Source organism: Chromobacterium sp. LK1 (assembly GCF_001043555.1).
GTDB lineage: Bacteria > Pseudomonadota > Gammaproteobacteria > Burkholderiales > Chromobacteriaceae > Chromobacterium > Chromobacterium aquaticum.
In genome coordinates, this window is the sequence record NZ_LDUI01000003.1 from 1 (window position 1) to 115343 (window position 115343).

The 115343-nt window shown below is 62.3% G+C and carries 103 protein-coding genes and 1 rRNA gene (1 of these 104 running past the window's edge); 68 read left to right on the plus strand and 36 right to left on the minus strand.

Annotated features, from left to right (window positions below; translation table 11 throughout):
• The first annotated feature begins 181 nt into the window (after positions 1 to 181).
• A 5S ribosomal RNA gene (rrf, locus tag VI26_RS01800) occupies positions 182 to 296 on the plus strand.
• Positions 297 to 402: 106 nt separating this feature from the next.
• Here the strand turns inward: rrf and VI26_RS01805 are convergent.
• The gene (locus VI26_RS01805; protein WP_156183697.1) at positions 403 to 771 is read right to left on the minus strand and encodes a hypothetical protein; all 369 of its coding nucleotides are present in this window, start codon (positions 769 to 771) and stop codon (positions 403 to 405) included.
• Between the two features lie 258 nt (positions 772 to 1029).
• Positions 1030 to 1377, minus strand: a complete 348-nt coding sequence (locus VI26_RS01810) for a Mor transcription activator family protein (protein WP_048408043.1) — start codon at positions 1375 to 1377, stop codon at positions 1030 to 1032.
• A 231-nt stretch (positions 1378 to 1608) separates the two neighbouring features.
• On the opposite strand from VI26_RS01810, the gene VI26_RS01815 reads away from it, so the two are divergent.
• The 11 genes from VI26_RS01815 (at position 1609) to VI26_RS01860 (ending at position 10518) form a co-directional block, all read left to right on the plus strand.
• Positions 1609 to 2073 carry a Gp37 family protein gene (locus VI26_RS01815; protein WP_053074170.1) on the plus strand — a complete coding sequence of 155 codons (465 nt, stop codon included), beginning with the start codon at positions 1609 to 1611 and terminating at the stop codon, positions 2071 to 2073.
• Positions 2070 to 2267: a hypothetical protein gene (locus tag VI26_RS01820; RefSeq protein WP_048408045.1), complete on the plus strand. Its 198-nt coding sequence runs from the start codon at positions 2070 to 2072 to the stop codon at positions 2265 to 2267. The genes VI26_RS01815 and VI26_RS01820 overlap by 4 nt, the downstream gene beginning before the upstream one ends.
• A gap of 2 nt (positions 2268 to 2269) precedes the next feature.
• A complete protein-coding gene (locus VI26_RS01825) occupies positions 2270 to 3706 on the plus strand; it encodes a phage tail sheath subtilisin-like domain-containing protein (RefSeq protein ID WP_048408046.1) in 1437 nt (478 codons plus the stop codon).
• A 2-nt stretch (positions 3707 to 3708) separates the two neighbouring features.
• Positions 3709 to 4233: a phage major tail tube protein gene (locus VI26_RS01830; RefSeq protein ID WP_048408047.1), complete on the plus strand. Its 525-nt coding sequence runs from the start codon at positions 3709 to 3711 to the stop codon at positions 4231 to 4233.
• Positions 4234 to 4447: 214 nt separating this feature from the next.
• Positions 4448 to 4702 (plus strand): phage tail assembly protein, encoded by a 255-nt coding sequence (locus VI26_RS01835; protein ID WP_019101636.1) that lies wholly within the window; start codon positions 4448 to 4450, stop codon positions 4700 to 4702.
• 25 nt (positions 4703 to 4727) lie between these two features.
• Complete coding sequence (locus VI26_RS25135; protein WP_191186169.1) at positions 4728 to 4856, plus strand: GpE family phage tail protein; 129 nt, start codon at positions 4728 to 4730, stop codon at positions 4854 to 4856.
• Between the two features lie 124 nt (positions 4857 to 4980).
• On the plus strand, positions 4981 to 7623 hold the full coding sequence (locus tag VI26_RS01840; RefSeq protein ID WP_048408048.1) for a hypothetical protein: 2643 nt from the start codon (positions 4981 to 4983) through the stop codon (positions 7621 to 7623).
• Between the two features lie 61 nt (positions 7624 to 7684).
• Entirely contained in the window at positions 7685 to 8596 is a 912-nt protein-coding gene (locus tag VI26_RS01845) for a phage tail protein (protein ID WP_048408049.1), read from the plus strand.
• Between the two features lie 4 nt (positions 8597 to 8600).
• A complete protein-coding gene (locus VI26_RS01850; protein WP_048408050.1) occupies positions 8601 to 8816 on the plus strand; it encodes a tail protein X in 216 nt (71 codons plus the stop codon).
• Positions 8813 to 9868 carry a phage late control D family protein gene (locus VI26_RS01855; RefSeq protein ID WP_048408051.1) on the plus strand — a complete coding sequence of 352 codons (1056 nt, stop codon included), beginning with the start codon at positions 8813 to 8815 and terminating at the stop codon, positions 9866 to 9868. The genes VI26_RS01850 and VI26_RS01855 overlap by 4 nt, the downstream gene beginning before the upstream one ends.
• Positions 9865 to 10518 (plus strand): phage baseplate assembly protein V, encoded by a 654-nt coding sequence (locus tag VI26_RS01860; RefSeq protein WP_048408052.1) that lies wholly within the window; start codon positions 9865 to 9867, stop codon positions 10516 to 10518. The genes VI26_RS01855 and VI26_RS01860 overlap by 4 nt, the downstream gene beginning before the upstream one ends.
• A gap of 89 nt (positions 10519 to 10607) precedes the next feature.
• Here VI26_RS01860 and VI26_RS01865 read toward each other — a convergent pair whose 3' ends face one another.
• Positions 10608 to 10949: a hypothetical protein gene (locus tag VI26_RS01865; RefSeq protein WP_048408053.1), complete on the minus strand. Its 342-nt coding sequence runs from the start codon at positions 10947 to 10949 to the stop codon at positions 10608 to 10610.
• A gap of 565 nt (positions 10950 to 11514) precedes the next feature.
• Here VI26_RS01865 and VI26_RS01870 point away from each other — a divergent pair.
• From VI26_RS01870 to VI26_RS01915, 10 genes are all read left to right on the plus strand, one after another.
• Positions 11515 to 12531, plus strand: coding sequence for a hypothetical protein (locus VI26_RS01870; protein ID WP_156183699.1), 1017 nt, complete (start codon positions 11515 to 11517; stop codon positions 12529 to 12531).
• 10 nt (positions 12532 to 12541) lie between these two features.
• Positions 12542 to 14518, plus strand: a complete 1977-nt coding sequence (locus VI26_RS01875) for a hypothetical protein (protein ID WP_048408054.1) — start codon at positions 12542 to 12544, stop codon at positions 14516 to 14518.
• Positions 14519 to 14531: 13 nt separating this feature from the next.
• The gene (locus tag VI26_RS01880; protein ID WP_048408055.1) at positions 14532 to 15593 is read left to right on the plus strand and encodes a ferritin-like protein; all 1062 of its coding nucleotides are present in this window, start codon (positions 14532 to 14534) and stop codon (positions 15591 to 15593) included.
• A 116-nt stretch (positions 15594 to 15709) separates the two neighbouring features.
• Positions 15710 to 16942, plus strand: coding sequence for a 3-dehydroquinate synthase (locus VI26_RS01885; RefSeq protein WP_197081344.1), 1233 nt, complete (start codon positions 15710 to 15712; stop codon positions 16940 to 16942).
• Positions 16929 to 18164 carry a metabolite traffic protein EboE gene (gene eboE / locus VI26_RS01890; protein ID WP_048408056.1) on the plus strand — a complete coding sequence of 412 codons (1236 nt, stop codon included), beginning with the start codon at positions 16929 to 16931 and terminating at the stop codon, positions 18162 to 18164. The genes VI26_RS01885 and eboE overlap by 14 nt, the downstream gene beginning before the upstream one ends.
• Positions 18161 to 19102 (plus strand): UbiA family prenyltransferase, encoded by a 942-nt coding sequence (locus VI26_RS01895; RefSeq protein WP_156183700.1) that lies wholly within the window; start codon positions 18161 to 18163, stop codon positions 19100 to 19102. Before eboE ends, VI26_RS01895 begins: the two co-directional genes overlap by 4 nt.
• 15 nt (positions 19103 to 19117) lie before the next feature.
• Complete coding sequence (locus VI26_RS23015; protein WP_053074172.1) at positions 19118 to 19813, plus strand: EboA domain-containing protein; 696 nt, start codon at positions 19118 to 19120, stop codon at positions 19811 to 19813.
• Complete coding sequence (locus VI26_RS01905) at positions 19800 to 20690, plus strand: TatD family hydrolase (protein WP_197081345.1); 891 nt, start codon at positions 19800 to 19802, stop codon at positions 20688 to 20690. Before VI26_RS23015 ends, VI26_RS01905 begins: the two co-directional genes overlap by 14 nt.
• A gap of 4 nt (positions 20691 to 20694) precedes the next feature.
• A complete protein-coding gene (locus VI26_RS01910) occupies positions 20695 to 22110 on the plus strand; it encodes an alkaline phosphatase family protein (protein ID WP_048408058.1) in 1416 nt (471 codons plus the stop codon).
• A gap of 1003 nt (positions 22111 to 23113) precedes the next feature.
• Positions 23114 to 23563: a hypothetical protein gene (locus VI26_RS01915; protein WP_048408059.1), complete on the plus strand. Its 450-nt coding sequence runs from the start codon at positions 23114 to 23116 to the stop codon at positions 23561 to 23563.
• A gap of 120 nt (positions 23564 to 23683) precedes the next feature.
• Here VI26_RS01915 and VI26_RS01920 read toward each other — a convergent pair whose 3' ends face one another.
• The 3 genes from VI26_RS01920 to VI26_RS01930 all read right to left on the minus strand — a co-directional run bounded on the left by VI26_RS01920 (position 23684) and on the right by VI26_RS01930 (position 27108).
• Positions 23684 to 25216 carry a catalase gene (locus tag VI26_RS01920; RefSeq protein WP_048408060.1) on the minus strand — a complete coding sequence of 511 codons (1533 nt, stop codon included), beginning with the start codon at positions 25214 to 25216 and terminating at the stop codon, positions 23684 to 23686.
• Between the two features lie 125 nt (positions 25217 to 25341).
• Positions 25342 to 25920 (minus strand): TMEM175 family protein, encoded by a 579-nt coding sequence (locus VI26_RS01925; protein ID WP_048408061.1) that lies wholly within the window; start codon positions 25918 to 25920, stop codon positions 25342 to 25344.
• 195 nt (positions 25921 to 26115) lie between these two features.
• Entirely contained in the window at positions 26116 to 27108 is a 993-nt protein-coding gene (locus tag VI26_RS01930) for a sensor histidine kinase (RefSeq protein WP_048408062.1), read from the minus strand.
• 159 nt (positions 27109 to 27267) lie between these two features.
• On the opposite strand from VI26_RS01930, the gene argH reads away from it, so the two are divergent.
• The 3 genes from argH (at position 27268) to VI26_RS01945 (ending at position 31702) form a co-directional block, all read left to right on the plus strand.
• Positions 27268 to 28653, plus strand: a complete 1386-nt coding sequence (gene argH / locus VI26_RS01935) for an argininosuccinate lyase (protein WP_048408063.1) — start codon at positions 27268 to 27270, stop codon at positions 28651 to 28653.
• 553 nt (positions 28654 to 29206) lie between these two features.
• Positions 29207 to 30814, plus strand: a complete 1608-nt coding sequence (locus tag VI26_RS01940; protein ID WP_053074173.1) for an EAL domain-containing protein — start codon at positions 29207 to 29209, stop codon at positions 30812 to 30814.
• A 120-nt stretch (positions 30815 to 30934) separates the two neighbouring features.
• Positions 30935 to 31702, plus strand: coding sequence for a DeoR/GlpR family DNA-binding transcription regulator (locus tag VI26_RS01945; protein ID WP_043639141.1), 768 nt, complete (start codon positions 30935 to 30937; stop codon positions 31700 to 31702).
• A gap of 152 nt (positions 31703 to 31854) precedes the next feature.
• Here the strand turns inward: VI26_RS01945 and VI26_RS01950 are convergent, their stop codons facing one another.
• Entirely contained in the window at positions 31855 to 33444 is a 1590-nt protein-coding gene (locus tag VI26_RS01950; protein WP_231580940.1) for a diguanylate cyclase, read from the minus strand.
• 113 nt (positions 33445 to 33557) lie between these two features.
• Here VI26_RS01950 and VI26_RS01955 point away from each other — a divergent pair, with 113 nt between their 5' ends.
• Positions 33558 to 35471, plus strand: coding sequence for a ribonuclease catalytic domain-containing protein (locus VI26_RS01955; protein WP_048408064.1), 1914 nt, complete (start codon positions 33558 to 33560; stop codon positions 35469 to 35471).
• Positions 35472 to 35682: 211 nt separating this feature from the next.
• On the opposite strand, the gene VI26_RS01960 is transcribed toward VI26_RS01955, so the two are convergent.
• The 3 genes from VI26_RS01960 to edd all read right to left on the minus strand — a co-directional run bounded on the left by VI26_RS01960 (position 35683) and on the right by edd (position 39168).
• A complete protein-coding gene (locus VI26_RS01960) occupies positions 35683 to 36504 on the minus strand; it encodes an HDOD domain-containing protein (protein WP_048408065.1) in 822 nt (273 codons plus the stop codon).
• Positions 36505 to 36688: 184 nt separating this feature from the next.
• Positions 36689 to 37315, minus strand: coding sequence for a bifunctional 4-hydroxy-2-oxoglutarate aldolase/2-dehydro-3-deoxy-phosphogluconate aldolase (locus VI26_RS01965; protein WP_048408066.1), 627 nt, complete (start codon positions 37313 to 37315; stop codon positions 36689 to 36691).
• A 2-nt stretch (positions 37316 to 37317) separates the two neighbouring features.
• Positions 37318 to 39168 carry a phosphogluconate dehydratase gene (gene edd / locus VI26_RS01970; protein WP_048408067.1) on the minus strand — a complete coding sequence of 617 codons (1851 nt, stop codon included), beginning with the start codon at positions 39166 to 39168 and terminating at the stop codon, positions 37318 to 37320.
• A gap of 254 nt (positions 39169 to 39422) precedes the next feature.
• Here edd and zwf point away from each other — a divergent pair, with 254 nt between their 5' ends.
• The 6 genes from zwf (at position 39423) to gltS (ending at position 46594) form a co-directional block, all read left to right on the plus strand.
• A complete protein-coding gene (gene zwf / locus VI26_RS01975) occupies positions 39423 to 40901 on the plus strand; it encodes a glucose-6-phosphate dehydrogenase (RefSeq protein ID WP_048408068.1) in 1479 nt (492 codons plus the stop codon).
• An 85-nt stretch (positions 40902 to 40986) separates the two neighbouring features.
• On the plus strand, positions 40987 to 41664 hold the full coding sequence (gene pgl, locus VI26_RS01980) for a 6-phosphogluconolactonase (RefSeq protein ID WP_048408069.1): 678 nt from the start codon (positions 40987 to 40989) through the stop codon (positions 41662 to 41664).
• On the plus strand, positions 41645 to 42670 hold the full coding sequence (locus tag VI26_RS01985) for a glucokinase (RefSeq protein ID WP_048408070.1): 1026 nt from the start codon (positions 41645 to 41647) through the stop codon (positions 42668 to 42670). The genes pgl and VI26_RS01985 overlap by 20 nt, the downstream gene beginning before the upstream one ends.
• Before the next feature lie 4 nt (positions 42671 to 42674).
• Positions 42675 to 43526, plus strand: coding sequence for a transcriptional regulator HexR (gene hexR, locus VI26_RS01990; RefSeq protein ID WP_048408071.1), 852 nt, complete (start codon positions 42675 to 42677; stop codon positions 43524 to 43526).
• 5 nt (positions 43527 to 43531) lie between these two features.
• Complete coding sequence (pgi, locus tag VI26_RS01995) at positions 43532 to 45175, plus strand: glucose-6-phosphate isomerase (RefSeq protein ID WP_048408072.1); 1644 nt, start codon at positions 43532 to 43534, stop codon at positions 45173 to 45175.
• A 201-nt stretch (positions 45176 to 45376) separates the two neighbouring features.
• On the plus strand, positions 45377 to 46594 hold the full coding sequence (gene gltS, locus VI26_RS02000; RefSeq protein WP_048408073.1) for a sodium/glutamate symporter: 1218 nt from the start codon (positions 45377 to 45379) through the stop codon (positions 46592 to 46594).
• Between the two features lie 52 nt (positions 46595 to 46646).
• On the opposite strand, the gene VI26_RS23020 is transcribed toward gltS, so the two are convergent.
• The 7 genes from VI26_RS23020 to VI26_RS02035 all read right to left on the minus strand — a co-directional run bounded on the left by VI26_RS23020 (position 46647) and on the right by VI26_RS02035 (position 52921).
• A complete protein-coding gene (locus VI26_RS23020) occupies positions 46647 to 47333 on the minus strand; it encodes an META and DUF4377 domain-containing protein (protein ID WP_053074174.1) in 687 nt (228 codons plus the stop codon).
• 65 nt (positions 47334 to 47398) lie between these two features.
• Positions 47399 to 48049 (minus strand): META and DUF4377 domain-containing protein, encoded by a 651-nt coding sequence (locus VI26_RS02010; RefSeq protein WP_197081347.1) that lies wholly within the window; start codon positions 48047 to 48049, stop codon positions 47399 to 47401.
• Between the two features lie 173 nt (positions 48050 to 48222).
• Entirely contained in the window at positions 48223 to 49599 is a 1377-nt protein-coding gene (locus tag VI26_RS02015; protein WP_048408075.1) for an NAD(P)(+) transhydrogenase (Re/Si-specific) subunit beta, read from the minus strand.
• Positions 49600 to 49608: 9 nt separating this feature from the next.
• A complete protein-coding gene (locus VI26_RS02020) occupies positions 49609 to 49905 on the minus strand; it encodes a proton-translocating transhydrogenase family protein (protein ID WP_019101645.1) in 297 nt (98 codons plus the stop codon).
• 10 nt (positions 49906 to 49915) lie between these two features.
• Positions 49916 to 51037, minus strand: coding sequence for a Re/Si-specific NAD(P)(+) transhydrogenase subunit alpha (locus VI26_RS02025; RefSeq protein WP_048408076.1), 1122 nt, complete (start codon positions 51035 to 51037; stop codon positions 49916 to 49918).
• Positions 51038 to 51494: 457 nt separating this feature from the next.
• Complete coding sequence (locus tag VI26_RS02030) at positions 51495 to 52250, minus strand: ABC transporter substrate-binding protein (protein ID WP_156183702.1); 756 nt, start codon at positions 52248 to 52250, stop codon at positions 51495 to 51497.
• Positions 52251 to 52435: 185 nt separating this feature from the next.
• Positions 52436 to 52921: a hypothetical protein gene (locus VI26_RS02035; RefSeq protein ID WP_048408078.1), complete on the minus strand. Its 486-nt coding sequence runs from the start codon at positions 52919 to 52921 to the stop codon at positions 52436 to 52438.
• 578 nt (positions 52922 to 53499) lie between these two features.
• Here VI26_RS02035 and VI26_RS02040 point away from each other — a divergent pair.
• The 5 genes from VI26_RS02040 to VI26_RS02060 are packed head-to-tail and all read left to right on the plus strand — an operon-like array spanning position 53500 to position 60444.
• Complete coding sequence (locus VI26_RS02040) at positions 53500 to 54690, plus strand: MFS transporter (RefSeq protein ID WP_231580941.1); 1191 nt, start codon at positions 53500 to 53502, stop codon at positions 54688 to 54690.
• Positions 54691 to 54718: 28 nt separating this feature from the next.
• The gene (locus VI26_RS02045; protein WP_048408079.1) at positions 54719 to 55843 is read left to right on the plus strand and encodes an acyl-protein synthase; all 1125 of its coding nucleotides are present in this window, start codon (positions 54719 to 54721) and stop codon (positions 55841 to 55843) included.
• A 1-nt stretch (position 55844) separates the two neighbouring features.
• Complete coding sequence (locus tag VI26_RS02050) at positions 55845 to 58268, plus strand: acyl-CoA reductase (RefSeq protein ID WP_048408080.1); 2424 nt, start codon at positions 55845 to 55847, stop codon at positions 58266 to 58268.
• The gene (locus VI26_RS02055; RefSeq protein WP_231580942.1) at positions 58265 to 59539 is read left to right on the plus strand and encodes a phenylacetate--CoA ligase family protein; all 1275 of its coding nucleotides are present in this window, start codon (positions 58265 to 58267) and stop codon (positions 59537 to 59539) included. Before VI26_RS02050 ends, VI26_RS02055 begins: the two co-directional genes overlap by 4 nt.
• Positions 59536 to 60444, plus strand: coding sequence for a GNAT family N-acetyltransferase (locus VI26_RS02060; RefSeq protein WP_048408081.1), 909 nt, complete (start codon positions 59536 to 59538; stop codon positions 60442 to 60444). The genes VI26_RS02055 and VI26_RS02060 overlap by 4 nt, the downstream gene beginning before the upstream one ends.
• Positions 60445 to 60617: 173 nt before the next feature.
• Here VI26_RS02060 and VI26_RS02065 read toward each other — a convergent pair whose 3' ends face one another.
• Positions 60618 to 63923, minus strand: a complete 3306-nt coding sequence (locus VI26_RS02065) for an autotransporter outer membrane beta-barrel domain-containing protein (RefSeq protein ID WP_197081349.1) — start codon at positions 63921 to 63923, stop codon at positions 60618 to 60620.
• A 429-nt stretch (positions 63924 to 64352) separates the two neighbouring features.
• On the opposite strand from VI26_RS02065, the gene VI26_RS02070 reads away from it, so the two are divergent.
• A complete protein-coding gene (locus VI26_RS02070) occupies positions 64353 to 65276 on the plus strand; it encodes a LysR family transcriptional regulator (RefSeq protein ID WP_048408083.1) in 924 nt (307 codons plus the stop codon).
• A 378-nt stretch (positions 65277 to 65654) separates the two neighbouring features.
• Here the strand turns inward: VI26_RS02070 and VI26_RS02075 are convergent, their stop codons facing one another.
• Positions 65655 to 66419, minus strand: a complete 765-nt coding sequence (locus tag VI26_RS02075) for a dienelactone hydrolase family protein (RefSeq protein ID WP_048408084.1) — start codon at positions 66417 to 66419, stop codon at positions 65655 to 65657.
• A 195-nt stretch (positions 66420 to 66614) separates the two neighbouring features.
• Between VI26_RS02075 and VI26_RS02080 the strand changes: the two genes are divergently transcribed.
• Positions 66615 to 67538, plus strand: coding sequence for a LysR family transcriptional regulator (locus VI26_RS02080; protein ID WP_048408085.1), 924 nt, complete (start codon positions 66615 to 66617; stop codon positions 67536 to 67538).
• 93 nt (positions 67539 to 67631) lie between these two features.
• Here the strand turns inward: VI26_RS02080 and mnmE are convergent, their stop codons facing one another.
• From mnmE to rpmH, 5 genes are all read right to left on the minus strand, one after another.
• Positions 67632 to 68984 carry a tRNA uridine-5-carboxymethylaminomethyl(34) synthesis GTPase MnmE gene (gene mnmE, locus VI26_RS02085; RefSeq protein ID WP_019102217.1) on the minus strand — a complete coding sequence of 451 codons (1353 nt, stop codon included), beginning with the start codon at positions 68982 to 68984 and terminating at the stop codon, positions 67632 to 67634.
• Between the two features lie 124 nt (positions 68985 to 69108).
• The gene (gene yidC, locus VI26_RS02090; RefSeq protein WP_048408086.1) at positions 69109 to 70761 is read right to left on the minus strand and encodes a membrane protein insertase YidC; all 1653 of its coding nucleotides are present in this window, start codon (positions 70759 to 70761) and stop codon (positions 69109 to 69111) included.
• A gap of 21 nt (positions 70762 to 70782) precedes the next feature.
• Positions 70783 to 70992: a membrane protein insertion efficiency factor YidD gene (gene yidD, locus VI26_RS23525; RefSeq protein WP_082150824.1), complete on the minus strand. Its 210-nt coding sequence runs from the start codon at positions 70990 to 70992 to the stop codon at positions 70783 to 70785.
• Positions 70968 to 71333, minus strand: coding sequence for a ribonuclease P protein component (gene rnpA / locus VI26_RS02095; protein ID WP_048408087.1), 366 nt, complete (start codon positions 71331 to 71333; stop codon positions 70968 to 70970). The genes yidD and rnpA overlap by 25 nt, the downstream gene beginning before the upstream one ends.
• A 4-nt stretch (positions 71334 to 71337) precedes the next feature.
• The gene (gene rpmH, locus VI26_RS02100; protein ID WP_048408088.1) at positions 71338 to 71472 is read right to left on the minus strand and encodes a 50S ribosomal protein L34; all 135 of its coding nucleotides are present in this window, start codon (positions 71470 to 71472) and stop codon (positions 71338 to 71340) included.
• A 481-nt stretch (positions 71473 to 71953) separates the two neighbouring features.
• On the opposite strand from rpmH, the gene dnaA reads away from it, so the two are divergent.
• The 3 genes from dnaA to gyrB all read left to right on the plus strand — a co-directional run bounded on the left by dnaA (position 71954) and on the right by gyrB (position 77052).
• Positions 71954 to 73348, plus strand: a complete 1395-nt coding sequence (dnaA, locus tag VI26_RS02105; RefSeq protein WP_048408089.1) for a chromosomal replication initiator protein DnaA — start codon at positions 71954 to 71956, stop codon at positions 73346 to 73348.
• Between the two features lie 54 nt (positions 73349 to 73402).
• Entirely contained in the window at positions 73403 to 74512 is a 1110-nt protein-coding gene (dnaN, locus tag VI26_RS02110) for a DNA polymerase III subunit beta (protein WP_048408090.1), read from the plus strand.
• Between the two features lie 149 nt (positions 74513 to 74661).
• The gene (gyrB, locus tag VI26_RS02115; protein ID WP_048408091.1) at positions 74662 to 77052 is read left to right on the plus strand and encodes a DNA topoisomerase (ATP-hydrolyzing) subunit B; all 2391 of its coding nucleotides are present in this window, start codon (positions 74662 to 74664) and stop codon (positions 77050 to 77052) included.
• Positions 77053 to 77405: 353 nt separating this feature from the next.
• Here the strand turns inward: gyrB and VI26_RS24195 are convergent, their stop codons facing one another.
• The 5 genes from VI26_RS24195 to VI26_RS24200 form a co-directional block, all read right to left on the minus strand.
• On the minus strand, positions 77406 to 78050 hold the full coding sequence (locus VI26_RS24195) for a hypothetical protein (protein ID WP_144410126.1): 645 nt from the start codon (positions 78048 to 78050) through the stop codon (positions 77406 to 77408).
• Between the two features lie 2 nt (positions 78051 to 78052).
• Positions 78053 to 80065 carry a DEAD/DEAH box helicase gene (locus tag VI26_RS02125; RefSeq protein WP_048408092.1) on the minus strand — a complete coding sequence of 671 codons (2013 nt, stop codon included), beginning with the start codon at positions 80063 to 80065 and terminating at the stop codon, positions 78053 to 78055.
• 352 nt (positions 80066 to 80417) lie between these two features.
• Positions 80418 to 81716, minus strand: a complete 1299-nt coding sequence (locus VI26_RS02130) for a three-Cys-motif partner protein TcmP (RefSeq protein WP_197081350.1) — start codon at positions 81714 to 81716, stop codon at positions 80418 to 80420.
• A gap of 172 nt (positions 81717 to 81888) precedes the next feature.
• Positions 81889 to 82635, minus strand: a complete 747-nt coding sequence (locus VI26_RS02135; RefSeq protein ID WP_046155233.1) for a DUF5131 family protein — start codon at positions 82633 to 82635, stop codon at positions 81889 to 81891.
• Positions 82632 to 82859, minus strand: a complete 228-nt coding sequence (locus VI26_RS24200; protein WP_156183703.1) for a hypothetical protein — start codon at positions 82857 to 82859, stop codon at positions 82632 to 82634. Before VI26_RS24200 ends, VI26_RS02135 begins: the two co-directional genes overlap by 4 nt.
• A gap of 357 nt (positions 82860 to 83216) precedes the next feature.
• On the opposite strand from VI26_RS24200, the gene VI26_RS24205 reads away from it, so the two are divergent.
• A complete protein-coding gene (locus VI26_RS24205) occupies positions 83217 to 83405 on the plus strand; it encodes a hypothetical protein (protein ID WP_156183704.1) in 189 nt (62 codons plus the stop codon).
• Between the two features lie 67 nt (positions 83406 to 83472).
• Here the strand turns inward: VI26_RS24205 and VI26_RS02140 are convergent, their stop codons facing one another.
• On the minus strand, positions 83473 to 84468 hold the full coding sequence (locus VI26_RS02140) for a hypothetical protein (RefSeq protein ID WP_048408094.1): 996 nt from the start codon (positions 84466 to 84468) through the stop codon (positions 83473 to 83475).
• Between the two features lie 154 nt (positions 84469 to 84622).
• On the opposite strand from VI26_RS02140, the gene VI26_RS24210 reads away from it, so the two are divergent.
• The 10 genes from VI26_RS24210 (at position 84623) to VI26_RS02190 (ending at position 94292) form a co-directional block, all read left to right on the plus strand.
• The gene (locus tag VI26_RS24210) at positions 84623 to 85027 is read left to right on the plus strand and encodes a hypothetical protein (protein ID WP_231580943.1); all 405 of its coding nucleotides are present in this window, start codon (positions 84623 to 84625) and stop codon (positions 85025 to 85027) included.
• A gap of 229 nt (positions 85028 to 85256) precedes the next feature.
• Positions 85257 to 85895, plus strand: a complete 639-nt coding sequence (locus tag VI26_RS23025; RefSeq protein ID WP_082150826.1) for a TnsA endonuclease N-terminal domain-containing protein — start codon at positions 85257 to 85259, stop codon at positions 85893 to 85895.
• Positions 85876 to 87840, plus strand: coding sequence for a DDE-type integrase/transposase/recombinase (locus VI26_RS23030; RefSeq protein ID WP_082150827.1), 1965 nt, complete (start codon positions 85876 to 85878; stop codon positions 87838 to 87840). Before VI26_RS23025 ends, VI26_RS23030 begins: the two co-directional genes overlap by 20 nt.
• On the plus strand, positions 87840 to 88886 hold the full coding sequence (locus VI26_RS02160; RefSeq protein WP_048408095.1) for a TniB family NTP-binding protein: 1047 nt from the start codon (positions 87840 to 87842) through the stop codon (positions 88884 to 88886). Before VI26_RS23030 ends, VI26_RS02160 begins: the two co-directional genes overlap by 1 nt.
• Positions 88879 to 90855, plus strand: a complete 1977-nt coding sequence (locus VI26_RS02165) for a helix-turn-helix domain-containing protein (RefSeq protein ID WP_048408096.1) — start codon at positions 88879 to 88881, stop codon at positions 90853 to 90855. Before VI26_RS02160 ends, VI26_RS02165 begins: the two co-directional genes overlap by 8 nt.
• Before the next feature lie 260 nt (positions 90856 to 91115).
• On the plus strand, positions 91116 to 91388 hold the full coding sequence (locus tag VI26_RS02170) for a hypothetical protein (RefSeq protein WP_048408097.1): 273 nt from the start codon (positions 91116 to 91118) through the stop codon (positions 91386 to 91388).
• Complete coding sequence (locus VI26_RS02175; RefSeq protein WP_048408098.1) at positions 91385 to 91753, plus strand: helix-turn-helix domain-containing protein; 369 nt, start codon at positions 91385 to 91387, stop codon at positions 91751 to 91753. The genes VI26_RS02170 and VI26_RS02175 overlap by 4 nt, the downstream gene beginning before the upstream one ends.
• Positions 91753 to 92808 (plus strand): ImmA/IrrE family metallo-endopeptidase, encoded by a 1056-nt coding sequence (locus VI26_RS02180; RefSeq protein WP_048408099.1) that lies wholly within the window; start codon positions 91753 to 91755, stop codon positions 92806 to 92808. Before VI26_RS02175 ends, VI26_RS02180 begins: the two co-directional genes overlap by 1 nt.
• Positions 92805 to 93440, plus strand: a complete 636-nt coding sequence (locus tag VI26_RS23530; RefSeq protein WP_082150828.1) for a C1 family peptidase — start codon at positions 92805 to 92807, stop codon at positions 93438 to 93440. The genes VI26_RS02180 and VI26_RS23530 overlap by 4 nt, the downstream gene beginning before the upstream one ends.
• A 9-nt stretch (positions 93441 to 93449) precedes the next feature.
• Entirely contained in the window at positions 93450 to 94292 is an 843-nt protein-coding gene (locus VI26_RS02190; protein ID WP_048408101.1) for a hypothetical protein, read from the plus strand.
• Here the strand turns inward: VI26_RS02190 and VI26_RS23535 are convergent.
• The 3 genes from VI26_RS23535 to VI26_RS25280 are packed head-to-tail and all read right to left on the minus strand — an operon-like array spanning position 94284 to position 96556.
• A complete protein-coding gene (locus tag VI26_RS23535; RefSeq protein WP_082150829.1) occupies positions 94284 to 94955 on the minus strand; it encodes a uracil-DNA glycosylase in 672 nt (223 codons plus the stop codon). The two genes, VI26_RS02190 and VI26_RS23535, sit on opposite strands and share 9 nt — an antisense overlap.
• The gene (locus VI26_RS23540) at positions 94952 to 96256 is read right to left on the minus strand and encodes a nucleoside triphosphate pyrophosphohydrolase family protein (RefSeq protein WP_197081351.1); all 1305 of its coding nucleotides are present in this window, start codon (positions 96254 to 96256) and stop codon (positions 94952 to 94954) included. The genes VI26_RS23535 and VI26_RS23540 overlap by 4 nt, the downstream gene beginning before the upstream one ends.
• 12 nt (positions 96257 to 96268) lie before the next feature.
• Positions 96269 to 96556 carry a DUF4031 domain-containing protein gene (locus tag VI26_RS25280; protein ID WP_082150830.1) on the minus strand — a complete coding sequence of 96 codons (288 nt, stop codon included), beginning with the start codon at positions 96554 to 96556 and terminating at the stop codon, positions 96269 to 96271.
• Between the two features lie 41 nt (positions 96557 to 96597).
• On the opposite strand from VI26_RS25280, the gene VI26_RS02200 reads away from it, so the two are divergent.
• From VI26_RS02200 to VI26_RS23550, 8 genes are all read left to right on the plus strand, one after another.
• Positions 96598 to 96924 (plus strand): helix-turn-helix domain-containing protein, encoded by a 327-nt coding sequence (locus VI26_RS02200; protein ID WP_048408102.1) that lies wholly within the window; start codon positions 96598 to 96600, stop codon positions 96922 to 96924.
• A 147-nt stretch (positions 96925 to 97071) separates the two neighbouring features.
• Complete coding sequence (locus VI26_RS02205; RefSeq protein WP_231580944.1) at positions 97072 to 97479, plus strand: HIT family protein; 408 nt, start codon at positions 97072 to 97074, stop codon at positions 97477 to 97479.
• Positions 97476 to 98528, plus strand: a complete 1053-nt coding sequence (locus tag VI26_RS02210) for an HNH endonuclease (protein WP_048408104.1) — start codon at positions 97476 to 97478, stop codon at positions 98526 to 98528. The genes VI26_RS02205 and VI26_RS02210 overlap by 4 nt, the downstream gene beginning before the upstream one ends.
• 62 nt (positions 98529 to 98590) lie before the next feature.
• The gene (locus VI26_RS02215) at positions 98591 to 99331 is read left to right on the plus strand and encodes a hypothetical protein (RefSeq protein ID WP_156183706.1); all 741 of its coding nucleotides are present in this window, start codon (positions 98591 to 98593) and stop codon (positions 99329 to 99331) included.
• Positions 99332 to 99583: 252 nt separating this feature from the next.
• Positions 99584 to 102427: a type VI secretion system Vgr family protein gene (locus tag VI26_RS02220; RefSeq protein WP_082150831.1), complete on the plus strand. Its 2844-nt coding sequence runs from the start codon at positions 99584 to 99586 to the stop codon at positions 102425 to 102427.
• 5 nt (positions 102428 to 102432) lie between these two features.
• Positions 102433 to 103665, plus strand: coding sequence for a VRR-NUC domain-containing protein (locus tag VI26_RS02225; RefSeq protein ID WP_048408195.1), 1233 nt, complete (start codon positions 102433 to 102435; stop codon positions 103663 to 103665).
• Positions 103666 to 103672: 7 nt separating this feature from the next.
• Positions 103673 to 104881 carry a DUF3396 domain-containing protein gene (locus VI26_RS02230; RefSeq protein ID WP_082150832.1) on the plus strand — a complete coding sequence of 403 codons (1209 nt, stop codon included), beginning with the start codon at positions 103673 to 103675 and terminating at the stop codon, positions 104879 to 104881.
• A gap of 108 nt (positions 104882 to 104989) precedes the next feature.
• A complete protein-coding gene (locus VI26_RS23550) occupies positions 104990 to 106315 on the plus strand; it encodes a DUF3396 domain-containing protein (RefSeq protein WP_156183707.1) in 1326 nt (441 codons plus the stop codon).
• Between the two features lie 64 nt (positions 106316 to 106379).
• Here VI26_RS23550 and VI26_RS02240 read toward each other — a convergent pair whose 3' ends face one another.
• Positions 106380 to 106703, minus strand: a complete 324-nt coding sequence (locus tag VI26_RS02240; RefSeq protein ID WP_048408106.1) for a hypothetical protein — start codon at positions 106701 to 106703, stop codon at positions 106380 to 106382.
• Between the two features lie 432 nt (positions 106704 to 107135).
• Here VI26_RS02240 and VI26_RS24215 point away from each other — a divergent pair, with 432 nt between their 5' ends.
• The 6 genes from VI26_RS24215 to VI26_RS02270 all read left to right on the plus strand — a co-directional run bounded on the left by VI26_RS24215 (position 107136) and on the right by VI26_RS02270 (position 111363).
• Positions 107136 to 107339 carry a hypothetical protein gene (locus tag VI26_RS24215; protein ID WP_156183708.1) on the plus strand — a complete coding sequence of 68 codons (204 nt, stop codon included), beginning with the start codon at positions 107136 to 107138 and terminating at the stop codon, positions 107337 to 107339.
• A gap of 516 nt (positions 107340 to 107855) precedes the next feature.
• Positions 107856 to 108881, plus strand: coding sequence for a hypothetical protein (locus tag VI26_RS24220; RefSeq protein ID WP_156183709.1), 1026 nt, complete (start codon positions 107856 to 107858; stop codon positions 108879 to 108881).
• On the plus strand, positions 108868 to 109125 hold the full coding sequence (locus VI26_RS02255) for a phosphopantetheine-binding protein (RefSeq protein ID WP_048408109.1): 258 nt from the start codon (positions 108868 to 108870) through the stop codon (positions 109123 to 109125). The genes VI26_RS24220 and VI26_RS02255 overlap by 14 nt, the downstream gene beginning before the upstream one ends.
• A complete protein-coding gene (locus tag VI26_RS23045) occupies positions 109122 to 109916 on the plus strand; it encodes a type II CAAX prenyl endopeptidase Rce1 family protein (protein WP_053074180.1) in 795 nt (264 codons plus the stop codon). Before VI26_RS02255 ends, VI26_RS23045 begins: the two co-directional genes overlap by 4 nt.
• Positions 109913 to 110674, plus strand: coding sequence for a S49 family peptidase (locus VI26_RS02265; protein ID WP_048408110.1), 762 nt, complete (start codon positions 109913 to 109915; stop codon positions 110672 to 110674). Before VI26_RS23045 ends, VI26_RS02265 begins: the two co-directional genes overlap by 4 nt.
• Before the next feature lie 29 nt (positions 110675 to 110703).
• The gene (locus tag VI26_RS02270) at positions 110704 to 111363 is read left to right on the plus strand and encodes a hypothetical protein (protein WP_048408111.1); all 660 of its coding nucleotides are present in this window, start codon (positions 110704 to 110706) and stop codon (positions 111361 to 111363) included.
• 114 nt (positions 111364 to 111477) lie between these two features.
• On the opposite strand, the gene VI26_RS02275 is transcribed toward VI26_RS02270, so the two are convergent.
• Positions 111478 to 112641, minus strand: coding sequence for a histidine decarboxylase (locus VI26_RS02275; protein ID WP_048408112.1), 1164 nt, complete (start codon positions 112639 to 112641; stop codon positions 111478 to 111480).
• A 239-nt stretch (positions 112642 to 112880) separates the two neighbouring features.
• Positions 112881 to 113153, minus strand: coding sequence for a phosphopantetheine-binding protein (locus tag VI26_RS02280; RefSeq protein ID WP_082150836.1), 273 nt, complete (start codon positions 113151 to 113153; stop codon positions 112881 to 112883).
• Between the two features lie 124 nt (positions 113154 to 113277).
• Here VI26_RS02280 and VI26_RS02285 point away from each other — a divergent pair, with 124 nt between their 5' ends.
• Positions 113278 to 115343, plus strand: the 5' portion of a protein-coding gene (locus tag VI26_RS02285; protein WP_048408114.1) for an amino acid adenylation domain-containing protein. It continues 2317 nt past the right edge of the window; 2066 of the gene's 4383 nt are visible here — the first part of the coding sequence; the start codon lies at positions 113278 to 113280; its stop codon lies off the right edge, out of view.

Sequence of the window (115343 nt, forward strand, 5' to 3'; positions counted from 1 at the left end):
GTGGAAGCGCTGTGAGGCGTTAAGCTAACCGATACTAATTGCTCGTGAGGCTTGATCCTATCATTTGAGTGGCTTGGGAAACCGAGTGACGAGATAGTGTTGTGCGACACAATTGAATACCGAATATATGTGGGTTGATCGAGTATCAACCTAGGCTTCTTTAAGTTTGTACCAGTTTATGTCTGGTGGCCATAGCGAGGTGGTCCCACGCCTTCCCATCCCGAACAGGACCGTGAAACGCCTTAGCGCCGATGATAGTGTGGCATTCGCCATGTGAAAGTAGGACACCGCCAGACGCCCCATTGCAAAGCCCAGCTCACACGAGCTGGGCTTTATGCATTGGCGCGGTGGAAACGCCGACACGAAAGCCTCCCCTCGGGGAGGCTTTGTTGCGTTTGGCGTTCAGTAATAGCTGACCACCAGTTGGCCGCGCTGGCTGTTCTTGGGCGTGGCGATGCTGAAGCTGCGGCTCCGTTCGCTGCGGTCCAGATCCAGGCCATTGGCGGAGGGCTGGCTGCTGCTGCGGGCGTCGGCCTTGGCTTGCAGCGGCAAGGTTTTGCCGTTGGCCAGCAAGGCTTCGAGGTGGAGGGGCGCCTTGCATTTGCCCACTTGCAACTGGCTGGGGGCATTGTCGCGCGGCGGAGCGCTCAAGGACATCGGACATTGAGCTTCGACGATGCGACCACTGAAGGTGATGACGCCGCCGCCGGCCAGGATGGCGGACGACAGCAACAGGCATGCCATGGCGGCAAGCGGCGCTGGATGTTTCATGTGAATACCCCGTTTAGTCTTGGCTAGTGTTTGCAGCGGCTCTGCGGCGGCTGTCTTGAATTGCCTTCTAGGTATAGGGGGTATCCGGATTGGGTGCAGGAAAATATTAATATATTAATTTGAATCTTAATAGATATCTGCTATTTGTGTTTCAAATGGACGTGTTATTCATCGATAAATGGTTTAAAAGCGCGAATGAAAGCCGCTCACCCGATCAAGAGGTGAGCGGCTTTTTTGATATGGAGCCCGCCGGCGTCGTCAGTTGTCCGGAGTGCTGCGCTGTTCCAGCTCGCGCTGGCGTTCCGCCTTGATGATTTTGTAGATCCATTGCAGCGATACGCCGTAGCGCCGCGCCAGCTCCGCGTGGTTGCCGCCGGTGAATTCGCGGTAGATCTGTTGATCGCGCTGCGCGGAGCGGTAGGACAAGCCGATGGGGAAGTAGATGTTCTGCCCGCCCCAATGCTTGGCCATGCATTCGGCGATTTCCTGCCCCAACTGCTCGGCTTGCTGTTGTTCGGTGTTGGCGAGCTGTTTCAGCGTCATGGCCACGTGCTGGGCTAGGTCGACGAGCAGTTCCGGGCCTTTGCTGCGAAAGCGTGCTTGCATGGCGTTGTCCTTTGGCGGCGGTATCGATGACGGCCATTATCGCTGTCTTCACGCGCGCGGCCCGGATGACGCGTGTCAGCGCCGGAGCGCGCCCTTCTTCTGTAAAGCGCATTAAAAGACCGCCGCCGTGGCGGTGGCGCATCCTTGCCCTCGTTCGATGGCCATGCGTCGTCGGCAACCGTCATCGCGAGCGATCTCGCGTTCCTTCCCATGTTGTCCAGGAGCCCGCCCGTGGCCAGCACTTCCCAGATCGTCGACGCGTTTGTCACGCGTTTGCGCGGCATTTTGCCGCAACTGAGCGTCGAGCATTATGCCGGCGCGCCGGCCGAGTATCGGCTCGAACATCCGCAAGGCGCGCTCTTGTTGAGCTACCGCGGCAGCCAGTTCGCTGCGCCGCGCGACACGGCCGGTTTCGGCCAGCAGCGCACCTTGCAGTTGGAGCTGACGCTGCTGCTGCGGCGCGCCAACGCGCAGTTCAACGATATGGAGGCACTGGACGCGGCGCGGCGCGCCTGCCTTGGGTTTGCCGCACCGGATTGCCGAGCCGCGTGGCTGTCGTCCGAAACCTTTCTGGGGTTCAGCGACGGCATTGCCCGCTATGCCATTTCGCTGGCCGCCGACACCTGGCAGGTGGCGGAGGCGGCCATTGGGCATGAGCCCGTGTTAACCGCAGTCACTAACGAGGAGCAACCATGAAGTACTTGTATTCCGGGCCGATCAGCGGCGTCACCCTGGCCGACGGCCAGGAAATCATGTTGTTTCCCGGCGCCGAGGTGGACATGCCGGAGCAGCACGATTACACCCGCATGCTGCTGGCCTTGCGGCACCTGAGCCCGCTGCCGGTCGTGGCGGCGGAACCGACCTCCCCTAGCGCTGAACAAGGAGCTTGAGCATGGCAGCGAATTATCTGCATGGCGTGGAAACCATTGAAGTCGAACGCGGCGCGCGCCCGGTGCGCACCGTCAAATCGGCGGTGATCGGCCTGATCGGCACCGCGCCGCTGGCGCCGGAAGCGGCCAACACTCCGGTGTTGTGCCTGTCGGAAAAGGACGCGGCGGCCTTCGGCCCGCAACTGGCCGGCTTCACCATCCCGCAAGCGCTGAACGCGATCTACGATCACGGCGCCGGCACCGTGGTGGTGATCAATGTGCTGGACCCGGCGCTGCACAAGAGCCCGGTCGCCGGCGAGGCAGTGACGCTGGACGCGGCCACCGGCCAGGGCAAGACCGCCAAGGCGGCGCTGCAGAACGTGGTGGTGAAGAGCGCCGACGGCGCCACCGCCTACGTGGCCGGCACCGACTACCTGCTGGACGCGGTCAACGGCAAGATCACCCGGCTGAAGGACGGCGCCATCGCCGCCGGCGCGGGCCTGAAAGTCAGCTATGACTACGCCGATCCGACCAAGATCACCGCCGCCGACATCATCGGCGCGGTCAACGCCGCCGGCAACCGCACCGGTCTGAAGGCGCTGCAGGACACCTATAACCGCTTCGGTTTCTTCGCCAAACTGTTGATCGCGCCGGGCTTCTGCACCCAGAACTCGGTGGCCAGCGCGATGGCGGCCATGGCCGACAAGCTGGACGCCATCGCCTATGTCGACGCGCCGATCGGCACCAGCTTCGCCCAGGCGCAAGCCGGCCGCGGCCCGGCCGGCGGCATCAACTTCAACACCTCCAGCGACCGCGTGCGCCTGTGCTATCCGCACGTCAAGGTGTTCGACCCGGCCACCAACGACACCCGTCTGGAGCCGCTGTCGGCCCGCGCCGCCGGCCTGCGCGCCAAGGTGGACAACGACAAGGGCTTCTGGTGGTCCAGCTCCAACCAGGAACTGGCCGGCGTCATCGGCGTGGAGCGCCAACTGACCGCGATGATAGACGACCCGCAGTCCGAGGTGAACCTGCTGAACGAGCAGGGCATCACCACGGTGTTCTCCAGCTTCGGTTCCGGCTTCCGCCTGTGGGGCAACCGCACCGCCGCCTGGCCCACCGTCAGCCATATGCGCAACTTCGAGAACGTGCGCCGCACCGGCGACGTGATCAATGAGTCGATCCGCTACTTCAGCCAGCAGTTCATCGACATGCCGCTGAACCAGGCCACCATCGACGCGCTGGTGGAATCGGTGAACGGCTATGGCCGCAAGCTGATCGGCGACGGCGCGCTGCTGGGCTTCAAGGCCTGGTTCGACGTGGCGCGCAATCCGGAGACCGAGCTGGCCGCCGGCCATCTGCTGATCAGCTACAAGTACACGGTGCCGCCGCCGCTGGAACGTCTGACCTTTGAGACCGAGATCACCTCGGAATACCTGTTGAGCCTGAAGGGAGGCAATTGATCATGGCAGGCAAGATTGAAATCAACCGCATCACCAACGCCAACATCTACATCAACGGCAACTCGCTGTTGGGTCGCGCCGAGGAGATCAAGCTGCCGGACGTGTCCGCCATCATGCAGGAGCACAAGGCGCTGGGCATGGTAGGCAAGATCGAGCTGCCGGCCGGCTTCGACAAGCTGGAAGGCGAGATCAAGTGGAACTCCTTGTACAAGGACGTGGCCAAGATCATCGCCAATCCGTTCCAGGCGGTGCAATTGCAGGCCCGCTCCAGCATCGAGACCTATGGCGCGCAGGGCCGCTTGCAGCAAGTCAGCCTGGTGACCTTCCTGACCGTGATGTTCAAGAAGAACCCGCTGGGCACTTACAAGCAGCATGAAAACGCCGATTTCAGCTCCTCCTTCTCCGCCACCTACATCAAGCAGGTAGTGGATGGCGAGGATGTGCTGGAGCTGGACTACCTGGCCAATATCTTCCGGGTGGGCGGCGACGACATGCTGGAACTGTACCGCCGCAATATCGGCGGTTGATGAAGGGCCGGCCACCGGCCGGTTTGTCGACACGCATTCTTGCTGATGAGGCGAGGCCCGGCGTTGCCGGGTCTTCCGGAGCAGCCGGAGGCGGCTTGTCGGCAAGCAGGCCGGGGCTTTCAAGCCTTTCCCTAAAGGGCTTTAACAGACCCGCCGGGCCGTAAACCGGAAAATGAAGCTCATCAACCACGCAGTCCGCGACCAAGGAGCTCACATGAAGATCAAACTCAAATACCCGTTCACCAACGCCGCCGGCGAACGCCTGGACAGCCTGGAAATCAGTCGCCTGAAGCGCGCCGATCTCAAGGCCGCCAGCCATCACAGCCAGGACGACGCCGACCAGGAGGATTTCCTGTTCGCGCGCATGACCGGCCTGACGCTGGAAGACATCGACCAGCTCGACATCGCCGACAGCCGCGCGCTGGCGGACTGCTTTCGCGACATGGTGGGCGTCTCCGACGACGCTTAAGGACTTCGACGAAGCGCTGCTGACCGTGCTCGGCCTGCCGCCGTCGGAAATCGACGCGCTGGCGATGGACGACTACTGGTTCTGGTGCGAGGTGGCGGAGCGTGAGATCCAGCGCCGCCACGAGCGCGAACAGCAGTGGCTGGATCGAGACTGATTTTTCCTGCGCCGTGCGTTCGCGCGGCCCGGGGCCGGCCCGTCCGTCAGGACGGCCGCCGGCCCCACCCAGAGCCGCCGGAGCTGGTTTGGCGGCCTTCCCCTCATACTCACAGGCTAACACCATGGTAAGCGAGTTTTTCATCGGTCTTAAGGTGGGAGCGACGCTGTCCGGGGTCTTCGACAACGCCTTCCGCTCCGCGCGCGCCTCCTTGGATGAACTGGGCAAGACCAGCTTGCGCTTGCGCGACCGCCAGCGCGAGCTGAGCGACAGCGTGGAGCGTTCGCGCAAGGCCTTCGCCGCGCTGGATCTGCCGCAGCTGGAGCGAGATCACCACAAGCTGGAGCTGACGCTGGAGCGCTTGCGCCAGCGGCACGACGCCTGGCTGGACAGCGTCAAGCGCGGCCAGGGCGTCAAGCTCGCCCTGCCCGGCGTGTCCCAGGTCAGCGAGCTGGTGGCCAAGTGCCGCGTCGAGCTGCAGGCCTCGGTGAAGGTCAAAGCGGTGATCGAAGTGGAGCAGCGGGTGCTGGAAAGCCAGGAGCGGCAAAAAGACGCCACCTGCAATCCGCGCCCGCCGACCGTGCCCAAGCGCCCGACCCCGCGCGGCGACGGCGGCGACAAGTCCAAGGACGCGCCGCCCGATCTCGAATCCACCCTCCAGCGTCTGCGCACGCCCGGCATCCAGCGATGGATAGGCGTGGCCGACGCTGTTCAGCTGTCCTCGCGCTGGCTGTCCGACGCCGCCGGCAAAACCCACGAAGTCCTGTCCAAAGGCCTGGGCAATAAGGCCTTGCGCTATGTGCACGGCAAGCTCAACCCGCTGCTGGGCGGCAAGCTGCCCAGCGTCGACGCCATGCTGGGCGCGCTGGAAAGCACCCGCGACGCCGGCGACACCGTCGCCAAGGGCGCGGCCAGGGTGGGCCAGGCGCTGCGTCGTTACGCCGACACCCCGGGCAGTGTGCTGGCCAAGATCGCCGCCGCCAGCGAGACGCTGCTGAAAGAAGACGGCGCCAAGGCGGCCCAGCCGGGCAAGACGGGCGGCGCGGCGGCCAAGGGCAAGGCCGGCGGCGGCAAGATCCGCTCCGCCATTCGTCTATTGCAAGGCCTGCCGGCGCCGGACGCCACGCCCTTGATCGAATTCAACGACAAGGTAGGCGGCATCAGCCGCGATGTGGCCAAGGCGGCCGGCACCGTGCACAAGACCTTGTCGCAAGGCATGGGCAACAAGGCGCTGCGCTATGTGCACGGCAAGCTCAACCCCTTGCTGGGCGGCAAGCTGCCCAGCGTGGAAAGCCTGCTTGGCTCGGTGAAAGCGCTGGAGGACGGCGCGACCAAGGCCGGCGAGATCAGCGACAAGGTGGGCAAGTCGCTGCGCCGCTACCAGGACACCAAGGGCGGCTTGCTGAGCAAGCTGTGGGCCGCCGGCAGCGAATGGTTCAAGGAGGACAAGCCGGGGGCCACTCAGGGCCAGGCGGACAAGCCCGGCGACTGCATGGGCGCCAAGCCCGAGAACTGCTGCTGTTGCTGCCAGCCGGCCACGCGCGACATCGACAAGCCCGGCGACGGCATGGACCCGGATCGGGACGAGCGCCGCAAGAAAGAGCGCCGCGACAAGGAGAAAAAGGGCGACAGACGCGAGCGCGGCCGCAAGGAGCGGCGCCCCAGGCCCAAGCCGCGTCCCAAGCCCAGCCCGAAACGGAGGCCCAGTCCGAAGCCGAGACCGAGCCCCAGGCGGAGCCCGCGTCCGCGGCGCCTGCCCAAGGGCCGTGGCTTGCCCGGCGGCATCGGCGAGGTGTTCCGCCGCGGCGCGGCGCTGGCCAAGGCCGGAATCAAGGGCCTGGGCAATGCGCTGAAACAGGTGCCGGGCATGCTGCGCGGCGGCGCGCAGAAAACCGGGGACTGGCTCAAGAGCCTGCCGGGCAAGGCCAAGGCCGGCGCGCAGGGCGCGGCCAAGGCGGCGGGTTCGGTGGCCAGCCGCGTCGGCGCGGGGCTGAAGCGTCTGCCCGGACTGGCGCGCGGTGGTATCGGCAGCGCGGCCAAGCTGGCCAGAACGGTGGCCCAACGCGCGGCGCCGCTGCTGAAAACCGGCGCCGGCGTGGCCAAGGCCGGCCTCGGCATCGGCAAGGAAGTGTTCAAGCGCACCGGTGGCCTGCTCAAGGCCGGCGTCGCCGGCTCGGTGATCACGGCGTTGGAGGCCGGCCAGGAAGCGTGGAACGTCAGCAAGTCCAATCGCAGCCAGACCGAGAAGAACAAGGAGTACTGGAAGATAGGCGGCAAGGCCGGCGGCTCCATCGGCGGCGCGGCGATGGGCGCGGCCATCGGCAGCATGATCCTGCCCGGCGTCGGCACCCTGGTGGGCGGCGTCATCGGCCACTTCGCCGGCAAATACGCCGGGGAATGGGCCGGTGGCAAGGTGGGCAACGCCATCCACGGCGCGGCCATGCCCGGCAAGGCCAAAGCGCCGGCGGCGGGCGGCGCGACGCCCGCGACCCAGGCGCCTGCGCAGCTTCAAGCGCAAGCCCAGGCGCGCAGCCAGCAGTTGCAACGCCTGCAGCAGGGCGGCGCGGCGGCCAGGGCGCCGGCCAAGAGCGCGGGCGGCGGCATGAACATCAGCTTCGCGCCGCACATCACCGTCAACGCCGGCGCGCCGGCGGGCGTCAAGCAGCAGGTGCAGCAGGCGATGCAGCTGTCCTTCGCCGAGTTCGAGCGCCTGATGCGGCGCTACGAGGCGGATAGGCAACGGCGTAGCTATAGCGCCCGCGCTTGAGCCGCGGAGCCTGGCGCGCTAGCGCGCCGGCTCCTGTTTCCACCTATTTGGAGGGCAACCCATGTACGCGGTACTGGGCAATATCGAGTTTGATCTGATCACGTATTTCGACGGCCTGGAACAGCGCAGCGGCAGCGACTTCGCCGAGCACGGCCGCATCGGCGGCAAGCCGGTGCTGCAATTCGTCGGCGACAAGCTGGACGAAATCCGCATCGACCTGGTGCTGCACGCCGCCTATTGCCAGCCGGATGAGGAGCTGAAGAAGCTGCAGGCGGCGCGGCAGCAGCATCAGGCGCTGGCCTTGGTGCTGGGCAACGGCGATTACAAAGGCCGCTTCGTCATCACCGAGCTGCAAAGCACCGGCCGCCAGACCGACCGCAGCGGCAGCCTGCTGGCGGTGGAAGCCCAGCTCAGCCTGCGCGAGTTCGGTGGCGACGCGCCGCCCAAGCCCAAGCCAGCGCTGGCCAAGGCCGGCGCCGGGCTGCCGGCGGGCAAGCTCAAGCTGCCGGCCGGGCTGGAGCGCTTCAAGGCCGACATCGCCGGCCTGGCCAAGGTGGTAGCCCAGGTCAAAAGCGTGGTGGGCAAGGTCAAGACCGTGATCAACACCGCGCGCGACATCCGTCAATTGGCCGGCCGCGATCCGGCCGCCGCGCTGGAAAAGCTGCCAGGCCTGCTCAAGGAGGTACAGGCGGTGGCGCCCGGCCTGCAAGTCAGCGCCGAGCAGATGGCGAAGTTCGAGCAATACAGCAAGCTGGCCGGCGACGCGGTGCGCGTGGGCCAGAGCCTGCAGCAGGCCAAGCTGAACATGAGCGCGATGGGCCGGCTGCTGGCCGGCACCCAGGCCGGCCAGGTGCTGGACAAGCTGGCCGCCTGCGAAGAAATCAACGGCCGCTCCGAAGTGGCCTTGCGCGAACTGGCCGAGCCGCTGGCCGGCCTGGCCGCCAAGGCCGCAGTGCGGCGCATCCTGAGGTGAAGCCATGTTCCTGAACCATGTGACTCAAGAAAATGAACGCTGGGACCAGATCGCCTGGCGCTATTACGGCGACGTCGGCCAGATGGCGCAGCTGATCGCCAACAACGCCCATGTGCCGATAGGCGAAACCCTGCCCGCCGGCCTGACCCTGGCGATTCCGGTGCTGGACGCCGCCGATAGCGCGGCGCTGGAGCAATTGCCGCCCTGGAGACGGCCATGAGCGACAGCCGCGTGCAAGACGTGCCGACCCCGGCTTTCGAGCTCAGCTACAACGGCAAATCCATCACCGCCGACATCGCCGGCCACGTGCTCAGCATCGCCTACACCGATCACCTGAGCGGCGAATCCGATGAACTGGATGTGGAGCTGGAGGACGTGGACGGCCGCTGGCTGGACAGCTGGTATCCGGACAAGGGCGCCACGCTGGCGCTCAAGCTGGGCTACCGCGGCGCGGCGCTGACGGCGGCGGGCAGCTTCGACATCGACGAAGTGGAATACCGCTCGCCGCCGTCCACCGTGCGCATCCGCGCGCTGGCCACCGGGGTGCAGCATCCGCTGCGCACCAAGAACGGCCGCGCCTATGAGCAGATCACGCTGCAAGCGCTGGCTCAGCGCATCGCCAAGCGCCACCGCATGAAGCTGCAAGGCAAGATCGAGGCGGTGAACATAGACCGGCTGACCCAGTATCACGAAACCGATCTGCAATTCCTGCAACGGGTGGCGGACCAGCACGGCTATGTCTGCAAGGTGATGGATAACAACCGCAAGCTGGTGTTCTGGAAGCGCAGCGACCTGATGCAGAGCGCCAGCGTGCGCCGCTACACCCCGGCCCAGCTGATGGGCTGGCAGGCGCAGGACCAGCTCAGCAAGGTGCCGGCCCAGGTGGACGTCAGCTATCACGATCCGGCCAAGCGCGTGCTGCGCACCGCCAGCGCGCGCGCCGACGCCAAGGCGCCGGGCGGCAAGGCCAGCAGCGCCGACACCGTCAAGCTCACCCGCAAGGCCGCCGGCAAGCGCCAGGCCGAGCAGATGGCCGCGGCGGAGCTGGAGCGCCGCCAGCTGGAGCGCACCCGCATGTCCGTCACCGTGGACGGCTCGCCGCAGCTGGCCGCCGGCAGCAATATCGATCTGGACGGCTTCGGCAAACTGTCTGGCCGCTACCAGATCCAGCGCGCCAGCCACCGCATCAGCCGCCAGGACGGCTATGTGTGCGAACTGGAATTGAAACGGGTGGCCGTCAGCGCCGCCCAGGATAAAAGGAAAACCCCATGAGCGACGTCCCCCTGCCGGAAGCGCTGGCCACCCTCAAGTTCGGCAGCGTCTCCGCCGTCGATGAAAACACCCAGCGCGTGCGGGTTCGGCTGCCGGAGCTGGGCAGCTTGCGCACCGCCTGGCTGCCGGTGCTCAGCCGCAAGAGCGGCCGCGACAAGGACTACTGGCTGCCGGACATCGGCGAGCAAGTGGCGGTGCTGCTGGACGCGCGCGGCGAGGACGGCGTGGTGTTGGGCGCCATTTTCTCCGCCGCCGACGCGGTGCCGGTGGCCAGCCGCGACAAATGGCATCGTCGCTTCGCCGACGGCGCGATTCTGGAATACGACCGCGCCGCGCATCAGCTCACCGTGCGCGGCGGGGTGAGCAAGGTGGTGGTGGAGGCGGGCGCCGAGATCACCCTCAAGGCCGGCGCCAAGGTCAGCATAGACGCGCCGGCCACCGAGATCAGCGGCACCTTGCTGGTCAAGGGCCTGCTCACCTATCAGGGTGGCCTGAACGGTTCCGGCGGCGGCGGCGCCAGCTTTGCCGGCAATATCAGCCAGAGCGGCGGCAGCTTCAACAATGCTGGCGGCGATGTGGTGGCCAGCGGCAAGAGCCTGGTCGGCCACGTGCATCCGGCGCCGGGCGGCATGACCGGCGGGCCGGTGTAAACACGGCGCTTAAGATCCGCCGCGGCGTCAAGCACCCAGCCCCGATGGCGAGAGCCATCGGGGCTGGGTTGCGTCTAGAAGCAAGGCTGTCAGATCAAGCGGTTCAACTCGCTGGCCGCGTTCAACTGCATCGCATGCAGCGGCTCCAGCATGAAGGCGAGATGGTTGCCCGGCGCGGCGTCGTCCTGGCACTGCCACAGCAACTGCAAGGCCGCGGCCAGGCTGGAGTTGGCGGCGTCCAGCTCCACCAGATGACGGCTGGCGATCTGATGGATAGATTGGTGGCAGCGGCTCAGCTCATCGATCACCGCGTCCAGCATGCTCAGTTCGGCATGTTGCCGCCGCAGCGCCTGCAGTTGGGCGATTGCCTGCCCCAGCTGATGCGTGGGCTTGCCGGGCAGCGTCTGGAGCGGAGAAGAGGGGGTTGCCATGATGAAGTTTTCCAATGGATGTCGGCGCGGCCGGTCCGGACCTCGCCGGCACAGGGCGGGAGCGGCCTGACGGCCGTTGCGGGGCGGCGCGCCCGGCGCCGGAAAAACGCGGCGCGACGGGAATTGTCGTTCAGCGCCGGCGCCGGGGTCAAGCGTTGGCTGGATCCGGACGCGCCGCGTGCTGTCTTTAGTTTGTGTTCCACATTTTCCTTTGCTAGCGGTCTGGCGCCAGCTATAACCACACTTGCATGTAATGATATAAGCATGTTTATTTTTGATAGAAAATACTAAGTGAATGTACGTAGTGCGCTGCAGCTTGGCGCCGGTTCACGATCCTGCGCGCCAGGGCGCTGCGGCCGAGAAAGCGAAATGCACGCGTGGTACATGCGCATTTCGAGGACGCATTCGCCGTGTGGGGTTTCATAAGGCGTAGCGGATGTTGAACCGGCCCTAGGGAGGGGCGGCCCGGCCGCCCCATGGCGGCGCCGTCCGTGGCGGAGCTGATGCAGGCTGGCCGCAAGGGGACGGATGGCACCGAGGCTTCTCAATACAAGGAGCAGGATCGATGTCATTGCAACAGTCTGTCGCGGCTGGCTTGGGTCTGGCGCTGGTCTGCGCCGTCGCCGGCGTCCAGGCCGCCGACATGCCGGAGGCGTCCGCCGCCGCCGCGTTCAAGGCCATGAAGAATACGCCGGCGGCGCGTCACAGCTATTACACCGGCGGCGTGCACAACACCGTCGGCTGTCCGCTGCCGGGCAGCTGCGTCTATCCGCGCAAGCCCGGCGAACCCAGCGATCCGCTGTTCCCGGAATGGTGGGTCAGCAACTGGACCATGTACCGCATCTACAATCAGGCGGCGATCCAGCAATACCCGCCGCCGTACGCCTCGCCGCCGGCCGGCATGACGGAAGGCCAGGACTACGAAAAATCCTACGGCGCCAGCTACTACGATGCCAGCTATGTGCCGGCGGACGGCGACGGCCGCGGCGCGATGATGGAGCATTATGAAAAGCGCTGCCTGCCGATCTTCCCCGGCAGCAACCAGTACAGCTGCTCCTTCGTGTCCCTGGGCAACAAGGCTTACTTCCTGCGCTACGCGGACCGGCCCAAGGGCACGCCGCAGTGCTGCCAGTTCTCCTTGGACAACCACCCGCCGCGCCGCGACTTCATCAAGCACCTGCCGTACAACGCCGAGCAGAGCACCCATCTGAACGGCAGCGTCCAGGCGTACTCGCGCATCGTGCAGCCGGGCAGCATCCTGTTCGGCTACGCCTTCTACAAACAGCCGACGCGCGACGGCGGCAAGGGCGCGCCGTACCGCCATCCGCAGTCCTTCTTCTTCTCCGGCGATCCCGGCTCGCCGCCGGACGCGCCCATGGTCAGCCAGAACTACAGCAACTTCCGCGCGCAAAAGCCGGACCCGAAACGGACCTGGCTCAAAGTGGCCGAAATGTGCCCGGCCAAGCCGGAATGGTGCTGCCTGTTCGCCACCGATTGCCCGGACAAGGGCAAGGCGGACGCGCCGGCGGCCGACAAGGCCAATGCCCAAGCCGACCCGAGCTGGGCCACCCTGCAGCCGTAAAGGAATCGCCATGAGTTATCTCGACTCTCCCCGCATCCACTTTTCCGGCTACTTCCAGTCGGACGTGTCCACCGTCAACAACAATGTCTGTTATTACGATTCCGACGCCTTCAAGGAGCAATACCAGGAGTACGGCGACGGCGGCTGGAATCCGCAGGGCACCGCCATCTTCCGCTTCGTCAGCTGCAGCGTCACCGGCGCCAGCCTCAACGGCAAGCCCATCACCAGCAGCGCCCAGGACCCCATCATCGGCATGGCGATGGAAAACGCCGATTGCCGCGCGCCGGGCAAGATGGCGGACCTGGACCCGCAGCAGCAAATGGTGTCGCAGATCTGGGCCTTGCAAGTGCGGCTGACCGATAATGTCGAGCGCGCGCTATTCATCGGCGACATGCTGCCGGTGGGCTTCATGAATTTGTGGCTGCGCCAGCAGCACGGCGTCCGCTCCGACCAGCAACTGGCCGCCAACTACCAGTCCATCCTGGAAAACGTGCAATGGCACGGGCACAGCCGCTCGCCGGTGCTGGAAGCGATGCGCAAGGCCAGCCAGCACGGCCTGCTGGCCATCGAGTTCAATCTGTTCGGCTACGGCCGCGACCCGTCCATCCCGCGCTACACCCAGGGCCATATCGTCGGCACCATCGGTCCCTATCACGAGCGCGAGCCCAAGCATTTCGTGCTGGGCCGGCAAATGACCGCGCAACTGGATCAGGACCCGGACGCCTACCCGCTGGTGCCGGCAGGCGGCGTGTACTGCTTCCAGTGCAAGAACCACCCGGAGCGCCAGACCCTGACCGCGGACTTCGGCAACGCGCTGCCCATCGTCGACGCCAGCGGCGCCTTCGTCGATCTGGGGCCCTTGACGCTGGCGGTGTTGAAACAGCCGGCGCAAGCGCCGATCAGCGCCAGCCTGAGCCAGGACCAGGTCATCGTGCTGGGCCAGGTGGCCTATGACCCGCCGCAGCCGGGCGCGGCGGCCAGCGACGAGCCGTCGCCGTGGTTCTGTCAGACCGCGGCGGTCCAGGACTTCGACTACTCGGCCATTCCGGGCGCCAGGCAGGCGCTGGAAGCCTGCCCGCTGCTGTTGCTGAGCCCGTCCGGCTCCGGCTACCAAGTACTGGTGCAAGAGTCCATCGACGGCCTCTATGTGCGTTCCGACGAACATGTGCTGCGCTTGAACGCCGGCGAGAAGTTGCCGGTCAGCTTCTTCGCCAGCCGTTACGGCCAGCCGCTGTCCGCGCAGGTGAACGTGGAACTGCTGCCCGACGGCGCCACCCTGATGGGCGGCGGCCAGCCGCTGCCGCCGTCGCCGCCGCACAACAAACCGGTGCTGCCGCCCCCGATCAGCGTGCCGGCGGACGCGGTGCAGTACCCGGCGTCCTTCCACACCAACGACGGCGGCCACGGCCGCGCGGTGATCGGCGCGATCCCGGCCGGGCCGGGCAATCCGCGCGGTTATATCGACGGCCAGTTGTACGGCATCGGTTATCAACTGCAGCAGCAACCGCAGGACTATGTCAGCAACTACTGGAACTTCGTCAGCGTGCTGGCCTTCGACCGCGTGCCGGAGCCGGAGCACCCCACCTGGTACGACGATATCCGGCCCATCTTCGTCCAGTACGGCAACCTCTATCCCATCATGAGCAAGCATGTGGTGGACCTGGGCGATTACGACTCCGTGGTGCGCCATCTCGACATCCTCAAACTGGCGTTCTCGCTGCCGATGAGCGATCCCAATCACATGCCGGTGCCGCGCGATCTGTCCGACGACAAGCGCGCCATCATCCTCAAGTGGCTGCGGCGGACCGACGCCCAGGGCAAGCCGCTCAAGGGCACGCCGTCGGCCAAGGCCGCCGCCGCGCCCGCGCCGCAGGCGGTGGACGCCAACGCGGTGGCGGTGACCTTGGACGATCTGCAAATCGCCGGCAAGAGCGCGGTGGTGCTGCAACGCCAGGCGCAGCGCAAAGCCGCGCCGTCGAAGGATTGAGGGAGAACAGACCATGATTCGCTTGCAACGCAGCATCATCCACGGCATCCGCGCCGCCAAGACCGCGGCCGACCTGCACTACTACCTGCAAAACGCGGTGGAACTGGAGCATGCCACCATTCCGCCCTATCTGACCGCGATGTTCTCGCTGAAGGCGGGCTACAACGAGGAAATCCGCCAGCTGATCCACAGCATCGTGATGCAGGAAATGCTGCACATGTGCATCGCGGGCAACATCCTGATCTCCATCGGCGGCCATCCGCAGATCAACAAGCCGCCGTTCATCCCCAAATATCCGGGGCCGCTGCCGATGTCCATCGGCGGCGAGGGCTTCATCGTCGGCATCGAACCGTTTTCCAAGGAGCTGGTGTTCAACACCTTCATGGTGATCGAGGAGCCGGAAGACCCGGTGCCGGTGGAAACGCCCAAGCTCGCCGCCGAGGACGAGCCGGACTACGCCACCATCGGCGAGTTCTACGACGCGATCAAGAAGAAGATCAAGGAACTGGGCGACGGCATCTTCATCCCGGCCACCGTGCCCAAGCAGGTGCTGGGCTGGTTCTCGCCGGAGCGGCTGTTCCCCATCACCGACGTGGCCAGCGCCCTGCACGCCATCAACATCATCATCGTCGAAGGCGAGGGCACCAGCACCAACCCGAACCAGTCGCCGGGCAACCCGGCGCACTACTACAAGTTCGGCGAAATCTACTACGGCCGCCGCATCGTCAGCACCCCGGACGGCGGCTACGCCTACGCCGGCGCCCCGGTGCCCTACGACGAGGACGGGGTGTACCCGATGGTGTCCAACCCGCAGGACTACGACTACCAGGACAACACCCAGGCCAAGGTGAGGGTGGAGGCCTTCGCCTACAGCTACAGCAGCCTGCTCAACGCCTTGCACCAGGCCTTCAACGGCGAGCCCAAGCGCATCGATACCGCCATCGGCCTGATGTACGACCTCAAGGTGCAGGCGGTCAGCCTGATGGAAACGCCGGTGGCGCCGGGCAGCGAGCAGACCGCCGGGCCCAGCTATCGCTACGTGAATACGCAAGGAGGGATGGACACCAGCGATTAACGCCGTCCGCCATTGCGCAAGGCCACAGCGGTCCGGCGGATGCCGGGCCGCGTTTGCCATCTCGCCGAGTCGTCAACGCGCGGCAGACACTAGAACAGCTTCTTAGGAACACAGCCATGCCACTGCCAGCCAGCAAGTCCCCGCTCAGCCCGGATCCGGGCGGCCGCAGCGCCGGCGCCATGACCATGCAGCGCTTCAGCGTGCCGTTCGAATACCCGGTGTATTTCGGACGCGGCCTGCTCAGCGATCCCGGCAACCTGCTGCTATTGCAGGCGATCTGCCGGCGCGAGCCGGAACGGCGCCATCGCTTCGTGGTGGCGATAGACCAGGACGTGGCCGCCGCCCATCCGCGGCTGCCCGCCGCCTTCGAACGCTACGCCCGGCGCCACCGCGCGGCGCTGGAACTGGCCGCGCCGCCGCGGCTGGTGCCGGGCGGCGAAGCCTGCAAGAACGACCCGGAGCAGCTGTTCGCGCTGCAAGGCTGGCTGCAGCACTGCCATGTCGACCGCCACAGCTGCCTGGTCATCGTCGGCGGCGGCGCGCTGCTGGACATGGCCGGCTTCGCCGCCGCCACCACCCATCGCGGCGTGCGCGTGGTGCGCATGCCCACCACGGTGTTGGCGCAGAACGACTCCGGCGTCGGCGTCAAAACCGCGATCAACGCCTTTGGCGCCAAGAACTTCCTCGGCGCCTTCGCGCCGCCGTTCGCCGTGCTCAACGACTACGACTTCATCGCCAGCCTGCCGCGCCGCGACCGCATCGCCGGCATCGCCGAAGCGGTGAAAGTGGCGGCGATACGCGACCGCGCCTTCTTCGACTGGCTGGACGCCAACGCCGAAGCGCTGGCCGCCGGCGACGACGACGCGATGCAATGGATGATACGGCGCTGCGCCGAACTGCACCTGAACCACATCGGCCAGGGCGGCGACCCCTTCGAGTTCGGCAGCGCCCGGCCGCTGGATTTCGGCCACTGGGCCGCGCACAAGCTGGAAGCGCTGAGCGGCTACGCGCTGCGCCACGGCGAGGCGGTGGCGATAGGCCTGGCGCTGGACTGCCGCTACGCGGTGCTGGCCGGCCTGCTGCGCGAAGCGGCCCAGCTCAGCCTGCACCGGTTGCTGCTGCGGCTGGGCTTCGCGTTGTGGCACCCGGCGCTGGACTGGCGCGACGGCGAGCGCCGCCAGCTGCTGGCCGGCCTGGATGAGTTCCGCGAACACCTTGGCGGCGAACTGACCATCACCCTGCTGCAGCGTTTGGGGCAGGGCGTGGAAGTGCACGCCATCGACGCGGATCGGATGAACGCGGCCATAGACTGGCTGCGCGACAGGAGTGATGACCATGTTGCTGCTTAACCCCCAATCCCGCCCGGACAGCCAGGCGGCCGGCCAATTCCCCGCGACCCACCTGAGCTATTGCAGCAATATCCACCCCGGCGAAAGCTGGTCGGAAATGCGCGCTCAACTGGGCTTCCACCTGCCGCGCATCAAGGCGCGGGTGGCGCCGGACCGGCCGTTCGGCATCGGGCTGCGCCTGTCTGCGCTGGCGTCGCGGCAACTGGAGGCCGCGCCGGCGCTGGACGAGTTCCGCGCCTTCCTGGCCCAGCACCAATGCTATGTGTTCACCATCAACGGCTTCCCCTTCGGCGCCTTCCACCGCCAAGCGGTGAAGGACGCGGTCTACCTGCCGGATTGGCGCGACCCGCAGCGGCTGATCTACAGCAACCGGCTGGCCCAGTTGCTGGCCGCACTGCTGCCGGAGGAAATGAACTACGGCAGCGTCAGCACCGTGCCCGGCGGCTATCGCCAGCACCTGAGCGGGGATGGCAGCGCCGCGCTGTGGATTTCCACCCATCTGCTGGAACACGCGGTCTTCCTGCACCGCCTGCACCGCGACAGCGGTCGCCGCATCGTGCTGGCGCTGGAACCGGAACCGGATTGCCTGCTGGCCACCAGCGAGGACGCGGTGGCCTTCTTCGAACTGCACCTCCTGAGCCGGGCCGCGCTCAACCAGGTGGCCAAATGGTGCGGGGTCAAGCGCGAGGAGGCCGAAGCCATCGTGCGCCGCCACCTGGGCGTGTGCCTGGACGCCTGCCACGCGGCGGTGGAATACGAGCAGCCGGAAGACGCGGTGGCGCGGCTGGAACAGGCCGGCCTCTCCATCGCCAAGTTGCAGCTCAGCTCCGGCCTGCGCGTGACGCGGCCGGACCGGATGGCGGCCGAGGCGCTGCGCGCCTTCGCCGAAGACACCTATCTGCACCAAGTGGTGGCGCGGCGCGGCAGCGAACTGCTGCGCTACCCGGACCTGCCGATGGCGCTGGCGGCATTGCCGCAGCAAGCGGCGGACGAATGGCGCATCCACTTCCACGTGCCCATCTGCCATGCCGCGCTGGGGCCGTTCGCCAGCACCCAGGACTTTCTGTCGCGGCTGCTGGCGCAGCAACGCCTGCGGCCGATATGCAGCCACCTGGAAGTGGAAACCTATAGCTGGAGCGTGCTGCCGCCGGCCCATCGCCAGGGCGACCTGGGCGAGGCGATCTGCCAGGAACTGCAATGGGTGGAGGGCCAGCTGCGATGAGTGGCCAGCGCGCGCTGCCGATACCCAAGACCAGCGCCCGGCGACGCCTGTCGCGGCGCCACGCGCGCCAGACCCGGCGGCGCGTGGCCGGAGTCTGGTCGCTGGCGCTGCGCCTGGGCCGGGTGTCCAACCTGCCCACGGTGTGGAGCAATGTGCTGGCTGGCGCGGCGCTGTCCGGCCACGCCGTAAGCGGCGGCGCGCTGGCCTTGCTGCTGCTGGCGCTGTCGCTGATCTACGTGGCCGGCATGTATCTGAACGACGCCTTCGACCGCCGCATCGACGCGCGCGAGCGGCCGGAGCGGCCGATTCCCGCCGGCCTGGTGTCGGCGCGGCTGGTGTTCCTGGCCGGCTACGCGCTGCTGGCCGCCGGCGTCGCCGTGCTGGCGGCGCTGGGCCCGTCCGCCTTCCTCGCCGGCCTGTGCCTGGCCGCCACCGTGCTGGTGTACGACCTCTGGCACAAACGCAACCCGCTCAGCCCGCTGCTGATGGGCTTGTGCCGGATGCAGGTCTACCTGATCTGCGGCCTGGCGCTCAGCGGCGGCGCGCTGTCCGGCCTGCTGCTGCTGGCGGCGCTGGCGCTGCTGGCCTATCTGATCGCGCTGACCTATGTGGCCAAGCAGGAAGGCCGCGCCGGCCTGGGCCGGCTGGCGCCGCTGCTGGGCCTGGCCGCGCCGCCGCTGTTCCTGCTCAGCCAGCCGTTCCAGCCCTGGACGCTGCCCTTCCTGCTGCTCAGCCTGGGCTGGAGCGCGCACTGCCTGCGCCTGGCCTGGCCCGGACCCGGCCGCGACATGCCGCGCGCCGTCGGCGGACTGATCGCCGGCATCGCGCTGGCGGACGCGCTGTTCATCGCCGCTGCCGGCCTGCCGCAGTGGGCGGTGCCGGCGGCGCTGGCCGCCTGGCTGACCCTGAGCTGGCAACGCCGGGTGCCCGGCACCTGAACGGAGAGTCGCATCATGGAAATGCAAACCATGCTGGCGGATCAGATCCACGCCAGCCTGCTGGACGCCGCGGACCGCCACAACGCCGCCCAGGCGCTGGTGTGGCTGGAGTCCTGTCGCCGGTTCGCCGCCGCGCCGGACCCCGAGGCCGCGCGCCGGCTGTTCAGCGTGGCCAAGCGGCAACTGGCGGCGCTGACCCTGCTGCCCAAGGGCGCGCTCAAGGCCTTGCAGGCCCAGGGCGTGCTGGCGGCGGAAGCGTGGTCGCCCGGCGACGCCGGCCGCGCGCTGCTGCTATTGCGCGCGCTGGCCGCCGGCGCCGGCTTCGAACTGGGGTTCGACCTCTACCGCGGCGGCGATAGCCTGGAACAGCAGGCGGTGGTCAAGACGCTGATCCTGCTGCCCAAGCCGGAAGACTGGCTGGCGCTGGCCACCGACGCCAGCCGCAGCCACGTGGCCGGCGTGTTCCAGGCGCTGGCCTGCGACAACGCCTACCCGGCGCAATGGTTTCCCGATCTCAATTTCAACCAGCTGGTGCTCAAGGCGCTGTTCACCGGCGCGCCGGCGCGGCATATCGCCGGCCTGGAACGGCGCTGGAGCCCGGAACTGGCACAGATGGTGGCCGCCTACGCCAGCGAGCGCCGCGCCGCCGGCCGCAGCGTGTCCGACGACATCGTTTTCCTACTGCAAGGACTGCATCATGAAAATGTTTGATCCGCACATCCACATGACCTCCCGCACCACCGACGACTACCAGGCGATGAGCCGGGCCGGCATCAGCGTGGTGGTGGAGCCGGCGTTCTGGATGGGTCAGCCGCGCCGCCATGTCGGCAGCTTCGACGACTACTTTCTGTCGCTGCTGGGCTGGGAGCGCTTCCGCGCCGCCCAGTTCGGCATCCGCCACTTCTGCACCCTGGGCCTCAATCCCAAGGAAACCAACAACCCAGACGTGGCCGACGGCGTGATGGCGCTGCTGGAGCGCTACCTGGACAAGGATGGCGTGGTGGCGGTGGGGGAAATCGGCTTCGACGACGAAACCCCGGCCGAAGAGCGCTACTTCGCCCGCCAGCTGGAACTGGCGATACAGTTCGACCTGCCGGCGCTGGTGCACACCCCGCACCGCGACAAAAAGGCCGGCACCGTGCGCAGCCTGGCGCTGGTGCGCGACAGCGGCATCGCGCCGGAACGGGTGCTGATCGACCACAATACCGAAGAAACCCTGCCGCTGGTGCTGGACTCCGGCTGCTGGGCCGGCCACTCTATCTACCCCAACACCAAGATGGACGAGCCGCGCATGGTGGCGCTGGTGCGCCAGTACGGCAGCGAACGCATCATCATCAACAGCGCCGCCGACTGGGGCGTCAGCGACCCGCTGAAAGTGCCCAAGACCGTGGACGCGATGCGCGCCGCCGGCATCGCCGAGCGCGACATCGAAACCATAGTCTGGCGCAACCCGCTGGACTTCTTCGCCCAGAGCGGCCGTCTGGACATCGAAGAAGCCAACAGCCCGCTGGCGGTGGACCAGCGCCGCCTGTACCAGGGCAACTCCGTGCTGCGCGGCCAGAACCCGCAAGTGGACATCGTGGACTGAAACCATGCAACGTACCCTGGTGTTGAACGTGGTGGGCCTGACCCCGCAGTTGCTGCGGCACGCGCCGCACCTGAGCCGGCTGGCGGCGCGCGGCGCGCAGCGGCCGATCAGCGCGGTGATGCCGGCGCTGACCTGTACGGCCCAAGCCACCTATCTGACCGGCCTGCTGCCGCAGGCGCACGGCTGCGTCGCCAACGGCTGGTATTCGCGCGAACTGGCGGAGCCGCTGTTCTGGAAGCAGAACAACGCCTTGATCCAGGGCGAGAAACTCTGGCACGAGGCCAAACGCCTGCACGCCGGCTTCAGCTGCGCGCAATTATTCTGGTGGTACAACATGTACGCCGACGTGGACTGGAGCGTGACCCCGCGCCCCATCTACAAGGCCGACGGCCGCAAGCTTCCGGACTTCTACTGCAATCCGCCGGAACTGCACGCCGAGCTCAGGCAGAAGCTGGGCGATTTTCCGCTATTCCACTTTTGGGGGCCGGCGGCGGACATCCGCTCCAGCCGCTGGATCGCCGACTGCGCGCTGCACCTCTACCGCTCGCGCCAGCCCACGCTGACCCTGGTCTACCTGCCGCATCTGGACTACTGCCTGCAACGGCTGGGGCCGGACCATCCCGGCGTGGCGGCGGAAGTGGCGGCGGTGGACCAGCTGTGCGGCGAACTGATCGAGCAGGCGGACCGCGATGGCGGCCACATCATCGCCTTGTCCGAGTACGGTATCACCCCGGTCAGCAACGACATCGCCATCAACCGCATCCTGCGCATGGCCGGCTGGCTCAAGGTGCGCGAGGAGCAGGGCGAGGACAAGCTGGATTGCGGCGCGTCGGCGGCCTTCGCGCTGGCGGACCACCAGATCGCTCATGTCTATGTGCGGCAGCCGGAACTGGTGCCGGAGGTGAAGGCGCTATTGCTGGAGCTGGACGGGGTGGAGATGGTGCTGGACCAGGCCGGCAAGCGTTTGCTGGGCCTGGATCATCCGCGTTCCGGCGAATTGGTGGCGGTGAGCCGGCCGGACCGCTGGTTCAGTTATTACTATTGGCTGGACGACGCGCACGCGCCGGACTTCGCGCGCACGGTGGATATTCACCGCAAGCCGGGTTACGACCCGGTGGAGCTGTTCCTGGACCCGACCTTGAGCTGGCCGAAGTTGAACATTGGCTGGACCTTGCTGAAGCGCAAGCTGGGCATGTGCAGTCTGTTGGAGGTGATTCCGCTGGACCCGTCCCTGGTGCGGGGTTCGCATGGTCGTCCCACCTTGAATCCGGAGCATGGGCCGGTGTTGATCAGTTCTTTGCCGGAGGGTTTGCCGCCGGGGGCGGTGCCGGCGACGGGGGTGAGGGATGTGATCATGAATCATTTGTTTGGGGAGGTGGAGGCGGGGGTGGGGTATGGGGTGCATGGGGTGATGGAGTAGGGGTTTGGGTTTATTCCGGTGATAGGGTTGTGATGGGTGATGGTTTTTCTGTTGAATCCGCTGCGCGGATGATGGTTTGCATTGCCGGGGCTGCCCGGCAGGCAGGAAGGGGAATTTGCTCGGCCAAATTCCCCTTCACCCCAAAGGCCGCCCTGCAAGCCTGGCCTGCGGCTTCCCGCCGGGTCCCGTCAGGCCCGAGGCGCGGCTGAACTCGCAGCGCGCTAACGTCGCGCTGCTCGAACAGGCAGCCGCTTAAGACCTCGGGCCTGCCACCCGACGGCAGGCTTGAAGGGACCAGGGGCGCGTCGCAAACGTGGTTTCTCCTTGGCTCTTTGGAGATATCCACAGAAAAGGGAATAGCGCAAAGTTACCCACAGAGCGGCCCAAGCAGTGAATCAACTACCTCCTATTTAGAGAATTGACCACCTCGTGTAGCACCCAGGTGTCCCCTCGGGACGCGCCGGAGAAAAAGAGGTCTGCAAGGTTTTAAGCGGCTGCTTTGTTTGAGCGATTTGACGCTAGCAAATCGCGAGTTCAGCCGCGCCTTGCAGGCCTCTTTTTCTTCGGGGTTTCGCGCCCTGGGGGACGAGGGGGGATGAAAGGGGGCGGCGGTCCGCCCCCTTCCCGTTCGCCGGGCGGAACCGGCCCTAAATCAATATCCGCGAAGCGGATTCAAAACCAGATCACTCAACAAGTAAGCCACGCTCAAGCAAAGCAACCACCCCACCTTGACCCCAAGCGTCCCCTCAGGAACAATCCCCACGTTGCCGCCCACACGCGGCACACGGGATTGGCGTCCCGTTCGTGTGTACTACCAGCCTACGCAGCATACTGCGCGGGCTGTTTCACCATGGCGGTGCTGTTTGGCAGGCGCATGGTGGGAGAGTGCCATGCACTCACCGGTCTGGTACACACCCGGTACGCCAATCCTGCCACGCGCCTGCCTAATACCTCAGCCTTCCCCGGCAGGTGGTTTATCTTGTGTCACAGCAGGAGAAACACCATGCATCACGCTCAAAACTTTCCCCCACGCCGCCGTTACAAGTTGAGCTCGCTAGAGCAACAAGAAGCCCTGCTCCCCTTCGTCCGCTTCTGCCCCGGCCGCACCTATGCGCATTACTGGCAGATGCCCACACCCAGCAAGGATGGACCCACCGACCACGCCTACGGTCGTGAATGCGCGGCCCATCTACTGCAATGGCTGAAGGACAACCGTGAATACGTTGGTAAAGGCCTGCTCAGCCGCGTGGCGCGCGACATCGACTTTGAAGACCGCGATGGCCGCGGTCAGTGGATGGGCTTCTTCAACTATCTGGAAATCATGATGCTGCTGGGCGCCGATCGGGTCCGGGTTTATCGCCATGTGGATAGCCAGCACCGGTTTTACCTGGCACAGGAACAGCGCTTCAGCCTGGAAGCGCGCTTCCGCCGTGTCCGCTTGCAAAACCACTAAGCGCCTTGCGTGGGCATCGCCGCGCTCCACCCTACCAAGCTGATACCGTTTGTCACAGCACGGAGCGCACGCAAAAACGGGGAGGCCATGGGCCGCCCCGCTTAACTCAAGCGGCTACGCTTATTCCTGCAACAGCGCCGCCCGGCGCTCAATCCCCTTCACCTCCACCTTCAAGGCCTTGGCCAGACGCTCGCCGTATTGGCGGTCCGCCTTGTAGAAGTGCGACAGCATGATGTCGCGAGTCTCCACATTGCGCACCTTGGCCAGGTCGCCGGACAGATTGCGGATCAAGTCCGCCTGGTCCTGCGCGCTCAGCGAGCGATAGAACTCGCCGGCCTGCTGGAAGTTCAGCGTCTTGGCGATGGCCTCCTGCTGAGTGTTGCCCTGCAAGGGCAGGCGGCTGTGCTTGAACTGCGGGTCCTGCGGCTTGGGAGCCAGCCGGCTGGGCTCGTAATTGACGCTGCCCTGGCGGCCGGAGGCGTTTTGCGCGCCGTCCTGATTGTTGTTCACCACCTCAACCCGCGGGCGGTTTACCGGCAATGCCTGGAAATTGGTGCCGACGCGGTGCATCTGGGTGTCCAGATAGGAGAACAGCCGGCCTTGCAGCAAGCGGTCTTCCGAGGCCTCGATGCCCGGCACCAGATTGGCCGGGGACATCGCCACCTGCTCGGTGGCTTCGAAGAAGTTGGCCGGCACCTGGTTCAGCGTCATGGTGCCCACCTTGCGCTCCGCCACGCCGGTCCACACCTTGGTGGGGTCCAGCGGGTTGAAGGCGAAGCGGTTCATGTCCTCGGGCTGGATCAACTGCACGTACAAGTCCCAGGACGGGTAGCGCTTCTGCTCTATGCTTTGCAGCAGGTCCGCGGTGGCGTGGCTGACCGATTGGCCCTGCACCTTGGGCAGTTCGTCCGGGCGCAGATTGCGTTCGCCCTGGCGCGATTTCCAGGTGAACTTGGCGTATTGGTAGCGGCCGTCGGCGGCCACCAGCTTCAGCGCGTGCACGCTGCTGCCGTTCATTTCGCGGTAATTGGCCGGGGTGCCGTAGTTGGAGTACACCCGGGTCAGCATATGGGTGGATTCCGGCAGATGGGAGAAGAAGTCGAACACGCGGTTGGGGTCTTGCTCATTGCTGACCGGGTCCGGCTTCAGCGAATGCACCATGTCCGGGAACTTGATCGCGTCGCGGATGAAGAACACCGGCAGGTTGTTGCCCACCAGGTCCCAGTTGCCCTGGGCGGTATAGAACTTGGTGGCGAAGCCGCGCGGGTCGCGGTCGGTTTCCGGCGCGCCGCGGCTGCCGATCACGGTGGAGAAACGCACGAATACCGGCGTTTTTTCGCCCTTGCGGAACACCAGGGCGCGGCTGACGTCCTGCAAGCCTTCGCTGGCGACGAAAACGCCGCCGGCGCCGGCGCCGCGCGCGTGTACCACGCGTTCCGGGATGCGCTCGCGGTCGAAGCGCTGCAGTTTTTGCAGCAGCTGGATGTCTTGCAGCAGGGTGGGGCCGTTGGGGCCGGCGGTCTGGCTGTTTTGGTTGTCGCCCACCGGCGCGCCGTTGTCCTGGGTCAGGTTGGCGGCTTGGGCCAGGGTGGCGCTACAAGCCAGCGCCAGGGTGAAAAGCTTGCGGTTCACGGAAAAGGTCAGAACTGACATTGGCACTCCCATAAATTATTAGAACATTTACTAAGGGAGCGGCCATTATCGGAAGCGACGATAGTTTTGTTAAATCTTAAATTACAATTTGTTTGATAGTGTTTATTAATGGAACGGAAACCGCCTCATTCCTCCGCCAGCAGTCGTTCGATGCGGCGGTCCGGCACCAGCCAGATCAGCGCGATCAGCGCGTACATCGCCGCGGACAGCCATTCCCAGTGGAAGGCGGCGGCAATGCCGATCAGATAGCACAGCGGGGAGAGCTTGCCCTTGATGTCCTTGCCCAAGGCCTCGGACAGCCGGCTGCGGTTGCCGGGCAGGCACAGCAGCGATTGCTGCATCAGCCACCAGGCCAGCGCGCACATCAGCAGCACCACGCCGTACAGCGCCACCGGCAGCGGCGCGAAGTGGTTTTCGCCCATCCAGCCGGTGACGAAGGGGATCAGCGACAGCCAGAACAACAGGTGCAGATTGGCCCACAGCACGCGGCCGTCCACGCGCTGGATGGCGTGGAAGAAGTGATGGTGGTTGTTCCAGTACAGGCCCACGTAGATGAAGCTGAGCACATAGCTGAGGAAGACCGGCCAGTGCGCTTGCAGCGCCGCCCAAGTGGTGTCGTGCGGCACTTTCAGTTCCAGCACCATGATGGTGATGATGATGGCGAGCACGCCGTCGCTGAAGGCTTCCAGCCGGTTCTTTCCCATAATGTCCCTATCAGCTGTTTCAATCGGATGATAGGGGCAGTATAGACGGCTTTCAGAGCGTGTTTACGATCTAGCGAGCAAGAGCGAGACAAGGCGAAAACGGCTGAAGAAGCGGAATGGTCATACGGTACATGAGCATTCTGAAGTCGTTTTCAACGCCGTTTCGCCGACGCGCAGCAGATCGTAAACAGGCTTTCAGCCCGGCTGCTGGGCCGGCGCGGGGCGGTAAGGCAGGCGGATGCGGGTGACGAAGCGCTCGCCGTCCAGGCGCGCGTTGAGCGAGGCCTCGGCGTCGAAATACAGCTCCAGCCGCTCGGCCAGATTGTCCAGCGCCATGTGGTGGCCGGGCGTGGCAGCCGCCGGTTCCGGGTTGACCGGATTGCTGATGGTCAATTCCAGCTGCTGCTCGTGGCGGCGCGCCTGGATGCGGATCTCGCCGCCGTCGGGCAGCCGTTCTATGCCGTGGAACACCGCGTTTTCCGCCAGCGGTTGCAGGATCAGCGGCGGCAGCGCCGCGTCCAGCGGCGCTTGCACGTCCCAGCTCACTTGCAGGCGCGCGCCCAGGCGCACCGCTTCTATCGCCAGATACATGGACGCCAGTTCGATCTCGCGGCCCAGCGTGGATTGCCGCGCCGGGTCCGCCAGTTGGGCGCGGAACAGATCGGCCAGGTTTTCCAGCACCATTTCCGCCTTGTCCGGCTGGGGGCTGATCAGCGCGATGGCGGCGTTGAGGCTGTTGAACAGGAAGTGTGGGCGGATGCGCGCCTGCAGCGCGATCAGCCGCGCTTCGGATAGCGCCGGCGACAGCGCGCGCGCGCGCAGATTGAGGTAGTGCTGCATCAAGCCGCCCACCGCGCCGGCCAGCAGCACCTGGCCCCAGGGCATGGGTTCCAGCGGGCTGAGCAGGCGGCCGCACAGGGCGAAGGACAGCAGGCAGACGCCGGCGGTGGCCAGCACCGTGCGCCGGCGGCGGTGCAGGCGCGGGCCCAGCAGCGCCAGCAGGCCCAGGCTGAGCAGGGCGCCGGGCACTTGCTGGCTGGCCAGGCGCAGCAGCCGCCAGGCCGGCGGTTCGCCGCCGCCGTCCAGCAGCAGGCCGCCCAGCAGGAACAGGCCGAGCAGCAGCAGCGCGCGCAGTTGCACGCCCAGGTTGCGGTAGTCGGGCAGGTTGGAGGGCGGCGGTGGCGGCATGAGGGCGCGGGGGGAAATAGGATAGCCGCATCATAGCAAGGAAAACCCGCACTGGCCGAAGGCGCTCGCCGCTGGCATAGTAGGGGATTCCCGGCGGCGCCGCGCGCCCCCGGAGTTTCGCCAAGTTTTTCGTCCGCAGCCATCGTAGAAAGCATTGCCATGCAAGATCAACACGCCTGGTCCGGCCGTTTCTCGGAGCCGGTATCCGAACTCGTCAAGAAATACACCGCCTCGGTGGATTTCGACCGACGATTGGCCGAATTCGACATCGAGGGCTCGCTGGCCCACGCCGCCATGTTGCAGCGCGCCGGCGTGCTGTCCGCCGAAGACCTGGCTGCGATCCGACGAGGCATGGCTGAGGTGTTGGACGATATCCGCGCCGGCCGCTTCGAGTGGAGCGTGGATCTGGAAGACGTGCACATGAACGTGGAGCGCCGGCTCACCGACAAGATCGGCGACGCCGGCAAGCGCCTGCACACCGGCCGCAGCCGCAACGACCAGGTGGCCACCGACATCCGCCTGTGGCTGCGCGCGCAGATCGACGCCATCGTCGGCCTGATCGGCGAGCTGCAGCACAGCCTGCTGGACCTGGCGGAACAGCACGCCGAAACCGTGCTGCCCGGCTTCACCCATTTGCAGGTGGCGCAGCCGGTGACCTTCGGCCATCACATGCTGGCCTATGTGGAAATGCTGGCGCGCGACGCCGAGCGCATGAGCGATTGTCGCAAGCGCGTCAACCGCCTGCCCTTGGGCGCGGCGGCGCTGGCCGGCACCACTTTCCCGATCGACCGCCATTACACCGCCCAGCTGCTGGGCTTCGACGATGTCTGCCACAACTCGCTGGACGCGGTGTCCGACCGCGACTTCGCGATTGAATTCACCGCCGCCGCCAGCCTGGTGATGGTGCATCTGTCGCGGCTGTCCGAGGAGCTGATCCTGTGGATGAGCCCGCGCGTCGGCTTCATCGACATCGCCGACCGCTTCTGCACCGGCAGCTCCATCATGCCGCAGAAGAAGAACCCGGACGTGCCGGAGCTGGTGCGCGGCAAGTCCGGCCGCGTGGTCGGCCATCTGATCGCGTTGGTGACGCTGATGAAGGCGCAGCCGCTGGCCTACAACAAGGACAACCAGGAGGACAAGGAGCCGCTGTTCGACACCGCGGACACCTTGATCGACACCCTGCGCATCTACGCCGACATGATGCGTGGCGTCACCGTGAAGCCGGAGGCGATGCGCGCGGCGGTGCTGCAGGGCTTCGCCACCGCCACCGATCTGGCCGACTACCTGGTGAAGAAGGGCGTGCCCTTCCGCGACAGCCATGAGGTGGTGGCGCTGACGGTGCGCCACGCCGAGCAGCAGGGCGTGGACATCGCCGATCTGTCGCTGGCCAAGCTGCGCGAGTTCTCGCCCTTGATCGAGGACGATGTGTTCGCGGTGCTGAGCCCGGAAGGCAGCCTGGCGCAGCGCGACCACGTGGGCGGCACCGCGCCGCGCCAGGTGCGCTTGCAGATCGAGCGCCACCGCCAGCGCCTGCGGGCCGAATAAGAACGGCTAACCAAACCCCTGATGCTGCGTTGCGCCGACTTGCCGTGCTCGTGGTACATGAGCATTTTGAGCTGGTTTTTAACGCGGTATCGCTGAAGCGCAGCAGACATTGAACAGGTGCTAAGCGCCGGTCTAGCCTGATCACGACAGGGCCGCGCGCCGCCGGTTTCGGCGGTGTGCGGCCCTTTGTTCTTTTCCGGAGGCCCGGCCTAGCGCGATGGCATGGCCGATTGCGGCAATTTATATCAATATCTAGTCAATCAAAGACATTTTATTAAATAAATCTTTCTAATTAGCTTTTCCGACTCGGACTAAACCGTTATCTTTAGCGCCTGACTTCGAGGGCTTCGCACGACAGCGGCGCCGCGCGCCGCGCGGCGGGTGTCCGAACCTCCTCCGGGGCGACGCGGCAAGACCCGGCCGCCCCTCATCCTGACAGTCCCCGCCTTTTCATGATTTCTTCGCCAGCGTCAGCCATGACGCGGATGGTCGCGCGTGGTCATGGCCCGGGCGCAAGGCTGTCCCTTGTCATTCCGTCACGCCGGGGAACAACGTGTTTAGTCGCCATCGCTTCCGTCACCTGATCAGCCGAGGCAATCAATTCCGCGGCAGCCTCAATGCCGCGGAATGGGCCTTGGTGCTGCTGGTGGCCCTGTTGCCGGCGGCGATAGGCCTGCCCCTGACCTGGAACCGCTACCAGCTGGACGTGCAGGCCCAGTTGCAAAGCGCCGCGGCGCGCGCGGTCAAGTCGGTGGACCAGGTGTTCGGCCAGGTGGACCGCTCATTGGACGAGGCCGCGCCGCTGGCCGGGCAGCCTTGCCGGCAGGCGCGCGCCCGGCTGGTGTCGCTGGCGGCCTTCGATCCCTATATCCGTTCGCTAGGCCTGCTGGACGGCCGCCGCCTGTACTGCACCTCGGTGCTGGGCGCGCAGGACACGGTGTTGCCGTTCACGCCGTCGGCGCCGCGGCAGCTGATCTACCGCCAGGGTTCCGGGCCGCTGTATCCCAAGCGCCCCTTCCTGATGCGCACCTTGCTGACCGGGCAGGGCCAGGGCGTCGTCGCCAGCGTGGAGCTGGCTTATTTCAGTCCGCTGCTGCCGGGGCAGGCCGACGACGGCCGCAGCGGCTCGCTGTTGGTGTTGAACGGCCAGCAGGCGGTGCTGTCGACCCAGGCGGGCGTTGCCGGCGTGCCCGCCGACGCGGCGCTGCGGGTGATGGCGGCGTCGAAGCGCTATCCGCTGGCGGTGCAAAGCTGGGTGGACGCCGATTACCTGTGGAGCGGCGCGTCGGCGCGCCTGTTGCGCGCCTTGCTGCTGTTGCTGCCGGTGGGCGTGGTCGGCGCGGCCTTGCTGCTGGGCTATCTGCGCAAGCGCGGCTCGGTCAGCGGCGAAATCCAGCTGGCGCTGCGCAATCAGGAGTTCCTGCCTTACTACCAGCCGGTGTTCGACGCCTGCGGCCGCCGTTGCATGGGAGTGGAGGTGCTGCTGCGCTGGCAGCATCCGCGCCAGGGCCTGGCGCCGCCGGACTTGTTCATCCCGGTGGCGGAGGCCTCCGGCATGATCATCCAGATCACCCGCTACCTGATGCGGCGGGTGGCCGCCGACATGGCCGCGCTGCCCCTGCCCGAGCGCTTCTTCGTGGCGCTCAATCTATCGCCCAGCCATCTGCAGCACGCGCAGCTGGTGGATGACTGCCGGACGTTTTTGCAACACTTCGCGGACGCGCCGCCGCGGTTGGTGCTGGAAGTGACCGAGCGCGAGCCTATCCGGGTGACGCCGCAAAGCCAGCAGGTGATGGCCGCGCTGCGGCGGATGCGGGTGCAGATCGCCATCGACGATTTCGGCACCGGCCACAGCAGCCTGGCCGAACTCAACCGCATCCATGCCGATCACCTGAAGATAGACCGGGTGTTCGTGGCGGCGATAGGCAGTGATTCCATCGCCAACCGCATCCTGGAGATGATCATCGACCTGGCCAAGCAGCTGCGCATCACCATGGTGGCCGAGGGCGTGGAAACCGAGCAGCAGCGCGCCTATCTGCAGCGGAGCGGCGTGCATTATCTGCAAGGTTATCTGTTGGCGCGGCCGATGCCGCTGGAGCAACTGCGCGATTTCCTGGCGCGGCTGAAGGAGCCGCAAGAGGAGGGACAGGCGGCTGGTTGAGTAAAAAATACGCAATAAACGAACACTATTGGCCGATATCAAGCTGGAATAGTGGTTCTGTTTGCCGCTGACCCGCAAAATATGTTACTAAAGTGACGTGATTTTCGATTCCGAATAGTTATGAGCCGCTCACCCCGTCACGACAAGATTCTGCAGCTGGTCCGCGAAAACGGCTTCATGCCGATCGAAGAGTTGGCCAGGCTGCTCGATGTCACCCCACAAACCATCCGCCGCGATATCAATCAGCTGTGCGAAGCCAATCTGTTGCGCCGTTACCACGGCGGCGCCGCGCTGGGCAGCAGCGTGGAGAACGAGGATTATTTCGCGCGCAAAGGAAAATTCCAGAGCGAAAAGGCGCATATCGCCGACATGATCGCCAGCAGCATCCCCGATCATGCCTCGCTGTTCATGAGCATAGGCACCACCATAGAGGCGGTGGCCCAGGCGCTGACCAGCACGCACAAGGGTTTGCGGGTGATCACCAACAACATCCACGTTGCTTCCATCATGTCCACCAATCCGGATTTCACGGTGATGATCACCTCCGGCACGGTGCGCGCGTCCGATGGCGGCATCACCGGCGTGGCCACGCTGGACTTCATCAATCAGTTCAAGGTGGACTACGCCATCATCGGCGTGTCGGGCATCGAGCCGGACGGCTCGCTGCTGGACTTCGACTACCGCGAAGTGCGGGTGGCGCAGGCGATGATGTCCAACGCCCGTCACCGCTACCTGGCGGCGGACCACAGCAAGTTTGGCCGCAACGCCTTGGTGCGCATGGGCCATATCAGCGAGTTCCACACCGTGTTCACCGATTCGCTGCCGCCGGAGCCGGTGACCAAGCTGCTGGAAGAGCAGGGCGTGCGCCTGGTGCTGACCGAGGCCTGAGAAGCTTCCAAAGCCGCTTCGGCGATACGGCGTTAACAGGTTTTGAGAACGCGGATCGTAAACAGGCATCCTGGATGCGGCGCTGAGCGCCGCGGCCGAAAAAAAGCCCGGAACCTCTCGGTGGTCCGGGCTTTTTCGCGTCCGGGCCGGACTCAGCCCGGCATGGTTTCCACCCGGTTGCGGCCGTTGGCCTTGGCCAGGTAGAGCATTTCGTCGGCCTGCTGCACCAGCTCGGTGCTGGAGCCGGCGCTGGCCAGCGAGCTGATGCCCACGCTGAAGGTCTGGCGGAAATCGCCGTCCGGCGCGCGCTGCTGAATCTGGCTGAAATCCTGGCGCAGCTGATCCATCAGCTCCAGCGCCTGCTGCTGGCTGGTGCCCGGCAGCACGATGGCGAATTCCTCGCCGCCGTAGCGGCCCACCAGGTCGCTGCTGCGCAGCCGCTCCTTGAGGAAGCGCGCCAGATTGATCAGCAGTTCATCGCCGGCCGGGTGGCCGTGACTGTCGTTGATGGCCTTGAAGAAATCCAGGTCCAGCATCGCCAGCGACAGCGGCCGCTGTTCGCGGCGCGCGCGCTGGATGCTGTATTCCAGTTGGCCGTGCAGATGGGAGTGGTTGAGCAGGCCGGTGAGACTGTCGTTGATGATGTAGGAGCGCAGCTTGCGATAGCGGCGCGCGCGGTTGATCACGGTGACGATCAGTTCTTCCGGCGCCACAGGCTTGGTCAGGAAGCCGTCTATGCCCAGGGTCAGCGCGTCCAGTTGCACCGCCTGGCGTTTCTCCACCGACAGGAACACCACCGGGATGCCGTCCAGCAGCCGCTGCTGGCGGATCACCTTGGCCAGTTCCATGCCGCTGCACTGCGGCATGTACATATCCATCAGGATCAGGTCCGGGCGGAATTGCTCTATCATTTCCAGCACCCGCTCCGGCTGGGTTTCCTCGCGTGTTTCCACGCCCTGGGCGTTGAGCACGCTGGAGTAGAGCCCGGCCAGCGATTCCATGTCCTCCACGATCAGCACGCGCAGCGGCTCGCGTTTCTCGCCCAGATCGCCAAAGCTCAATTGATCTATCAGCTGATGCGCCTGCAGCGGCCAGTCCAGCAGGCTGCCGGCGCCGGCGCGCACCGCCGCCAGCCGCGCCTGGAAATCGTGCAGCGGCGAGGTCAGGATCAGCGGGCAGATGCTGCTGATGGTGGGCGCCAGCAGCAGGATGGGGTCGTTGGCGGCGAATTCGGTGAAGGCCACCACCGCTTCCGGCGCCTTGTCCTGCAGCGCCTGGGCCAGCTTGGCCGCCTGCTGGATCACCTTGGCGTGGATGCCGTAGCAGGACAGCTGCTGGATCAGCGGCGTGGCGTCCACGTCTTGCGGCAGCCATAGATAGAGGGTGACCAGGCCGCCGCCCAGCAGATTGTCGTAGTCGATTTCCGGCAGGCCGTCCTTGCGTTCCATCATGCCCAGCTGGCTGACCAGGCCCAGGTGATGGCGCAGGCGGTTGTAGCGCTCGTTTTCCGACGGCTGGCTCTGCGGCTGTTGGATCCAGCCTTGCAGCAGCCGCGACAGGGTCTGGATTTCCCCGGTGATTTCGTTCAGATCCTGCTCGCGCACCAGATCTTCCAGCCGCAGGATCAATGACAGCAGGTGGGCGGCCAGCGGCCGCTCCCAGCGCGTGACCAGCATGTGGCCGATGCGATCGATTTCCTGTGCCAGGTGCACACGTTGTTTGAAAGCCTGATGTTGCGACATGATCGAGTATTCCCCGGTGGACCCGGTCGTCCAATATTCAAGTTCTGAAGCCGCGCCTGAGGCGCGCTGTTATAATTCGCCGTTGGATTGCAACGGCCTGGCAAAAATTTTTAATGAACGTTTTTTACGAAGAGAGCGGCGGCTTTAAGGTCGGCAGCATCGTTTCGCGCAATGACGCTAGTCTGCAAGTGGATACCCAGCATGGCAAGCGCGCCAAGATCAAGGCGGCGAATGTTTTCCTGGAGTTTAGCTCCGCATTGGGCGATTTTCTGCCCATGGTAGAGCAACTTGCCGCGGATATTGACCTGGATTTCCTGTGGGAATGCTGCCCGGACGATGAGTTCGGCTATGAGGCGCTGGCTGCCGATTACTGGGGCCACGCGCCGTCGGCGGCGGAGTCCGCCGCCATTGTGTCGCGGCTGTATGGCGCGCCGATGTACTTCTACAAGAAGGGCAAGGGCCGCTACAAGAAGGCGCCGGAAGAGGCGTTGAAGGCGGCGCTGGCCGGGCTGGAGCGCAAGAAGCGCGAGCAGGAGCAGATCGAACAGTGGGTGGTCGAGCTGAAAGCCGGCCAGCTGCCGGAGGCGATCCGCAGCCAGTTGATGACATTGTTGTGGAAACCCGACAAGAACACGCTGGAGTTCAAGGCCTTCGACCAGGCCGCGCGCGAACTCAACCTGCCGCCGCTGCGGCTGGCGGACAAGGCCGGCGGCATTTCCTCGGTGCCGGACTACCTGATGGCCGGCTTCATGCTGGAGTTCTTCCCCAAGGGCCGCGGCTTCGGCAAGTACGAGCTGCCGGCGTTGCCGGAAGATCTGCCGCTGTCGCCGGTGCGCGCTTTCTCCATCGACGACGCCAACACCACCGAGATCGACGATGCCTTGTCGGTGCAGGACTTGCCCAACGGCAACAAGCGCGTCGGCATCCACATCGCCGCGCCCTCGCTGGGCATCGGGCTGGATTCGCCGCTGGAAAAGCTGCTGCTGTCGCGCCTGTCCACCGTCTACTTCCCCGGCGACAAGATCACCATGTTGCCGGACGACCTGGTGGAAATGTTCACGCTGAAGGAAGGCCACGACTGCCCGGCGCTCAGCCTCTACGTGGAGGTGACGCCGGAGTTCGAGCCGGTGGCCTACGAGAACCGCATCGAGAAGGTGCATATCGCCGCCAACCTGCGCCATGGCGCGCTGGAGCAGTTCTTCAATGAAGCAACGCTGGCCTGCGATCCGGGCGTGGACTATCCGTTCAAGCAGGAGCTGATCTGGTTCTGGCAGTTCGCCGAAGCGCTGGAGAAGCGCCGTGGCAAGTACGATCCGACGCGGCCGGTGCAGATGGATTACAACTTCGACGTGGTCGACGGCAAGGTGCTGATCACCTTGCGCAAGCGCGGCGCGCCGATGGACAAGCTGGTGTCCGAGTTGATGATCCTGGCCAATAGCGAGTGGGGCCGGATGCTGGCCGAGGCCGACATTCCCGGCATGTACCGCGCGCAGAGCATGGGCAAGGTGCGGATGACCACGCGGCCGGAGCCGCACACCGGCCTGGGCGTCGCCCAGTACGCGTGGGCGACGTCGCCGCTGCGCCGCGCCACCGACTTCATCAACCAGCGTCAGCTGATGTCGATGATCCGTGGCGAGAAGCCGCAGTTCGAGCAGGGCGACGCGATGTTGTTCGCCATCCTGCGCGACTTCGACACCACTTACTCCGCCTACCTGGGCTTCCAGGACCGGATGGAGCATTTCTGGTGCCTGCGCTGGTTCAGCCAGGAAGGCATCAGCGCGCCCACCGCCACCTTCATCAAGGAGGACTTGGTGCGCATCGACGGCCTGCCGATGCGGGTGCGCATCCCGGGCCTGCCGGAGCTAGCGCGCGGCGATCGCATCCAGCTGTCGGTGATCCGCATCGATGAGTTGATGCAGGAGATCGAGCTGCGCTGCGTGGGTGTGCTCGGCCATGTCGACGCCGCCGAGGACGAGGCGTCCGAAGCAGAGCCGGAGACGGGCGAGGCGGACGGCCAGGCCGGTTGAGTCCGCCCTGCGAGAGGTGTGAAAAGGCGGCTTGGGCCGCCTTTTTTGCGTCCGGCCGGAGGGGGCTTAGAGCCTGTTCAAAATCTCGCGAGCAAGAGCGAGACAAGGCGTTGCGGCTGAGAAAGCGGAGTGTACATACGGTACATGAGCATTTCGAAGCGGCACTCACCGTGTCGCGTCTCTCGACGCGCAGCAGACTTTGAACAAGTTCTCAGAACATCTCGTCCAGCGCGGTGCACGCCTCGCGCAACTCCGGCAGCGCCGCGGCCAGGTCCTCGCGTTTCAGGCCGGCGCGCTCCATCACATTGGCCGGCAGCGTCGCCAGCATGTCTTCCTCGCTCATCGCGTGGCTGAAGCCGGAAATCATGAAGGAGGCCAGGCCGATCAGCAGCGCGTACGGCGACACTTCCTCGTTCAGCAGATCATGCTGGTTGAAGATGGCTTCCTGGATTTCGTCCGGGAAACTCCAGCGCCGCGCCAGTTCGGCGCCCACCTCGGTCAGGTCCATGCCCAGCAGCATGCGCTCGGTGGCCACCCGATCGGCGCCGCCGGCGACGATCTTGTCGATTTGCAGCGCCTGTTCCGGCACCGCCACGTAGAGCACCAGTTCGCCGATATTGGACAGCAGGCCGCAGGTATAGCCCAGCTGCGGGTCCAGCCGGGCCAGCTTGGCCAGCCGCTTGGCGGCGTTGGCCATCGCGAAGCTGCGCTGCCAGAACGCCTTCATGTCGAAGCCCTGGATGCCCAGCGTGGCGCCGGTCACGCCGGAGGCGATCACCAGCACCCTGAGGTTGTCGAAGCCGAGCAGGACGATGGCGTCGTCCAGCGAGCCCACGCGGCGGCTGCCGCCGAAGCGCGCGGTATTGGCCAGCCGCAGCACGCGCGCGGTCAGCACTTGGTCATGTCCCACCTTGTCGGTAATGTCGTCTATGTTCACGTCGGTGCGGTGAAAGCTGGCCACCAGTTCCTGTACCACTTTGGGCACCATGGGCAGCTTGCCCGACGCTTTTTCAAATATTTCCGCCACTTGCATAGGGGTCTCCAATAGGTGAGCCGTCGCCGGCGCGGGCGTGGGCCGGCAGGCGATGAAGTCCTGCTTCTTGAGCTTAGGCAATTGGCGGGGGAAAGGAAGGACAAAACCGGACAGGGGCGGGCCGGCGGCGGGCGGCCCACCAAAAAAAACAGGGCCGGGAGGCCCTGTAAAGAAGCAACGTCGTTTAATTCCTATGCAGCTGGCTCGCTTCCAAGGCCAGCTGGGTGATGCGGTCCCAGTCGCGGTTGGCGATGGCATCGTCCGGGGTCAGCCAGCTGCCGCCCACGGCCAGCACATTGGGCAGCGCCAGGTATTCCGGCGCTTTCTTGATGTCGATGCCGCCGGTGGGGCAGAAGCGCAGATCGGAGAACGGGCTGGCCAGCGATTTGAGCAGCTTGACGCCGCCCACGGCCTCGGCCGGGAACAGCTTCTGGATGGTGAAGCCTTCGTCCTGGGCGCGCATCGCCTCGGACGGGGTGGCGATGCCGGGAATCAGCGTCAGATTGGCGGCGCGGGCGGCGGCGCCCAGCTCCGGGGTGAAGCCGGGGCTGACGCCGAATTGCGCGCCGGCGTCGATGGCGGCTTCCACGTGGGCGCGGGTGCGCAGCGTGCCGGCGCCGACGATGGCGCCCGGCACTTCGTCGCGCATGCGGCGCATCGCCGCCAGCGCGGCCTTGGTGCGCAGCGTCACTTCCAGCACGCGCACGCCGCCGGCCACCAGCGCCTGGGCCAGCTCAACGGCCACGGCCGCGTCGTTGACGATGATCACCGGAACAACCGGGCCTTGGCGCAGCAGGGTCAATGCGTCCATATTCATTTTCTCCAAGAAGCGGGGTGGAAGTCGGGATGGCGGAAGCTGGTGGCGCCGGCTTCGGCGTGGTCTGCCACCGAGCGGAACACCGCGAACAAATCCCGGCCCATGCCAAAATCATTATGCGTCAGGTCGGCCTGCGCCGGTTCGCGCGCGGCCCATTCGGCCTCGTCCACCAGCACGGTCAGTTCGCCGCTATTGGCGTCCAGCCGCACCGGGTCGCCGTCGCGCACCTTGCCGATCGGTCCGCCGGACAAGGCTTCCGGCGATACGTGGATGGCGGCCGGCACCTTGCCGGACGCGCCGGACATGCGGCCGTCGGTGACCAGGGCCACCTTGAAGCCGCGCTCCTGCAAGATGCTCAAGGCCGGGGTCAGCTTGTGCAGTTCCGGCATGCCGTTGGCGCGCGGGCCCTGGAAGCGGATCACCGCGATGAAGTCTTTTTCCAGCTCGCCGCGCTTGAACGCCGCCAGCATGTCGTTCTGGTCGTGGAAGATCAGCGCCGGCGCTTCCACCACCCGGTGTTCCGGCTTGACCGCGGACACCTTGATCACTGCGCGGCCCAGCTTGCCGGACAGCAGCTTGAGGCCGCCGTCGGCGGAGAAGGGATCGGCGGCGGTGCGCAGCACGCTGTCGTCGCCGCTGTCGGTCGGCGCGTCGCGCCATTTGAGTTCGCCCTGCTCCAGCCACGGTTCCTGCGCGTAGCGCGACAGGCCGCGGCCGGCCACGGTGCCCACGTCTTCGTGCAGCAGGCCGGCGGACAGCAGTTCGCGGATCACGAAGCCCATGCCGCCGGCGGCGTGGAAGTGGTTCACGTCGGCCTTGCCGTTGGGGTAGGCGCGCACCAAGAGCGGCACCACGGCGGAGAGTTCGTCGAAATCGTCCCAGTTCACATCGATGCCGGCGGCGCGCGCGATGGCGACGATGTGCATGGTGTGGTTGGTGGAGCCGCCGGTGGCCAGCAGGCCGACGATGGCGTTGACGATGGACTTCTCGTCTATCATCTCGCCCACCGGGGTGAAGGCCTTGCCCTGGGCGGCGATCTTGGCCGCCTGTTTGGCGGCGGCGCGGGTCAGCGCCTCGCGCAGCGGGGTGCCCGGATTGACGAAGGCGGCGCCGGGCAGGTGCAGGCCCATGATCTCCATCAGCATCTGATTGGAGTTGGCGGTGCCGTAGAAGGTACAGGTGCCGGGGCCGTGGTAGGACTGGCATTCGGATTCCAGCAGCGCGTCGCGGCCGACCTTGCCTTCGGCGTACAGCTGGCGCACCTTGGCTTTTTCATCGTTGGCGATGCCGGTGGTCATCGGGCCGGCGGGAACGAACACCGCCGGCAGGTGGCCAAAGGACAGCGCGCCTATCAGCAGGCCGGGCACGATCTTGTCGCACACGCCCAGATACAGCGCGGCGTCGAACATCTGGTGGGACAGCGCCACCGCGGTGCTCATCGCGATGATGTCGCGCGAGAACAGGGACAGCTCCATGCCCGGCTGGCCCTGGGTCACGCCGTCGCACATCGCCGGCACGCCGCCGGCGAACTGGGCGGTGGCGCCGGCCGCCAGCGCCGCCTCCTTCAGCAGCGCCGGATAGGTTTCCAGCGGCTGGTGGGCGGACAGCATGTCGTTATAGGAAGAGACGATGGCCAGATTGGGGCGATGCTCTTCCTTGAGATGGATCTTGATGCCGTCGGGCATGGCGGCGAAGGCGTGGGCCAGATTGGTACACGACAGTTGCGAGCGCTCCACCCTTCCCTGATGGGCTGCGGCGCGCACTCGGTCCAGGTAGGCGGCGCGCGTCGCCTGGCTCCGGTTGACGATGCGCTCGGTAACGGCGGACAGGGTGGGGTGCAAGGCCATGATGACGTTCCGTGTTGAAGTGGGTTGATAGTAGTTTTACTACACTCAAAATGCAAGACGCGCTCCAGCGCCGCACAAGCATGATACGCCGGGCGACACGACGCTACACGCGCCATTACAGCGATTGGCCGATTTGTTTGCTTTGGGGCAAAAGGTGTTGCAAAAGCGGCCTGCGCCCGCGTGATGACATGGACAAGGTAAAAGCTGGTGGTAATATAACTACATCTACAAACATCTCGAGATGGAAGATCAGGATGGATACTCGTACTACGCCAACCCCGGCCTTCGATATGGTGTTGTTCGGCGGCGCCGGCGATCTGGTGATGCGCAAGCTGCTGCCCTCGCTGTACCAGGCGCACGCCGCCGGCCTGCTCAACCAGCAAGGCCGCATCCTGGCGCTGGGCCGCAAGGACTTGAGCCGCGACGACTACCTGGCCTTTGTCGAGAAGAACTCGCGTCAGCACGTCAAAACCCATTTCGACGCCGCCGCCTGGGACAGCTTCTGTGCGCGGATCGAGTATCTGAAGGTGGATGCCTCGCAGCCGCGGGATTTCCCGGCGCTGGCGGACAAGCTCAAGGACGACGGCGACCGCGTGGTGGTCTGTTATCTGGCCACCGCGCCCAATCTGTTCGCCGGCATCTGCGAGAACCTGGCGGCGGTGGGCCTCAATAGCGGCAATGTGCGCGTGGTGCTGGAAAAACCGCTGGGCACCGACCTGGATTCCTCCAACGAGATCAACGATGACGTGGCGCGCTTCTTCAAGGAAGAGCAGCTGTACCGGATCGACCATTACCTGGGCAAGGAATCGGTGCAGAACCTGATGGCGATCCGCTTCGCCAACGCGCTGTTCGAGCCGCTGTGGCGGCGCGAATGGATACACGATGTGCAGATCACCATCTCCGAAGACCTGGGCGTGGGCAGCCGTGGTGATTTCTACGACGGCACCGGCGCGCTGCGCGACATGGTGCAGAACCACCTGTTGCAATTGCTGTGCATCGTGGCGATGGAGCCGCCGGCCAATATGGAAGCCGACGCGGTGCGCGACGAGAAGCTCAAGGTGCTGAAGGCCTTGCGCCCGTTCAGCGAGCAGGACGTGGCGGCCAAGACCGTGCGCGGCCAATACAAGGCCGGCGCCGTGGGCGGCCAGCCGGTGGTCGGCTATCTGAACGAGCAAGGCATCCCCGCCGACAGCCAGACCGAGACCTTCGTCGCGCTCAAGGCCGAGATCGACAACTGGCGCTGGGCCGGCGTGCCCTTCTTCCTGCGCACCGGCAAGCGGATGCAGGAGCGGGTAGCCGAGATCGTCATCAACTTCCGCGATGTGCCGCACCAGCTGTTCAACGGGCCGATGAGCGGCAGCCACACCGCCAACCGGCTGGTGATCCGCCTGCAGCCGGAGGAAAGCATCCGCCTGTACTTCCTGGCCAAGGAGCCGGGCGACAATATGCGCCTGCAGCCGGCCTATCTCGACCTGGACTTCTATAAAGCGTTCAAAGTGCGCCGCGCCGATGCCTACGAGCGCCTGCTGCTGGACGTGATCCGCGGCAAGCTGGCGCTGTTCATGCGCCGCGACGAGTTGATCGAGGCCTGGCGCTGGGTGGAACCCATCATGGACAGCTGGAGCCGCAGCAGCAATCTGCCGCCCAAGCAGTACACCGCCGGCACTTGGGGTCCGGCGGCGTCCAGCGCGTTGTTATCGCGCGATGGGATAGGCTGGCACGAGGAATGCTGAGCCGCATGGAGGCATCCATCTGTTGCGCGTCCCGATCTCGGGGCGGCGATGCTGACCTTAACTTCTTACCCGCGGAGCGCCGCTGATGAACTGCGTAGAATTCTCCGATAGCGAGCAACAGTCGACCGCGCTGGCCAATAGCGTGGCCGCCAGGCTGGGCGCCGCCATCGCCAGCCAGGGCGCCGCCGTGCTGGCGGTGTCCGGCGGCAAATCGCCGATTCCCTTCTTCCACATGCTCAGCACCATGGCGATAGACTGGTCCAAGGTGAGCATCACCCTGGTGGACGAGCGCTTCGTGCCGGACAGCCATCCGGACAGCAACGCCGCGCTGGTGCGCGCCCATCTGTTGCGCGACCGCGCCGTGGCGGCGCGTTTCCTGCCCCTGGTAGAAGACGCCGCGGACATCGACGCCGACGTGGCGCGCGCCAACGCCGCTTTCGTTCCGCCCACCGTCGCCATCCTGGGCATGGGCGAGGACGGCCACACCGCTTCGCTATTTCCCGGCACCGACGAACTGGCGGCCGGCCTGGACCCGGCGTCCGCCGCCGCCTTCCTGGCGGTGACGCCCAAGACCGCGCCGCACCGCCGCGTGTCGATGAGCTATGCCGCGCTGCTGCGCGCCGACTGTCTGATCCTGTCCATCCAGGGCGACAAGAAGCGCCAGGTGCTGGACGCCGCCGCCCAGGGCGTCAGCGACGCGCTGCCGATCAGCCATTTCCTGGCCCAAGACAAGGTAGCGCTGGATGTCTACTGGTCTGCCTGAACAATGGCCGCGGCTGCTGGCCGATATCGGCGGCAGCAACGCCCGCTTCGCGCTGGAAACCGCGCCCGGCGTGATCGAGGACATCGAGGTGCTGCCCTGCGCCGGCTATCCCACGCTGCTGGACGCGGTGCGCGCCTATCTTGATCTGGCCGGCGCGCGCGCGGTCGCTCATGCCGCCTTCGGCATCGCCAACCCGGTGCTGGGCGACTGGGTGCAGATGACCAATCACCATTGGGCCTTCTCCATCGAGGCCACGCGCCAGGCGCTGGGTCTGACCACGCTGCTGGTGATCAACGATTTCACCGCGCTGGCGCTGGCGTTGCCGCATCTGTCGGCCAGCGAGCTGCTGCGCATCGGCGGCGGCGAGGCGGAAGCCGGCGCGCCGCTGGCGCTGATCGGCCCCGGCACCGGCCTGGGCGTGTCGGCGCTGATTCCGTATCCGGGCGGCCATGCGCCCTTGTCGGGCGAGGGCGGCCATGTCGGTTTCGCCCCCTTCGACGAGCGCGAGGCCGACATCTGGCGCCACGCGATGCGGCGCTTCGGCCATGTGTCCGCCGAGCGCCTGCTGTCCGGCTCCGGCATCCCATTGATTTATCAGGCCTTGTGCGAGCGCGCCGGCGAAACGCCGGCGGCGCTGGACCCGGCCGAGGTCACCGCGCGCGGCCTGTCCGGCGCCTGTCCGAGCTGCCGCGAAACCCTGGAAGTGTTCTGCGGCATGCTGGGCGGCGCGGCGGCGAATCTGGCCCTGAATCTCGGCGCCCGTGGCGGCGTGTATCTAGGTGGTGGTATTGTGCCGCGTCTACGCGGTTTTTTTGAACAATCACCATTCCGCCGCCGCTTCGAGGATAAGGGACGGATGTCCGGCTATCTGGCCGCGATTCCGGTCTATCTGATCGTCAGCTCCTACCCGGCCCTGCCGGGCGTGGCCGCCCATCTGGCGGCCGAACTGGCGAAGGCCCGCGCCCGACCCCGGGCGCATCCTGACGACGGCGCGGCAGGAGAGTAAATACATGCTTGAACGTATCAGGAGCCAATTGGAGATCCTGTCCTCGGCCGAGCGCAAAGTGGCCGAGCTGGTGCTGGAACAGCCTTACACCGTGATCCAGGCGGCGGTGGCCGACATCGCCAAGAACGCCGGCGTCAGCCAGCCCACCGTGATCCGCTTTTGCCGCACCGTCGGCTGTTCTGGCTTGCCGGACTTCAAACTGAAGCTGGCCGGCAGCCTGGTCACCGGCGTGCCCTATGTGCACTCCAGCGTGCGCCCGGAAGATCCGACCTCGGAAATCGTCGCCAAGGTGTTCGACAACACCGTGTCCGCGCTGCTCAAGTGCCGCAACGACGTCAATCCGCAGGCGATAGAGTCCGCGGTGCGGCTGCTGACCGACGCGCGCCGCATCGAATTCTACGGCCTGGGCAACTCCGGCATCATCGCCGCCGACGCCCAGCACAAATTCTTCCGCTTCGGCATTCCCACCGTCGCCTATTCCGACACCCACATCCAGATGATGGCGGCCTCGGTGCTGGGCCCGGGCGATGTGTTGGTGGCGATTTCCAGCTCCGGCCGCACGCTGGAATTGCTGGAAGCCGTGGATGTGGCGCTGTCCGCCGGCGCCAGCGTGGTGGCGCTGACCACCAGCGGTTCGCCGCTGGCGCGCCGCGCCACGGTGGCCCTGATCGCCGACACGCTGGAAGACAATGAAACCTATAGCCCGATGATTTCGCGCATCGTGCACCTGGTGCAGATCGACATCCTGGCGGTGAGCGTGGCGCTCAAGCGCGGGCCGGGCCTGATCAGCCAGCTGGAAAAAACCAAGCACAGCCTGAAGAACCGCAGGCTGGACAACAAAACCGAAGAGGATTGACCATCATGAGCGGACTGACCGAACTACCGGCCTGGCAGGCACTGTGGGACCATTTTGCCGAGGCCAAGCACCAGCACATGCGTGATTTGTTCGTCTCCGATCCGGAGCGGGCGGAACGCTATGCGCTGGAGGTGGGCGGCCTGTTCCTCGACTACTCCAAGAACCGCATCACCGATGAAACGCTGAAGGGCCTGATGCAGCTGGCGCGCGAAGCCGGGCTGCCGGCCAAGATCAAGGCCATGTTCAAGGGCGAGAAGCTCAACAGCACCGAAAACCGCGCGGTGCTGCACGTGGCGCTGCGCAACCGCACCAACTCGCCCATCCATGTGGACGGTGAGGACGTGATGCCCAAGGTCAATTCGGTGCTGGAGCGCATGGGCAAGTTCGCCCACGCGGTGCGTTCCGGCGAATGGCTGGGTTATACCAATCAGCCCATCACCGACATCGTCAACATCGGCATCGGCGGCTCTGACCTGGGCCCGCTGATGGTCTGTAGCGCGCTCAAGCCCTTCGGCCATCCGCGCTTGAACATGCACTTCGTCTCCAATGTGGATGGCGCCCAGCTCAAGGAAACGCTGAAGAAGGTCCATTCCGAGACCACGCTGTTCGTGGTGGAGTCCAAGACCTTCACCACCCAGGAGACGCTGACCAACGCGCTGACCGCGCGCGACTGGTTCCTGCAGCGCTCGCGCGATGAAAGCGCGGTGGCCAAGCACTTCGTCGCGGTGTCCACCAACCAGAAGGCGGTGGCGGACTTCGGCATCGACCCGTCGAATATGTTCGAATTCTGGGATTGGGTGGGCGGCCGCTACAGCCTGTGGTCGGCCATCGGCCTGCCCATCATGCTCTACCTGGGCGAGGAGAACTTCACCGAACTCCTCAACGGCGCCCACATCATGGACCAGCATTTCAGAAACGCGCCGTTCGAGCAGAACATGCCGGTGCTGCTGGCCATGATCGGGGTCTGGTACATCAATTACTACGGCGGCGGCAGCCATGTGATCGCGCCTTACGATCAATACCTGCACCGTCTGCCGGCCTTCATCCAGCAACTGGACATGGAGTCCAACGGCAAGCAGGTGATGCTGGACGGCCAGCCGGTGAATTTCGAGACCGCGCCCATCATCTGGGGCGAGACCGGCATCAACGGTCAGCACGCCTTCTTCCAGCTCTTGCACCAGGGTACCCATATCTCGCCCATCGACCTGATCGCCTCGGTGCAGAACTGCTCCAGCCTGCCCGGCCATCATGAAATCCTGCTGGCCAATGTGTTCGCCCAGGCCGAGGCCTTCATGCGCGGCAAGACCGCCGACGAGGTGCGCGCCGAGCTGAAGGAGCAGGGATTCAAGGGCGAGGCGCTGGAAGCGCTGGTGCCGCACAAGGTGTTTGGCGGCAACCGCCCCACCAACACCCTGCTGATGAGCCGTTTGAACCCGCGCAACCTGGGCTCGCTGGTGGCGCTGTACGAGCACAAGATCTTCGTCCAGGGCGTGATCTGGCACATCAACAGCTTCGACCAATGGGGCGTGGAGCTGGGCAAGCAACTGGCCAAGACCATACACGCGGAGCTGATAGGCAAGCTGAAGAACGCCGAGCATGACAGCTCCACCCGTCGCTTGATCGAGCTGTACCGGCAAGCGAACCGCTGAGCTCGCTCAGCGCCGGACAAGTCAGGGGGATGCGGCACCGCATCCCCCTGACCGTTTGCGCTGGCATTTGGCGCCGATATCGTTAAACTCTTCATTAAATGCCGGCTTCAGCCGGCATTGCCTTGTCCGCCTCCCGGCGTGTCCCGCTTTCCTGTCCGCCCCGGCTTGCGCCGGCGCGGCGCATCAACCCGGAACCCTGTCATGGAAAAGATGGTGCAGTACGAAGTCCATTCCTTTATCAGCTTCACCCTGGCGATCATGCTGCTGTTCATCGGCAAGGCGCTGACCCTGCGTTATGAAGTCCTGCGTCGCTACAGCATTCCCGAACCGGTGATAGGCGGCTTCGCCTGCGCGGCGGTGGTCGCCTTGCTGTATTTCGCGTTCGATGTGCGACTGAGTTTCGATCTGCAGATCCGCGATTACCTGCTGCTGTATTTCTTCGCCGCGCTGGGCCTGAAGTCGGACCTGGCCTCCTTGCGGCGCGGCGGCAAGCCCTTGGCCATTCTGCTGGCGCTGGCCAGCGTCTTCATCGTGTTGCAGAACCTGCTGGGCATGGGGATGGCCGCCGGTTTCGGCCTGAATCCCAAGGCCGGGCTGATGGTGGGTTCGGTGGCGCTGACCGGCGGCGTCGGCACCACGCTGGCGTGGGCGCCTATCTTCAGCCAGTCGCTGGGCATAGGCAATGCGCTGGAACTGGGCATCGCCAGCAATACCGTCGGCCTGATCGCCGCCTGCGTGATCGGCGGTCCGCTGGCCCACCACCTGATCCGGCGCCACCGGCTGACCCCGTCCGCCGATACCGCGCTGGAAGTGGGCACGGTCTATGCGCAGAACCATGCGACGCTGTGCTACTACGATGTGCTGTGGGTATGGATGTGGCTGAACCTGGCGCTGATGCTGGGCTATGGTTTCAATCTGGGCTTCGTCGCCGCCGGCGTGACGCTGCCGCCCTTTGTCAGTTGCCTGATCGCCGGCATCCTGATCCGCAACCTGGGCATGTGGCTGCTGGCCAGACGCGGCCAGAGCACGGAACCGGCCTCGGGGCTCAGCCTGGCGCTGATCTCCGATATCTGTCTGGGCATGTTCCTGACCATGGCGCTGATGGGGATGCAGCTGTGGGAGCTGCACGGTTCGGTCTTGTTCGTGTTGAGCACGCTATGCCTGCAGGTGCTGCTGACCATAGGCTTCGCGTTGTGGGTGGTGTTCCGCTGCATGGGCGGCGATTACGAGGCCAGCGTGATTGCCGCCGGCTTCGGCGGCATCGGCCTGGGTTCCACCGCCACCGCCATCGTCAATATGAGCGCGGTGACGCAGCGTTACGGTGCCGCGCATCTCGCTTTCCTGATCGTGCCGCTGGTGTGCGGCTTCTTCATCGACATCGTCAACGCGCTGATCATCGGCGCGATGGCCGGGGTGTGAGCCAGCGCCGCGCGGCCGGGCCTGTCGACCTGGCCGCGCGGCGGCAAGCCGCTTACTTGCTCACGACTTCCTGCTCCACCACCATGTCCAGCACCCAGCGGATGGACGAAGCGTCGGCCGGCGGGTTCTCCACCTTGAATTCCTTCAGGCGCAGACGGTAGGCGATGCCCGGCTCCGGCTTGAAGCCTTCGATCTCGCCGTAATGCAGCTGCCACGGCTGATCCTTGCTCTCGCGGATCTGCAGGCATTGCATCGGCGCCACGCCGGTGCAGGGCTTGCGCTCGGCGGCCACGTAGACGAAGCGGGTGACGCCGCCTTCCTGCGAGGGCTGGCGCTCAAAGCTCAGCGTCTTGTCGCCGGCTTGCAGCATCAGCTTGTCGCCGTTCAATTGCACCGCGGGTTTGGCGGCCAGGAAGGCGGCCAGCGCGCGGTCGCGCTCCATCGCCTCCGGCGCGCACATCATCAGGGTGCTGGCCAGTTGCTTGCTGACCAGCTTGCCGTCTTCCAGCGACACCGGGCCGAACATGCCGTTGCAGCCGGCGCGGGCGGACACGCCGCCGTCCTTGAAGCTCAGCGTGATCGGGTGTTCGGCGGCGTCCTGTTTCCACTGGCCGTCCAGCGCGGTCAGCTTGGCGACGGGTTTATTCATGTCGGCTCCCTTGTCGGCTCCGCCCTGCGGGGTGGCGCAGGCGCTCAGGACGGCGGTGGTCAGGACGGCGAGCAATAGCGATTTTTTCATTATCGGTGTTCCGTGTTCATGGTCGGGGAGAAGATGCGCTTGGAGCGCCCGTCGTGCTCAATAGTTCAGCGCAGCTTGCTGACTTCCTCGCTGTAGACGATGCGTTCCAGCGTCCAGCGCGCGCCGGCCTCGGCCGGCTTCAGCTTGATGTAGTAGCTGACGCCGGGCCGGGGCTGGAAACCGGCGATTTCGCCTTGCAGCGGCCGCCAGTCCTGGTCGGCGCGTTCGCGCACCTGCAGGCAGCCGTCGCCGGCGTCCCCGCGGCAGGTCTTGCGTTCCGCCGCCACGTGCAGATAGGCGGGCGCGGCTGCCGGGTGGGCGTCCGGCGCCAGCCGCACGAAGCGGTATTCGGCTTGTTCCGACTTCAGCACCAAGTTCTGCGCGCGGCCGTCCGGCTGCAGGCGGAAGCGGTCGGAGAGGAAGGCGACGAAGTGCTGTTCCATCTCCATCAGCGGCGGCGCGCACAGCATGCGGGTGGTGGCCACCCGTGGCTTGCCCTTGGCGTCCAGGGTGCGCACATAGCGGTTGCAGCCGGCGAAGCCGGTCATTTTGCCGGGCTGGAAGGCCACGGTGGGCGCCTTGCCCGCGGGAGCGGGCTCCACCAATTGCCATTCGGTGCCCATCAGATTGGGCATGGCCAGCGCCGGCAGCGGCAGGGCCAGCGCGGCCAGCAGCCAGAGCGTCGGGTGCCGGGGGATGATGCCAGTGTTTTTCATCACCATACTCCGTGTATAAACAAAATCTAATATTTGTTTACAATACACCTGACAATTGTGCTTTGGGAAGCGCCGGCGGCGGAAAAAACCGCCACGGAAATAGACGGCAACAAAAAACCGCCCAAGCTTGCGGCATTGGGCGGTTGTGGATGTCTTCGGCATTATTCTCCGGCTTATAACTGCTCCACGCCCTTGAGCAGGTTCTCCACCACCTTCTTGGCGTCGCCGAACACCATCATGGTCTTGTCCATATAGAACAGCTCATTGTCCAGACCGGCGTAGCCGGCGTTCATCGAGCGTTTGACCACGATCACGCTGCGCGATTTGTGAGCGTCCAGGATGGGCATGCCGTAGATCGGGCTGGTCTTGTCCTTTTGCGCGGCCGGGTTGACCACATCGTTGGCGCCTATCACCAGCACCACGTCGGTGTTGGAGAAGTCGGAGTTGATTTCCTCCATCTCCTGCACCTGTTCGTAGGGCACTTCGGCCTCGGCCAGCAGCACGTTCATATGGCCTGGCATCCGGCCCGCCACCGGGTGGATGGCATAGCGCACATTGACGCCTTTCTGGTGCAGGATCTCGGCGAACTCCTGCAGCGCGTGCTGGGCGCGCGACACCGCCAGGCCGTAGCCGGGGACGATGATCACGCTGTCGGCGTTGGCCATCAGGAAGGCCGCGTCCTCGGCGGAGCCGGACTTGTGGCTCTTGGGACCGGCATTGTCCGCGCCGCCGCCCGCTGCCGCCTCGGCGCCAAAGCCGCCCAGCAGCACCGCGATGATGGAGCGGTTCATCGCCTTGCACATGATGTAGGACAGAATCGCGCCGGAGGCGCCGACGCAGGCGCCGGCGATGATCAGCACCGGATTGTTCAGCGTGAAGCCGATGCCGGCGGCCGCCCAGCCGGAGTAGGAGTTGAGCATGGACACCACCACCGGCATGTCGGCGCCGCCGATCGGGATGATCAGGGTCACGCCCAGCGCCAGCGCGATGGCGAGCATGGTCAGGAAGGCGGCCTGGCTGTCGCTGAGGAAGTAGACCACGCCGAAGCCGACCATGGCGATGGCCAACAGCAGATTGAGCAGATGCTGGCCCTTGAAGCTGATCGCCTTGGAGCCGAAGCGCCCGGACAGCTTGCCGTAGGCGATCACCGAGGCGGTGAAGGTGATCGCGCCGATGAAGGCGCCGATGAACAGCTCCACCTTTTGCACCTGGGTGTGCTCCACGCCGCTGTGGAAGATGGCCGCCACCGCGATCAGCACCGCGGACAGGCCCACCAGCGAGTGCATCGCCGCCACCAGTTCAGGCATGCCGGTCATCTGCACCGTCTTGGCCTTCCACGCGCCGATGGCGCCGCCGGCGACGATGGCGGACGCGATCAGCGCCAGCACCGGCTTGTCCATGATCAACAGCGTGGTGGCCACGGCGATGACCATGCCTATCATGCCGTAGAGGTTGCCGCGCAGCGCCGAGGCCGGGCTGGACAGGCCCTTGAGCGCCAGGATGAACAACACCGCGGCGATGAGATAAAGAATTGCGGACAGGTTTTCCATCTTGGTTCCTTATTTCTTCTTTTTCTTGAACATGTCCAGCATCCGCTGGGTGACCAGGAAGCCACCGAAGATATTGATGCTGGCGAGGAAGATGCCGATGGTGCCCAACACCGAGGTGAGGGTGATCTCGGAACCATTGATGTCCACCACCTGCAGCATGGCGCCGACGATGATGATGCCGGAAATGGCATTGGTCACCGCCATCAGCGGGGTGTGCAGCGCCGGGGTGACGTTCCAGACCACGTGGTAGCCGACGAAGACGGCCAGCACGAACACGGTGAGGCTGGTGATGAAGGGATCTACCATTTTGTTCTCCTTAATCCGCCGCGGGGAAGCGGACCTGGCCGTCGTGGGTCACCAGCGTGGCGGACAGCAGCTCGTCTTCCAGGTTCAGGTTCAGGCCTTCCGGCGTCAGCAGCAGGCCGAGGAAGGTCAGCAGGTTCTTGGCGTACAGGCTGGAGGCGTCCGCCGCCAGCAGGCCGGGCAGGTTGATCTGGCCGACGACGGTGACGCCGTGTTCCAGGCGCACGGTTTCGCCGGGGCGGGTCAGCGCGCAGTTGCCGCCGGTTTCCGCCGCCAGGTCCACGATCACCGAACCCGGCTTCATCGCCGCCACCACCTCGGCCGATAGCAGCTTGGGCGCCGGCTTGCCGGGGATCAGCGCGGTGGTGATCACGATGTCGGCCGCCTTGGCGTGCTTGGCCACCAGCTCGCCCTGGCGCTGGCGGTAGCTCTCGGACATTTCCTTGGCGTAGACGCCGCTATTCGCCATTTTTTCTTCCTCGCTCATCGGCACTTCGATGAACTTGGCGCCCAGCGATTCCACCTGCTCCTTGGTGGCCGGCCGCACGTCGAAGGCCTCCACCACCGCGCCCAGGCGCTTGGCGGTGGCGATGGCCTGCAGACCGGCCACGCCCACGCCCAGGATCAGCACCCGCGCCGGCTTCACCGTGCCGGCCGCGGTCATCAGCATGGGCATGAAGCGCGGGTAATGCTGGGTGGCCAGCAGCACCGCGCGGTAGCCGGCGATATTGTTCTGGCTGGAGAGCACGTCCATGCTTTGCGCGCGGGTGCTGCGCGGCAGGAGCTCCAGCGCGTAGGCGGAAATGCGCTTGGCCGCCAGCGCCGGCAGGCTGTGGTTGTGATAGGGGTTGAGCTGGCCGATCAGGCTGGCGCCGTCCTTCAGCGCGGCGATGCCGTCCTCGTCCAGCGGGCGCACCGTCAGCACGATGTCGGCCTGGGCCAGCGCCGCGGCGCGGTCCGCCGCGATGGCGGCTCCGGCTTCCTGGTAGGCCGCGTCCGGCAACGCGGCGGCGAGTCCGGCGCCGCGCTCGATGGTGACGGCATGGCCGCCGGCAACGAGCTTCTTCACCGTTTCCGGCGTAGCGGCCACGCGGTGTTCACCGGCCAGCCTCTCGGCTGGGATAGCGATATGCATGGTCTTCCTTTCCTGCGATTAGATAACAAAGATTCCAGATAGCGAACGCCCGTGCGGCGCAAAATCGAACGAGCGTTTGAATTCAATTAAAGGCATGCGGAATTTGCCCGCGCAACACTTATATTGCCGACCATATACCGTCAGACAATTTCGACGGAGAAAGGGCCGGATGCTAGCAAAACCCTACAGCAGCGATGTGACGTGAATCAGACAGAGGCCAGTCAGCGGCTGTTGGTGCGGAAAAGCGGGAGAAAGACGGTGAAGCGGCCGTTGGCGGGCAGGCGGAACAAGGCGCGGAGGCGGGTACGGCCGGTCGACGCGCATATGCTGCCGGCAAGGCTTATGCAGGACACTAGCGTTGATGGCGCGGCTTGTAAAGCTGCGACAAGCGCCAGTTGCCAGCCCGATCGCGTGGCCGGGCAGGGGGTCGCCGGCTGTTGCGCGCGCGCGACGGCGGCTAGGATTGGGGCTTCTGGGCTTGGGCCAGCAAGCGCGCCACGGTGCCGTCCTGCAACATGGAGCGCAGCGCCCGGGCGATGCGGCGCTTGTGGGCGTAGCGCTGGGAATGGATGGCCAGGCCGATGCGGCGGGGTTCCGGCGAATACAACAGCAGCGGTGCGCGTTTCACGTGGCGGTGGAATTCGGCGTCGGCGGCCAGCTCGGCGGTCTGGCGCTCGTCGGCGATCAAGGCGTCGATGCGGCCGGCCTTGAGCTTGCGGAAATTGGAATCCAGCGATGGCGCCGGCTCGCGCCGCAAGCGCAGATCGCCGTCGAACTCATCCTGATAACGCACGCCTTCCACCACGCCGATCAGGAAGGGGTAGAGCTGGCGGTAGCTGTGTAGCGGTCGCGGATCGTCGGAGCGTTGATACAGCGCCAGCCGGCTGCCGGTGGCGAAGGAGGGGTCGATGAAGTCGATGAACTCGCGACGTCCGGCGGTGTTCTTCACCCCGATCACCACGTCGGCCTTGCCCTGGCGCATGTACTGCAGGCAGCGCGCCAGCGGGCAGGGCAGGAAGGCCAGCCGCAATTTGGCGCGCCTGGCCACCTCGCGCATCAGCTCGGTGTAAGGGCCTTGCGGCTCGCCATGGGCGTCCATGGTCTTCCAGGGCGGGAACAGATTGTAGGCAAACACCAGCGGCGGCTCCCCCGCCGCCGCGCATCGCAGGCTGGCCAACAGGCAGGCCAGCGCCAAAAGGGACTTGAGTTTCACAATGTTGGACAGGTGTGAACAGGCGTCGGCGGCCCCGTGCCACCAACTGCAGCCGGCTGCCCATTATCGGACGGCGGCGTCTGGCGCGGGAGAAAATTTCGCCTGCGCTGGAAAAAAACCATGAAAATAATATGGTATTGGAAATGTCCGCGTCAGCCACCTGTCCGCTTTGGCGGGCGCGGCGCTCAGCGCACCACCAGCGTTTTCACCCGCCAGGCCAGCTTGGCGTCGATGTCTGCGGTCTGCAGTTCGCGGAAATCATTGAGCGGATACATCATCCACGGGCTGAAGCCCATTTCCTCCAGCGGGTGGCCATTGATGCGCAGCGCCAGGATGGGCTGGTAGCGGCTCTGGTCTCCGGGTGGAATCACCACCTTGTATTGATCCTCGGTCACCAGTTCCACCGGCCGTCCGGCCGCGCCGACCACGCGCAAGATGGCGGAGAGGGTGGGACCGGAAAACGCCGATTTGGGCGTCCAGGTGGTCTTGGTCTGGATGGTGCGCTGCTGCAGGCGCTCAAGTTCTGCCTTGCTGAAGTGGTACTCGCCGGCGCGGGTCTGATTGGACACCTTGATCTGGCCGGTGACCACCAGCGCCGGCGGCGCGCCGGCCAGCGCGAAGGGGGAGCAGCTCAAGGACAGGGCGGCGACGAGCGGCAATATGGATTTCATGGGGCGGGCTCCAATAGCGTGAGAAATGTCGATGAAGATGACATTTTAACGGCATGAATCCATTGTCATGCTTGCCGCAACGCAATGAAAGCACCCGCCGGCCGCGATGCTGGCCCTGCGCCAATATGATGTCGCCATCAGCCGTCAAATAAATAATCTGCATTTATATTATTCAAATAAGTTATTACTTTGCTTGGTATTGTTTTGAATAAGATTGCTATTGTTGCCGTTTGCATATTATTTTAAGGTTGGCGCTATTTATATAAAACCATGTCGCCAACTCTGGATATTAATATATTTACTCTAGAATAACTGTCCAATAGGGCAGTCAATTCAAGCCGCAAGCCTGTCTATAATCTCGCCCCTTCTGAGTAGGCCGATGTCATTGTTCGGCCCTGCATGATCACCGAAACAAAAGCCGCGCTGTTCTCTGTTCCCGCGTTGTTTTTTATTGTCGGTTTTAAATGGCTCGTATTTTTTATAGAGCCGCCCTTAAATCACCTTGATATTTTATGAGTCAAAACTCAATTCAATCCCTGTTGCCTATTTCTCGGGGCCGGGCGCTAGGCTTTTGCCTATTGCTGGCCGCTTTTGAACTGCTGACGTATATCGGCAGCGATATGGTGATGCCGGCCATGCTGCAAGTCGTCGCCGACTTGAACGCCGACGCCCGCCACGTGCCCACTGCGCTCAACGCCTATCTACTGGGCGGCGTGGCCTTGCAATGGCTGATCGGGCCGCTGTCCGACCGCTATGGCCGCAAACCGCTGCTGGTGGCCGGCGCCGTCGGCTTCGCCCTGGCCTGTCTCGCCGCCGTCGGCAGCCGCGACATCGAGCTGTTCAATCTGCTGCGCTTCATCCAGGGCCTGTCGCTGGGCTTCGTGATGGTGGTCAGCTACCCGGCGCTGCAAGAAGCGTTTCCGGAAAAAGACGCGGTGCGGCTGATGGCCTTGCTGGCCAATATCGCGCTGCTGTCGCCGCTCATCGGCCCCTTGCTTGGCAGCCTGTTGCTGGGCCTGCTGCCCTGGCGCGGCCTGTTCGCGCTGATCGGCGCGCTGGCGGCCTTGGTGGCCGTCGGCCTATGGCGCTGGATGCCGGAAACCCTGGGCGTGGAGCGGCGCGACGGCAGCCGGCTGGCGGCGAGCCCGCTGCGCTTGGGCCGCAGCGCGCGCCAGTATGCGGCGCTGCTGCGCAACGCCCCCTTCATGCACGGCAGCGTGGCGCTGGGCCTGCTGTCCATTCCGCTGGTGGGCTGGATCGGCCTGTCCCCGCTGCTGCTGATGCGCGGCCTGGGCTTGTCCGGCATCGAATACGGCCTGTGGCAGCTGCCGGTGTTCGGCGGCCTGATCGCCGGCAATCTGACGCTGAACCGGCTGGCGGCGCGCCTGGAACTGGAGCGGGTGCTGCGGCTGGCGCTGTGGCCCTTGTTCGGCGGCCTGGCGGCGCTGCTGGCGCTGACTTGGTCCAGCGGCGCGCTGCCGGCGTTGGCGGCGGGCCTGACCTTGTACGCCTTCGGCCTGGGCCTGGGCCACGCCACCTTGTACCGCTTCACCCTCTATGCCAGCGATAGCGGCAAGGGCGCGGTGGCGGCGATGCTGGGCATGATCTCCACCGCCTTGCTCGGCCTGGGTTGCAGCGCGCTGGCCTGGCTGGGCGCCGGCGCCGGCCTGCAAGCCTTCGCCGGCTGGGCCGCGCTGGGCGCCGGCCTGGCGGCGTGGCCGCTGTGGCGCTTGCTCAAGCAGCGCGCTTACGCGCTGCAAGCGGCTTGAATCCCCTTCCCATTTCCGGAGCTTCTCCATGCTGAACCACGTCGACGCGCTGTGCGCGCTGGAACACCCCTATCGCGCCGATGCCGATGGCGACCGTCTGTTCGACGCCGCCATGCGCGAGCTGAGCCATTACCACTGCGAACACACGCCCGGCTACCGCCGCTGGCTGCAGGCCAACGGCCTGGACGCCGCCGCGCTGGACGGTCTGGACGATTGGTCGCGGCTGCCGCCGCTGTTCGCCAACTACTTCAAGCGCCAATTGGTGGTGAGCGCCGCCGGCCAGGACGCGCTGGAGCTGACTTCCTCCGGCACCACCGGCCAGAAAAGCCGCATGCGCTACGACGCGCGCAGCCTGGGCGCGGCGCAAAGCATGGTGGACCGCATCTTCCGGCATTACGGCTGGGATACGCCGCAACAGCCGTGCAACTACCTGCTGCTCAGCTACGAGCCGGCCGGCGCCATCACCCTGGGCACCGCCTACACCGACCAATTCCTGTGCAAGTACGCGCCGGTGAACCAGGCCTGTTACGCCTTGCGCCACAACGGCCACGGCAATGAGTTCGATCCCTTCGGCGTGATCCGCGCCTTGCAGGACTTCGCCGAACAAGGCCTGCCGGTGCGCATGCTGGGCTTCCCCGCCTTCCTGTGGTTTGCGCTGGAACGGATGCGGGAACTGGGCCTGCCGCCGCTGCAACTGCACCCGGAATCGCTGGTGTTCCTGGGCGGCGGCTGGAAAACCCACGCCGACCGCGCCATCCCCAAGGCCGAACTGTATCGGCGGCTGGGCGAGCAACTGGGCATTCCGGACGCGCGCTGCCGCGACGGCTACGGCGCGGTGGAGCACCCGGTGCCTTACGTGGAATGCGAACACCATCGCTTCCACCTGCCCAGCTACGCCCGCGCGGTGATCCGCGACACCGCCAGCCTGCGGCCGCAGCCCTACGGCGCTGCCGGCTTCCTCAATCTGCTGTCGCCCTATATCACCTCCAGCCCGGCGCACAGCATCGTGATGGGCGATCTGGCCGTGCTGCATCCGGCCGCGAGCTGCGGCTGCGGCCTGGCCACCGACTGGTTCGAGCTGCTGGGCCGCGCCGGCACCAGCAAGAGCCGCAGCTGCGCGGTGGCCGCCTCCGAATTGATCAAGGAATCCTGATATGTATCTATTGAACGGAACACTGAACGCCGCCGTGGACGCCGCCGCCGCGCTGGCGCAATTACAACACGGCCTGCCGGCCGCGCTGGCTCGGCCGCCGGCCTTGGACGCGGTGCTGGATTGCGCCGAGCGCTTCGCCGCCGCGCTGCCGCAACGGGCGGAGGCGCTGGGTCTGGACGCCGCCGCCGTCGACGCGCTGCAAGGTTTTTGCCGGCGCGAGGCGCTGCAAGCCAAGGTCGGCCACGAGCTGGGCGAACAGGCCTTCTCGCTGCGCCGCTTCGACTACCGTCAGCCGCGCTTCGAAAGCTGGCGGCCGCTGGGCCTGGTGGCTCACATCACCCCGGCCAACGCGCCGCTGCTGCCCTTCATGGCGGTGTTGGAAAGCCTGCTGGCCGGCAATGTCAACTGGCTGCGCCCCAGCGGCAGCGACCAGGGCCGCAGCGCGCGGCTGCTGGCCGATTTTCTGAGCCACGACGCCGCCGGCGATCTGGCCGCCCACGTGGCGGTGCTGCCGCTGGCCACCGACCAACTGGCCGGCGTGCTGGCCCGCGCCGACGCGGTGTCCGCCTGGGGCGGCGACGCCGCGCTGGAAGCGATCCGCCGCCAAGTGCCGGCGGGCTGCCGCTGGATACCCTGGGGCCACCGCATCAGCTTCGCCTACCTGGACCCGGCCGCGGCGACGGAGGCCGATTACGACGCGCTGGCCGACGACGTCTGCCGTTTCGACCAGCAAGCCTGCTCCAGCCCGCAATGCCTGCTGGTGGACAGCGAGGACGAAGCCGCCTTGCGCGGCGCGGCCCAGGCCATGGCCGCCGCGCTGGCGCGTCGCGCGCCGGCCTGGCCGGCCTTGCAGCCGGACATGCAGGAGGCCGCGGAAATCTCCAGCCAGCTGGCCATGTTGCGGCTGGACCAGTCTTTCGCCGGCGTGGTCGGCGCGGTGGAGCAGGGCGAGGGCTGGCGCGTGGCCTGGGCGCAGCGCCAGGAACTGGCGGCCTCGCCGCTGTTCCGCACCCTGCAACTGCGGCCGGCGCCGCGCGCGCGGCTGGTGGAACTGCTGCTGCCCTGGCGCACCCATTTGCAAAGCTGCGGCCTGATCGCCGCGCCGGAGCAAGTGCCGGCGCTCAGCCGCCTGCTGCTGGACGCCGGCGTCGGCCGGCTGTGTCCGGCGGGAGCGATGCACGACGGCTACGCCGGCGAGCCGCACGACGGCGTTTACGCGCTGAGCCGGCTGACGCGGCGGGTGTCGGTCAGCCTGCGCGATGGTCAACTGCCCGGCCACGCGACGCTGGACGCCTTGCCGCCGCCGCCGGCCGGCCTGGACGCGCTGCCGGTGATGGACAAAATGGCCTTCCAGCAAGCCGAAATGGGGCCGGCCGCCCAGCTGTTCTTCCGCAGCGGCGGCAGCAGCGGCGAACCCAAGCTGGCCGGCTTCAGCTACCGCGATTACCACCGCCAGATGCTGGCGGCGGCGGACGGCCTGCTCGCCGCCGGCCTGGACCCGGCGCATGACCGGGTGATGAATCTGCTCTACGGCGGCAACCTCTACGGCGGCATGCTCAGTTTCTACACCATCCTGGACAAGCTGGGCGTGCCGCAATACCCGATGGGCGGCCCGGTGGACGACGACTTCAGCCAGATCGCCCACTTCATCGTGTCCCAAGGCGTCAACACCCTGGTGGGGATGCCGGGCACCTTGCAGCGGCTGTTCGAATGCGAGGAAGCCGCGCTGCGCGCCTACGGCGGCGTGCGCAAGCTGTTCTGCGGCGGCGAGCACATCAGCGACGGCCAACGCCAGTTCCTGGCCGGCTTTGGCGTGGAGCTGATCCGCTCCGCGATGTACGGATCGGTGGACGCCGGCCCGCTGGGCCACGCCTGCGGCCACGGCCGCGACAGCGAATTCCATTTATTGGCCGATATCCAGTGGCTGGAAATTCTGGAGCAGGACAGCGACCGCCCGGCCGAGCCCGGCGCCGTCGGCCGGCTGGCCTTCACCTCGCTGGCGCGGGAAGGCCAGCCGGTGCGGCGCTATGATCTGGGCGATCTGGGCCGCTGGCTGCCCGGCCGCTGCGGCTGCGGCCTGCCGGCGCCGCGCTTCCAGCTCACCGGCCGCCACGGCGCGCTGCTGCGCGCCGGCACCATCTTCGTCAACCCGGAAGCGCTGTCCGCGCCGCTGGGCCTGGCTTTGCAATGGTTGGTGGACCACGCCGCCAGCGGCGGCGACCGCATCCGGGTGCTGGCCGACGGCGACGCCGAGCAGGTGCGCGCCCGCCTGCTGCAAGACCCGATGCTGAACGAGGTGGTCAGCGGCGGCCTGCTGCAACTGGAAGTCATCGCCGCCCCGGCCAGCCAGTTCCAGCGCCATCCGCAAAGCGGCAAGACCCCGCTGGTGCTGGACCTGCGCCGCAACACGGAGCCGGCGCAATGAAGGCCGCCATGGATGCCAGGCTGCGCCGGCTGGTGGAGCACGCTCGCGCTCACTCGCCGTTTTTCACCGCCTTGTACCGCGAGCTGCCGGCGGACTGGACGCTGAGCGATCTGCCGCTGATCGAGCCGGCGGACTACTGGCGCCAATGCCAGCCGCTGGAAGACTGGCCGGTGCTGAGCGGCCCGCTGGCGGACGGCCATGTGTTCAAGACCGGCGGCTCCACCAGCGATGGCAAGCTGTCGGTGTTCCGCCGCGACGAATGGCAGGCCTTCGTGCGCGCCTTCGGCCAGGGCCTGGGCCGGCAACTGCTGCCCGGCGACCGTGTCGCCAACCTGTTCTTCGCCGGCGATCTCTACACCAGCCTGCTGTTCATCCACGGCGCGCTGTCGCACTCGCCGGCGCCGGTGGTGGAGTTTCCGTTCACCTGCAATGTCGAGGACGCGGCGCTGGCCGACGCCATCGACACGCTGGACATCAATGTGCTGGCCGGCGTGCCGGTGCAACTGGTGCGCTTCGCCAGCTGGCTGCAACAGGCCGGCCGCGCGCTGACCGGCGTGCGCTGCCTGCTTTACGGCGGCGAAAGCCTGTTCGCCGAGCAACTGGCCCTGCTGGGCCGGGTGTTTCCCAATGCCCGCATCGGCTCCATAGGCTGCGCCAGCGTAGATGCCGGCCTGATCGGCGCCGCCGGGCCGGATTGCGCCCAGGGCGAACACCGCGTGTTCGACGCCGACACCATCGTCGAAATCATCGACGAGGCCAGCGGCCTGCCGATCACGGAGCCGGACCGCAAAGGCCTGCTGGTGGTCAGCAATCTGCAACGGCGGTTGATGCCGGTGATCCGCTATCCCACCGGCGATCTGGCCTGCTGGCGCGAGCCGGCCGGGCGGCCGGAACGCAAGTTCGCGCTGCAAGGGCGCGCCAGCCGCGGCCACCGTGTGCGCGTCTGCACGCTGTCCTTGTTCCCGGACGAGCTGGACCCGCTGCTGCGGCAACAGGACGGGGTGCTGGCCTGGCAGCTGCTGGTGGGCCGCCGCGACGGTGTCGACACTCTCAGCCTGCGGGTGGCCAGCGAATACGCGCCGGCCCCGGCGGCGGAGCCGCTGCGCGAACGGCTGCTGACCGCGCAGCCGGCCTTGGCCGAACTCTGCCGCCAGGGCCTGCTGCGGCTCGACGTCGCTTATTGCGCGCCGGAGGCCATGCTCACCCATCCGCGTTCCGGCAAGCTGATGCGCGTGGTGGATCAGCGCGCTTACGAGGAGGTGGCGGCATGAGCATAGCCATCCGCGACTTCCAGGCCGACGACGCCACTGGCGTCAGCGCCTTGTTCCGCGCCATCTACGGCGAACACTACGTCTATCCCGACGTGTATCTGCCGTCGATGATACGCCGCCACAACGCCGCCGGCCGCTGGCATTCCGCCGTCGCCGTGCGCGATGGCCGAGTGCTGGGCCACGCCGCGTTGTGGCGCGACCCGCATTGCCCGGGCAGCGCCGAGCTGGCGCTCAACGTGGTGCACCCGGACGCGCGCGGCCAGGGCCTGGCCACCGCGCTGGGCCGCCATCTGCGTGCCCAAGGCGTCGCCCTGGGCCTGAGCATGCTCACCATCAAGCAAGTGTCGTCCCACGGCCAGAGCCAGCGCCTGGCCAAGACCCTGGGCTTCCACACCACCGGCCTGCTGCTGGACTACGTGGCCTCGCCGTTTGGCCAGCCGCAGCCGGAAAGCATCGTGTTGGGCTGCCTGCCGCTGCGAAGCCGGCCTATCCCCGCCTTGAACTGGCCGGCGGCGTGGCGGGAGTGGCTGACGCCGCTGAGCCGTGCCTTCGGCAGCGTGCCGCCGCCGGCGCAGGGGCCGGGCGGCGGACTCAGCATCGCCAGCCATGGGCGGCGGCTGGAAGTGGGGATGGAGGACATCAGCGGCGGCCGGCTGCGGGAAGTGGCGGCCTTGCCGGCCGGGCGGCTGGTCTACGTCAGGCTGGCGCTGGGGCCGGACGCCCCGCGCGCGGCGGCCGCCTTGCAACAGGCCGGCTTCGTTTGCGGCGGCCTGGTGCCCGGCCCGGACGGCAGCTGGCAGGCGCTGCTGCTGCGCGGACACGGCCGGCAGGAACTGGCGCTGAGCTGCCCCTTGGCCAATCGTCTGCATCAGTTGAGTCAGCAGGCGGCGGCTGTTGCCGCCTGAGAGCCTGTTCAAAGTCTGCTGCGCTTCGGCGATACGGCGTTGAAAGCCAGCTCAAAATGCTCATGTACCATGTGTACATTCCGCTTTTTCGCTCGTTTTCGCCTTGTCTCGCTCTTGCTCGCGAGACTTTGAACAGGCTCTGAGAACCTATACGATCTGCTGAGCGTCCTGGATTACCAGCGGTAACGCACACCGACCGTGCCGCCCAAGGCATAACTGCCATTGCTGCCCAGCGCGTGGCGGTAGTTCAGCTCGGCGTAGGCGTCCACCGTGCGCTTGTTATTGCTCCAGTTGCCGCCAGCGCCCAGTTCCGCGCTGGTTTTCTGGGTATGAAACTGCAGCGGCGTATTGCTGAACAACACCAAGCTGTTGTCCTGAAAACTGTGGAGCAAATCCGCCTTGAGGTAGGCGTTCAAGCCGCGGCCCTCGTCTTCCGGCCTGGCGTAACGCCAGGCGACGCCCAGCCGGCCCATCAGGCTGTGATCGGAATTGGCCGGCTGGCTGTCGCCGTTGGAATCGGTGTAGCTGTTCAGCCGGTTGTTCTGCCACACCATTTGCCATTGCGGCACCATGCTCCAGTTGCGGTTGAGCGCGTATTGATAGCCGGTTTCCAGGCTTAACAAGCCGCCATTGCCATCCGGGCTGCCATTCACGCTGTCGGCGGCAAGCTCGGTGTCATAGTGAGTCCACTTTCCCAGCACGTCCAAGTAATAGCCATTATTGCCATACCAGGTGAGGGCAAGGCCCAGGCTGTTGCTATGGAGATCCGCCTGGCCACTGGCGCCGTCCTGCAAACTCATGCGACCTTCGCCATGGCTGGCGAAAGCGCTGCCTATCAAGGAGCCCTTGTCGCCGCGCCACAGCCGGCGATCCGCGCCGACTTCGACAAAATCGCCGCTCAGTCTATAGGCGGAGGCGAAGGAGAAGCCGTTGCCGGCGATATTGCCCTCGGTGCGGCCCCAACGCCCGCCGGCTCGAGTCCAAATGGCCGGGCTGTCCGCCTCGTCCTGGCGTTGAGGCTGGTAACGGCGGTCGCCGACACGCTGCCACAGCGTGCCCAGCGTATCCAGCCCGAACTCGCTGAGCGCCAGCGGCAACATGGTTTGGATTTTGGCGATCGCAGCGAGGTCGCTGCTTTGCAGATACCAGTTCTGGCCATCGGCCTGCACCAATTGGTACTGGAAGGCGCCGGCGCTCAGCGGTGCGCCAAGTACGAAGGCGTTTTGTGCGGAATTGCCGGCATCCAGCACCTTGATGATTTCGATGCCGTCAGTCGCGCCGGTGCCGGTAAGGCTGCCCAGGCCGCCGGCTCTGCTGACGAAAACCCGCGTGGCGCCGCCGCTGCCAAGCGCGGTGCGATCCAGCACCAGCACATCGCTCAGGCTGGCCGCGCCGCCCTGGTTCAACACGGTATCCACGCGCAGCTGTCCGCCGTTCGAGGTATAGACGCCGCCGCCGGAAGTGCCCGCCGCATGGCTGCCGGTAATGACCAGCAAATCGCCCGCCACGGCTTGGCCGGCCCCGTTATCCACCCCCTGTAAAGTAATGACGCCGCTATTGGTGAAGTTGCTGACCCCGGTCAGCTGTCCCTGCACCACGCCGTTGCCAGGCAGCAGGCTACCCGCGGTTTGCCATGCGCCGCTGTTGTTGACGCTTTGCGGATTGGACACCGCCAGCAGGCGTAGCACGCCGTTGGCGTTGTTATTGAAAACGCCGTTGATCTGCGCCACGGCCACGCTTTGCACGCCGGCCACATAATTGCGAAGGTCGAAGGACTGCGAGGAGTTGTTGTTGAAGGCGTTGCCGCTGCCCTGCAAGGTGACATAGCCGTAGAGGGTGCCGTCGTTATTGATGGTGACATTGCCGGTGCGGCCGTTGACGGCGAAGTCGCTGGCGCCTGTTAGCGTGGCGCCCGCATGGTTATTGACGACGGCGCTGCCGGCGTTGATGTCCACCACCGCGGAGGTGGTGCTTTGCGTGGTGGCGGTGGCGTAGTTGTCCACCGAGGCCTGGCTGGCGTTCGCCACCTGTAAGGCCACGCCGGAGAGGTCGCCGCTCAAGGGCACGGCGCCGGTGCCGGTGAGATTGGCGTTGGCGATCAGGGCGACGCTGCCGTTGGGGGAACTGCCACGCAGGGCGGTGACGCCAGTGACCGCGCTATTGGCGCTCACATTGATATTGCCGCCGGCGGCGATCGCATTGATGCCGTAGCCGCTCTGGCTGCTCAGCGCGCCATTGCCGACGATGGAGACATTGCCGCTGCCCACGGTCGAGCCCTGTACCGCGGTGCGCGTCGCATTGACGGTGTTGTTGATCTGCAGCTGCACGTTCGCGGTATTGCCGGCCCCGGTGATATTGGCCACGACCCCGCTGCGGCCCACGGCTTGCGTGCCGCCTATCGTGCCATTGGTGGTCAGATTGATGCCGCCGGTGCTGCCCTGCGACAAGATGGCCACGCCGGAGAAGGTGGTGCTGATGTCGGTGCCGGCCACGGTGTTCAGCGTGACACCGCTGGCGCTGACATTGTTGCCGGTAAAGAACAACGCCACGGCATTGGTGCCGTTGCTGGTGACATTGCCCACTGTCCCCTGCACGCCGCCGTTGGTGGCGCTGACGGTGATGGCGCCCCTGACCGGCGCTGTGCTGCTGTCGATGCTTACCTGGCCGCCGTTGCTGTTTATGTTTATCGCGTAGGTGCCGGTGCCGGAAGCGTTGAGCGCTCCCTTGCTGACGATGTTGACATTGCCGGTGCTGAAACTGTTCACCGAGATGGCAGAGTTGCCGGAGTCGATCAGGCCATTGTTCTGGATGGTGATGTTGCCGCCATTGCTGGTGCTATTGATGCCGGATGCACTGCCCGACGACACCTTGCCGTTATTCACGATCAGGGTATCGCCCGAGACGCCGTTGCTGTGAGTGTCGATGCCGTTATTGCTTTGCACCTGAACCTGGCCATTTGCGGCGTTGGTGACATTGATGCTGCCGCCGCCCTCCGTCGTCGCGCCAAGGCCGGACTGACCGCTGGCGGTGACCGTCCCGCTATTGCTGATGGCGGCGGAACCGCTGCCGTTGTTCCACACCAGGAGGCCGCCTGGGGCATTGATGCTGGCGGCGTTGTTCAACTGGATATTTCCGCTATTGCTGACCGAGGTGGTGATCTGCACTGCGCCGTTACTCTGGCCACCGTTGGGGGTGGCGACGACTTGGCTGGCGGCGTCCAGGGTCAGGCTGACCGCGCCATTGGCGTTGTTGACTTGCAAGGCGGACTGCATGCTTGCCGACAAGGTGCTGCCCGTGACGGTGAGGGTGCTGGCGCCGCTTGGATTATTCAGATTGACGCTGCCAGCCAGATTCGCATTGAGGAAATCGATTTCGCCGATGCTGCTGCCATAGCTGAGGCTGCCGCTGAGGGCGCCGGTGCATGAGACGGTCGTGGTGCCGGTGCATGCGGCTTGGGCCCATTGGGGGGCGTAGAACACGGCGGCCACCAAGATGGGAATGGCTTTGGGCAGAGGGGAGAATCGCGGCGGAGCCTGGGGGGAAAAGCGTTGCTTCTGATGATTTTTTGCCATGGGAATGCCAACCATTGGTAAGTGAAGAAAACCGAGAACGGGGCTATGCGTCCCGGCTGTCCTCCCTTTGCTCAATGTCATGCGCTACCACATGACGGCTCATTGCCAGCAGCCTGTTCAACTTATCTCAAGTCCTCTGCGCCGGCTCAGCCGGGCTTCATCCTGGCGTCTCGGCATCAATGGGCCGGCGCGATCCCGCTTGCTCTCGCTGCTTCGCAAACCTGGAAAATCGCTCAAACCGATCCATGATTAAGGACGTGAGTGTCAGCAGGAATTGTGGTTTTGAAAGTGAACAATACAAAATGAATTAAAGGAATCACTTGATTCGAATGAGCCATGAATATCTCTCTCCGTCACTTGCGCGCTTTTGTTGCCGTGGCCGAAGCCGCCAGTTTCACCACGGCCGCCCGCCAGCTATTCCTGACGCAGTCCACGCTGACCAAGACCATACGTGAATTGGAACAGGAAATCGGCCTGACGCTGTTCGAGCGCACCACCCGCAAGGTGGCGCTGACCACGCAAGGCAATGCCTTCATGCCGGTTGCGCGCCGGCTGCTGAATGATTTCGAACTGCTGCTGTCCGATCTGCGCGAGAAATCCGCCGGCAGCAGCGGCAGCGTCTATGTGGCCAGCAGCCTGGCGTTTGCGTCCTGCGTGCTGCCCGAGGTGCTCAAGCGGTTGAAACAAGACTATCCGTGCATCCATGTGCGCCTGCTGGACGACACCAGCGGCGGCGTGGTGCGCCGCATAGAGTCGGGCGAGGTGGACATCGGCATCGGCTCCTACGTGGGGGCGGCCGGCAATAAGCTGGACAAGCGCAAGCTGCTCTCCGCCCGGCTGGGGGTGATGTTTCCACCGGGATCGCAACTGCCGACGGGTTCATTGAGCGGGCAATCGCTGCGCGACCTGCCCCTGCTGCAGGACGAGGGCGACACCAGCATCATGGCCACACTGGCACACAGCCAGCCCGGGCTCTGGCAGCAGGTGAACAGCAAGATCACCGTCACCAATCTGGACATCCAGTTCGCGCTGATCCGCGCCGGTGTCGGCGCCTGCGTGCTGTCGGCGCTGGCGGCATCGCATCCGACGGCGCGGGATCTGCCCTATCGCTTGCTGGAGGCCGTGGGGCTGCAACGCGAGATCCATATCTTCACGCGGCGCGGCGTGCCGTTGTCGCCAGCCGCCTTCACGTTTCTGCAGGTGCTGGAGGAGGTGTTGCCGGACATCGCTTTCCATCCCGGTGTGACGCTGGCGGTATGAGTGTGCCCGGGTCTAGGTCGCGCCAGCCGGCGTCGCTTAGAACCCGTTCAAGGTCTGCTGCGCTTCATGAGGCGTGGCACGGTGAGTACCGCTTCGAAATGCTCATCTACCGCTTGTACATTCCGCTTTCTCAGCCGCAACGCCTTGTTTCGCCTTAGCTCGCGAGATCGTAAACAGGTTCTCAGCGGTTTTCGCCTTGTCTCGCTCTTGCTCGCGAGACTTTGAACCGGTTCTTATTGCGCGCAGCGCGCTTCCACCCTGCTATCCGCTTGCCGCGTCGCGGACTTTGCCCGGGATGGGCAACTTCTTTTGCCCGCGATCGAGCGTCGACACGTTCGCCAGCGGCGGATCGGTGTTTTGAATGCGCGGCTGGGTCGTCTAGCCCTCCAAGCCGGCGGCGTCCCGCAACAGCTCGCGGAGGAAACGGCGGGTGTGTGCGCGCGCCGCCGGCAGGTTGTAAAGCGTGTGCGGCGCATGCGGCAGGATGAGCAGCTTGGCGTGGGTGGCGTCGCGCAGCGCATGGCCGCTGTGGCCCTGCACCGGCAGGTCCCGGTTCAGCGGGCTGTCCGCGCTGAAATAGGGATCGTGGCCTGAGAGGATATTGAGAATGGGGCAATCCGGCGCAAAGCCGTTGTCGGCACGGTCGACGAAATAATTATCCTCGCAGGGCCAGGAGTAAATCAGCCGGCCCAGGAACTCGGTGCCGCGCCAGCGGGCGACGGCCACCGCGCCCTCGCTGCTGCCGGCCAGGAACACCCGGCGGGCATCCACCCAGGGCAGCCGCGGCAAGGCCGCCACCGCGGCGCGGATCTCATCCAGTCGCAGCCTGTGCACGGCTTCGTACATCTCGCGCGGAGCCGGGCTTTGGTAGCGCGGCCGCGTGGCGCGGGCAAGGCTGTCCGGCGCCAGCGTGGCCAGCCCCAATGCGCCGCTCAGCCAGCGCTGGTAGCTCCGGGTCTGCTCGTTCAGGCCGGACGAGCCATGCAGGAACAGCAGCAGCGGGCCGGGCGGCAGGGCCGCCGGCTCCGGCAGCGCGGCCAACTGGCCAAACCAGACCGCGCCGCCGTCCTGCGGCAAGGATACTTCCGCTCGCGCCAACTCCGGTGGCCAGTCCAATGGTGGCGCTTGTTTGCTGGCACTCATCTGCAAAATCTCCAGAATCGATCCATGATTAAGAAGCCTCGCGCATTGCGTTTGCCCTGCGGCAAGACGACGCAGCCGAACCAGACCTAGCTTCTGCCATGGTATCGGCTGAGCGGCGTTGGGGAGACGATATTATTTTGTTTGAAAGTTATTGGTGTAAAATGAATTAACAAGCATGATTGATTCGAATAAGCCATGAACATTTCACTCCGCCACCTGCGCGCGTTCGCGGCCGTCGCCACCGCAGAGAGCTTCACCGCTGCGTCCCGCCAGTTATTCCTGACGCAGTCCACGCTGACCAAGACCATACGCGAATTAGAGCAGGAGATCGGCCTGACGCTGTTCGAGCGCACCACCCGCAAGGTGTCGCTGACCACGCAAGGCAATGCCTTCCTGCCGGTTGCGCGCCGGCTGCTGAATGATTTCGAACTGCTGTTGTCCGATCTGCGCGAGAAATCCGCCGGCAGCAGCGGCAGCGTCTACGTGGCCAGCGGCATGGCGTTTGCGTCCTGCGTGCTGCCCGAGGTGCTCAAGCGGCTGAAAAGAGACTACCCATGCATCCATGTGCGTCTGCTGGACGACACCAGCGGCGGCGTGGTGCGCCGCATAGAGTCCGGCGAGGTGGACATCGGCATAGGCTCCTACGTGGGGGCGGCCGGTAATAAGCTGGACAAGCGCAAGCTGCTTTCCGCCCGGCTGGGGGTGATGTTTCCACCAGGCTCGCAACTGCCGACGGGTCCGTTGAGCGGGCAGTCGCTGCGCGACCTGCCCCTGCTGCAGGACGAGAGCGACACCAGCATCATGTCCGCGTTGGAACAGTGTCTGCCGGAGTTGTGGCAGAAGGTGAACAGCAAGATCACCGTCACCAATCTCGACATCCAGTTCGCGCTGATCCGCGCCGGTGTCGGCGCCTGCGTGCTGTCGGCGCTGGCGGCATCGCATCCGACCGCGCAGGATCTGCCCTATCGCTTGCTGGATGTGGCGGGGATGCAGCGCGAGATCCATATCTTCACGCGGCGCGGCGTGCCGCTGTCGCCAGCCGCCTTCACGTTTCTGCAGGTGCTGGAGGAGGTGTTGCCCAGCATCGCTTTCCATCCCGGCGTGACGCTGACGGTATGAGCTGGAAGTTCGTGGCGCCACCATTTCTTTATCAACGGGCCAGGCAAAAAGCCCAGCGTTGAGCCGGGCTTTTTGTTTTACAACACAAGGGCCTTACTTGCCGATGCAGAAGCGGCTGAAAATCACCCCCAGCAGATCGTCGGCGCTGAATTCGCCGGTGATCTCGGACAGCGCGTTTTGCGCCATGCGCAATTCCTCGGCGAAGATTTCCACTTGCTCCCAGTCCGCGTGGGCCAGCTCCAGGTGTTCGGCGGCGCGGCGGATGGCGTCCAGGTGGCGCTGGCGCGCCAGGAACACGCCTTCGCCGCCGCCGCTATAACCTATCATCTCCAGCAGCTTGGCCTTGAGCAGCTCCACGCCGGCGTGGGTGCGCGCGGACAGGCGCACCAGCGGGTGGCCGTCTTCATCGGCCAGGCCCGGCGCTTCGCCTGACAGGTCCACCTTGTTGAACACGTGCACGCGCGGCAGCGCCGCCGGCAGCCGTTGCAGAATGGCCTGCACCTCGCCGGTGAGGCCGTCGCGGCTGTCCGCCAGCACCAGGGCCAGGTCCGCGCGCTCCACCGCCTGCCAGGTGCGTTCTATGCCTATCTTCTCCACCACGTCGTCGGTGTCGCGCAGGCCGGCGGTGTCGATGATGTGCACCGGCACGCCGTCGATGACGATCTCCTCGCGCACGGTGTCGCGGGTGGTGCCGGCGATGTCGGTCACGATGGCGATGTCGTCGCCGGCCAGCGCGTTCATCAGGCTGGACTTGCCGACATTGGGCTGGCCCACCAGCACCACGTGCATGCCCTCGCGCAGGATGGCGCCCTGTTTGGCGGTGGCCTGCACTTGCACCAGCCGGCCGCGCAGCCGTTCAAGCTTGCCCAGCGCGTCCGCCTGCTTGAGGAAATCGATCTCTTCTTCCGGGAAGTCCAGCGTTGCCTCCACCAGCATGCGCAGGGTGATCAGCTCGTCCACCAGTACGTGGATTTCCTTGGAGAAAGCGCCCTTCAGCGATTTGAGCGCGCTCTTGGCCGCGGTTTCGCTGCTGGCGTCGATCAAGTCCGCCACGCTTTCCGCCTGGGCCAGGTCCAGCTTGTCGTTGAGGAAGGCGCGCTTGGTGAATTCGCCCGGCTCCGCCAGCCGCGCGCCCAGCTCCACGCAGCGCGCCAGCAGCATTTTCAGCACCACCGGCCCGCCGTGACCCTGCAGCTCGATCACATCCTCGCCGGTGAAGCTGTTGGGGCCGGGGAAGTAGAGCAGCAGGCCGTTGTCCAGCGGCTGGCCGTGGGCGTCGACGAAATCGGTGTACAGCGCGTAGCGCGGCTTGGGCGTCTTGCCGCCGCTGACGGCGGCGGCGAAGGGCAGCAAATCCTTGCCGGACACGCGGATCACGCCGACGCCGCCGCGGCCGGGAGCGGTGGCGATGGCGCAGATGGTGGCGGGGGTGTAGCTGAGGCTCATGGGCATTCCTTGGAATCTGGGCCGCGGCCCCCGCGCGGCGGGGCGTCGTGGCGAATACGCTTCAATTATCCAGCAAAAAACCCGGCCATGCGGCCGGGTTTGGGGTTCAGAGCGCGCCGGGCAATCAGGATTGCAGCGCGGCCTTGTTTTTCTTCTCGATGCTCTTGTTGATCTGCCACTGCTGGGCCATCGACAAGATGTTGTTGACCACGTAGTACAGCACCAGGCCGGACGGGAAGAAGAAGAACATCACCGAGAAGGCCACCGGCATGATCTTCATCATCTTGGCCTGCATCGGGTCCGCCGGCGGCGGGTTCAGGAAGGTCTGCAGGAACATGGTGGCCGCCATGATCACCGGCAGCACATAGAACGGGTCCGGGCGGGCCAAGTCGGTGTACCACAGAATCCACGGCGCCTGGCGCAGCTCGACCGAAGCCAGCAGCGCCCAGTACAGGCCGATGAACACCGGGATCTGGATCAGCATGGGCAGACAGCCGCCCAGCGGATTCACCTTCTCGGACTTGTACATCTCCATCACCGCCTGCTGGAACTTCATGCGGTCGTCGCCGTACTGCTCCTTCATGCGTTCAAGACGCGGCGCCAGCGCCTTCATCTTGGCCATGGAGCGGTAGGACGCGGCGGTCAGCGGGTAGAAGATGGCCTTCACGGTCAGCGTCAGCAGCACGATGGCCCAGCCCCAGTTCTGCACCAGCAGGTGCAGCTTGGTCAGCAGCCAGAACAGCGGCGAGGCGAAAATGTGGAAGATGCCGAAGTCCTTGGCGTATTCCATGCCGTCGGCCAGCTTGCTGATCACATCGTACTCTTCCGGACCGGCGAACAGCGGCACCGACACGCTCAGGCTCTGGCCCGGAGCGATGGTGGCGTAATCCACCAGCGCGGCGGCGGAGTTCAGGCCGTTGCTCTGCTTCAGCTCAAAGCGGCAGGACTTGTCGTCCTTGCACACGCTGGCGCCGTCCAGCGGCTTCAGGATCCACGCGGACATGAAGTAGTGCTGGATCATCGCCACCCAGCCATCGCTGCCGGTCTTGGCGTAATCGCCCTTGCCCTTGGCCAGATCATCGAAGCTCACCTTCTGGAATTTGTTTTCCGAGGTGTATACCGCCGGGCCGGTGAAGGTGTGGGCCAGGCGGCCTTCGCCTTCCGGGGTCTGGCTGTCGCGCAGCAGGCGGTAGTAAGCGGTGGCGGCCAGCGGCGCGGCGCCGCCGTTGGCGATGTCGTAACGCACGCCGATCTTGTAGCTGCCCTTGGTGAAGGTGTAGATCTTGCTGACCTTCACGCCATTGGCTTCCGGCGCGCTCAGCTTCACTTCCAGCTTGTCGCCGGAGAGCTCGTAGCTGGTTTTTTCCGCGGTGAACACGGTTTTGTGGGTGGGCAGCGCCGGATTGCTGGCGGCCACCAGGCCGGTTTGCGCCACATAGACGCGGCCGTTCTTGTCTGTCAGCAGATCAAGCGGCTTTTTGCTGTCCACGGCGGAATCGTGCTTCAACAGCGTCAGCTGGCGCAGATCGCCGCCCACGGTGTCGATCTCCGCCTTCAGCACATCGGTGTTCACCAGGATGCGCTGGCCGGAAGTCAGCTTGTTGGAATCCACTGGCTGGGCGTTGTGGGACGCGCTGTTGGCGGCCTGCTGCTGCGTGGCGGCCTGCTTTTGCGCGGCCACCTGCTGCGGCGTCGGCTTGGGCGCGAAGAATTCCTGCCAACCTAGCAGGATGCCCAGGGACAGCACGATGAAGATTATGAGTCGCTTGGAATCCATCTCTCGATACCGGATTTAAGTTCAGGGAACTGGGTCGTAGCCGCTGCCGCCCCAAGGGTGGCAACGTCCGATGCGTTTGGCGGCCAGCCAGCCGCCCTTGAGTGCGCCATGCTTTCGCAACGCCTCGATCGCGTAGCTGGAACAGGTGGGCTGGAAGCGGCAACGCGGTGCCAGCCACGGGCTGATAGCCAGCTGATAAAAACGGATCAAGAGGACGAAGAGACGCGACATCGTGCCAGTTTAGCAAACAGAGAAGACAAAGCCGTGATCACTTCAGTTCGCTCGGCGCGAGTGAAAGGCACCTTGGCGCGGACCACGAAGTCCATGTCCGGCAGCGTTTGCCGGTTCAGGCGGAACCACTCGCGCACCGTGCGCTTGATGTAATTGCGACGCACGGCCCGCTTGTGGACCTTGCGGCCCACCACCAGGCCCAGCCGCGCATGACCCAACTCATTGGGGCGGGCCGACACCTGGAACGTAGCGTTGCTGCGCGACAAGCGCAAACTAAAAACGGATGAGAACTCATCCGTTTTTAATAGCCGGTGCGCACGGCGAAAGCGGTAAGCCGACAATGGCTTATACGGCCAGACGCTTGCGGCCTTTGGAACGGCGAGCGGCGATGACTGCGCGGCCGCCGCGGGTCTTCATGCGGACCAGAAAGCCGTGGGTACGCTTACGACGGGTATTGGAGGGCTGGTAAGTACGCTTCATGATTGGAATTCCTGTTTCGAAACGGAAATAAACGCGTGATTTGACAGGATAAACGCCGGTTTGTCAATGAGGAATTTTCTAAGCACCTGTGGATAACTTTGAGAAAAACCGTTAGAATGCCAAGGCTTACCGTTCCATGCCCGCTGCGCAATTATTGAACGCGCGCGCCGCCAGCCCCGCTGACGCCGCCCGCGTGGCCGCGCCGGGCGGGAACGCCGCCAGAGTACCACTGCCAAAATTCAGCACCTGACCACTGGCGCCACGCGCGCCCGCGCAAGTGCGGCGCGGCCTGGAGCCAGGAATTTTGCCAGCGGTTCTCGGGGCCCGCCCGGCCCGCCGCCTTGCGGCGTTTGGCTTGCCGGCTGGCCTTGAATCATGCCGAACACACGTCGTCCGCCCCGCGCGCGGGGCGCGGCGGCTTCTCCCGCCGCTTGGCCGTAACGCCGACAGCGGGTTTTTCGCTTTTACTTGCGTATATGTAATGACCGAACTGGATCAATTTTGGCCTGGCTGCCTGGCCCGCCTGGAGGCCGAACTGTCTTCGCAACAGTTCAATACCTGGATCAAGCCGCTATCGGCCGAAACCACGGAAGAAGGCATCGCGCTATTTGCGCCCAACCGCTTCATCATGCAGTTCATCAAGGACCGCTTCCTGGCGCGCATTGAAGAACTGGCGGTGGAACTGGTGGGCGAATGCCTGGTGGAACTGCGCCTGGGCGCGCCCGCCGGCCGTCCGGCCGCCGCGCCCGCGGTGATGCCGGCCAAAGCCAAGCCCACGCCCAGCACGCCGGCGCCCAGCGCGCCGTCCCAGGCCAAGCAGGCCGCGGTCAAGGCCATTGGCGGCAGCCACGAAAGCACCCGGCTCAACCCCTCGTTCACCTTCGACACCCTGGTGACCGGCAAGGGCAACCAGCTGGCGCGCGCCGCGGCCATGCAAATTGCGGAAAACCCGGGCGACCAAGCCTACAACCCGCTGTTCGTTTACGGCGGCGTGGGCCTGGGTAAGACCCACTTGATCCAGGCCATCGGCAACCATGTGTTCCAAAAGAACCCGCAAGCCAAGATCCGCTACATCCACGCCGAACGCTATGTGGCCGACATCATGCGCGCCTACCAGCACAAGGCCTTTGACGAATTCAAGCGCTACTACCACTCGCTGGACCTGCTGCTGATCGACGACATTCAGTTCTTCGCCGGCAAGAACCGCACCCAGGAAGAATTCTTCTACGCCTTCAACGCGCTGATCGAGGGCGGCAAGCAGGTGATCATGACCTGTGACAGCTACCCCAAGCAGATAGAAGGCATGGAAGAGCGGCTGATCTCCCGCTTCTCCTGGGGCCTGACCGTGGAAATCCAGCCGCCGGAGCTGGAAATGCGCGTGGCCATTCTGATGAAAAAGGCCGAGGCCGACAGCATCAAGCTGGACCACAACGTGGCCTTCTTCATTGCCCAGAACGTGCGCTCCAACGTGCGCGAACTGGAAGGCGCGCTCAAGCGCGTGGTGGCCTACGCCCGCTTCACCAATCAGAACATCTCGCTGGAACTGGTCAAGGAAGCGCTCAAGGACATCCTGGCCGCCGGCAACCGCCAGGTGACCGTGGACGCCATCCAGAAAACCGTGGCCGAGTACTACAAGATCAAGCTGTCCGACATGCACAGCAAAAAGCGCAGCCGCGACATCGCCCGGCCGCGCCAGGTAGCGATGGCGCTGGCCAAGGAACTGACCCAGCTGTCCCTGCCCAATATCGGCGACGCCTTTGGCGGCCGCGACCACACCACCGTGCTGCACGCGTGCAAGACCATTGCCGAAATGCGCGGCAACGACGCCGATATCGCCCACGATTACGACACGCTGCTGGCCATGCTGCGTAACTAAGACCATGAAGCCTAACTTGAACCGACTCACAAACACCCAACGGGAGCCCGCCCCATGCTGATCCTGCAAGCCGAACGCGATGCCCTGCTCAAGCCACTGCTGGCAGTCACCGGCATTGTCGAGCGTCGTCACACCCTGCCCATCCTGTCCAATGTGCTGATAGAGAAAAAGGGCGGACAAGTGGGCTTCCTGGCCACGGACCTGGAAATCCAGATCACCACCGCCAGCAGCGACGAATTGCCGGGCGAAGACTTCCGCCTGACCACCTCCGCCAAAAAGCTGCAGGACATCCTGCGCGCCATCCCGGGCAACGCCACCGTGACCCTGGAACAACTGGACGGCGGCCGCCTGACCCTGAAAGCCGGCAAGAGCCGCTTCAACCTGCAAACCCTGCCGGCAGACGACTTCCCGCTGTTGTCCGTGGGCAGCGCCAGCGACTCCAGCTTCAGCCTGAGCCAGCGCGAACTCAAGCGTCTGATCTCCCAGGTGCAATACGCGATGGCGGTGCAGGACATCCGCTACTACCTGAACGGCCTGCTGATGCAGACCGACGGCAACCAAGTGCGCCTGGTGGCCACCGACGGCCACCGCCTGGCCTTTGCCAGCGCGGACGTGGAAGCCAACCTGCCCAAGTCCGAAGTGATCCTGCCGCGCAAGACCATCATCGAACTGTACAAGCTGCTGCAGGACATCGACGACCCGATCAATATCGAAGTGCTGGCCAACCAGGTGCGCTTCAGCTTTGGCTCCACCGTCATCATCAGCAAAGTGGTGGACGGCAAGTTCCCGGACTACAACCGCGTCATCCCGCTGGACAACGACAAGATCTTCCTGATTGAACGCCTGGAATTCCTGCACGCCCTGCAGCGCGCCGCCATCCTGGCCAACGAAAAATTCCGCGGCGTGCGCCTGGTGCTCAAGCCCGGCTCCATGTCCATCCTCTGCACCAACAGCGAGCAGGAAGAAGCGGAAGAAGAACTGGAAATCGCCTACCAGGGCGGCGAGCTGGAAATCGGCTTCAACATCAACTACCTGATGGACGTGCTGACCAACCTGCCGGCGGACACCCTGCAACTGGCGTTTGGCGACTCCAACCGCAGCACCCTGGTGACGATACCGGACGTCAGCAACTTCAAATACATCGTCATGCCCATGCGCATTTGACGACGGCGGCCACCCGGCAGCCCGCCGGCGGCGGAGGCCCAGCCCCCGCCCCGGCCGACGGATTTTCAGATTGACCGGCAGAGGCCGGCCGCGCGGCGCCAGGAGTCACTCCCGGCCCGCCCGGCCCCTCTCCATACAGAAAGCAGCAGATGAGCGAACAGGAATACGGCGCGGATAGCATCAAAGTCCTCAAAGGATTGGATGCGGTACGCAAACGCCCCGGCATGTATATTGGCGACACATCGGACGGCACCGGCTTGCACCACATGGTGTTTGAAGTGCTGGACAACGCCATTGACGAAGCGCTGGCCGGCCATGCCGACACCATCAAGGTCATCATCAACCCCGACAACTCCATCACCGTGGAAGACAACGGCCGGGGCATCCCCACCGACATCCACCCGGAAGAAGGACGATCGGCGGCGGAAGTGATCATGACCATCCTGCACGCCGGCGGCAAATTCGACAGCAACAGCTACAAGATCTCCGGCGGCCTGCACGGCGTGGGCGTCTCTGTGGTGAACGCGCTGTCAGACTGGCTGAAACTGAAAATCTGGCGCGACGGCAAAGTCCATGAAATGGAATTCCGCCGTGGCGACGCCGTGGCCCCGCTCACCGTGACCGGCCACACCAACCACCGCGGCACGGAAGTGACCTTCCGCGCCAGCGAAGAAACCTTTGGCCTGGTGGAATTCCACTTCGACATCCTGGCCAAGCGCATCCGCGAACTGTCCTTCCTGAACCAGGGCGTGGGCATCCAGCTGATAGACAAGCGCAGCGGCAAGGAAGAAAACTTCGCCTTCTCCGGCGGCGTGGCCGGCTTCGTGGAATACATGAACCGCAACAAGACCGTGCTGCACCCCAAGGTGTTCTACGGCATTGGCGAAAAAGACGGCATGAGCGTGGAAGTGGCGATGCAGTGGAACGACTCCTACCAGGAAAGCGTCCAGTGCTTCACCAACAACATCCCCCAGCGCGACGGCGGCACCCACATGACCGCGCTGCGCCAGGTGATGACCCGCACGCTGAACCAGTACATCGAAGAATCCGAAGTGGCCAAAAAGGCCAAGGTGGACACCTCCGGCGACGACATGCGCGAAGGCCTGACCTGCGTGCTGTCCGTCAAACTGCCGGATCCCAAGTTCTCCAGCCAGACCAAGGACAAACTGGTCTCCAGCGAAATTGGCCCGGTGGTCAATGAAGTGATCAGCGAAGCGCTGAAAACCTATCTGCTGGAACACCCCAACGACGCCAAGATCATCTGCGGCAAGATCGTGGAAGCCGCCCGCGCCCGTGAAGCCGCGCGCAAGGCCCGCGAGATCACCCGCCGCAAGGGCATCATGGACGGCCTGGGCCTGCCCGGCAAACTGGCGGACTGCCAGGAAAAAGACCCCAAGCTGTGCGAACTGTACCTGGTGGAGGGTGACTCCGCCGGCGGCTCCGCCAAACAAGGCCGCGACCGCAAATTCCAGGCCATCCTGCCGCTGAAGGGCAAGATCCTGAACGTGGAACGCGCCCGCTTCGACAAAATGCTGCAAAGCCAGGAAGTGGCCACCCTGATCACCGCCATGGGCTGCGGCATTGGCAAGGACGAATACAACCCGGACAAACTGCGCTACCACCGCATCATCATCATGACCGATGCCGACGTGGACGGCGCCCACATCCGCACCCTGCTGCTCACCTTCTTCTACCGCCAAATGAGCGAACTGGTGGAGCGCGGCCACATCTACATCGCCCAGCCGCCACTGTATAAGGCCAAACTGGGCAAGCAAGAGCGCTACCTCAAGGACGACTCCGAGCTCAACCAGTTCCTGCTGCAACTGGCGCTGGAAAAAGCCGAACTGATCCCGGCCGAAGGCGACTCCGCGTTGTCCGGCGACACCCTGGGCGAAATTGCCCGCCAGTTCCTGCTGACCCGCTCCGTGATTGATCGCGAAAGCCGCGTAATCGATCCGCTGGTGCTGGAAGCCATGCTCAAGACCGGCCCGCTGTCCCTCAGCAGCCAGCAAGAAGCGGACGCCGCGCTGGCCAAACTGAGCGCGCTGCTGCCGGCGGACGCCATCGAACTGCAACTGCTGCGCGACGAAAAGAACGACGGCCACCTGATCAAGATCATCCGCAAACTGCACGGCAACGTGATGGTGACGGTGATGGACCAGGACTTCCTGGAATCCGGCGACTACGCGGAAATGAAGAAAACCGGCGACATGCTCAGCGGCCTGCTGCGCGAAGGCGCCCACGTCAAACGCGGCGAAACCGTGAAACCGGTGGCGGAGTTTGGCGAAGCGCTGGACTGGCTGCTGGCGGAAGTGAAGAAGGGCATGAACATCCAGCGCTATAAAGGCCTGGGCGAGATGAACCCGGAACAGCTGTGGGAAACCACCATGGACCCCACCGTGCGCCGCTTGCTGAAGGTGCGCATTGAAGACGTGATGAGCGCGGACGACGTGTTCACCACCCTGATGGGCGACGAAGTGGAACCGCGCCGGAACTTCATCGAGGGTAATGCCTTGATTGCGCGGAATATTGATGTGTAAATCTGTAGGATCCCACGAATATCTAGATTTTTCCCACATTTCTAGATTTTTGGGATTTCACACGCAGCCTACGCTGTGAGAAGGATGGCCTCCAGGTTTGGGGGCCATTTTTCGTATTAGCTCAATTGTTCTCTTGAAGCACGCCGTCTACGTTCAGCAAAAGTGGATGTTGGTAACCCATGCGCAATCCGCCTGCTATGGGTTGTTATTACTCCGGCAGTTCAATTCCGAATTGATACTTATAATTCTTTGTGACATTTGATGTGAGGGCCACAAGGTCACTTGGCAAAAATGGGACTCGCAAGCGTGCGTCATGCCCCATTTTATAGTGATTCAGGCATTTTCTCGCTAGATTACTCAGCTACGGACCTCAAATAGTGACACTCTGTCTCAAGATTCAAGATCGACATTAATGCAGGCTGATCAATCTGCTGCCCAAGACCAACCTTAAACGTGCTGGCGCTCGAATAATAAATATCTAAATGATGTAATGGATGATGGTGTCCATCCTCACGGATATCATCCCAGTCATACCGGATGTAACCATCCTCGGCAATCATCAGCTCTCGCACTAACGTCCAAAGCTGCGGATCATAGTCTGACATTTCCATGATTGGATCAATAAATCTGCAAAAATCCCGAACACCAAATATTTCACCAGAATCGATTAGCGCAATGATATTTGATGAAACTCTACTATCAATTTCTATTCCCTCCCTAGAAAAAAATTGATACTGTTCATCACGCAAAATTACGCTAAATGGAAAGCTTATCGAAAATATCTTTCTCCCACCCTCTGACGTACAGAAAAGCCGGCTCATCTTCCCTACACAGATAGTAAGGCGTGCGCTAAAATTGGCTCCTTCCGCAGGCTGCCCTACCAAAAAATTTTTGACTGTCTCCATCCAAAGAACAATGATGTCACGTTTTGAACGAATGGCTGATAGGTATGTTTCAGCCTGGTACCTATCAATATTAAGATTGAATTGCTTAGCCACGTTTAAGCCCTGCTCTTTATCATTCTTTCGTACATAAACCGGCTAGTCTCCCTGATATTATCCATATCAGGCTCTTCTCCGATCACTTTCTTGAGTGCATCAATTAGCTGCTCACGCCATAAAGGAAGAACGCCAATTTCATTGAAGGCCTTATCAGCCATATCGAAGAAGGAGAGGGTGCTAGCAGCTACCGTAATTGTAGTCTTTATCCGAGCCTTTTCTTCATCATTAGGTGGCATGACCTCGATTTTACCTTCCGCGTTAATTCGGCTCAATCCGTCAGAAATATGATGAAGTATATCTTGGTTAAGCTCGGCCGAAACAATCATTCGTGACTGAAGGAAGGAGCGTGTCAAAGTCATATAGAGCGAATTTCGATAAACATAACCATTAGTAATGCATTTGCTTACACAGATAACAAATGGGAATTCAAGGCCTTTAACATTATTTTTGTTACTTACAAACAATTGCCCCGGCTCTCGACGCTTTGTTTCATGAGCCTTGTTTACTAGCCATCCGAGCTCCCTGCGTACCAAGATAGAGAGTTTATCTGCTAGTGGAAAAGCCTCATCATTTCTGTCAAGGATAATGATCCCAACATCATCAGGCTGTAAGGATGGATGTTCTTGGGCAAGTTGACGAATTGCAGTGACGATACTAAATGCAGCAGCATCTAGGAAGTTTCCACTAACAGACTCAAGCACCACACTCGGGACATCATTTTCTATATCCTCAAAACGCCTTAACGGCTCACGCGTTAAGCGGTATAAAGAGTTTGAGGCGGCCTTCTCTACAATGTAACCGCAAGCGACCCACTCAGGGTCCTCTAACCAGCGTAATTTGGTTTCTTCAAACAAGCCCATTCCAATGGCATGAGCAAACATAAGTGTTCTTGGATCCGTGCGGTAACACTTGCTTAGCAGATGGTCAGGCGCAATATTTGGAGTAATGTTGGCATCGAATATGCTCTGAAATATGTCACCTGCAACGTACAATGTATCTCGGCTAACTTTTCGGCAAAGAGCTATAAATGACTCAGGAAAATCTTGGCTTTCATCAATAAGAATATGATCAAAATATGGATCAACCTCTTCTCCTAACTCTTCAAGAGCTTCGCTACAGGCTCTGGCGAATGACATGTACGCACTGAATGGCTTGAACTGTAGTTTATATACGCTACAAATAAGGCGGTAGGTACCTGAATTGGGGAGTGCATTTGATCCCCATCCATGAACACACCAAAGGCGTGACTCCCAAGCAATTTGCTCTTCAACCTTCATAAAATTGAAGAAGTCTGGTATTCTTTTCCGAAGATGCTCTGCCAGAATCTTATTGTGGCAGGTGAAGAGAATTTTAGAGTTTGGCCGATTTACATATAAATCTCTAAGCTTGTGCAGTAGCAGCTCTGTTTTTCCAGTCCCAGACAAACCTTGGATTCGTACGATGTCATTCTTTGGTTTTTCATAAATAAATCGGGTTTGATCACCATCAAATAACTGTATTTTACGCTTTACCCTATCCAGCAGACTGATCGGCAAATCTGCTTGCACGCGCTCAATGTCATTGATACTACCAGTGAGAAGGGATACCAATAGCTCCGCTATTCGCTGCTTTGCGGGATCGTGCAGTTCTGACTCTTTTATCCAAGCATCAAAAGGCTCAATCTCATCGGCATAAATCGTTGCAATTAGTTCAGACTTCCAAGTCCGTGGGCGACCAATAGCTTCTTTATACCTATATTTGTCAGAAATTGAGGCAAGATCCTCAACGAAATCATCAACGAATTCGTCGAATGAATCATTGTTTCCACTGAAATCTATGAACGTCAGTTTCCTCTTGGGAGAGAGTACGACGACTGCACTCGGGTGATCGTAGGTATATCTACTATCACCAAGAGGGCTGGAAATTACATAAATTTGCTCTCGATTTGATATCGCGTGATTTTCGACTTCATCAAGGAATCCTTGATTCAGATGATTTTTTTCTGCTTGGAGGAAAAAGAAACTGTTTGACATTGATAAAGCCCGATAAAGAGATATGTATGGAAATATTTTAATTTTAAATATTTCAAGTTTACACTAAAATAGCGGTTCGCATGATCTATATCCTTGCAGCCAGTTTCACTTCAGGGCAATGTCATTTTTGATTCAAAGTCATTGTATTTTATGAGAAACCTGAGCGATTCAAAATATATGATCAATAAAATTTATCAAACACCCACGATCCCGCACAGCACTTCCTTGCCGTACTCTTTGTACTGTCTACATCGGTTCACCTTGGCTCAAGCTCTCTAACGGTTTTTGTTAGCAACTCTAAGCTACTCGCTGATCAGCCAGTACCAATTAGCTTTGGTCCATGTTACCTCGCTCACAAGAAAAGCTTCGGTTGATTTGTAGCAAGTAAAACAAGCTTTTCTTTTGCCTTGGAGCCTCGGCGAAGCACTCGCCCATTTTCATCCATCAAGGTAATTTCGTTACCAGCATGCAAACTTGTCAAAGTTGTCAAATACTGTGCTTTCGATGCCCCTGTATGATTACAGGTTGCATTCAAGAATTCCTCCACTTTTACTCCATTAGAAAAACGACCATGAAGCATACGTGGAATTTGTTCAGATAGACGTTCCAGAGTCATCTGGTGGTAGGCTGGCTGGAAAGAAAATATTTCTAACTCCCCAGCCATAAATCTATCGTCATGCAATGGGGAATAACCCATCATATTGAATCTATCAAGCCCTTCTCCAGCATATTGGACAACCTCATTCCCATATCGCCATCCAATTTCATTCATGACGTGCCTGGCAGTTGGTTGCCTTGACATGTGAATCAGCCAGTACAAGCCGTAGCCATGGGGGTTCTTAATAAAGAAGCTTTCATAATATCCTGCCCCACAGTCACGCGTTATAGCCTCATAGAAGTATTTTTGAAGAATCTGTCTACGATTGTCTTCATCTCCCTTTTCCCATAGTTGCTCCACTCTCCCCCTGAGATGGTCAAGTGAGAACTGTGTTTTTTCAATGAAACTGTCAATATTCTTCTCACTGATATAATTAATGAGAGAATCGACATTGAAATTTAGGATGATTTCTGAGAAAGGAAGCCTGGACAAGATTTTGTTGATCATTCCAACCGAAATCTGGTTGTAACCATATTGATCCAATAGAAAAAGAGCTCTTGCCTTCGGGTTGGCGGTCTCAATTCTTTGAATAATGGTTTCGATTGCTTGATTGAAGGTACTTTTGATTAACTGGATTCGCCCCTGATTGAGCCATGGCGCAAAGTGGCTATTTTCAATATTTTTTCGGAGGCCATAATGGGCATCCTTGTCTTTGTCGATAAAAAAATACTGCCCAAAAACCTGGAAAGGATTAGTTGTACGCTCCTTATTGACATACGTCTCCCCCTCGACACAAGCCTCCATCATTATGAATGGTGAACCACTAACAATTTGGCTTGGACGTTGAAACCAATATTTCCCACCACCAGCGAATCCATCTATGAAATACATTGGAAGTTTGGGAACGTGCGGGTTCTTTCCATAGACTTTTATATACTCAACTATGTAGTCTCGTAAAATTTCGTGCTTTACCTTGCTATGTGCTTCAAGCTCAGGTGGATTTTCCCAGTCATAGTGCTTTCGTGGCATATGGATATATGGCTTCCAGCCCATGCAAGGGCATCCAGATATAATCATCCAACTAAAACTCAATGCAAGAGATAACTATGTTCAAAATCCATTGCGAACTCCCATCCATTTTCATGGATTAGGGATCGGCAGAGCACATAAATTATCCGCCCGATTAAATTTTTTATATCTGCAAGTTTATGGATAATTTCTTACGTCAAGTTCTCACTTCAACAGCCGGCATTTCGTCCCAAGTCCGACCATGCAGTTCTCGCCCGTTATATTTCTTGGCGCGTTTTACACCATCGGATCCCCAGCCACCCCACTGCTTGAAGAAGAACGCGACGCCGGCGTCTTCGCATTGACCGCGAATCGAGTCGACCCAGTCAATTTTCATCGGTCGCGCTTTAGGCCCGGACTCCCCACCCACAATTACCCAGTGGATGTTGGTTAAGTCCAACACGCCTACATCCTCGAGCAGCGGCTCAACTGAGAGGAAGCGGATTGCTGCATCGACACGGCGCAGGTGATCAATGCGCGGTACGCCGTATCTGCGATCCTCGACCGACACACCTAACCAAGCATTGCTTGGAGCGGTTTTACCTGTAAAGAACGCCTCCAGACGATCAGCCCGCTTGGTCAGGATCTGAAATGTATGCCAGTGGGCACGCTCGATAACGTCAAAGACCTTAGCCACATAGTCGAACGGCACGTCTTCATGAAACAGGTCCGACATGGAGTTCACGAAGTAGGTGGTCGACGTTTTACGCTTCAACGGGTCATCCAAACGTTGTGGCAACAGCGTCAATTCGAAACCATTCTCGTAGCCAGGAGTCTTCATCGCTTGTAATCGACCAGCCATACCCTCTGCGTAGCAGTGCTTGCACCCCGGAGAAATCTTGGTGCACCCCACTGTCGGGTTCCAAGTTCGCTCAGTCCACTCTATTTTGCTTACCGTTGTCATAATTGCACCTCATTATCGCGATTTTGTAACTCTTCCTGCAACTTGGCAATCGCCAACTCCAGTATTTCTGCCTGGCCTAGCCCCAAGGTTTTTCTGAGTTCCGCTAGGTTCTGCATAGCTTCTCCCGGAAGCCATGTCTGTAGACGTGCAAATCCTTCTTTCCGCCGGCGCTTGCGATATCCGTCTTGGGCTGTGGCCAGTTGCTGCTTTCGCGTTGTCGTCATTTGCCACACTCTTTGATTACACTGTAATAATACGCATTTTTATGCAATTTGAAATCTAAATTACTGATATTTATGATGTTTTTAACGTTTCAGGCAGGAAATACAACAGGTAAAATGAATCGATGGCCCTCCTTCAGAGCGGGTCGCTCTTCAGGATTCAAGATGCTGAGTTCTCATGCCAGACTGGCTTGCAAGTAGGCAAACAACCACTATCTGCGGAGATGGGCTGTCCGTTGGAATTACTGAGGACAACACCCTTGGTGCCACGCGGATCAAACAGACTCTCTACTCGATGTCCTGGAGACTCCCAGTCTAACCAAGACCAAAGCCATGCCTCTGCCCGCAAGGATACAAACCATGCAAAAGCCCGAACAAACCGCCCCGGTGGAGACCTCCTCCTCCGAGGCCTATGACGCTTATGTACGCCAAGCAGTCCAAGCGGCCATAGATGACCCTGCTCCTGGCGTCCCACATGAAGAAGCCGAAATTTATTTCGCCAAAAAGCGCACAGAGCTACGAAGACGCTTGACTGAAGGAAAGAGATGAGTCGTAACCGCTCAGAGATGACTCTGGAACAAGAGGGCTCGACATCCTTTATCTGACGGCAATGAACTCACCAAAAACCACTTTCAGCTTCAATATCAGCTTCAAGATCCCGCCACAAATCATCGAATGGAAACTTTCCGATGGTTTGGTTTGTTAAATGGGTCCAGCCCCAGAACCACTGCAGAAGTTTAAGCATGCCATCTTGCTGCTGTCCTCGTGTTGGAGGACCGACTCGCCAGTCAGGCACAATGGGGATGCCGAGTCCGAACAGACAATCGTAGCCCTTCTTCCCGTAGATGAGACTCTTCTTTACCCTGTCTATCGCCTTCTGGGATTGTAATTTCCCCTCATCCCTGACCGTAGTGACCGTATGATTTAGCCGGTCTACGCCCTGAGCAAACATCTCGGCATCCAAAATACACCGGCCATTTTCCCAAGTTGTCCGACTGAAAACCTTTGCGTTCAATACTCCGAAGAACTCCGCCAGTAAGCCCCTGGCCTTGAACGTATCCCCGACAACCAGCATGCAGCGATATATCAGCTCCGCTGCGGTTCGCATGCCGTCATCATGCGCTTGATGCCGGTAAATCTCCCATATCAGGACCAAGGCCGCCAAGGCATCAAGGCTCCCGGCGCCGACCAGCGTGCGGCCCTGGCTATACCACAGCAGGTTGCGCGTCCCTGTCGCCTCGGCCCTTCTCCAGTTAGCTATAGCCCTGCGCAGATCTGGCTCCAACTGGTTGATATACCGCGGCGCCTTCCGCAGCGATATCTCATCTGCGAGCAGGACAGGCCAGAGCACGCTCCCCAGCTCCTTCGATGACCCTGGGACCTCTACCTCGACAGACGCTACCAGTTTGGACTGCGGTACCCGTCTCCCATTTTTGTACCGTGGCCACTTCTTGGTTGATCCCAGTTTTGAATCGTCCTGATCCGACAGTTTGCGATCAAACCTCTTCTCTAATCCGAAAGCCGACGCCTCTCCCAGCTGCCGGCGCACACCCTCGTACCAATAGCGCACCCTCAGCTCTTTAATCGGCGACGGTAGGAAATATTTTTTCATGAGATCATGCTGAAAATTCGATGTGTGAATTTTAAAAATACGCCTCAATACATTGAAAATAAAGATATATTTCACAATTAATTAAAATGAAGTGCGCTTTTTTGTCCACCTAGGATAAGGCCCATCGATGGCGTAGGCTTAAGCAGTCTTGGAATTGAAAGAGCGTGACGTGGCGAAACAAGCGGATATAGAGCATTTAACTGGCGAACTCAGGGATAGCCTGACCAAGCTGTATGGCCCTTTATTGCCGAGTCGCGAACTCTGGAAGATCTTCGGCTACGCCTCGCCTGCGGCGTACCGCCGAGCACGCGCACGCAAGTTGCTTCCTGTTGGGGAGTTCGAAATTGAAGGCCGCCGGGGCTACTTTGCGCTCACGCACGACGTGGCCCGCTGGCTCGCGACACAGAGTAGTCCGCGCGTGCCATCACGGTCGGAGGAGGACCAAGAAGTCCATGCGGACAGGGAATGGAAGGCCTGTGAAACGAGGGCTGGCCAGAAGGCTGATCGCCCTGAGTCGGATCCAGATCAACCTAAGCGAGAAGGAGAAGCAGAAATGTAAAAGGGTAACCTGACGGCTACCCCTTTGATGCGAAAGCCGAAACTTCCGCCATAGACAAGCAAAGTATCGTCTCGCGCATCCAAGCGGTCAAGCCATTCCCCACTGTGTTCGGCCCAAAACGTTCAGTTTCCAACTGAACGGCGGATTTTCACGTCCATTTTTGGCCAACTTTCCAACAGATGCGTGGCTGCGCAGGGAGAGCTCTTGCCGGCGCAGCCGGGAGAATACGATGCGAGTACGACGAGTCGTCACCCGTCGGGGTAGGCACATCCGTGGCTATTTCCCCTCCAAAAAAATGAAGCGGATGGTGGCATGGGAGTCGCTGCTGGAACGCGATGCCTTGCTGTTGCTGGAGCTATCGCCCGGCGTGGTGGCCTACCAGGAGCAGCCCGAAGAATTGGCTTACTGGGACGGGGAGGCCATGCGCGCCTATATACCGGATCTGTGGGCCTCGCTGCACGATGAACGGGCGCTGCTCATTGAGATCAAGCCCTCATCCGAACTAAGCCGCTCCCAGGTCAAAGCGAAATACCGCCAGATTGCCGAACAGCTGTTGGCACAAGGTCTGGATTATCGGCTTTTGACCGATAAGGAAATCCAGCAGGAGCCGCAGTTCAGTAATCTGAAACAGCTGCAGTACCACTACAACCATCCCACAAGCCCCCTCCCAACCCGCAGCCAGCTGGCTGCGGCCTTCTATCTGACCGAATCCATCCCCTTGGCGCAATGCCTGGAGCGGTTCGGTTCAGACGTCACCTACACCCTGATCGCGCAAGCCCGACTCTATGTCGACCTGACACAGCCCCTCGCGCCGGCCTCCCTCGTTCAACTACCTTCGGGAGAGCGCCATGCAACGATTTACTTTTAAACGCGGCCTGGGCTTCCTTCAAGGACAAGCTCGCTGGGAGCTGGACCGCCGCTTGGCCAGCGGCAAGCTGCAACTGCTCTCAGACGAAGGCGAGGTTCTGACGCTAACCTCCGCAGAAATCCTGCAACGCTGGCAGTCGCAGGCATGGGTCATCGACGAGGAGTCATTGGCCAACCTCGGTGAGGCGATCTATCTCGTGACGCCGCGCGACCTGTCGACCTATCCACTCAAACTTCAGGCCATTGCCAGGCGCCGCCTGCATTATCTGCAGGGCATCGACCCCGACCACACACCGTACAACAGGTCGGCTTGGGAAGCGCGCATCAGTCAACTGGCCAGCGAGATCGATGACAAGTACCCGCCTTGCGCATCGACCGTATCGGAGTGGTGGCGGCGTTACCGGACCACCCGCTCGATTCTGAAACTGATTCCCTGGGGTCGGCCAGAATCCAACCACCAGAGCAAACCTGGCTATCAGCTGTTCGAACAGGTCATCGCCGAGGTCTATCTCACTGACAACAAGCTGCCGAAGCTGGCGGTCTACCAGCGGATGAAGGCACGTACCGAGGTCATCAATCAATCGCTGTACGCGCAGGAGCAGATGAAATGCCCCGGCCGCACCACGGTATACCGCTGGTTGGAGGCGCTACAGCAGGACCTGGTCGATCTGGCCCGCGAGGGCGCCGAGGCCGTGCGCATGAAATACCGAGTGGCGATCGGCCGTGTGGAGATCCAGGCCATCCTGGAACGGATCGAGATCGACCATACCCCGCTGGATATCATCATCATCGATCTGGTGACCGGCCTGGCATTGGGCAGACCGTGGATTACCGTGGCGATAGACCAGCACTCCCGGATGATCGTCGGCTTCTATATCAGCATCGGCGCGCCCTCCGCCAACTCGCTGTTGCAGTGCCTGCGGCGGGCCATTCTGCCCAAGGAGGATCTGCTAAGCCAGTGGACCGATATCAAGCACCCGTGGCCGGCCTACGGCATTCCACAGTTGGTCGCCGTCGACAATGGCCCGGATTTGCACAGCACCGGCTTTGAGCTGGCCTGCCTGGACATGGGTATCACGCTGCAATTCTGTGGATCCAAGGTGTCATGGCAAAAAGGCGCGATTGAACGGTTTATCCGGACGATGAGCGTGGACCTCATCCACACCCTGCCAGGCACCACGTTTTCTAATCCGCAGGAGCGCGGTGACTACCCGGCAGAAAAGCAGGCCTGCCTGGACATGGCCACGCTGACGCATTTACTGGTGCGCTGGATTGTCGATGTCTACAACGTCACGCCTCACCGCGGCATCAAGGGCCGGCCACTGGACCGTTGGCAGGAGTCGGCCAATCGGACGCCGATTGCGCTGCCCACCGACCCGCAGCAGTTGGAGCTGATCGCCGGCATTCCGGCGAGCCGGACGCTGTTCCACTACGGCATCGAGTTCGAGGGCCTGCATTACAACGACCACCATGTACAGTTGATCCGCCGGCGTTTCGGCAAAAACGTTCCCGTGGAGATCAAGACCTACGAGGATGATGTCGGCCACATTCATGTTCTGGATCCGGACAGCAAGGCGTATCTGCGCGTTCCGGCGCGGGACATGGAATACGCCGAGGGTCTACCTCGGGAAATGCACCGCACCATCCGCGCCCATGCCTGCAAACGCTTCGGCGAGCTATGCAACACCCCTGAATTGCTGGAGACGAAACGCGAAATCCTGGAGTTGGCGCAGGCGGCGCTGCAACACAAGAAGATGGGCTACCGAAAGTCCGGCGCGCGCCAATTCAACCTCAACAGCGAAGCGGTGCTGGAAAAACAGGATCCGCTGGTCGCCGCCAGAAAACCCGTTAAAACCCGCAAAGCCCCCGTTCCAGACGCCTTGCCGGACGGACTGCAGGATGATCTGCCGGAGCTGTCGGTGTCAGCCAAGAAGGGAGGCGCGTGATGGATCCTCTCGACTTGATGCGGCAGTTCGCCCCGAACGCCGGCTACGCGTCCGACAAGGTGCTGGGCTACAAGCTGCAGTTGGAACCCATCTACCACCAACGCTTTCGCCACGCGCTGTTCCAGATCGCCGAACTGCATCACCGTCGCCGCGCGCATGGCGTGGGCGGCGGCGTGCTGTTGATCGGCCCCTCCGGCGCCGGCAAAAGCACCGTGCTTCGGGCGTATGAGGCCCAGTCACCACGCAGTTTTGAGACGCAGCGCACTCGGATTCCGGTCCTCATCGTGCGAGTGCCGTCGTCGCCGACGGTACGCAGTCTCGCCGGCGCCATCCTGGAGGCCATGGGGGATCGGAAGTCGCACCGCGGCACTGCCCCCGAGAAAACCACCCGGCTGGTCGACTTCTTCTCGCAATGCGGTGTGGAGTTGCTGCTGATCGATGAGTTCCAGCATCTGTTCTATACCCCCAGCGCGACGGCATTTCGGGATGTCACCGATTGGCTGAAGAACCTGCTGGAAAGTACCGGCGTAGGCATGGTGGCGTGCGGGCTGTCGGCAGCCGAGCTGGTGATCCGCAGCAACGAGCAGTTGTCGCGCCGGTTCTCGCAGTGCATCCCCATGGATCCGTTCCAGCTCGACGATGAGGCGGATTTCTTGGAATACCGGGGACTGCTCAAGGGCATCGCCCTCTGCCTGCCGCTGGGTTGCGAGATTCCCTTGCATGAGGCCAACCTGGCGCGGCGCATCCACACCGCCAGCTTCGGGCTGCTCGACTACACCATCAAGCTGCTGGAGGGCGCGGTCTGCGCGGCCAACCTGGCCGGTCTCAACACGCTGTCGCTGGATGTGCTGGGCGCCGGCTTCCGCGAGCGGATCTGGAAAGACGTGCCTGACACGCTGAATCCCTTCCACCTCGAGTCGTCGCTGCGTCCCCTCACTCGCCCCGGCGAGGTGTTCTACCCGCATACCCGTAAGGACCCAGTTGGCTCGCCGGTAGCCATCAAGCTGGGCCTGCATCCAAGCAAAGGAGGCGTGACCCATGCGTGACAGCACCATCTCCCAGCAAGGTGCTCCCAGCTTGCTGATCCGTCCCCACCCAACGCGAACCGAAGGGCCAATCGGCTATCTGTTCCGACTGGCCGAGGCCAACTTCATGAGCCTGCGGGATCTGGAACAGCTCGGCATCGCCTTCACCCCGGAGGCCTTGCGACAGCAACAGCTGCTGCCTCCCGATTCGCTTTATCCGGAGCTGCACAGCCATATTCGTCACGTGGCCCAGTTGGAGCAGCATCAACCCAGCATCTGGAACCGACGCTTCGCCCGCTACTGCCCGTACTGCCTGGCGGAAGAAGCCCGATGGCGGATCGGCTGGGAGCTGCTGTATTTCGACACCTGCCCCAAGCACGGCACCTGGCTGGTGGACCATTGCTCCAGTTGCGGCGAGTCGATGACCTGGCACCGAGACAGCCTGCTCCGCTGTCACTGCGGCGCCGATCTACGTCGGGAGATCCCGGAGGAGGCGCCTGCGGCCGCCATCCTGCTGGTGGAAACGCTGGAGCAGATGCTGTTGCGGCAAGCGGTTCCACAAACGCATGGCTATCCCTTCCAAGGGCTCACCCTGGAGCAGGTACAGCGCCTAATCCGCTACCTGGGTACTTATCTGAATCCCGTCGCCACGCTCAAACCACTCAAAATCATGAATGCGGGCTTGTTGGAAGTGTCTTGGCCCATCACCTCATTGGCGGCGGAGATGCTGGTCTTCTGGCCCGACAAATTCCACGCGGCGCTCGACACGCTGCAGACGTCCAGTGGAGATCCACAGATCAGCCTGAATGCCGTGTTTCAGGAGGCTTATCGTTACCTTTACGACGGAGGGCTGCGCGATGGCGTTTACCACCCGGTTCGCGAAGCTTTCGAACAATGGGTGACGCAGCGTTGGAAAGGCGGCGTGGCCAGACGGAATCGCCGGCTCACCATCGAGGTCCTGGAGAACATCCAGTGGATTCCTGGCAAGGCGGCGGCCGACCGACTCGGTATCTCCATGGCGCGGCTGCGCTACCTGATCCGTTCCGGGCAACTGGAAGGGCAAGAAACCATCAGCAGCAAAGGCCGCCGCTTCCTGATGGTGCGCAAAGACCGGCTGATCCAGGTGGAGGAACAACTTGCGGGGGAAATCACCATGACCAAGGCCATGGAGGTGCTGGGTCTGGGCAAGGTGCGGATGCGACGGATCCTGAAGCTGCTGTTCCCCTCCGCCCGCCGAGTCAATGACCAGCCTTTGCTGCCATGGTGCATTTCCAGCTCGGAGGTCTATCAGTTGGCCGAGTTCGGCGAGGCGCTGCCGCGGGTCTATTCTCTCGATGAAGACGAAACTTCGCTGGCCGACGTGCTGCACTATTGGCAGTGGAATGCCGATGAAGTCGTGTCGTTGGTTGAGGAGGTCCAGGCAGGCAAGCTGGCCGTCTGCGCCACCCTCATCGGCAAGACCGGGATCACACGCTGGGTGTTCAAGCGCAAGGACCTGCAGCTGTGGCGAGCCAGTCTTCCCACGGATCGGGCCAACTGGGTCACCATTCCGGAGTTGGCCGAAGTGCTGGGGGTGAAGCAGCAGGTGGCGTACTGGCTGACGCAGAACGATTACATCCGCTCGCACAAGCTGGGCAACCAGAAGCACCAAGGCTCCAGGGTGCGCAAAGCGGATGTCGACCGCTTCCTGCGGCAATACATCTTCGGTACTGAGATTGCAGACCTGACCGGCCGCTCGCCCAGGAAAGTGATGAACATGCTCAAGCACTTAGCCATCTACCCGCTCCGCGGCACCAGCATCGAAGCTTGCCGCCAACTGGTATATACTCGCACCGATGCGCTTACCCGATTTATCGAGAGATATCAGGTGGGGGATCCGATCAAGTGGCGGGACACGGTGCAGCGGCGGCGAAAGGCTTGGGAGAGGATCTTCCAGGAAGATGGGACGCCCGTACCGCCCCCGTCCCACTTTCGTCTAGAACCCCGTTGATCTGTCGTGGGGCTCATCTAGATGAAGATGGGATCCTACAAAATCTGTCTGTAGATGAACGCATAATCTGAGAAAACGAGCCCCGTAAATTGATAAATTTATGGGGCTTTCTCTATTGATAGTTGCGATTAATTTACGTTTCGTTGTAAGCCCCGCCTGGGCTTACGAGTAACTCCATACTCAACGTTTCTTCAGGTTGACAAAATCGAACAGTATTCGTACGATTTTCTTACATCCATTGCTGGACTTGTGAGGCAACCATGGCAAACCTTGAACACCAAATTAAAGAAGCGTTAGAGCAATTTTGGGATGAACATGCGCTTGAACCAGTAGGAGGGGGCCCGAGCACCGTCAATGAGTTGCTTGAGCCGATTGAGTCTATGACCGCAGTGGAAGTGCTAATCGTTCTCGACGAGATTGTGAATGAAACGCTGCCAAATAGTCTCATTCAGGCTGGCGGGTACAAAACGAAAGAAGAATTTGTAAATGTTTTGTCAGCCCGAGTTCTCTCGCATCTGGAGACCAAGGAATGAACCAGGAAAAGACGGGCTCGGTTGATGAGCAGCGTCTATTGCTGGCTCAAAGGCTGAGAGAATCGCGAGAGTATGTTGGTCTCTCGCAAGAGGATGTTGCAACAGCTCTTGGTATATCGAGGCCAGCTGTTACTAACATTGAAGCCGGAATCCGAAAGGTGGAAGCAGTTGAGTTGGACAAGTTAAGCCACCTGTACGGGCAGACCGTGCAATACCTGCTTACGGGTGAGTCTTTGACGTCAGATTCCCGCTTGGCTTTTCTGGCTCGGGCCACTAATGGGCTTAGCGAGCAAGACTTGGAAGAGTTGGGCCGCTTCGCCGAATTCTTGCGCAGTTCCGGCAAATCCAGTCGCCGAGGTTCGTGATGGCACGTGACGAATTGTTGGAGGCCGCCCGCCGAGCTGCGAAAGTTCTGGGTGAGTTCTCTGTCCGCGACCGCATCAAGGAAGGCTATACGCGCGTCGACCCAACGCAGCTTGCTAGTGAGGCTGACGTCACGGTCATGTTCCGGCCTCTGGATAAGCTTCTCGGAGGCTTTCTTCGGGAGGACGGTGAAGCCGGGATTCTTGTCAATGTACTTCGGCCCCGCGGGCTAGTGCACATGACGTGTGCTCATGAGTTGGGCCACTACTTTCTTGGTCATGAGAGCACTACCGATGAAACGGTGGACATCGGAATGAGCGCTCACCTCATCGAGCAGCAGGCCAACCAGTTTGCGTATTCGCTGCTTGCCCCCCAGTGGCTTGTTGTGACCATCATGAATTTGAAGCGCTGGTCCAAATCCCACCTAGAAAACCCTTTCATCGTCTACCAGCTGTCTTTGCGTCTGGGTATGAGCTTCGAAGCGATGACCTGGTCGCTTGTGCGCCTGAGGTTCATCTCCCAAATTTCCGCGTCACGAACACTTGCGCAGAAGCCTAAAGCCATGAAACTGGATGCCCTAAACATCCAAGACGCATCCGTCAAAGTGCCCGGTGATGTTTGGGTGCTAGACAAGTCCGACAAGGACCGCATCATCGAGCCGGCATCGACTGACCGATTTGTCGTTGACCTACCGAACCACGCAGCAGCTGGCCATCTGTGGACTGTAGATGAACTACGTTGCGAAGGATTCGTACTCGAACCATTCGTTCAGGATGCGAGAACTGTGTCCAAGAGGGGAAGCAGCTCTATAGTGGTCGGTGGACTCGGTAGCGGAACGATGAGGTATGAGCTTGCGCCAGTTGCGGAATCAGGTGAAGCATCCACGGTGAAAACCCAAAGACGGGCCGAAATTTCGGTCCATGAGACTGCGCCGTGGTCCAATGGGTCGGAAAGTCACGACACCCTGTCTTTCAGCGCCGAGTTCAATGACCTCAATGGTGGTTTGTCTCGACACGAGCGCGAGCGCAGATTGGAAAGCGTGCGAGGTCGTGGATGATTGAAATCGAGGTAAATCATTCTGGCCGCCTGGGTCCTTCCCGCAATCAGGGTATTCGCCCCACATGCTTGGCGTTCACGACGTCAGACCTGAACGCATTCGCCAATGCGACGCCACACCTTAGCGTCGAGTATATGTGTCACTATGCTGCCCGGGTCGGACAAAACTGGCAGCCCGGCGATGGTTTCACAATGGAGCAGATTCTTGCCGCCGTCGAGAACCCTGGGCAACCAGAAGAGGGTATCTATCCCTATCTCGGTAATTCGCACGACGCGCCGCTTCAGGTACCGCCGAGCAATCTGCTGCCGCTCTATGCCAGCCAGCCCAAGAGGCGCAATTTGTCGCTCTCTGAAGTTGTTACTCACATCCATCAAGGGTATGCTGTAGGCATGATAGTGGCGGTCACAAAGTCATTGTTTTATCCCACTGCCGGTATTGTCGCATTTGACCCTTATGTCATTCCGGACCAGTTTCACGCAATGGTTGCCGTAGGTGTAGGGGTACATCGCCAATCTAGCGAAAAGCACGTCCTGCTCCGAAATTCGTGGGGTGATGGATGGGGTAATCAGGGGCATGCTTGGGTGTCAGAACGGCATCTTCAGCTGCATATGCAAGAGGGATTCTTGGTGTAGGGCAACAACATGGCAGTTCTCTTTGACACGCATACACGAGTGGTGCCGACGTGGCTCGCCGCAGCGCAGTATCTTGATTCGGCGCCGAAACGTAAGGCGATGAACATCATTCTCGAAATCGACAACCCGCTCGCGATTACGGACGAAGACAAGGCCGTGATGCAGCGGGTCGATGCAGCTCTGGCACCACGGGGCCTTACGCTGCGAACGGTTGCAGGGACCATATTCCCATTAGATATCTACCGCCGCTATAAGCGGCCAGCCTTCTACGACAAATATAAGGTGATGCTCAAGCGTGGCAAGAAGCGAGGTACATGGGGTACGTATGCTCACCGCATGATTGAGCGGACGTCCAAAGATGGAAAGGGAACCATCAACCCTCTAGAGATGCTTGTCCAGCGGTTACGCGACGATGGACAGCCGACCAAAGAGAATGGTTCAACATCTTCTTATATTTCCGCTTATGAGCTGGGTGTCGCGGACCCCGAAGTAGATTTGGCAGAGGTCCAGGCGGTAGGCGAGGCTGAAGGAGATGTCCCAACATATAACGCAGCGATTGATGGTCGCGACTGGCTGGGTATGCCATGCCTCTCTCATCTCAGCTTCAAACGCGTGAAGGAAGACGATGGTGTTGTGGTGCATCTTACCGCGATGTATCGGTCACACCACTACTGTGCTCGAGCACTTGGCAATCTCCTCGGCTTGGCGCAGCTGCTCTCGTTCGTTGCGAAAGAGGCCGAACTCAAAGTCGGCACGCTCACTTGCCTTTCCTCTCACGCTGTGTTGGACGTCGGCGAGTGGGGTGGTGTAGCTAAGACACGGACTGTCTTGGGCCTTCCGCAATCAAAATAGTGTCACTTGTGAGGCGGCAGCTATTGGAGCCAGGCTGTCGCCATATATTTCTTTCATGCCTCGGCGAAAGTCTGCAATACCCCCATAACTGGGATGGCGAACGCACTCAACATTGATGCCGAAAGACTTTGCGTAATTCGCGGCGTCTTGGCCGATGCAGATAATTCGGCGGATACCGAGCCACTTAAAGAGTGCGTGATTTAGCTCGGAAACGGCTGCTAACTCTTTCGCCGTGAATTTCCGGTTGGTCAGAGGATTGTCGGCCTCATGTGGATGTAATGGGAACACATTCCACAAGAGCGGAAGCTGGTCTAAGCGTTCCAAGATTGCCCAAATCTCGGCAGCAGTTCTCTCGGCGACCACTGGCCCTTTGGTAGCCTTATTAGGCGCGGCACCCGGATAAGAAAGAGCGACAGCATCGAGACGTCGTTCATCCGTCAGCGCGAGGCCTGTGCGCCGCCCCCCTCGGTAGCCAAGGTCTCTACCCATCCAAATCGTATCCACACCTAGTTGCTCGATGGCAGTCAAGTAGGTGCGCAGATTCCTTCGACGGACTGCGGGAGCGTCTGCAAGGTCGTGAACCTCGCAGCGGTTCCTATAGGGGTTAAATACGCCTTCCAGCCCAATCTCGGACAAAGCGGCAACAAATGAACGGGGGGTCATACTTCTTCTTTACTCATTGGGGGAAGCACTGCTCCAACGACCACCTTTTTCTTTGGCAGTACGACTGGTTTTGGCTTTTCTTCTTCATTCACCGCGGAAAAGGTGATGGTGTGGTTGTTTATGTCCACAGTAACATCACCGCCCCCTGTCTGACAAAGCTCACGGAAGACGTTAAAGCCTTCGAGGATGGCTTTCTCCCATTGCCAAAGCGGGCACTTGTACACTTCATATCCCTTCACCATCTCTCGCACCTGCTTCAGTACGCCGTATTCCAGCTTGCCGGGAGGTGTGTCGGTGAAATATTTGTGCCGAAACGCGTGGTTGAAAATCCAGGTTGCAATGCCTTCTTCAATAATCATCGCTCGGGCGCCATCTTCGTCGCGGTCGACCTGAGGATTGCTCTTGCGCTTCAGCTTCAGCAGTCCGCGAATGACCGGCGACCAGCCCAAGTGCGCGATGTAAGCCAAATGGAAGACATCATGGAATCGATAGCCGTCAGGTTCCGTGCGATTGTCGGTTAGCCGGTCGCCGATGTTTACACCCTTCAGCTGCTGGATAACATAGGGGGTCCCATCAGCCCCATACAGCTCGATGAATCGCATCGTGAACGTCCGTGGGAATTGTTCAAGCTCAGAATAGCCTTCATCAAACAACGGCTGATAGGCAGTGCCTACTTGTGGCCATCGCGATTCTGCTTTTTCCAGATTCTCTTCGGCTATGCGGGCGAATTGTAGCTTGAACTGCCCGCAAATAAGGACTATGTCTGCCAGTAATTCTCCGAGTAGGTTGATACTGGAAGGACTAGCGAGGTCCTCGGCACAAGATTTGGCCATTAATTGGCCGCAGTGTGCACCGAGCGCGTATAGAGTAGCCGTTCGCTCGTCTGGAGAAAGTTTGCTGTGGCAGAACGCAATCAAACCATCAAACTCAGCAAACGTAAGATTGCCGGTCGGCCTGGTGTTTTCTACTTCTAGCCGACGCTGAAGTTCTTTAAGCGCAGTAGTTCCTACTTCGTTCAAACTGTGCTTGCATTCTACTGAGACCGTTGTCAGATACCAAAGCGCATCACCGAGTTCCTCGGTTACATTCGCCTGTTCGGCTGGACCGAGGTCACGTTTGGATTTCTTGATAGCGGCCAGTATTCCGCCGACCTCCCCAAAGAAGCCATACAGAAGTTGGTTGAGTCCTTCTTCGGTTCCCTTGAACTGGTTCGACGCCGATGCGCGCGACTGGTACTCGGAGAGTGACAGATCTACCGCACTTGCAACCTCATTAGACATAAACATGACGGAGGCTTTCATAGTCATCATTTACTATGACTGTGGCACAGCATTCCTCTCGGCGTAAAGCTCGGCTTTCAGTTGCTTTGCACAGGTAATAATGGTGCTCCGGTCACCTATCGAGGCGCCAAGAGCCAAAGCCTTGTCTCGCACACTCACAGTGACATCGTAGTGAGGATAAACTGAACGTTCTTGAAACCAGGACCGGCGAAGTCCAAGTTGTCGAGCGAACTCATGTAATTCAGATAGAGTATCGGCAACCAGATGGCACCACAGCGTGCCTTTCCACGGTATGCACTCGTTATCTACGTAGATAGCCATACTTGCCAATTTGCAAAAATATTTGCAAAATAATAGGCAATATGCAGAGAAATCGCAAGTCTGTTCAGAAAGCAGAGGAGCTCGGTGGCGTTTTACGCCAGCGGCGGAAGGAGCTTGGGCTAAAGCTTAGCGGCCTGGCGGGTGTCTTGCAGATTGATGTTGGTCAACTCTCAAGGTTTGAGCGTGGCGAGTTCAAGTATATATCTCGAAATTTGCAAAAAGTTATGGTATTTTTGCAAATATCGACTGAGAAAGAACAGGAGAAGTCCGAGGACATTGTTTGGCAGTTTGCTGAGCTTCTTGGTCGCTCTGAAAGACATCGGGCGGCTGCAATAGCGTTAGTTCGTGCGCTACAAGAGCTGCGGTAGCTATTGAGCCTCCTTAGACAAGTACACAGTGTCCATCATCGCGAACGCTTTCAGCTTGCAAGTGGTATGGGCAGGACTTTGCGGCAGGTCCTCATCTACTGGATAAGCAAAAAGCATATAATCTCAAAGACTTCACCATCCAGCTGAATGATTCAGCCTAATCGCAACGTCATGTCAACATGCCCCTTCTGCACTCTGTCTCCGAACCATCACCTGTTCTCCAATGCCCACGGTGTGGTGATCCGAGATGGCTTCCCCATTTCCCCTGGCCACACGCTGATTGTCCCGCGCCGGCATATTGCCTCCTTCTTTGAGCTGGAGCCCGCAGAGCGGGAAGGGCTGATGGTGCTGCTGGACCAGGCTCGCCAGCAGTTGTTGGAGGAACTGAAGCCGGATGGGTTCAATATTGGTATCAACGATGGCGCGGCAGCGGGGCAGACGGTGCCGCATTTGCACATCCACCTGATCCCACGTTTTGCTGGGGACAGGGAGGACCCGCGTGGCGGGGTGCGTTGGGTTATCCCTGAAAAAGCCGACTACTGGTCGCCGCGATGACGGCGGCGCCTTCCGCGCAGGAACAAATCTCCTTCATCCTAAAGCTTCAGCGTTTGTTTAGTGAGGGCGAGTTCAGCGCCACGTACAAGTTTGCCTTGCTGTTGAGCCTGGCCGAGCTGGCGGTGGAGTGCGGGGACGATAGTGGTGCGGCTTTGAGCCTGCCAATGGCCAAGGTGGGGGAGAAGTTTGCCGAGCTGTATTGGCGGCAAGTGCCGCCTTATTCCTCTGGCTTGGCTGACACGGTGGGTGAGACGCTGCATCAGAACAAGGGCTCGGTGGTGGCGCTCATGCGGCCTTTGCGGCAACTGCATGCCTTGAGCCATGGCCAGTGGTCGCAAGTGCGGGCTTTGTCGGTTTGGCCGGCTTGCCTAAGGGCTATCTGCCAAACGGTACGAGATATGCCCTTGAAGCATTTGCAGATGCTGGGGGGCCAGTTGGATCCTTTCCTTTATACCTATCCATGTCCACCCGACCGGGTGGTGTTGAATGCCGGAGTGGCGTTCAATCTGCGTCGTTACCAAGAGCTGGTGCAGCAACTGGCCAAGGCCGGTTGGTTGGAGCATGTGCGTAGTAATAAGCTGAACCGGGTGATTCTGGGGATGCGGGATGATCTGGAAACCTTCATGTTCGGCTCCGCCCGAGCGGATCTTAGCGAGGTGGCCCAGGTGTTGGGCCCTTTGCAGCAGCAGTGCTGTTTCTATTGTCAGCAGCCCATCAAGGGCAAGGCGCAGGTGGATCACTTCATCCCCTGGTCTCGCTATCCGCGGGACACCGCGCATAACTTTGTGTTGGCGCATGCGGTATGCAACCGTAGCAAGCGAGACATGTTGGCAGCCAAGCCACATTTGGAACGTTGGCTGGCGCATCTCTCTAGGCATGGCGATGAGCAAGGTGTGCTACTAGCACAGTTGGGCTTTGTCTCAGACCAAGGGTGTTCGCTTAGCGTGGCGGAGTGGGCGTACCAAAGTGGTGTGCAGGCACAAGCTCTAGCTTGGCGTGAGAAAAGTAATACGGAGGCTGTGGAGGCAGACTGTTTGGCGTTGTTCTAGGCTCTGCGGCTTGTTTGAAGGCTATGGCGGGCTAGCATTTTTCTGAAGAAGGGATGGTAGTCATGGGGGAGCTTCCTCAACTGTTGAAAGCGTTACCGGCGTCACTGAACTGGGTGGTGACCGTAATCTTGCTGGTGGCTTGTATCTTCTATTTCATCGAAAAGTCCCAGGCCATCTATACGAACATGAAGTATGAGGGGCGCAAGAAGAAAGCAGAAGAGGTCAGTGTTGTTGACTCCTTGGTGGTGGGGGACCGGCAACTGGAGTTGTTGAATGAGGAGAGCAAGCTTCAGCAGGCTTTTTTCAGGATTAGCGGCCTTAATGTAAATAAACGCGATAGAGAGAATATTCTGAAGATTTATTGGCTGGTGCCCATGCGCTATGGAGATCTTAAGTATCTTTATGATTTCCTAGGCCAAGAGACGGATGGCAAGTATCGGGTCCAAATCGGACTGGGGGAGTTGCTTCAGATTTTAGCCGCAGTTGTCATAATGCTTCTGTTCGCCGTTACGGGGATGAAGGCCGTTCTTATTATTGGCGGGGGGCATGCGCTTTGGCAGTTTGGCGTGGGTCTTTCAACCATGGCTTTAGTTTTTTTGGTATTTGCCTTGTCACTTTCTCTCATTTTGAAGTTCGCCATTGTCTGGAAGGTGTCCAAGAGGTTGGATGAGTTGGGCAAGTTGGACGGTGAGCCTGGTTGGAAATATCAGGTCAAAACAGCATGGAAAAATGGGTGGAAGATTTTGTTTGGAATCATCGTGTTTTTAGTTGTGTTGGCCCTGGGTTCGTACAGCAGCTTGTGATGGTGTTTGTTGTATCAAAATATTGAACCACGCCGCAGCCTCTGCGGCGTTTCCACACTCACCCAACCACCACGTCCCGCCCCAGCCCTCCAAGCCACTTCGTGTGTCCCCCACACCTACACCTGTCCTTTAGTCCAAGAGAACGCATTCCCAGACCACTCCGGCTTGTGACTGTCGTCCTAACTTCATAAAATTTCAGGCTTATTTTCAATGTCATACCGCCGCTTGGCGGTGTTTTCGTTTGGAATGCCGATGGACCTGAATGCACTGTTGGCCAGCTTTGCTTCCGCCTTTGGCCAAGACAACCGGATGTTGACCTTGCAGCTTGGGGAGGGGCAGTTCGCCGCGGAACAGCTGCTGCCGCTCAGCCTGGAGGGCGAGGAGGGGGTTTCCCAGCCTTATCGCTATACGCTGACCTGCCTATCTCCGGACGGCAATATCCCGCTGAAGACGCTGTTGGGCCAGCCGGCCCGGATTGGCATCCTGGGCGTGGAGGGCGGGGAGGCGATCCGTTGCGGCGTGGTCAGCCAGGCCAGTTTGGTGGGGTCGGACGGTGGCTTTGCCCGCTATCAGCTGGTCGTGGAAGCGCCGTTCGCCTTGCTGCGCCACCGCAGGACCTCCCGGGTATTCCAGGACCTGTCCGTGCCGGACATCGTCAAACAAATCCTCAGTGAACACCAGCAAGCCAACCCCATCTTCGCCCGCGTGCAAACGTTGGCCTTGCAGCTCAAGCCGGCCGCGCCGCGCAGCTATGCGTTGCAATATCGCGAGAGCGATTACGATTTCATCGTCCGCCTGTTGCATGAAGAGGGTTACGCCTGGCGTTTCCGCCACTTGGAGGCGGATGGGCCGCGGGTGGAGCTTGCCATCTTTGACGATGCCCACGCCTTGCCGGCCTCCCCGCTGCAGCGGGTGCGCTTCCATCGCAGCGACGCCACCGAGGAAGAGGATGGCCTGACGGGTTGGGAAGCCGCGCGCCAGATTGTGCCCGGCGCCAGCGCGCTGGCCAGTTACGATTACAAGCCGGTGCTCACCCAGCAAGGCCGGGAAGCCAGCCGGGTGGAGCAGGGCCAGTTTGGTCAGGCCTTGCAAAGCAGCCTGGGCCATTACGATGCGCCGGGCCTGTATTACGCCGGGGACGAGGAGCAACTGGGCCGCTATGCCGTGCTGCGGCAACAGGCTAACGATTTGCAGGCCAAGATCTTCAGCGGCAGCGGCGCGGTGCGCGGCCTGTTGCCGGGGGAGTGGTTCCGTCTGGACGATCACCCCGCGCATGAGGACGACGCGGAGGAGAAACGCCAGTTTGTTGTCACCGGCCAGCGCTTTCAGGCGCGCAACAATCTGCCGCGGGATCTGGCGCAGCACCTGGGCGCGGAGGCCGACGCCGCGCCGTTCAGCGCCGCCATCCAGGCCCAGCGCCGTGGCATTCCGCTGACGCCGGCTTATGCCGGCACCGCTCACGCCAAGCCCACCAGCCTGGGCGTGCAAACCGCCACCGTGGTGGGGCCGGCCAGCGGCGATGCCGGGGCGGAGAGCCCCGGAGAAGTGCATACCGACGAGCACGGCCGCATCAAGATTCAGTTCCATTGGCAGCGCCCGGAAGAGCATCCCGGCATCGGCGCGGGCATGGACGACAAATCCTCCTGCTGGGTGCGGGTGGCGATGCCGTCCGCCGGCGCCGGCTGGGGTCATCAGTTTCTGCCGCGCATCGGCCAGGAAGTGCTGGTGGACTTTATCGAAGGCGATATTGATCGCCCGGTGGTCAAGGCCGTGGTCTACAACGGCAGCCATCCCGCGCCGGACTTCAGCGGAGCAGGCAGCCTGCCGGCCAATAAGACGCTGTCCGGCATCAAATCGAAAGAGCATCAGGGCGGCGGCTATAACGAGCTGCTGTTTGACGACACCCCCGGCGAAGTACGCGCCAAGCTGTCCAGCGAGGTGGGCAAGACCCAGCTCAACCAAGGCTTCCTCACCCACCCGCGCAGCAATGGCCAGGCCCAGCCGCGCGGCGACGGGTTTGAGCTGCGGACGGACCAGCACGGCGCCATCCGTGCCGCCCACGGCCTGTTGCTGTCCACGGAGGCGCAAGGCGGCGGCGCGGGCAAGCAGCTGGCGCGGGAGCAGGCCAACAGCCAGCTACAAGTGGTGGTGGCCCTGAGCCAGGCGCTGGCCGAAACCGCCACCACGCAGCAGGCCGACACCATGGAAACCGGGCCGGACGGCATTGGCGACGACAACGCCAGCAGCGGCAAACGGGAACAAGGCCATGTGCTGCACCAGTTGCAGGCGTTGGAGGCCTGGGAGGCCGGCAGCAATACCGATCCGGACGGCAAAACCGCCAAGGAACAGGCCGGCCAGCAAGCCTTGCTGGTGTTGTCCGCGCCGGCCGGCATTGCCAGCCTGTCCGGGCAAAGCCAGACCCTGGCCGCGGAAACCCATCTCAACCTGGTGGCGCAGCGCGACACCAATCAAAGCAGCGGCCGGCGCTGGATTCATAACGTCGGCAAGCACATCAGCCTGTTCGTGGCCGGCGTGGCGGATCAGGTGGCGATGAAGTGGATAGCCGCCAAGGGCAAGATTCAGCTACAGGCGCAAAGCGACAGCATTGAGCTGACGGCGGACAAGGACGTCACCATCACCTCCTGCAAGGAACGCATCACCATTGCGGCCAAGGACGAAATCCTGCTGACCAGCGGCGGCGGTTATATCCGCCTCAAAGGCGGCGATATTGAAGTGCACTGCCCGGGCACGGTTAGCATCAAGGGCAGTAGTCATGTATTGAGCGGGCCGGCCAGCCTGAACTACAGAATGCCCACCTTCGGCCAAGTCTACAGTGGACGTTTTCAGTTGCAGGACCAGAAAACCGGTGCGCCGCTGGTTGGCCGGGCTTACTGCATTAAGCAGGCCGGAGGCCGCACCCTCAGCGGGTATAGCGATAAGGACGGCTGGACCCTGACCGCCATGAGCCGGCAGCCGGAAGGGATGAAGTTGCAAGTGTTGGAGCCCGCACCGGCCAAAACCGAGACATTGCACCTGGCCGGCGGCGGCCAGCACGAGTTGGAACTCGAAATGCGCAATGACGCCCCGCAAGGATGATCCGCATGACCTCTACCCAAATAGTCGGTAACGGCCTTACGCGGCTGGAAGAAGATCAGCAGTATGCCAAGCTGCCCTCTACGAAAAACAAGCCTTACCTGCAGTCCAAGGCCGAGGTGGCGGTGAGAGTGCCTGATGTGCGCATCGGGGTCAGCAAGCTGGGAAAGACCTTCACCATCAATGCGCGGCAAGCGGTGATGAGCGCTGAGATTAGGGGGGATGAGGAGAACCATAAATACCTGTGGTACTACAAAGCCGAGGTCAGTTTCGATATGCCTTCAAGTAGTAGAGGGGTACCAAAGCCCTTTCTTAGTACTACGGAAGGCAGCAATCCCAACCGCCGACACTCGCTAACCCCTTTTCCTAAAGGCCTGCGTAAGAATTATCTGCGCCGTCCGGACCTGATCATTGTTAAGGACAAGGCGGTACGTTGGCCCGGAAGAGCGACGAAGGATCACGATGGCGTTCCGCATGGGGATAATCTGCACCGTGTTGTCGAGATCAAGTTTCCGGGCGACAGTTTGCATCGGGAGCAAGCTGAGGCTTATCAACAGATAGCGGGAGGTTTGGATCGTTTTACGCTATTGCATGTGATTCCACCAGGAAAAAAGCGGAGGCAGACCGAGCCGGTGAAGAAGCCCGCGCCCGTGTTTGCGCCCAGAGCAGATGGCATACCGCGTGGCGAGAACCGGCGGGTGCCAATATATGGCCCCAAGCCCTTGCCCGATCCCGCCTTTTATGAAGAATGGTTGGATGACGCCAAGCAGTTGGTGCACAGCTTGGCGGAGGATGGCAAAGCGCTGGCGCAAAACCTGCGTCAAGCGGTGGGTCAGTTGTCCGCCAAGGTGCAGGCGGAACTGAAGCAGCATGCGCCCTGGTTGTTTACCGCTGGGCACTGGCTGCAAGACAAGGCCAACGATACCTGGCACTTCGTCAACGAGCAGGGGAAGCGCATTGCCAGTTGGACCAGTGCGCAATTACGCGCGGCCTGGGCGGAAATTCAGCGCGTGACCGATCTGACCCTGGAAACCTTACGCCAGATAGACTGGACTCAAGTGTTGTTGGACATTGGCAAGGGCTTACTTGCCGTCGCGGTGGTTATCGCCGGGGTGGTGGTGGTGTTTGTGCTAGGGGGGTGGCTGGTGGCGGCATTGGCCGCGCTGGTGGAAATGGGAGCGGCCGCCTGGGCCGCTGTTGCAGTCATGTTGGGCGGCGGCGCCATGGCCGCCGCTTCTTGATGGCAGGATGGATGAAGCAAAAATGAGTGCACAAGAATATCAGCGCATGCAGGCCTATGCCCGTATTGCCAAGCAAGTGGATTTTATTGAAGGGGTGACTCCAGAGGGCCTGGTGCTAGTCCGGCTGGGGCTGATTTGCACCGTGTATTTCCGCAATGGTGGGCAGCGGGACATGGGCTACAAGGTATTAGGGTGCTTCGACCGTTTTGTCGAGCAGTTTGGCGAACATCTACAAGGCCAGTTTCATAGCCTAAGTGGCCGCAGTTTTACCAGCCTGCGGAAAGACAGCATTGTGAAGGCTAGAGTGAAGCTCCAAGAACTGATAGATGAAGGGGCGATGTTTTCTTGGGATTTACAAAGCGAAAAAACGGCGGAGGTGGCTGCTGAATACCATATCGAGACGCTGACTAGCAATATTGACCATGATCCTGAGTGGCTGTCCTATCTGAAGATCACATTGCCATGGCAGTTGTTGGAAGAGCTGGATGGCGAGCAGCGGTTCAAGGATTGGGTACGTTATTTGTGCGAAACGCTGGATGTGGACCAGGGCTACGCTGGCTTGGCCTGCAATCTCCCCTATGACTACCATCAATTCCAGCCATACGAGTTCCAGATGGCACAGCGATATAGCGGCCTAATGGTGGACCCGGCTCCACATTTGGATAAGGCGGCTTTAGAGGATGGCATCAAAGGCGTCAACTGGCTGACGCTGCTGGGGCCTCGCTATATCGAGCAGCTGGGCGGCATGGCCGCGCTCAAGCAACAGCTGCAGTTGCCCGATGTCAGCGTGCAGGAAACCGATAACGGCAGATTAATGGTTCAGGCTGGCGTGTTGCCGGATGTCGGCGCACCGGAAGATGGCCATCCGCCGGCCTATGTGGCGGTGAACCGGGTGCTCAAGTCGGTGCGGGTGCCTCATCCGGATCAGCTGCATACCTGCATGGACGATGCAGAGGGCTTCACCAAGGCCAATACCTTGGCGTGGTATGCGCGTTTTGACGATGCGATACCGGCGGCCAGCGTGCCGCCGCAGGCGTCAGCCGGTGGCTTGCGCTGCGAAGCCGGGCTGCCCTGCCCGGAAAGTGGGATCTGGTGGACGCCGGCGAAAGACAGCTCGCATCAACACTTTAAGAAAGGGGACCTCATGCCGGATTTCCCTGGATCAAGTTATGGCAGCACGATCTGGTATCGAGAACCGGCCCCCGACGCAAGATGAGTGCAGTGATGTGGAGCGTGCTGGTGGCCATGCTGGCGGGGGCTTTGGGTAAGCGCTAATCCAACGATTGGAGATCGCATTGTGGGAGATGTCCGGATAGAAACAGTGGTGCAGCTACAAGCTCATCTTAAGCAGTTATTGAGCCTGGACGATGACCGCTTTACCGCTACTGGAACGCAGACGGTTTGTTTTGTTGACATGCCCGCAAAGAAATTATTGGAGCACTTCAAGGACTGGCAAGGTCAGGCGGGGTGGGAGAAATTAGGTAGGGATTGGGTCTGCTCTAATCAAGAGCGTAATGTAAGCTTTTATGTCAGAGCGATTGCGCCTTCTGCCGCATTGCTTATTTCCACTGTTAAGACACTACATAACAAATATCTAACGCGATTTGGTGGTGGCGTAGTGGATGAAAATATAAATGAGCAGCAACTAAGGTATCTGAACGCCTATGGCCGCATTCTCAATCAGGCGGATTACATTGATGGCGTAAGCCCGGAAGGCGAGGTGCTGGCTAAACTGGGGTTGATTTGCACCGTGTACTTCCGCAAGGGCGGGCAGCGGGACATGGGGTACAAGGTATTAGGTTGCTTCGACCGCTTTGTCGAGCAATTTGGCCCACATCTAAAGGGGCAGTTTCATGACTTTAGTAGAAGAGGGTTCACCTCGCTGCGTAAAGACAGCATAACGAAAGCCAAGGAAAAACTATCCGGATTAGTGGATGAAGGGACTCTGTTTTTTTGGGTTCTGCAAAGCGAAAGAAATGGCGAGCTGCCTGCTGAGTACGCCATCCAGGCGATGACCTGCAATATCGACCATGATTCCGAGTGGCTGTCCTATTTAAAGATCACATTGCCATGGCAGTTGCTGGAAGAGGCGGATGGCGAGTGGCAGTTCAAGGATTGGGTGCGTTATCTGTGCGAAACCTTGGATGTGGACCAAGGCTATGCTGGCTTGGCCTGCAATCTTCCCTATGACTACCATCAATTCCAGCCATACGAGTTCCAGATGGCACAGCGTTATAGCGGCTTGATGGTGGACTCTGCACCTTACCTGGACAAGGCGGCTTTAGAAGATGGCATCAAAGGCGTCAACTGGCTGACGTTGCTGGGGCCTCGCTATATCGAGAAGCTGGGCGGCATGGCCGCGCTCAAGCAGCAGCTGCAGTTGCCCGATGTCAGCGTGCAGGAAACCGATAACGGCAGATTGATGATTCAGGCTGGTGTGTTGCCGGATGTCGGTGCGCAGGAAGATGGCCATCCTCCTGCCTATGTAGCGGTGAATCGGGTGCTCAAGTCGGTGAGGGTGCCTCATCCGGATCAGCTGCATACCGGCATGGACGATGCGGAAGGCTTCACCAAGGCCAATACCTTGGCGTGGTATGCGCGGTTTGATGAGGTGGAAAAGGCATATGAGGCGCATGAGCCAGCGCGGTGACGAGCCCCTTGCCGCATGGCCTAAATACTAACGCCGCAGCCTCCCCGCTGCGGCGTTGTTACGTCTACATCACTTCCGATATCTGCACGAAGCCGGCCTGCAGTTCCTGGCGGATGGGTTCCAGCAAGGCCACGATTTGTTCGCAGTTGACTTGCTGGTCCTCCTGGCAGTTCAGCAGCAGCGTCATCATGGCGTGCAGGCTCTGGTTGGCGGTGTGGACATGGACAATGCCGCGGCTTAGGGCTTCATCGGCTTGCAGGTAGGACTGTTCCAGGATGGAGACCATGGCGTTGGCTTCGTCCTGGCCGCTGGTGGTGAGGTAGAGCTGTCTGATCTGCTCGCGCAGTTGCAGCAGCGGTGGCTGGAGTTGGACGGTGGCGGCGCTCATGGCTGGTCCTCCATGGCCGTGAACATCGCTGTGGGGTGGGTCGGACGGGGGTGCTGCCGGTAGAAACTCAATATATTCATTATGGCCTCCACTAACATCGCTTTAGGGATGCCTGCGCGGCACGCACGGAAGGCGTGGGCAGGCACATGACAAAGTGGGAGGACCGGACATCCAACGGCAGCCCCGGAGGGCTCAGTGCCATGCGCCCGCCCGGATGGTGGCAGACGCAACAGCACATAACGAATCGCGGCCAAGCGATTTGCTACGGGATATCAAACGGGCCTCCCAGCCCATGGCTGCGTTATTTGGCGCAGCGCACGGACGAGAGTAAGGGGGGAAGGCGGGGGCGTCAAGGTTGGGAGGCCTGTCCGTTGGGGAAATGAATGCCGCCATGTTCATGCTTTTTACACGGGGAATCGCCCCGATTTTGCCATGTTGTATTTTCCCACCATTCATTGCCGGCAGGCGCTTGCTCATTTAGCGATGCCTTGGATGATAAATGGAATGGAGATGATGCGCTGGGCTGGTGAAAGGCGTTTGCATGATATTGGTATTTTGGCGGGCCGGGGTGGAGCGGGCAAAGTGGCGCGTATTGCAGCGCTATTATGCAATAAGACCCGCTCACAAGCCCGCTGATTCTACGTGTGCTGTTGGCGTGTCATGGCTCAGCGTCGCCGCCGGTGTTGTTCGTGGTTCTAACGGGTCTTTACCGTGTTTCCATTTTTTATTTTGCATGTCTTTGGTATTTTTGTGATGCATTGAAAAACATCATCCTATTAATGGATAAGATTTTCTAATAATTTGGGCGCTTGCTCATATTCGTTTGGATAAGCGGAAATCTGAGAGGGCCAGGCGAGATTGACTCTTGGGTAAAGGTGAAGGCAGAGTGCTTACTTGCCTGCCTTTTGCAGGCCAATTTCTTTCAAGCCATTTTATTGGAGAGCATTCATGCCATTAAACAAGCCGGCTAAACCGCCAGCCGTTAAGGTGTTGATTGGCGGAAAAGTGGTTCTGGTGTCCAAATCCGCCGTCACTCCAGTTCAATCCTCGGCCACATGCCTGATTATTGCCCAGTAATCCCACGGTAAATCGAGTGAGCCCTTTAGATAAGGGCTCACATTTTATCTGGCCTCATTTTAATTGGGGGGAATGGTGGAAAATAAAAACGCAATATCGCCTGCGCCGCCAGCTTATGGCATGCCTGTTGGTGTCAGGTTTTCAGATATGATCGGGCTTATTCCGCGTTGGGCCTGGCTTGGCGGCAAGTGGCCGTATTTCATGCAAATGGCGCTGGCCGTATTCGTGGGCAGCATCTGGACCTTAAAGGCCTTGGCGAATACCAGCAAGGTGAGTTCGACATTGTCCGCCATTTCACATGTGCTAAGTGTTTCGTATTTGCGGAGTTGGCACATTTACTGGCACACCCAGATCAATCACGCCAGAAACACCCTGATTTTTTCCACGCTGTGCCGGCTGCCTGGAGAGCGCTTATTGCGCTGGGGGCGCAGGCATACGCAAGTGGATATCCGGCCGCCCAAGGAGGTGGCGCCGGAAAAGCCCGTTATTTATTTGGTGGTTTCATTCGCGCTGCACTACTTCGGCATGCTGCAGCCGGTGCGGCAGCAATATGCCAATGCCAGGAAAATAGCGGTGGTGCAGCCGCGTTGCGCCTTGGAGCCGCTGCAGAAGGTTGGTTTTTATCAATCCTTGTCCCGCATGACCGGGCAGCGCATAGAGGGCATTGCCGCTGATCAGCCATTGGTGGCCAGGCAGATTGCCAGGGCGGTGCGCCAGGGCTATTCCGTGGAGATGAGGGTGGACAGCATGCCCACGGAAACCGTGCGCATGGTGGGGTCGCGGCTTTGCGGCAAGGCGGCGATGTTTCCCTTGAGCATTCTGGAAATAGCCAAGCGGCTGGAGGTGGACCTGGTCGTGCTCAGCGTGGTGAGGGAGGAGGATGTGTTTCGCACCGCCAGCCATTTGCGCCTTGCCGTGCCGGCGCAGGCCTCGGGCGAGGCGCTGACCGAGATGGCCTGCCGCATCGACGGCGTGATTGGCGCGCTGATTGCCCGTTATCCCGAGCAATACACCGCCTGGCATGCGGTGGCGGAGCGCTGGCGCTTGGCGCGGGAGATTGAGCAGGCGCTGGCCGCTGGAGGTGAATATGGCGCTGCGTGAAGAAGTGGCGGCCATTCTGGCGCGGGCAACGGATTTGCCGCTGGAAACCATTCTTGGCGCTCCGGATGTGGATACCCTGGGGCTGGATTCCTTGTCGCTTTACGATGTGTTGTTTGAATTGGAGAAGGCGTTTCTGCTTGAGATTTCCGATGAGGAGGCCGGCCAGTTGCACACTCTGCTGGATTTTGAGGCGCTATTGCAGCGCAAGCTCGCGGAGGCGGCGGTGGTGGAACGCTCGACATGAGCCCGCCGCTGTCACTTAGCCGCGAGCGCGCTGGCCTGCTTGGCCTGATCGCCGCGCTGGCCTGGGCGCAGTTGAGCAGCGGGGCGGGGCTATGGGGGCCGGTGCTGCTGGCGGCCTGGAGTGGATGGCGGGTATGGCGGCAGGCGCAGCCCTTGGCGCGCATGGTGCTGGTGCTGGTGTCGGCATGGCTGCTCAACCGCATGCTGTTGTTGGCGTGGCAGGTCTGGCCGCTGATCATGTTGTTGCCCATTTTGCTCACATTGCTGGTGTTTTGGCGCTGGGACCGGCCGCGTGTGCTGGAGGTGATGCGCATGGGGCGCCTACGGGCGCGGCATGCCGCGCTGGGGGTGCTGGTGGGCTTGATCAGCAGCGCCGTTTTGCTGTTGTGGATGCGTTGGTTCGCGCCGGATTTGCGCGTGCAGGCCGGGCTGATGCCGGCTTGGCCGGTGATGGCCCTGCTGGGGGTGATTCTGGGGTTTGCGTTGCTGAACAGCTGGCTGGAGGAGGTGATTTATCGCGGCATGGTGCAGGGTGGTTTGGTCGAGGCCGCCTTGCCCTTGTCCATCGTCTTGCTGGTGCAGGCGCTGGCCTTTGCCGCCGCGCACTATGCCGGAGGGGTGCCGAATGGCTGGCTGGGCGCCGGCCTGACCTTGTTGTACGGCTTGGCCTTGGGCGGGCTGAGGGTGTGGAGCGGAGGCCTGGCCGCCGCCTTCACGGCGCATGTGACCACGGATGTGTGCATTGGGACCGTGCTGGCGTTTCCGGCGATCCGGATGGAGATCATGTCGTGATATGGCCGCGTCGCCCGTCTTGTATCTATGTTTTTTCCATTGCCGGGCCGATTACCGAGGCCAGCGCGCTGGAGTTCGCCCTGCGGCTGCGGGAATTGCCGACACGCAAGCCGGCGGCCTGCGCGGTATTGCTGCGTGTTTCTTCCAATGGCGGCGGCGCCGGCAGCGCGGAAGCCATTATTGAAGCGGTGAATCTGTGCCGCGAGGAGTTGGGTCTGCCCATTGTGGCCCTGGTGATGGAGACGGCCTTGTCGGCGGGGCTGTTGCCTGCGTTGGCGGCGGACCGGCTGGTGGTCACGCCCAGCGCCACCTTGGGCGGAGCGGGGGCGATTGTGCGTTTGTTGTCTCCGTCGGCGTTGTTGTCCAAGCTAGGCGTGGGCTACACCGCTTATGCCAGCAATGCCTTGAAGGATATGTTCAGTCATTGTGCCGATCTGGCCCCGGAGGCGGAGCAGGCCTTGCATGAGCTGGTGCGGGAAAACGGGCGGCAGTTCATGGTGGCCATCCTGGCATGCCGGCCGGCCTTGGGTGCCGAGGGGCGGGAGCGCTTGGCGGCCGGGCAGGTGTTGAATGGGGCGGAGGCCGTCGCCTTGGGGCTGGCGGATGTGGTGGGCGGTTTTTACGCGGCGGTGGCCGAGTGCGGGCGTTTGGCCGGCCATGGCGCGCCCTTGCTGCGTTTTGTGGAGCCCGCTTCCGCCGTGCCGTGGCCTTTGCTGGATGGCTTGTTGCGGCTGGGCAAACGGTGGCTAAGTCCCTGAGGCCTGGTTCTGGTCTAGCCGCGTGTCTTGTGGCCGCCATCGGCCTGAGCTTGCTGCCCGCCGTCCAGGCCCAGCATGTCTATGAGTTGGACTATCGGCGCATCGCCGATGGCGTCAATCTGAAATACCTGTTCAAGGTCAGCCCGCAAACATATCCGGACTTGGCGTTTCGCCTGCGCTTGTCTCCGCTGGAGCGCGCTTTGTCCTTGGAGGGCGGCACGCTGGAGATTCTGGCGGCGGCCGCGCCCATCAGTCTGCGGCTGGACCGTTTCGGCTCGGTGGCGGTGCCGATCAGCGCGGCGCTGTACCGGGAGAACCCGCCGGTGCGGATCACGGTGCCGGCCAAGGTGGGCTTGCAGCTTGGGGTGGAGGTTCGCCTCAAGCGGCACGGTCTTGACGGGGTGGCGGTGGCGCAGTTGGAGCAGGGGCGGCGGCAGTATCAGGCGGCGCTGCGGGAGGCGGGCTGGTGGGTGGCGCGGCTGGCGCCGAGCTTGCCGCGGGTGGTGATCCGCATGCCGGCCGGGCCGGCGGTCCGCTGCCAGTTGGAGCCGGTTTCCGCCCAGGGGGTGGGCTGCGTCAGCAATGCACAGGGGGCGTGCCGGCTGCGGCTGGCGGATCTGGCCGCGTCGCCGGCGGGCCGAGTGATGTGTCAGCGGGAGGTGGAGGCGGTGTTGCTGGAGGCGGAGTAAGCATTTGTTCAAAGTCTGCCGCGCTTCGGCGATACGGCGGAGGCGTTACAGCGGAAAGCCGCCCATTGTGGGCGGCTTTCCGCTTTGCTGCGCCGCGGCGACGCTATGCGGGGTTTAGGCCGCGCTCATGGTGGCGCCGGCCGGGGCCGTCATGGCGCCCAGGTCCTGGACGATGTCGTCCAGCAGGCGGTCCAGCCGCTGGCTGTCGTGGTGGTGGGGCGTGGTGATCAGGTGGGCGGTGCCGCCGGATCGGGCCAGGCCGTGTTTGTCGCATACCGGCTCGGACGGGCTGGGGAAGACCACGGTGATGGAGTTCTTGCAGCGCCAAGCCTGGATGCCGGCGGCCTGGAGGCGGTCTATCGCGTATTGGGCCATGTCCAGGCAGTGGCGCACTTTGCGGCGCCATTCCGCCAGCGGCCGGCTCTTGATGGCGGCCCACAACATCATGGGGGTGTGGCCGTTGCGGGAGCCGCTGATGGTCTGGTCCTTGGCGGAGATGTAGTCGATTTCCACGGAGATGCGCGACACATTGCTGCGCTTGGCCAGCACGATGCCGCACGGCATCGGCGAACCTATCATCTTGTGGCCGGACACGCTGATGGAGTCGATGCCGTCGGCGAAGGAGTAGGGCTGCGGGGCGTCGACGAAGGGCAGGATCATGCCGCTGAGCGCGGCGTCGGCGTGCAGGTAGTAATCCTGTCGCGGGATGCCGGCCTCAGCCAGCTTGTGCTGGATGACGCCGATGTCGTCCACGGCGCCTTTCATGGTGGTGCCGACATTGACGAAGACGATGGGGTGGCGTTCCTGGTCTTGCTGGATTTTGGCCACCAGGTCGTCGTAGTCGATTTCGCCGCTGGGCAGGGAGTCCACCGCGCGGGATTTGATGCGCAGCAGCTTGATGATCTTGGCCACGGAGTAGTGGCTGTCCTTGGAGTAGTACAGCGTGGCGTCGGGGAAGAGTTCGCGGGCGAGGTAGCAACCAAACATATTGCCTTCGGTGCCGCCGTTGGTGACGTAGCCCCAGCTTTCATCAAAGGGGATGTGGAATAGTTCGGCGAAGAAGTGCATGACTTCGCGTTCGAAGTCGAAGGAATTCAGCAGATAGTTGCTGCTTTCGTTCCAGTCGCCGCAGTTGTTGATGGAGAAGCGCAGGAAGCGGTGCAAGGGGGCGTAGTCGAAGTCGGCTGACTCTGGATAAGCGAGATTGAAATATTGGTGCTGCAAGCAGTACTGCCAAAAAGATTCGATACGGTTTTGGTCAAGTGGGGACAGCGACATGGGTGGTGGCTCCGTGGTTTCTCAGTGGGTTGGAGTGGGTATTGCCGGGTGTTTTTCCTTGTTGGTCGGGCGTGGCTTGGCGCCCGGTTGTTGTCTGTTTTTGCGGATGGTGGTTTTCATCGCCGGGGCTTGCCCGGCGGGCGTGAAGGGCCCAGCGCGCATCGGATGCGCGGTGCCTGGCAGACAAGTTCAAAAGCTGGCCAAAAACGTGAACAGCCTTTCGCCGCGCTTGCGGTGCTTTAAGCGGCGGTTTGCCGTGCGTCCAGCAGCGCTTCCCAGTCCGCCAGCGTGGGGGAGCGGCTCAGTTCTTCCGTGCGCACAGGGATGCCGCGGGCGTTGAGTTCCGCGGCCAGCGTCATCAGGCGCAGGGAATCCAGGCCGTAATACATCAGGTTTTCCGTGGGGTTCAGCACCCCGTCTTCCGTCAGCAGTTGCCGCAGCCGGCCATGCAGCCATTGGCGCGGGCTGGCCGCTTCCGTTTGCATTGTTTGGGCGTGTTTTTCATTCGTCATGTTGATTTCACCTGAATCATTGCATAGCACTAATTATGTAAATTATAATCATTCGCATTTAGAGATGCCATATGGAGATGGAAGAAATGCAAGAAATCCATTTGTCAATTTTCATGGGTGCGCAATGAGAGAGCTGACTTCAATGCAGGCGGCCTGCTGGATGGGCCGGGGCGATCATTCCGATCTGGGCGGCGTCTCTGCGCATTTGTATGCGGAGTTCGACGGCCAGGCCATCGAGCTACCGCGCTTGGTGGCCGCGCTGGGGCGGCTGGGCCGCGAGCACGCCATGCTGCGCGCCTGCGTGACGGCGGATGGGATGCAGGCGCTGGCGGCGGCGGACAAGGCGCCTCATCTGGAGGTGGAGGATTTCACCGCCCTGGAGGGCGAGGCGCTGGCGCAGCGCCTGGAAGCCAAGCGCCAGCAGTGGACTCATCAACGGCTTGACCTGGCAACCGGTCAAGCCGTTCGTTTTTCCATCAGCCTGTTTGGCGCGGGCGATAGCCGGCTGCATGTGGACGCGGACATGATCGCCGTCGACCCGTCCAGCTTCCGCCTGCTGATGGAGGATTTGGCGCTGTTTTACGAATCCCCGGACGCGGAGCTGCCGCCCACGCCGTCCTTCTTTGAGTGGTGCGACCGGGCGCGGGACGAGCCCTGGCTCAAGGCGGCTCGGGAGCGGGACCGCGATTGGTGGCGCGAGCAATTGCCCAAGATTGCGCCGGCGCCGTCCTTGCCGCGCAGGCAGGGTCCGGCGGGCGCGGCGTCCAGCCAGCGCTTGTGCGCCTGGCTGGCGCCGGAGCAGCGCCAGGCTTTGCGGCGGCTGGCCAAGGCGCAGCGGCTGACGCTGTCCGGCCTGATGCTGGGCGTGTTCGCCCAGGCTTTGGGGGCGGCCACTGGAGACAGGCGCTTCCGGCTGAATGTGCCGGTGTTCTGGCGGCCGCCCTTGCTGGAGGGCGCGGAGCGCATCATCGGGGAGTTCGCCAATCTGGTGTTGCTGGATGTGGATTTGGACACGGCGCCGACTTTGGGCGCGCTGTGCCGAAACCTGGCCGCGCAGTTGCTGGAGCGAGCCGGCCATTGCGCTTATCCGGGCGTGAACCTGATGCGGGATCTGTCCCGCCATCACCGCTCGCCGCAGATCGCGCCGGTGGTGTTCACCGCGGCGCTGGACCTGCCGGGCGGGGAGTTGTTCTCGGAGCGGGTGCGGCGCGCCTTCGGCGCGATGAACTGGGTGATTTCGCAGGGGCCGCAGGTGGCCTTGGACGCGCAGATCGTCAGCGCGGACGGCGGGGTGTTGATCAATTGGGACATCCGCTTGGACGCCTTGCCGCAAGACTGGATCACGCAGCTGTTCAACGATTTCGTGGCGCTGGCCACCGCCGTGGCGGCGGACCCGGCCGCGCTGGAGCGCCCGCTGGCGCAGCCGGAGGCGGAAACGCCGCTGTCGGTGTTGCAGCAGGCTTACCTGCTGGGCCGCACCGCGCAGCTGCCGCTGGGCGGGGTGGCGATGCAGGAGTTCCGCGAATACCACGGGACGATGGACCCGGCGCTGCTGCGCGCCCGGCTGGGCGAGATGGTGCGGCGTCACGATTGCCTGCGCACGGTGATAGACGTCACGCGCTTGCGGCAGCGGGTCCGCGCGCAGCCGCGGGTGAATCTGCGCGAGGTGGATTTGCGCGCCTTGTCGCCGGCGGCGGCCCAGGAGCGGGTGGCGGTGGCGCGTGAGGATTACGCCCACGCGCTGTTCGATCTGGAGCACGCGCCGTGGGAGCTGACGCTGTTCCTGCTGCCGGACGAGAGCTTGACAGTATTCGTGCGTTTCGATGCCTTGATCGTTGACGGCCGTTCCATCGCCGCGCTGATGCTGGAGCTGTTCCAGGGCGTGGCGGAGCCGAGCAGGCCGGCCGCCACGGCGGCGGCCGAGGCGTCCGCGGAAACCCGCAAGGCGGACGCGCTGTATTGGAAAAACAAGCTGGCCGATTGCGGCGGCGCGCCGCGGCTGCCTTGGCGCAAGCCCTTGGATCAATTGGGCGTGGCGCGCTATGAGCGGCAAAGCCTGACGGTGAGCGCGGAGCGTTTCGAGCGGCTGGGCAAGCTGGGCAACGGCCAACGCTTTTTCAAGAACACCACGGTGATGGCGCTGGTGTTGGAGGTGTTGTCGCACTGGCTGGATGAGGGCGGCTTGTGCGT

Bases quoted from the DNA above. Each gene is read 5' to 3' on its own strand.
- pgl (WP_048408069.1), top strand. From the start codon at position 40,987: ATGAACTGCGTAGAATTCTCCGATAGCGAGCAACAGTCGACCGCGCTG.
- VI26_RS01880 (WP_048408055.1), top strand. From the start codon at position 14,532: ATGATTCGCTTGCAACGCAGCATCATCCACGGCATCCGCGCCGCCAAG.
- VI26_RS02175 (WP_048408098.1), top strand. From the start codon at position 91,385: ATGAACCAGGAAAAGACGGGCTCGGTTGATGAGCAGCGTCTATTGCTG.
- VI26_RS01830 (WP_048408047.1), top strand. From the start codon at position 3,709: ATGGCAGGCAAGATTGAAATCAACCGCATCACCAACGCCAACATCTAC.
- VI26_RS02025 (WP_048408076.1), bottom strand. From the start codon at position 51,037: ATGCATATCGCTATCCCAGCCGAGAGGCTGGCCGGTGAACACCGCGTG.
- VI26_RS02140 (WP_048408094.1), bottom strand. From the start codon at position 84,468: ATGAAAAAATATTTCCTACCGTCGCCGATTAAAGAGCTGAGGGTGCGC.
- VI26_RS02015 (WP_048408075.1), bottom strand. From the start codon at position 49,599: ATGGAAAACCTGTCCGCAATTCTTTATCTCATCGCCGCGGTGTTGTTC.
- VI26_RS02275 (WP_048408112.1), bottom strand. From the start codon at position 112,641: ATGTCGCTGTCCCCACTTGACCAAAACCGTATCGAATCTTTTTGGCAG.
- VI26_RS01985 (WP_048408070.1), top strand. From the start codon at position 41,645: ATGTCTACTGGTCTGCCTGAACAATGGCCGCGGCTGCTGGCCGATATC.
- VI26_RS24215 (WP_156183708.1), top strand. From the start codon at position 107,136: ATGTTGTATTTTCCCACCATTCATTGCCGGCAGGCGCTTGCTCATTTA.
- VI26_RS02255 (WP_048408109.1), top strand. From the start codon at position 108,868: ATGGCGCTGCGTGAAGAAGTGGCGGCCATTCTGGCGCGGGCAACGGAT.
- VI26_RS01845 (WP_048408049.1), top strand. From the start codon at position 7,685: ATGTACGCGGTACTGGGCAATATCGAGTTTGATCTGATCACGTATTTC.
- VI26_RS02215 (WP_156183706.1), top strand. From the start codon at position 98,591: ATGGGGGAGCTTCCTCAACTGTTGAAAGCGTTACCGGCGTCACTGAAC.
- VI26_RS02060 (WP_048408081.1), top strand. From the start codon at position 59,536: ATGAGCATAGCCATCCGCGACTTCCAGGCCGACGACGCCACTGGCGTC.
- VI26_RS01865 (WP_048408053.1), bottom strand. From the start codon at position 10,949: ATGGCAACCCCCTCTTCTCCGCTCCAGACGCTGCCCGGCAAGCCCACG.
- VI26_RS02190 (WP_048408101.1), top strand. From the start codon at position 93,450: ATGGCAGTTCTCTTTGACACGCATACACGAGTGGTGCCGACGTGGCTC.
- VI26_RS02080 (WP_048408085.1), top strand. From the start codon at position 66,615: ATGAACATTTCACTCCGCCACCTGCGCGCGTTCGCGGCCGTCGCCACC.
- hexR (WP_048408071.1), top strand. From the start codon at position 42,675: ATGCTTGAACGTATCAGGAGCCAATTGGAGATCCTGTCCTCGGCCGAG.
- VI26_RS01920 (WP_048408060.1), bottom strand. From the start codon at position 25,216: ATGTCAGTTCTGACCTTTTCCGTGAACCGCAAGCTTTTCACCCTGGCG.
- VI26_RS02135 (WP_046155233.1), bottom strand. From the start codon at position 82,635: ATGACAACGGTAAGCAAAATAGAGTGGACTGAGCGAACTTGGAACCCG.
- VI26_RS23030 (WP_082150827.1), top strand. From the start codon at position 85,876: ATGCAACGATTTACTTTTAAACGCGGCCTGGGCTTCCTTCAAGGACAA.
- eboE (WP_048408056.1), top strand. From the start codon at position 16,929: ATGTTGCTGCTTAACCCCCAATCCCGCCCGGACAGCCAGGCGGCCGGC.
- VI26_RS01905 (WP_197081345.1), top strand. From the start codon at position 19,800: ATGAAAATGTTTGATCCGCACATCCACATGACCTCCCGCACCACCGAC.
- VI26_RS02045 (WP_048408079.1), top strand. From the start codon at position 54,719: ATGCTGAACCACGTCGACGCGCTGTGCGCGCTGGAACACCCCTATCGC.
- VI26_RS02230 (WP_082150832.1), top strand. From the start codon at position 103,673: ATGGATGAAGCAAAAATGAGTGCACAAGAATATCAGCGCATGCAGGCC.
- VI26_RS02280 (WP_082150836.1), bottom strand. From the start codon at position 113,153: ATGACGAATGAAAAACACGCCCAAACAATGCAAACGGAAGCGGCCAGC.
- VI26_RS02035 (WP_048408078.1), bottom strand. From the start codon at position 52,921: ATGAAATCCATATTGCCGCTCGTCGCCGCCCTGTCCTTGAGCTGCTCC.
- dnaN (WP_048408090.1), top strand. From the start codon at position 73,403: ATGCTGATCCTGCAAGCCGAACGCGATGCCCTGCTCAAGCCACTGCTG.
- gyrB (WP_048408091.1), top strand. From the start codon at position 74,662: ATGAGCGAACAGGAATACGGCGCGGATAGCATCAAAGTCCTCAAAGGA.
- VI26_RS24200 (WP_156183703.1), bottom strand. From the start codon at position 82,859: ATGACGACAACGCGAAAGCAGCAACTGGCCACAGCCCAAGACGGATAT.
- VI26_RS01955 (WP_048408064.1), top strand. From the start codon at position 33,558: ATGAACGTTTTTTACGAAGAGAGCGGCGGCTTTAAGGTCGGCAGCATC.
- VI26_RS02180 (WP_048408099.1), top strand. From the start codon at position 91,753: ATGGCACGTGACGAATTGTTGGAGGCCGCCCGCCGAGCTGCGAAAGTT.
- VI26_RS01910 (WP_048408058.1), top strand. From the start codon at position 20,695: ATGCAACGTACCCTGGTGTTGAACGTGGTGGGCCTGACCCCGCAGTTG.
- VI26_RS02055 (WP_231580942.1), top strand. From the start codon at position 58,265: ATGAAGGCCGCCATGGATGCCAGGCTGCGCCGGCTGGTGGAGCACGCT.
- VI26_RS01810 (WP_048408043.1), bottom strand. From the start codon at position 1,377: ATGCAAGCACGCTTTCGCAGCAAAGGCCCGGAACTGCTCGTCGACCTA.
- VI26_RS02240 (WP_048408106.1), bottom strand. From the start codon at position 106,703: ATGAGCGCCGCCACCGTCCAACTCCAGCCACCGCTGCTGCAACTGCGC.
- VI26_RS01820 (WP_048408045.1), top strand. From the start codon at position 2,070: ATGAAGTACTTGTATTCCGGGCCGATCAGCGGCGTCACCCTGGCCGAC.
- argH (WP_048408063.1), top strand. From the start codon at position 27,268: ATGCAAGATCAACACGCCTGGTCCGGCCGTTTCTCGGAGCCGGTATCC.
- VI26_RS02210 (WP_048408104.1), top strand. From the start codon at position 97,476: ATGACGGCGGCGCCTTCCGCGCAGGAACAAATCTCCTTCATCCTAAAG.
- yidC (WP_048408086.1), bottom strand. From the start codon at position 70,761: ATGGATTCCAAGCGACTCATAATCTTCATCGTGCTGTCCCTGGGCATC.
- VI26_RS01915 (WP_048408059.1), top strand. From the start codon at position 23,114: ATGCATCACGCTCAAAACTTTCCCCCACGCCGCCGTTACAAGTTGAGC.
- VI26_RS02170 (WP_048408097.1), top strand. From the start codon at position 91,116: ATGGCAAACCTTGAACACCAAATTAAAGAAGCGTTAGAGCAATTTTGG.
- VI26_RS23045 (WP_053074180.1), top strand. From the start codon at position 109,122: ATGAGCCCGCCGCTGTCACTTAGCCGCGAGCGCGCTGGCCTGCTTGGC.
- VI26_RS02125 (WP_048408092.1), bottom strand. From the start codon at position 80,065: ATGTCAAACAGTTTCTTTTTCCTCCAAGCAGAAAAAAATCATCTGAAT.
- VI26_RS01885 (WP_197081344.1), top strand. From the start codon at position 15,710: ATGCCACTGCCAGCCAGCAAGTCCCCGCTCAGCCCGGATCCGGGCGGC.
- rpmH (WP_048408088.1), bottom strand. From the start codon at position 71,472: ATGAAGCGTACTTACCAGCCCTCCAATACCCGTCGTAAGCGTACCCAC.
- VI26_RS23540 (WP_197081351.1), bottom strand. From the start codon at position 96,256: ATGAAAGCCTCCGTCATGTTTATGTCTAATGAGGTTGCAAGTGCGGTA.
- VI26_RS23535 (WP_082150829.1), bottom strand. From the start codon at position 94,955: ATGACCCCCCGTTCATTTGTTGCCGCTTTGTCCGAGATTGGGCTGGAA.
- VI26_RS02225 (WP_048408195.1), top strand. From the start codon at position 102,433: ATGACCTCTACCCAAATAGTCGGTAACGGCCTTACGCGGCTGGAAGAA.
- VI26_RS23020 (WP_053074174.1), bottom strand. From the start codon at position 47,333: ATGAAAAAATCGCTATTGCTCGCCGTCCTGACCACCGCCGTCCTGAGC.
- VI26_RS01875 (WP_048408054.1), top strand. From the start codon at position 12,542: ATGAGTTATCTCGACTCTCCCCGCATCCACTTTTCCGGCTACTTCCAG.
- VI26_RS23025 (WP_082150826.1), top strand. From the start codon at position 85,257: ATGCGAGTACGACGAGTCGTCACCCGTCGGGGTAGGCACATCCGTGGC.
- VI26_RS01840 (WP_048408048.1), top strand. From the start codon at position 4,981: ATGGTAAGCGAGTTTTTCATCGGTCTTAAGGTGGGAGCGACGCTGTCC.
- gltS (WP_048408073.1), top strand. From the start codon at position 45,377: ATGGAAAAGATGGTGCAGTACGAAGTCCATTCCTTTATCAGCTTCACC.
- VI26_RS01945 (WP_043639141.1), top strand. From the start codon at position 30,935: ATGAGCCGCTCACCCCGTCACGACAAGATTCTGCAGCTGGTCCGCGAA.
- VI26_RS02050 (WP_048408080.1), top strand. From the start codon at position 55,845: ATGTATCTATTGAACGGAACACTGAACGCCGCCGTGGACGCCGCCGCC.
- VI26_RS24205 (WP_156183704.1), top strand. From the start codon at position 83,217: ATGCAAAAGCCCGAACAAACCGCCCCGGTGGAGACCTCCTCCTCCGAG.
- mnmE (WP_019102217.1), bottom strand. From the start codon at position 68,984: ATGAGCCTCAGCTACACCCCCGCCACCATCTGCGCCATCGCCACCGCT.
- yidD (WP_082150824.1), bottom strand. From the start codon at position 70,992: ATGTCGCGTCTCTTCGTCCTCTTGATCCGTTTTTATCAGCTGGCTATC.
- VI26_RS02075 (WP_048408084.1), bottom strand. From the start codon at position 66,419: ATGAGTGCCAGCAAACAAGCGCCACCATTGGACTGGCCACCGGAGTTG.
- VI26_RS23530 (WP_082150828.1), top strand. From the start codon at position 92,805: ATGATTGAAATCGAGGTAAATCATTCTGGCCGCCTGGGTCCTTCCCGC.
- VI26_RS25280 (WP_082150830.1), bottom strand. From the start codon at position 96,556: ATGGCTATCTACGTAGATAACGAGTGCATACCGTGGAAAGGCACGCTG.
- VI26_RS01855 (WP_048408051.1), top strand. From the start codon at position 8,813: ATGAGCGACAGCCGCGTGCAAGACGTGCCGACCCCGGCTTTCGAGCTC.
- VI26_RS01960 (WP_048408065.1), bottom strand. From the start codon at position 36,504: ATGCAAGTGGCGGAAATATTTGAAAAAGCGTCGGGCAAGCTGCCCATG.
- VI26_RS02165 (WP_048408096.1), top strand. From the start codon at position 88,879: ATGCGTGACAGCACCATCTCCCAGCAAGGTGCTCCCAGCTTGCTGATC.
- VI26_RS01925 (WP_048408061.1), bottom strand. From the start codon at position 25,920: ATGGGAAAGAACCGGCTGGAAGCCTTCAGCGACGGCGTGCTCGCCATC.
- VI26_RS01930 (WP_048408062.1), bottom strand. From the start codon at position 27,108: ATGCCGCCACCGCCGCCCTCCAACCTGCCCGACTACCGCAACCTGGGC.
- dnaA (WP_048408089.1), top strand. From the start codon at position 71,954: ATGACCGAACTGGATCAATTTTGGCCTGGCTGCCTGGCCCGCCTGGAG.
- pgi (WP_048408072.1), top strand. From the start codon at position 43,532: ATGAGCGGACTGACCGAACTACCGGCCTGGCAGGCACTGTGGGACCAT.
- VI26_RS01895 (WP_156183700.1), top strand. From the start codon at position 18,161: ATGAGTGGCCAGCGCGCGCTGCCGATACCCAAGACCAGCGCCCGGCGA.
- VI26_RS02220 (WP_082150831.1), top strand. From the start codon at position 99,584: ATGGACCTGAATGCACTGTTGGCCAGCTTTGCTTCCGCCTTTGGCCAA.
- VI26_RS02130 (WP_197081350.1), bottom strand. From the start codon at position 81,716: ATGGGCTGGAAGCCATATATCCATATGCCACGAAAGCACTATGACTGG.
- VI26_RS02070 (WP_048408083.1), top strand. From the start codon at position 64,353: ATGAATATCTCTCTCCGTCACTTGCGCGCTTTTGTTGCCGTGGCCGAA.
- VI26_RS02020 (WP_019101645.1), bottom strand. From the start codon at position 49,905: ATGGTAGATCCCTTCATCACCAGCCTCACCGTGTTCGTGCTGGCCGTC.
- VI26_RS01870 (WP_156183699.1), top strand. From the start codon at position 11,515: ATGTCATTGCAACAGTCTGTCGCGGCTGGCTTGGGTCTGGCGCTGGTC.
- zwf (WP_048408068.1), top strand. From the start codon at position 39,423: ATGGATACTCGTACTACGCCAACCCCGGCCTTCGATATGGTGTTGTTC.
- VI26_RS02010 (WP_197081347.1), bottom strand. From the start codon at position 48,049: ATGAAAAACACTGGCATCATCCCCCGGCACCCGACGCTCTGGCTGCTG.
- VI26_RS23015 (WP_053074172.1), top strand. From the start codon at position 19,118: ATGGAAATGCAAACCATGCTGGCGGATCAGATCCACGCCAGCCTGCTG.
- VI26_RS02205 (WP_231580944.1), top strand. From the start codon at position 97,072: ATGATTCAGCCTAATCGCAACGTCATGTCAACATGCCCCTTCTGCACT.
- VI26_RS01850 (WP_048408050.1), top strand. From the start codon at position 8,601: ATGTTCCTGAACCATGTGACTCAAGAAAATGAACGCTGGGACCAGATC.
- VI26_RS01805 (WP_156183697.1), bottom strand. From the start codon at position 771: ATGAAACATCCAGCGCCGCTTGCCGCCATGGCATGCCTGTTGCTGTCG.
- VI26_RS01965 (WP_048408066.1), bottom strand. From the start codon at position 37,315: ATGGACGCATTGACCCTGCTGCGCCAAGGCCCGGTTGTTCCGGTGATC.
- VI26_RS02200 (WP_048408102.1), top strand. From the start codon at position 96,598: ATGCAGAGAAATCGCAAGTCTGTTCAGAAAGCAGAGGAGCTCGGTGGC.
- VI26_RS01835 (WP_019101636.1), top strand. From the start codon at position 4,448: ATGAAGATCAAACTCAAATACCCGTTCACCAACGCCGCCGGCGAACGC.
- VI26_RS01950 (WP_231580940.1), bottom strand. From the start codon at position 33,444: ATGTCGCAACATCAGGCTTTCAAACAACGTGTGCACCTGGCACAGGAA.
- edd (WP_048408067.1), bottom strand. From the start codon at position 39,168: ATGGCCTTGCACCCCACCCTGTCCGCCGTTACCGAGCGCATCGTCAAC.
- VI26_RS01860 (WP_048408052.1), top strand. From the start codon at position 9,865: ATGAGCGACGTCCCCCTGCCGGAAGCGCTGGCCACCCTCAAGTTCGGC.
- VI26_RS01825 (WP_048408046.1), top strand. From the start codon at position 2,270: ATGGCAGCGAATTATCTGCATGGCGTGGAAACCATTGAAGTCGAACGC.
- VI26_RS02160 (WP_048408095.1), top strand. From the start codon at position 87,840: ATGGATCCTCTCGACTTGATGCGGCAGTTCGCCCCGAACGCCGGCTAC.